At 60.6% G+C, this 110,903-nt stretch carries 119 protein-coding genes, 1 tRNA gene and 1 other RNA gene (2 of these 121 cut by a window edge); 49 read left to right on the top strand and 72 right to left on the bottom strand.

From position 1 onward, the window contains the following. Nucleotides 1-122 carry the 3' end of a hypothetical protein gene (locus GOW72_RS12995; protein WP_170338593.1) on the top strand. 289 nt of this gene lie to the left of the window's left edge, so only the last 122 of its 411 coding nucleotides appear in the window; the start codon falls outside the window, past its left edge; it ends in the stop codon at nt 120-122. Between the two features lie 3 nt (nt 123-125). Here GOW72_RS12995 and GOW72_RS12990 read toward each other — a convergent pair whose 3' ends face one another. Further along, the gene (locus tag GOW72_RS12990; protein ID WP_170338595.1) at nt 126-1,130 is read right to left on the bottom strand and encodes a GlxA family transcriptional regulator; all 1,005 of its coding nucleotides are present in this window, start codon (nt 1,128-1,130) and stop codon (nt 126-128) included. Between the two features lie 169 nt (nt 1,131-1,299). Between GOW72_RS12990 and GOW72_RS12985 the strand changes: the two genes are divergently transcribed. Next, on the top strand, nt 1,300-2,670 hold the full coding sequence (locus GOW72_RS12985) for a class II 3-deoxy-7-phosphoheptulonate synthase (protein WP_093962074.1): 1,371 nt from the start codon (nt 1,300-1,302) through the stop codon (nt 2,668-2,670). Nucleotides 2,671-2,724: 54 nt separating this feature from the next. On the opposite strand, the gene GOW72_RS12980 is transcribed toward GOW72_RS12985, so the two are convergent. Beyond that, nucleotides 2,725-3,399, bottom strand: coding sequence for a PAS domain-containing protein (locus GOW72_RS12980; protein ID WP_170367116.1), 675 nt, complete (start codon nt 3,397-3,399; stop codon nt 2,725-2,727). Nucleotides 3,400-3,636: 237 nt separating this feature from the next. On the opposite strand from GOW72_RS12980, the gene GOW72_RS12975 reads away from it, so the two are divergent. The 7 genes from GOW72_RS12975 to phoB all read left to right on the top strand — a co-directional run bounded on the left by GOW72_RS12975 (nt 3,637) and on the right by phoB (nt 9,047). Next, complete coding sequence (locus GOW72_RS12975) at nt 3,637-4,527, top strand: YicC/YloC family endoribonuclease (protein ID WP_170367207.1); 891 nt, start codon at nt 3,637-3,639, stop codon at nt 4,525-4,527. A gap of 15 nt (nt 4,528-4,542) precedes the next feature. Further along, nucleotides 4,543-5,184, top strand: a complete 642-nt coding sequence (gene gmk, locus GOW72_RS12970) for a guanylate kinase (protein WP_170357855.1) — start codon at nt 4,543-4,545, stop codon at nt 5,182-5,184. After that, on the top strand, nt 5,181-5,714 hold the full coding sequence (locus GOW72_RS12965; RefSeq protein ID WP_170367115.1) for a gamma carbonic anhydrase family protein: 534 nt from the start codon (nt 5,181-5,183) through the stop codon (nt 5,712-5,714). Before gmk ends, GOW72_RS12965 begins: the two co-directional genes overlap by 4 nt. Before the next feature lie 16 nt (nt 5,715-5,730). Beyond that, a complete protein-coding gene (locus tag GOW72_RS12960) occupies nt 5,731-6,777 on the top strand; it encodes a sensor histidine kinase (RefSeq protein WP_170339160.1) in 1,047 nt (348 codons plus the stop codon). Nucleotides 6,778-6,847: 70 nt separating this feature from the next. Beyond that, a complete protein-coding gene (gene pstB / locus GOW72_RS12955; protein ID WP_342355380.1) occupies nt 6,848-7,627 on the top strand; it encodes a phosphate ABC transporter ATP-binding protein PstB in 780 nt (259 codons plus the stop codon). A 16-nt stretch (nt 7,628-7,643) separates the two neighbouring features. Beyond that, entirely contained in the window at nt 7,644-8,345 is a 702-nt protein-coding gene (gene phoU / locus GOW72_RS12950) for a phosphate signaling complex protein PhoU (RefSeq protein WP_093962068.1), read from the top strand. Between the two features lie 12 nt (nt 8,346-8,357). Continuing rightward, entirely contained in the window at nt 8,358-9,047 is a 690-nt protein-coding gene (gene phoB, locus GOW72_RS12945) for a phosphate regulon transcriptional regulator PhoB (RefSeq protein ID WP_170367114.1), read from the top strand. Between the two features lies 1 nt (nt 9,048). Here phoB and GOW72_RS12940 read toward each other — a convergent pair whose 3' ends face one another. Further along, entirely contained in the window at nt 9,049-9,960 is a 912-nt protein-coding gene (locus GOW72_RS12940) for a LysR family transcriptional regulator (protein ID WP_170367113.1), read from the bottom strand. 96 nt (nt 9,961-10,056) lie between these two features. Here GOW72_RS12940 and GOW72_RS12935 point away from each other — a divergent pair, with 96 nt between their 5' ends. Both GOW72_RS12935 and GOW72_RS12930 read left to right on the top strand, forming a co-directional pair. Beyond that, nucleotides 10,057-11,286, top strand: a complete 1,230-nt coding sequence (locus tag GOW72_RS12935) for an acyl-CoA dehydrogenase (protein WP_170367112.1) — start codon at nt 10,057-10,059, stop codon at nt 11,284-11,286. A gap of 130 nt (nt 11,287-11,416) precedes the next feature. Beyond that, nucleotides 11,417-12,184 carry an SDR family oxidoreductase gene (locus GOW72_RS12930; RefSeq protein ID WP_170367111.1) on the top strand — a complete coding sequence of 256 codons (768 nt, stop codon included), beginning with the start codon at nt 11,417-11,419 and terminating at the stop codon, nt 12,182-12,184. Here the strand turns inward: GOW72_RS12930 and GOW72_RS12925 are convergent. Continuing rightward, complete coding sequence (locus GOW72_RS12925; protein WP_170367110.1) at nt 12,181-13,050, bottom strand: acyl-CoA thioesterase; 870 nt, start codon at nt 13,048-13,050, stop codon at nt 12,181-12,183. The two genes, GOW72_RS12930 and GOW72_RS12925, sit on opposite strands and share 4 nt — an antisense overlap. A 49-nt stretch (nt 13,051-13,099) precedes the next feature. After that, a complete protein-coding gene (locus GOW72_RS12920) occupies nt 13,100-14,275 on the bottom strand; it encodes a serine hydrolase domain-containing protein (protein WP_342355379.1) in 1,176 nt (391 codons plus the stop codon). On the opposite strand from GOW72_RS12920, the gene GOW72_RS19090 reads away from it, so the two are divergent. After that, the gene (locus GOW72_RS19090) at nt 14,195-15,142 is read left to right on the top strand and encodes a 2-hydroxychromene-2-carboxylate isomerase (protein ID WP_342355378.1); all 948 of its coding nucleotides are present in this window, start codon (nt 14,195-14,197) and stop codon (nt 15,140-15,142) included. The two genes, GOW72_RS12920 and GOW72_RS19090, sit on opposite strands and share 81 nt — an antisense overlap. 4 nt (nt 15,143-15,146) lie before the next feature. On the opposite strand, the gene GOW72_RS12910 is transcribed toward GOW72_RS19090, so the two are convergent. Genes GOW72_RS12910 through GOW72_RS12900 form a run of 3 tightly spaced genes read right to left on the bottom strand, consistent with a single transcriptional unit; the run spans nt 15,147 to nt 17,828 of the window. Continuing rightward, nucleotides 15,147-15,941: an IclR family transcriptional regulator gene (locus tag GOW72_RS12910; RefSeq protein ID WP_342355377.1), complete on the bottom strand. Its 795-nt coding sequence runs from the start codon at nt 15,939-15,941 to the stop codon at nt 15,147-15,149. A gap of 10 nt (nt 15,942-15,951) precedes the next feature. After that, nucleotides 15,952-16,977, bottom strand: a complete 1,026-nt coding sequence (locus tag GOW72_RS12905) for a phosphotransferase (protein WP_170367106.1) — start codon at nt 16,975-16,977, stop codon at nt 15,952-15,954. A 32-nt stretch (nt 16,978-17,009) separates the two neighbouring features. Further along, nucleotides 17,010-17,828 carry an SDR family NAD(P)-dependent oxidoreductase gene (locus tag GOW72_RS12900; protein WP_170367105.1) on the bottom strand — a complete coding sequence of 273 codons (819 nt, stop codon included), beginning with the start codon at nt 17,826-17,828 and terminating at the stop codon, nt 17,010-17,012. A gap of 154 nt (nt 17,829-17,982) precedes the next feature. Between GOW72_RS12900 and GOW72_RS12895 the strand changes: the two genes are divergently transcribed. The 3 genes from GOW72_RS12895 (at nt 17,983) to GOW72_RS12885 (ending at nt 20,310) form a co-directional block, all read left to right on the top strand. Further along, nucleotides 17,983-18,978 carry an NADPH:quinone oxidoreductase family protein gene (locus GOW72_RS12895; protein WP_170367104.1) on the top strand — a complete coding sequence of 332 codons (996 nt, stop codon included), beginning with the start codon at nt 17,983-17,985 and terminating at the stop codon, nt 18,976-18,978. A 130-nt stretch (nt 18,979-19,108) separates the two neighbouring features. Beyond that, entirely contained in the window at nt 19,109-19,558 is a 450-nt protein-coding gene (gene aroQ / locus GOW72_RS12890) for a type II 3-dehydroquinate dehydratase (RefSeq protein ID WP_170339183.1), read from the top strand. Beyond that, nucleotides 19,558-20,310, top strand: a complete 753-nt coding sequence (locus tag GOW72_RS12885; protein ID WP_093962957.1) for a LuxR family transcriptional regulator — start codon at nt 19,558-19,560, stop codon at nt 20,308-20,310. The genes aroQ and GOW72_RS12885 overlap by 1 nt, the downstream gene beginning before the upstream one ends. Nucleotides 20,311-20,656: 346 nt before the next feature. On the opposite strand, the gene tsf is transcribed toward GOW72_RS12885, so the two are convergent. From tsf to GOW72_RS12860, 5 genes are all read right to left on the bottom strand, one after another. Then, nucleotides 20,657-21,532, bottom strand: coding sequence for a translation elongation factor Ts (tsf, locus tag GOW72_RS12880; RefSeq protein WP_093962057.1), 876 nt, complete (start codon nt 21,530-21,532; stop codon nt 20,657-20,659). 76 nt (nt 21,533-21,608) lie between these two features. Continuing rightward, nucleotides 21,609-22,388, bottom strand: a complete 780-nt coding sequence (rpsB, locus tag GOW72_RS12875) for a 30S ribosomal protein S2 (RefSeq protein WP_093962056.1) — start codon at nt 22,386-22,388, stop codon at nt 21,609-21,611. A gap of 168 nt (nt 22,389-22,556) precedes the next feature. Next, nucleotides 22,557-23,411 carry a lyso-ornithine lipid O-acyltransferase gene (olsA, locus tag GOW72_RS12870; protein ID WP_170367103.1) on the bottom strand — a complete coding sequence of 285 codons (855 nt, stop codon included), beginning with the start codon at nt 23,409-23,411 and terminating at the stop codon, nt 22,557-22,559. After that, nucleotides 23,398-24,153, bottom strand: coding sequence for an L-ornithine N(alpha)-acyltransferase (olsB, locus tag GOW72_RS12865; protein ID WP_170339190.1), 756 nt, complete (start codon nt 24,151-24,153; stop codon nt 23,398-23,400). Before olsB ends, olsA begins: the two co-directional genes overlap by 14 nt. Nucleotides 24,154-24,261: 108 nt before the next feature. Next, on the bottom strand, nt 24,262-24,444 hold the full coding sequence (locus GOW72_RS12860) for a DUF3553 domain-containing protein (RefSeq protein ID WP_170339192.1): 183 nt from the start codon (nt 24,442-24,444) through the stop codon (nt 24,262-24,264). A gap of 45 nt (nt 24,445-24,489) precedes the next feature. Here GOW72_RS12860 and GOW72_RS12855 point away from each other — a divergent pair, with 45 nt between their 5' ends. Continuing rightward, nucleotides 24,490-25,086, top strand: a complete 597-nt coding sequence (locus GOW72_RS12855) for a histidine phosphotransferase family protein (protein ID WP_170367102.1) — start codon at nt 24,490-24,492, stop codon at nt 25,084-25,086. Between the two features lie 9 nt (nt 25,087-25,095). On the opposite strand, the gene GOW72_RS12850 is transcribed toward GOW72_RS12855, so the two are convergent. From GOW72_RS12850 to GOW72_RS12810, 9 genes are all read right to left on the bottom strand, one after another. Continuing rightward, entirely contained in the window at nt 25,096-26,358 is a 1,263-nt protein-coding gene (locus tag GOW72_RS12850) for a glutamate-5-semialdehyde dehydrogenase (protein ID WP_170367101.1), read from the bottom strand. Nucleotides 26,359-26,409: 51 nt separating this feature from the next. Then, a complete protein-coding gene (proB, locus tag GOW72_RS12845; RefSeq protein WP_170357823.1) occupies nt 26,410-27,516 on the bottom strand; it encodes a glutamate 5-kinase in 1,107 nt (368 codons plus the stop codon). After that, a complete protein-coding gene (obgE, locus tag GOW72_RS12840) occupies nt 27,504-28,538 on the bottom strand; it encodes a GTPase ObgE (protein WP_170367100.1) in 1,035 nt (344 codons plus the stop codon). Before obgE ends, proB begins: the two co-directional genes overlap by 13 nt. A gap of 37 nt (nt 28,539-28,575) precedes the next feature. Next, complete coding sequence (locus GOW72_RS12835) at nt 28,576-29,112, bottom strand: GNAT family N-acetyltransferase (RefSeq protein ID WP_170367099.1); 537 nt, start codon at nt 29,110-29,112, stop codon at nt 28,576-28,578. Beyond that, nucleotides 29,109-29,717, bottom strand: a complete 609-nt coding sequence (locus GOW72_RS12830) for a LysE family translocator (RefSeq protein WP_170367098.1) — start codon at nt 29,715-29,717, stop codon at nt 29,109-29,111. Before GOW72_RS12830 ends, GOW72_RS12835 begins: the two co-directional genes overlap by 4 nt. Nucleotides 29,718-29,813: 96 nt before the next feature. Next, complete coding sequence (gene rpmA / locus GOW72_RS12825; protein ID WP_005983052.1) at nt 29,814-30,083, bottom strand: 50S ribosomal protein L27; 270 nt, start codon at nt 30,081-30,083, stop codon at nt 29,814-29,816. Nucleotides 30,084-30,094: 11 nt separating this feature from the next. Next, nucleotides 30,095-30,709: a 50S ribosomal protein L21 gene (locus GOW72_RS12820; RefSeq protein WP_170367097.1), complete on the bottom strand. Its 615-nt coding sequence runs from the start codon at nt 30,707-30,709 to the stop codon at nt 30,095-30,097. 208 nt (nt 30,710-30,917) lie between these two features. Beyond that, nucleotides 30,918-31,724: a DUF2059 domain-containing protein gene (locus tag GOW72_RS12815; RefSeq protein ID WP_170367096.1), complete on the bottom strand. Its 807-nt coding sequence runs from the start codon at nt 31,722-31,724 to the stop codon at nt 30,918-30,920. Then, entirely contained in the window at nt 31,724-32,566 is an 843-nt protein-coding gene (locus GOW72_RS12810) for a DUF2059 domain-containing protein (RefSeq protein ID WP_170357817.1), read from the bottom strand. The genes GOW72_RS12815 and GOW72_RS12810 overlap by 1 nt, the downstream gene beginning before the upstream one ends. Nucleotides 32,567-32,689: 123 nt before the next feature. On the opposite strand from GOW72_RS12810, the gene GOW72_RS12805 reads away from it, so the two are divergent. From GOW72_RS12805 to GOW72_RS12765, 9 genes are all read left to right on the top strand, one after another. Further along, a tRNA-Ser gene (locus tag GOW72_RS12805) sits at nt 32,690-32,779 on the top strand. Between the two features lie 208 nt (nt 32,780-32,987). Further along, a complete protein-coding gene (locus GOW72_RS12800; RefSeq protein ID WP_093962956.1) occupies nt 32,988-33,539 on the top strand; it encodes a hypothetical protein in 552 nt (183 codons plus the stop codon). Between the two features lie 232 nt (nt 33,540-33,771). After that, on the top strand, nt 33,772-34,800 hold the full coding sequence (locus GOW72_RS12795) for a zinc-binding dehydrogenase (protein WP_170367095.1): 1,029 nt from the start codon (nt 33,772-33,774) through the stop codon (nt 34,798-34,800). Between the two features lie 75 nt (nt 34,801-34,875). Continuing rightward, nucleotides 34,876-35,751, top strand: coding sequence for a branched-chain amino acid ABC transporter permease (locus GOW72_RS12790; RefSeq protein WP_005983028.1), 876 nt, complete (start codon nt 34,876-34,878; stop codon nt 35,749-35,751). 4 nt (nt 35,752-35,755) lie between these two features. Then, nucleotides 35,756-36,853, top strand: coding sequence for a branched-chain amino acid ABC transporter permease (locus GOW72_RS12785; protein WP_170367094.1), 1,098 nt, complete (start codon nt 35,756-35,758; stop codon nt 36,851-36,853). Then, nucleotides 36,850-37,614, top strand: a complete 765-nt coding sequence (locus tag GOW72_RS12780) for an ABC transporter ATP-binding protein (RefSeq protein WP_149775121.1) — start codon at nt 36,850-36,852, stop codon at nt 37,612-37,614. The genes GOW72_RS12785 and GOW72_RS12780 overlap by 4 nt, the downstream gene beginning before the upstream one ends. After that, nucleotides 37,611-38,384, top strand: a complete 774-nt coding sequence (locus tag GOW72_RS12775; protein WP_170367093.1) for an ABC transporter ATP-binding protein — start codon at nt 37,611-37,613, stop codon at nt 38,382-38,384. The genes GOW72_RS12780 and GOW72_RS12775 overlap by 4 nt, the downstream gene beginning before the upstream one ends. Before the next feature lie 5 nt (nt 38,385-38,389). Then, nucleotides 38,390-40,276, top strand: coding sequence for an AMP-dependent synthetase/ligase (locus GOW72_RS12770; RefSeq protein WP_170367092.1), 1,887 nt, complete (start codon nt 38,390-38,392; stop codon nt 40,274-40,276). Between the two features lie 31 nt (nt 40,277-40,307). Then, nucleotides 40,308-41,468: an ABC transporter substrate-binding protein gene (locus tag GOW72_RS12765; RefSeq protein WP_170367091.1), complete on the top strand. Its 1,161-nt coding sequence runs from the start codon at nt 40,308-40,310 to the stop codon at nt 41,466-41,468. Between the two features lie 70 nt (nt 41,469-41,538). Here the strand turns inward: GOW72_RS12765 and rpsI are convergent, their stop codons facing one another. From rpsI to GOW72_RS12750, 3 genes are all read right to left on the bottom strand, one after another. Then, nucleotides 41,539-42,024, bottom strand: coding sequence for a 30S ribosomal protein S9 (gene rpsI / locus GOW72_RS12760; RefSeq protein WP_005983014.1), 486 nt, complete (start codon nt 42,022-42,024; stop codon nt 41,539-41,541). 6 nt (nt 42,025-42,030) lie between these two features. Continuing rightward, nucleotides 42,031-42,489 carry a 50S ribosomal protein L13 gene (rplM, locus tag GOW72_RS12755; protein ID WP_170339225.1) on the bottom strand — a complete coding sequence of 153 codons (459 nt, stop codon included), beginning with the start codon at nt 42,487-42,489 and terminating at the stop codon, nt 42,031-42,033. 164 nt (nt 42,490-42,653) lie between these two features. Then, nucleotides 42,654-44,057 carry an aminotransferase-like domain-containing protein gene (locus GOW72_RS12750; RefSeq protein ID WP_170339228.1) on the bottom strand — a complete coding sequence of 468 codons (1,404 nt, stop codon included), beginning with the start codon at nt 44,055-44,057 and terminating at the stop codon, nt 42,654-42,656. Nucleotides 44,058-44,156: 99 nt separating this feature from the next. Here GOW72_RS12750 and GOW72_RS12745 point away from each other — a divergent pair, with 99 nt between their 5' ends. Continuing rightward, nucleotides 44,157-44,384 carry a DUF1127 domain-containing protein gene (locus GOW72_RS12745; protein ID WP_170367090.1) on the top strand — a complete coding sequence of 76 codons (228 nt, stop codon included), beginning with the start codon at nt 44,157-44,159 and terminating at the stop codon, nt 44,382-44,384. A gap of 61 nt (nt 44,385-44,445) precedes the next feature. Here GOW72_RS12745 and GOW72_RS12740 read toward each other — a convergent pair whose 3' ends face one another. Continuing rightward, nucleotides 44,446-44,889 (bottom strand): PaaI family thioesterase, encoded by a 444-nt coding sequence (locus GOW72_RS12740; protein WP_170367089.1) that lies wholly within the window; start codon nt 44,887-44,889, stop codon nt 44,446-44,448. Between the two features lie 58 nt (nt 44,890-44,947). Here GOW72_RS12740 and GOW72_RS12735 point away from each other — a divergent pair, with 58 nt between their 5' ends. From GOW72_RS12735 to gluQRS, 4 genes are all read left to right on the top strand, one after another. Beyond that, nucleotides 44,948-45,733: an enoyl-CoA hydratase gene (locus GOW72_RS12735; RefSeq protein ID WP_170367088.1), complete on the top strand. Its 786-nt coding sequence runs from the start codon at nt 44,948-44,950 to the stop codon at nt 45,731-45,733. A 274-nt stretch (nt 45,734-46,007) separates the two neighbouring features. Further along, nucleotides 46,008-47,348: a methylenetetrahydrofolate--tRNA-(uracil(54)-C(5))-methyltransferase (FADH(2)-oxidizing) TrmFO gene (gene trmFO, locus GOW72_RS12730; RefSeq protein ID WP_170367087.1), complete on the top strand. Its 1,341-nt coding sequence runs from the start codon at nt 46,008-46,010 to the stop codon at nt 47,346-47,348. Nucleotides 47,349-47,385: 37 nt separating this feature from the next. Next, complete coding sequence (locus GOW72_RS12725; protein WP_170367086.1) at nt 47,386-48,000, top strand: class I SAM-dependent DNA methyltransferase; 615 nt, start codon at nt 47,386-47,388, stop codon at nt 47,998-48,000. Then, complete coding sequence (gene gluQRS, locus GOW72_RS12720) at nt 47,997-48,875, top strand: tRNA glutamyl-Q(34) synthetase GluQRS (protein WP_170367085.1); 879 nt, start codon at nt 47,997-47,999, stop codon at nt 48,873-48,875. The genes GOW72_RS12725 and gluQRS overlap by 4 nt, the downstream gene beginning before the upstream one ends. A 15-nt stretch (nt 48,876-48,890) precedes the next feature. Here the strand turns inward: gluQRS and hisI are convergent, their stop codons facing one another. Beyond that, nucleotides 48,891-49,280: a phosphoribosyl-AMP cyclohydrolase gene (gene hisI, locus GOW72_RS12715; protein WP_170367084.1), complete on the bottom strand. Its 390-nt coding sequence runs from the start codon at nt 49,278-49,280 to the stop codon at nt 48,891-48,893. A 48-nt stretch (nt 49,281-49,328) separates the two neighbouring features. Between hisI and GOW72_RS12710 the strand changes: the two genes are divergently transcribed. Together GOW72_RS12710 and GOW72_RS12705 are read left to right on the top strand one after the other, a co-directional pair. Beyond that, nucleotides 49,329-49,781 (top strand): iron-sulfur cluster assembly scaffold protein, encoded by a 453-nt coding sequence (locus tag GOW72_RS12710; protein WP_170367083.1) that lies wholly within the window; start codon nt 49,329-49,331, stop codon nt 49,779-49,781. A 58-nt stretch (nt 49,782-49,839) separates the two neighbouring features. Beyond that, entirely contained in the window at nt 49,840-50,478 is a 639-nt protein-coding gene (locus GOW72_RS12705; RefSeq protein WP_093962021.1) for a MarC family protein, read from the top strand. 186 nt (nt 50,479-50,664) lie between these two features. Here the strand turns inward: GOW72_RS12705 and GOW72_RS19045 are convergent, their stop codons facing one another. The 5 genes from GOW72_RS19045 to sciP form a co-directional block, all read right to left on the bottom strand. Then, on the bottom strand, nt 50,665-50,787 hold the full coding sequence (locus tag GOW72_RS19045; protein ID WP_261391793.1) for a hypothetical protein: 123 nt from the start codon (nt 50,785-50,787) through the stop codon (nt 50,665-50,667). Nucleotides 50,788-50,897: 110 nt separating this feature from the next. Continuing rightward, the gene (gene recG / locus GOW72_RS12700; protein ID WP_170367082.1) at nt 50,898-52,988 is read right to left on the bottom strand and encodes an ATP-dependent DNA helicase RecG; all 2,091 of its coding nucleotides are present in this window, start codon (nt 52,986-52,988) and stop codon (nt 50,898-50,900) included. Further along, nucleotides 52,985-55,111 carry an NAD-dependent DNA ligase LigA gene (ligA, locus tag GOW72_RS12695; RefSeq protein ID WP_170367081.1) on the bottom strand — a complete coding sequence of 709 codons (2,127 nt, stop codon included), beginning with the start codon at nt 55,109-55,111 and terminating at the stop codon, nt 52,985-52,987. Before ligA ends, recG begins: the two co-directional genes overlap by 4 nt. A 122-nt stretch (nt 55,112-55,233) precedes the next feature. Then, nucleotides 55,234-55,950, bottom strand: a complete 717-nt coding sequence (ctrA, locus tag GOW72_RS12690; RefSeq protein WP_170339250.1) for a response regulator transcription factor CtrA — start codon at nt 55,948-55,950, stop codon at nt 55,234-55,236. 84 nt (nt 55,951-56,034) lie between these two features. Then, nucleotides 56,035-56,328, bottom strand: a complete 294-nt coding sequence (gene sciP / locus GOW72_RS12685) for a CtrA inhibitor SciP (RefSeq protein ID WP_170338674.1) — start codon at nt 56,326-56,328, stop codon at nt 56,035-56,037. Between the two features lie 130 nt (nt 56,329-56,458). Between sciP and mnmA the strand changes: the two genes are divergently transcribed. Next, on the top strand, nt 56,459-57,604 hold the full coding sequence (gene mnmA, locus GOW72_RS12680) for a tRNA 2-thiouridine(34) synthase MnmA (RefSeq protein WP_170367080.1): 1,146 nt from the start codon (nt 56,459-56,461) through the stop codon (nt 57,602-57,604). Here the strand turns inward: mnmA and GOW72_RS12675 are convergent. From GOW72_RS12675 to GOW72_RS12595, 18 genes are all read right to left on the bottom strand, one after another. Next, the gene (locus GOW72_RS12675) at nt 57,598-58,182 is read right to left on the bottom strand and encodes a hypothetical protein (RefSeq protein WP_174822860.1); all 585 of its coding nucleotides are present in this window, start codon (nt 58,180-58,182) and stop codon (nt 57,598-57,600) included. The genes mnmA and GOW72_RS12675 overlap by 7 nt on opposite strands. Beyond that, nucleotides 58,182-59,339, bottom strand: coding sequence for a lipid-A-disaccharide synthase (gene lpxB / locus GOW72_RS12670; protein WP_170367078.1), 1,158 nt, complete (start codon nt 59,337-59,339; stop codon nt 58,182-58,184). The genes GOW72_RS12675 and lpxB overlap by 1 nt, the downstream gene beginning before the upstream one ends. Continuing rightward, complete coding sequence (locus tag GOW72_RS12665) at nt 59,339-60,133, bottom strand: LpxI family protein (RefSeq protein ID WP_170367077.1); 795 nt, start codon at nt 60,131-60,133, stop codon at nt 59,339-59,341. Before GOW72_RS12665 ends, lpxB begins: the two co-directional genes overlap by 1 nt. Before the next feature lie 4 nt (nt 60,134-60,137). After that, complete coding sequence (gene lpxA / locus GOW72_RS12660; protein ID WP_170363500.1) at nt 60,138-60,923, bottom strand: acyl-ACP--UDP-N-acetylglucosamine O-acyltransferase; 786 nt, start codon at nt 60,921-60,923, stop codon at nt 60,138-60,140. Further along, entirely contained in the window at nt 60,920-61,393 is a 474-nt protein-coding gene (gene fabZ, locus GOW72_RS12655; protein ID WP_170339263.1) for a 3-hydroxyacyl-ACP dehydratase FabZ, read from the bottom strand. The genes lpxA and fabZ overlap by 4 nt, the downstream gene beginning before the upstream one ends. Nucleotides 61,394-61,465: 72 nt before the next feature. Then, the gene (locus tag GOW72_RS12650) at nt 61,466-62,050 is read right to left on the bottom strand and encodes an OmpH/Skp family outer membrane protein (protein WP_170367076.1); all 585 of its coding nucleotides are present in this window, start codon (nt 62,048-62,050) and stop codon (nt 61,466-61,468) included. Nucleotides 62,051-62,055: 5 nt separating this feature from the next. Next, nucleotides 62,056-64,416 (bottom strand): outer membrane protein assembly factor BamA, encoded by a 2,361-nt coding sequence (gene bamA / locus GOW72_RS12645; protein ID WP_170367075.1) that lies wholly within the window; start codon nt 64,414-64,416, stop codon nt 62,056-62,058. A gap of 127 nt (nt 64,417-64,543) precedes the next feature. Continuing rightward, nucleotides 64,544-64,672, bottom strand: coding sequence for a hypothetical protein (locus GOW72_RS19040; protein ID WP_254920122.1), 129 nt, complete (start codon nt 64,670-64,672; stop codon nt 64,544-64,546). A 103-nt stretch (nt 64,673-64,775) separates the two neighbouring features. Continuing rightward, nucleotides 64,776-66,128: an RIP metalloprotease RseP gene (rseP, locus tag GOW72_RS12640; protein WP_170367205.1), complete on the bottom strand. Its 1,353-nt coding sequence runs from the start codon at nt 66,126-66,128 to the stop codon at nt 64,776-64,778. A gap of 4 nt (nt 66,129-66,132) precedes the next feature. Then, a complete protein-coding gene (gene dxr / locus GOW72_RS12635) occupies nt 66,133-67,305 on the bottom strand; it encodes a 1-deoxy-D-xylulose-5-phosphate reductoisomerase (protein ID WP_170367074.1) in 1,173 nt (390 codons plus the stop codon). Beyond that, nucleotides 67,305-68,087, bottom strand: coding sequence for a phosphatidate cytidylyltransferase (locus GOW72_RS12630; RefSeq protein WP_170338692.1), 783 nt, complete (start codon nt 68,085-68,087; stop codon nt 67,305-67,307). Before GOW72_RS12630 ends, dxr begins: the two co-directional genes overlap by 1 nt. Continuing rightward, a complete protein-coding gene (gene uppS, locus GOW72_RS12625; protein ID WP_170357748.1) occupies nt 68,084-68,815 on the bottom strand; it encodes a polyprenyl diphosphate synthase in 732 nt (243 codons plus the stop codon). Before uppS ends, GOW72_RS12630 begins: the two co-directional genes overlap by 4 nt. Before the next feature lie 9 nt (nt 68,816-68,824). Next, on the bottom strand, nt 68,825-69,388 hold the full coding sequence (gene frr, locus GOW72_RS12620) for a ribosome recycling factor (RefSeq protein WP_170338696.1): 564 nt from the start codon (nt 69,386-69,388) through the stop codon (nt 68,825-68,827). 183 nt (nt 69,389-69,571) lie between these two features. Further along, on the bottom strand, nt 69,572-70,567 hold the full coding sequence (gene acuI, locus GOW72_RS12615; RefSeq protein WP_170339277.1) for an acryloyl-CoA reductase: 996 nt from the start codon (nt 70,565-70,567) through the stop codon (nt 69,572-69,574). Between the two features lie 88 nt (nt 70,568-70,655). Continuing rightward, nucleotides 70,656-71,759 carry a dimethylsulfoniopropionate demethylase gene (locus tag GOW72_RS12610; RefSeq protein WP_170367073.1) on the bottom strand — a complete coding sequence of 368 codons (1,104 nt, stop codon included), beginning with the start codon at nt 71,757-71,759 and terminating at the stop codon, nt 70,656-70,658. Continuing rightward, nucleotides 71,760-72,287 (bottom strand): DinB family protein, encoded by a 528-nt coding sequence (locus tag GOW72_RS12605; protein WP_170367072.1) that lies wholly within the window; start codon nt 72,285-72,287, stop codon nt 71,760-71,762. After that, a complete protein-coding gene (locus GOW72_RS12600) occupies nt 72,287-72,991 on the bottom strand; it encodes a DUF1326 domain-containing protein (protein WP_093962001.1) in 705 nt (234 codons plus the stop codon). The genes GOW72_RS12605 and GOW72_RS12600 overlap by 1 nt, the downstream gene beginning before the upstream one ends. A gap of 4 nt (nt 72,992-72,995) precedes the next feature. Continuing rightward, a complete protein-coding gene (locus GOW72_RS12595; RefSeq protein ID WP_170367071.1) occupies nt 72,996-73,787 on the bottom strand; it encodes a DUF2182 domain-containing protein in 792 nt (263 codons plus the stop codon). A gap of 85 nt (nt 73,788-73,872) precedes the next feature. Between GOW72_RS12595 and GOW72_RS12590 the strand changes: the two genes are divergently transcribed. The 8 genes from GOW72_RS12590 to GOW72_RS12555 all read left to right on the top strand — a co-directional run bounded on the left by GOW72_RS12590 (nt 73,873) and on the right by GOW72_RS12555 (nt 80,170). Next, nucleotides 73,873-74,604: a FadR/GntR family transcriptional regulator gene (locus tag GOW72_RS12590; protein ID WP_005983321.1), complete on the top strand. Its 732-nt coding sequence runs from the start codon at nt 73,873-73,875 to the stop codon at nt 74,602-74,604. A 127-nt stretch (nt 74,605-74,731) separates the two neighbouring features. Continuing rightward, nucleotides 74,732-76,132, top strand: a complete 1,401-nt coding sequence (locus tag GOW72_RS12585; protein WP_170367070.1) for a selenium-binding protein SBP56-related protein — start codon at nt 74,732-74,734, stop codon at nt 76,130-76,132. Between the two features lie 13 nt (nt 76,133-76,145). Then, nucleotides 76,146-76,796: a hypothetical protein gene (locus GOW72_RS12580; protein ID WP_170339290.1), complete on the top strand. Its 651-nt coding sequence runs from the start codon at nt 76,146-76,148 to the stop codon at nt 76,794-76,796. 64 nt (nt 76,797-76,860) lie between these two features. Further along, nucleotides 76,861-77,223 (top strand): DUF4345 family protein, encoded by a 363-nt coding sequence (locus tag GOW72_RS12575; RefSeq protein WP_170367069.1) that lies wholly within the window; start codon nt 76,861-76,863, stop codon nt 77,221-77,223. 35 nt (nt 77,224-77,258) lie between these two features. Next, nucleotides 77,259-77,606: a transfer-messenger RNA gene (ssrA, locus tag GOW72_RS12570) on the top strand. Nucleotides 77,607-77,707: 101 nt separating this feature from the next. After that, a complete protein-coding gene (locus GOW72_RS12565) occupies nt 77,708-78,139 on the top strand; it encodes an ester cyclase (RefSeq protein ID WP_170367068.1) in 432 nt (143 codons plus the stop codon). A 215-nt stretch (nt 78,140-78,354) separates the two neighbouring features. Continuing rightward, nucleotides 78,355-79,629, top strand: a complete 1,275-nt coding sequence (gene chrA / locus GOW72_RS12560) for a chromate efflux transporter (protein ID WP_170367067.1) — start codon at nt 78,355-78,357, stop codon at nt 79,627-79,629. A 76-nt stretch (nt 79,630-79,705) separates the two neighbouring features. Continuing rightward, the gene (locus GOW72_RS12555; RefSeq protein WP_093961995.1) at nt 79,706-80,170 is read left to right on the top strand and encodes an SspB family protein; all 465 of its coding nucleotides are present in this window, start codon (nt 79,706-79,708) and stop codon (nt 80,168-80,170) included. Nucleotides 80,171-80,211: 41 nt separating this feature from the next. Here GOW72_RS12555 and GOW72_RS12550 read toward each other — a convergent pair whose 3' ends face one another. Next, nucleotides 80,212-80,775 (bottom strand): hypothetical protein, encoded by a 564-nt coding sequence (locus GOW72_RS12550; RefSeq protein ID WP_093961994.1) that lies wholly within the window; start codon nt 80,773-80,775, stop codon nt 80,212-80,214. Between the two features lie 208 nt (nt 80,776-80,983). On the opposite strand from GOW72_RS12550, the gene fumC reads away from it, so the two are divergent. The 4 genes from fumC to GOW72_RS12530 are packed head-to-tail and all read left to right on the top strand — an operon-like array spanning nt 80,984 to nt 83,435. Next, a complete protein-coding gene (fumC, locus tag GOW72_RS12545; RefSeq protein ID WP_170357728.1) occupies nt 80,984-82,378 on the top strand; it encodes a class II fumarate hydratase in 1,395 nt (464 codons plus the stop codon). Then, nucleotides 82,378-82,554 carry a DUF4169 family protein gene (locus GOW72_RS12540; RefSeq protein WP_170367066.1) on the top strand — a complete coding sequence of 59 codons (177 nt, stop codon included), beginning with the start codon at nt 82,378-82,380 and terminating at the stop codon, nt 82,552-82,554. Before fumC ends, GOW72_RS12540 begins: the two co-directional genes overlap by 1 nt. After that, nucleotides 82,551-82,781 carry a ribbon-helix-helix domain-containing protein gene (locus tag GOW72_RS12535; protein ID WP_170367065.1) on the top strand — a complete coding sequence of 77 codons (231 nt, stop codon included), beginning with the start codon at nt 82,551-82,553 and terminating at the stop codon, nt 82,779-82,781. Before GOW72_RS12540 ends, GOW72_RS12535 begins: the two co-directional genes overlap by 4 nt. Nucleotides 82,782-82,832: 51 nt before the next feature. Continuing rightward, nucleotides 82,833-83,435 carry a DNA-3-methyladenine glycosylase I gene (locus GOW72_RS12530; RefSeq protein WP_170367064.1) on the top strand — a complete coding sequence of 201 codons (603 nt, stop codon included), beginning with the start codon at nt 82,833-82,835 and terminating at the stop codon, nt 83,433-83,435. 2 nt (nt 83,436-83,437) lie between these two features. Here the strand turns inward: GOW72_RS12530 and GOW72_RS12525 are convergent, their stop codons facing one another. From GOW72_RS12525 to GOW72_RS12510, 4 genes are all read right to left on the bottom strand, one after another. Continuing rightward, nucleotides 83,438-84,319 carry a fructose bisphosphate aldolase gene (locus GOW72_RS12525; protein ID WP_170367063.1) on the bottom strand — a complete coding sequence of 294 codons (882 nt, stop codon included), beginning with the start codon at nt 84,317-84,319 and terminating at the stop codon, nt 83,438-83,440. Between the two features lie 72 nt (nt 84,320-84,391). Continuing rightward, the gene (locus tag GOW72_RS12520; protein WP_170367062.1) at nt 84,392-85,741 is read right to left on the bottom strand and encodes a cytochrome P450; all 1,350 of its coding nucleotides are present in this window, start codon (nt 85,739-85,741) and stop codon (nt 84,392-84,394) included. After that, nucleotides 85,738-87,012, bottom strand: a complete 1,275-nt coding sequence (locus tag GOW72_RS12515) for a hypothetical protein (RefSeq protein WP_170367061.1) — start codon at nt 87,010-87,012, stop codon at nt 85,738-85,740. The genes GOW72_RS12520 and GOW72_RS12515 overlap by 4 nt, the downstream gene beginning before the upstream one ends. Before the next feature lie 78 nt (nt 87,013-87,090). Beyond that, nucleotides 87,091-87,843 (bottom strand): cytochrome c biogenesis CcdA family protein, encoded by a 753-nt coding sequence (locus GOW72_RS12510; RefSeq protein WP_170338729.1) that lies wholly within the window; start codon nt 87,841-87,843, stop codon nt 87,091-87,093. Nucleotides 87,844-87,948: 105 nt separating this feature from the next. Between GOW72_RS12510 and GOW72_RS12505 the strand changes: the two genes are divergently transcribed. Next, on the top strand, nt 87,949-88,188 hold the full coding sequence (locus GOW72_RS12505; protein ID WP_170357716.1) for a sulfurtransferase TusA family protein: 240 nt from the start codon (nt 87,949-87,951) through the stop codon (nt 88,186-88,188). Nucleotides 88,189-88,227: 39 nt separating this feature from the next. Here GOW72_RS12505 and GOW72_RS12500 read toward each other — a convergent pair whose 3' ends face one another. The 7 genes from GOW72_RS12500 to purC form a co-directional block, all read right to left on the bottom strand. Continuing rightward, nucleotides 88,228-90,924, bottom strand: a complete 2,697-nt coding sequence (locus tag GOW72_RS12500; protein ID WP_170367060.1) for an Rne/Rng family ribonuclease — start codon at nt 90,922-90,924, stop codon at nt 88,228-88,230. Nucleotides 90,925-91,428: 504 nt separating this feature from the next. Then, nucleotides 91,429-92,763: a sigma-54-dependent transcriptional regulator gene (locus GOW72_RS12495; protein WP_170367059.1), complete on the bottom strand. Its 1,335-nt coding sequence runs from the start codon at nt 92,761-92,763 to the stop codon at nt 91,429-91,431. 13 nt (nt 92,764-92,776) lie between these two features. After that, nucleotides 92,777-94,549 carry a sensor histidine kinase gene (locus GOW72_RS12490; RefSeq protein WP_093961983.1) on the bottom strand — a complete coding sequence of 591 codons (1,773 nt, stop codon included), beginning with the start codon at nt 94,547-94,549 and terminating at the stop codon, nt 92,777-92,779. A gap of 36 nt (nt 94,550-94,585) precedes the next feature. Beyond that, nucleotides 94,586-95,254 carry a phosphoribosylformylglycinamidine synthase subunit PurQ gene (purQ, locus tag GOW72_RS12485; RefSeq protein ID WP_170357712.1) on the bottom strand — a complete coding sequence of 223 codons (669 nt, stop codon included), beginning with the start codon at nt 95,252-95,254 and terminating at the stop codon, nt 94,586-94,588. A gap of 34 nt (nt 95,255-95,288) precedes the next feature. Then, complete coding sequence (purS, locus tag GOW72_RS12480) at nt 95,289-95,519, bottom strand: phosphoribosylformylglycinamidine synthase subunit PurS (RefSeq protein WP_093961981.1); 231 nt, start codon at nt 95,517-95,519, stop codon at nt 95,289-95,291. Nucleotides 95,520-95,648: 129 nt separating this feature from the next. Further along, nucleotides 95,649-96,317 carry a MarC family protein gene (locus GOW72_RS12475; protein ID WP_170367058.1) on the bottom strand — a complete coding sequence of 223 codons (669 nt, stop codon included), beginning with the start codon at nt 96,315-96,317 and terminating at the stop codon, nt 95,649-95,651. A 148-nt stretch (nt 96,318-96,465) separates the two neighbouring features. Beyond that, nucleotides 96,466-97,221: a phosphoribosylaminoimidazolesuccinocarboxamide synthase gene (purC, locus tag GOW72_RS12470; protein ID WP_170357710.1), complete on the bottom strand. Its 756-nt coding sequence runs from the start codon at nt 97,219-97,221 to the stop codon at nt 96,466-96,468. 188 nt (nt 97,222-97,409) lie between these two features. Here purC and GOW72_RS12465 point away from each other — a divergent pair, with 188 nt between their 5' ends. Next, entirely contained in the window at nt 97,410-97,727 is a 318-nt protein-coding gene (locus GOW72_RS12465) for a DUF1476 domain-containing protein (RefSeq protein ID WP_170357709.1), read from the top strand. Nucleotides 97,728-97,845: 118 nt separating this feature from the next. After that, nucleotides 97,846-98,859 carry a betaine--homocysteine S-methyltransferase gene (gene bmt, locus GOW72_RS12460; RefSeq protein ID WP_170338743.1) on the top strand — a complete coding sequence of 338 codons (1,014 nt, stop codon included), beginning with the start codon at nt 97,846-97,848 and terminating at the stop codon, nt 98,857-98,859. A gap of 3 nt (nt 98,860-98,862) precedes the next feature. Here the strand turns inward: bmt and GOW72_RS12455 are convergent, their stop codons facing one another. The 10 genes from GOW72_RS12455 to GOW72_RS12410 all read right to left on the bottom strand — a co-directional run bounded on the left by GOW72_RS12455 (nt 98,863) and on the right by GOW72_RS12410 (nt 110,290). Continuing rightward, nucleotides 98,863-99,639 (bottom strand): enoyl-CoA hydratase-related protein, encoded by a 777-nt coding sequence (locus GOW72_RS12455; protein WP_093961976.1) that lies wholly within the window; start codon nt 99,637-99,639, stop codon nt 98,863-98,865. Nucleotides 99,640-99,710: 71 nt separating this feature from the next. Then, nucleotides 99,711-100,166 (bottom strand): cytochrome c-type biogenesis protein, encoded by a 456-nt coding sequence (locus GOW72_RS12450; protein ID WP_170338745.1) that lies wholly within the window; start codon nt 100,164-100,166, stop codon nt 99,711-99,713. Next, nucleotides 100,163-102,127, bottom strand: coding sequence for a heme lyase CcmF/NrfE family subunit (locus tag GOW72_RS12445; protein WP_170367057.1), 1,965 nt, complete (start codon nt 102,125-102,127; stop codon nt 100,163-100,165). The genes GOW72_RS12450 and GOW72_RS12445 overlap by 4 nt, the downstream gene beginning before the upstream one ends. A gap of 75 nt (nt 102,128-102,202) precedes the next feature. Further along, the gene (locus tag GOW72_RS12440) at nt 102,203-102,781 is read right to left on the bottom strand and encodes a holin family protein (RefSeq protein ID WP_170367056.1); all 579 of its coding nucleotides are present in this window, start codon (nt 102,779-102,781) and stop codon (nt 102,203-102,205) included. Further along, nucleotides 102,772-103,383 carry a holin-associated N-acetylmuramidase gene (locus GOW72_RS12435; protein WP_170367055.1) on the bottom strand — a complete coding sequence of 204 codons (612 nt, stop codon included), beginning with the start codon at nt 103,381-103,383 and terminating at the stop codon, nt 102,772-102,774. Before GOW72_RS12435 ends, GOW72_RS12440 begins: the two co-directional genes overlap by 10 nt. A 138-nt stretch (nt 103,384-103,521) precedes the next feature. Beyond that, nucleotides 103,522-103,968: a cytochrome c maturation protein CcmE gene (gene ccmE, locus GOW72_RS12430; protein WP_170338751.1), complete on the bottom strand. Its 447-nt coding sequence runs from the start codon at nt 103,966-103,968 to the stop codon at nt 103,522-103,524. A gap of 7 nt (nt 103,969-103,975) precedes the next feature. Continuing rightward, a complete protein-coding gene (argC, locus tag GOW72_RS12425; RefSeq protein ID WP_170367054.1) occupies nt 103,976-105,004 on the bottom strand; it encodes an N-acetyl-gamma-glutamyl-phosphate reductase in 1,029 nt (342 codons plus the stop codon). Between the two features lie 93 nt (nt 105,005-105,097). Further along, the gene (locus tag GOW72_RS12420) at nt 105,098-105,907 is read right to left on the bottom strand and encodes a glutamate racemase (protein WP_170357695.1); all 810 of its coding nucleotides are present in this window, start codon (nt 105,905-105,907) and stop codon (nt 105,098-105,100) included. 8 nt (nt 105,908-105,915) lie between these two features. Continuing rightward, nucleotides 105,916-106,794, bottom strand: coding sequence for a lysophospholipid acyltransferase family protein (locus GOW72_RS12415; protein ID WP_170339337.1), 879 nt, complete (start codon nt 106,792-106,794; stop codon nt 105,916-105,918). A gap of 76 nt (nt 106,795-106,870) precedes the next feature. Further along, nucleotides 106,871-110,290, bottom strand: a complete 3,420-nt coding sequence (locus GOW72_RS12410) for an indolepyruvate ferredoxin oxidoreductase family protein (protein WP_170367053.1) — start codon at nt 110,288-110,290, stop codon at nt 106,871-106,873. Nucleotides 110,291-110,459: 169 nt separating this feature from the next. Here GOW72_RS12410 and GOW72_RS12405 point away from each other — a divergent pair, with 169 nt between their 5' ends. Next, nucleotides 110,460-110,903: the 5' end (the start) of a LysR family transcriptional regulator gene (locus tag GOW72_RS12405; protein WP_093961966.1), read on the top strand. Its footprint extends 465 nt past the window's final position; the window shows 444 of its 909 coding nt (coding positions 1-444); its start codon is at nt 110,460-110,462; its stop codon lies off the right edge, out of view.

Here is a 110,903-nt window from a genome sequence, read left to right as displayed (position 1 = left end):
ACTGGAACGACAAGAACAGCTATCTCTACTATTACGCTCTTCTGCACCAACGCGACGACGGCGTGATGGTTCTGCAGTTCAGCATCAACACCAGCGCCGAGTCCATTCTGGCGAAGTTCTAGGTGTCAGACCGACAGCCGTCCGCTCTGCGTTCCACGCTCGCGATAGGGCGTGGTGTTGTAATGCGCGCGGTAGCATTTCGAGAAATGGCTGGGGCTGGCAAAACCGCAGGCCAAGGCCACGTTGATCACGCTCATGTCGGTCTGCATCAGCAGGTTGCGCGCCTTGTGAAGCCGCAGTTCCATGTAATAGCGCTTGGGCGAACGGCTCAGATACCGGCGGAACAGTCGCTCGAGCTGGCGGGTCGACATGCCAACATCCTTGGCCAGGATCGAGGGCGAAATCGGCTCCTCGATGTTCTTCTCCATCATCAGGATGACCTGGCTCAGCTTGGGGTGGCGCACACCGATCCGCGTGGGCGTCGACAGGCGCTGGGTGTCCTGATCGGTGCGGATGGAGGAATAGATCATCTGGTCGGCCACTGCATTGGCCAACTCCTCACCGTAATCGTCGGCAATCAGTTTCAGCATCAGGTCGATTGACGAGGTGCCACCGGCCGTTGTCATCCGGTTGCCGTCGATCAGAAAGACGGATTTCGTCAGTTCGACGTTTTCGAACTCTTCCGCAAAGCTGTCGGCGTTTTCCCAGTGGATGGTGGCGCGTTTGCCGTCCAGCAGGCCGGCCTTGGCGAGGGTATAGGCCGCCGTGCACAAGCCACCGATCTTCAAGCCTTTGCGGGCCTCGCGGCGCAGCCAGTTCAGAACCTTTTTGGTGGTCGCCGCCTGAACATCGACGCCGCCACATACAAGGATCACCTCGTCCCGCTGCAGTTCGTCCAGATCGCGGTCAAGCTCGAACGTCGTCCCGGCCGAGCAGCTGACCACCTCTCCGCCTTCACCGGCCAGCGACCAGGTATAGATCTGCTGATCCGCCATCCGATTGGCAATCCGAAGGCTGTCCAGTGCCGAGGCAAAAGACAGCAACGAAAACTTGTCGAGCAACACGAATACGAAATTGAGCGGCTTGGCCGCGCGCTTGTCCACAGTGACAACTTGGCGTTGCTCTTGCATGGCGAACTGTCCTTGATTCGGCGGGCCGAGGCCCGAGGCCTGCGGCGAATTTGACCGACACCATGCTCAAAGCTTGTTTCCGACGTCAAGAGGCGCAAATCGGATATGGTCTCTGGTCTATGGATTTTGTATAGAGACCACCTGAATTACCTCAGCGGAGATCAAAGCTATGACCGAGTGGCAAAAAACGAACTGGCGCAGCAAGCCGCGGGTTCAGATGCCAGACTATACCGACGCGGCCGCGCTGGCCAAAGTCGAGGCCAAGCTTTCGCAGTATCCCCCGCTGGTTTTTGCGGGCGAGGCCCGGCGTCTGAAACAGCACTTGGGCGCGGCCGGCCGTGGCGAGGCCTTCCTGCTGCAGGGTGGGGACTGCGCCGAAAGCTTCGACCAGTTCAGCGCCGATGCGATCCGCGACACCTTCAAGGTGATGCTGCAGATGGCGATGGTTCTGACCTATGGTGCCAAGGTTCCGGTGGTCAAGGTGGGCCGTATGGCCGGCCAGTTCGCCAAGCCGCGCAGCGCGCCGACCGAAGTGGTCGATGGCGTAGAACTGCCAAGCTACCGTGGTGACATCATCAACGAACTGGCTTTCACGCCCGAGGCGCGTATCCCGAACCCGGAAAAGATGCTGCAGGCCTATACCCAGGCTGCGGCCACTCTGAACCTGCTGCGCGCGTTCTCGACCGGCGGTTTCGCGGACATGAGCCGTGTGCATTCCTGGACCTTGGGTTTCACCAACGAACAGGACGTGCAGAAGTATTCCGAGATCGCCGACCGCATTCAGGACACGATCGACTTCATGGAGGCCGCCGGCATCACCGCGGATACCACCCATGAATTCTCGACCGTCGAGTTCTACACCAGCCACGAAGGACTGCTGTTGGAGTATGAAGAAGCGCTGACGCGACTGGATTCGACTTCGGGCAAATGGCTGGCCGGCTCGGGCCATATGATCTGGATCGGCGACCGCACCCGTCAGCCCGACGGCGCGCATGTCGAATTCTGCCGCGGCGTGCTGAACCCGATCGGTCTGAAATGCGGCCCGACCACCACGGCCGAGGACCTCAAGGTTCTGATGTCCAAGCTGAACCCGGACAACGAAGAAGGCCGTCTGACCCTGATCGCGCGCTTCGGCGCGGGCAAAGCGGGCGAGCACCTGCCGCGCTTGATCAAGGCCGTCAAGGAAGAGGGCGCCAAGGTGACCTGGGTCTGCGACCCGATGCACGGCAACACGATCAAGTCGGCCACCGGCTACAAGACCCGGCCGTTCGAATCGGTCCTGCGCGAGGTTCGGGATTTCTTCGGCGTGCATCAGGCCGAGGGCACGATCCCCGGCGGTGTGCATTTCGAGATGACCGGACTGGACGTGACCGAATGCACCGGCGGCGTCCGCGCCGTCAGCGAAGAGGACCTGTCGGACCGCTACCACACCGCCTGCGACCCGCGTTTGAACGCATCGCAGTCGCTGGAGCTGGCGTTCCTGGTGGCTGAAGAGCTGACCAACCTGCGCCGTGACCGAAAGGACCGCGCGGCAAGCTGAGGCATGTCGGATTGAAACGCAAACGGCGGGCCCTCGGGTCCGCCGTTCTGCTTTTCACTCGTCGCGAGAGAAGACCAGCCGCAGGTGTTTCGCCGGTCTCTGGAAATCGGCCTGATCCTCGGCAAAGCCCGCCTCGATAGGCCGGCTGTTGTGGGCCTGATCCTGAATGTTCACCAGTGCGCGGATCCGAGTGTCCTCGATTCCGAACCGGCGCGGAGTAGCGCCGATCGTGCCATCGCTGACCATCACACCCAGCACCCGGCTGACATCCCCCAGATCGCTTCTGAGGGGCAACAGGATCATGCGGGCCTGCAGCCGCGTCCGGCCGAGCTTGCCTTTTGAAACAAGGCTGAACTCACCGATCGCCGGAGCGGCGAACACCTCTTCCAGCGCCTCTGACACCTGATCACGGGCGCTGGGATCAAAGAAGGCGGTCAGAGGCATTCCGCGCACCTCCATCCCCGCGATTTTGTTCAGATGGCTTCCCGCCAGTCGAAACCGGGCGAGGCCGGGCGCGATGCGTTCCAGAATGAATGTGTATTCCAGAATGTTCTCGAGGCCGCGTGGGTCGATCTGGGAACGCTTGGGAACGCCGTCGCCGCTCAGCAGCGCGGTCCAATACGCCTCAGCCTGACGGATGGGGAACAGACTGCGCCCACTGTCAAAGCGATCCATTGCGATGATCTTTCCAGCTTTCGACCCGGAACCATTCCAGAAGAAGGTTTTCATTACCATGCACCTCGTGTCGATTGGCGGCCATCCGGTCCGTGCGCCATGCAAAGCGATAGCGGCCGACCCATCCTTCGACTGACAGATTGACACGGGTTTATTCAATTTTGGACCAAATCTTTAAGGAATGGTTAACTTCTTGCGATGAATTGCACATCCGGCAAGGTCTTGCCCTATGGGGTACGATAGCTTTAGGTGCAGCAGAACAAGGCTGCGCAGCAGTGGGAAAGGGCAGGCATGATCAAATCCATGACCGGTTTTGCATCCGGAAAGGGCGCATTGGGGCCGCACAGCTGGAGCTGGGAACTGCGCAGTGTCAACGGCAAGGGTCTGGACATGCGGTTGCGGGTGCCGGACTGGCTGACGGGACTTGAGGCTGCGCTGCGCGCGGATATGTCCAAACAGATCAGCCGGGGCAACGTGACGCTGAGCTTGCGCGTTGCCCGCGAAGAAACCGCCGCCGAACTGAAGCTGAACGAAGGCGCAATGAGCGCCGCGCTGGAGGCGTTGGCGCAGGCCGAGGAATTGGCGGTCAATAAGGGCGTCGCGCTTGCTCCGTCAAAGGCCAGCGATCTGCTGATGCTCAAGGGGATGCTGGACGCAGCAGCCGAAGACGACGATCCCGCGCCGCTGGTCGAGGCGTTGAAATCCGAATTTGGCAGTCTGCTGGCCGAGTTTGTGGAAATGCGCCGGGATGAGGGGCAAGCCCTGGCTTCCGTCCTGTCGGCCCAGTTGGATCAGATCCAGACCCTCACCGAGCAGGCCACCGAGTTGGCCGAGCGGCGCAAGGAAGCCATGGCCGACACTCTGCGCCAGAACCTAGCGCGGGTCATGGAAAACAGCCAGGGCGCTGATCCCGACCGGGTGGCGCAGGAGTTGGCCCTGATCGCGGTCAAAGCGGATATCACCGAAGAACTGGACCGCCTGGCCGCGCATGTCGTAGCCGCACGCGCACTGCTGGAGCAGGAGGCCCCGGTCGGCCGCAAGTTGGATTTCCTGATGCAGGAGTTCAACCGCGAGGCCAACACGCTGTGCTCCAAATCCCAGAACTCGGAGTTGACATCAGTCGGTCTGGAGTTGAAGGCGGTGATCGACCAGTTGAGAGAGCAGGTGCAAAATGTTGAATAAGCAAGGGAAAGCGTAATGGCGGATCGCCGCGGTCTACTCATCATCCTGTCGTCGCCCTCGGGTGCCGGGAAATCCACTTTGGCCCGTCGCCTGATGGAGTGGGACACCGATCTCGAGTTTTCGATCTCGGCCACTACCCGCGCCCCGCGCCCGGGTGAGGAACACGGACGCGAATACTATTTTCTCAGCGAAGATGATTTCCGCCAGCAAGTGTCAAATGGGCAGATGCTGGAACATGCCCATGTGTTCGGCAATTTCTACGGCTCACCCGCTGGACCAGTGCGCGAAGCGATCCAGAGCGGGCGGGACGTGCTGTTTGACGTAGACTGGCAGGGTGAAGTGCAGATCCGGAATTCCGAGCTGGGCAAACATGCTTTGTCCATTTTCATTCTACCGCCATCGATCAAAGAGCTGCGCCGCCGGCTTGAAACCCGCGGTCAGGACAGCGCCGACGTCATTTCCAAGCGCATGATGAAAAGCTGGGACGAAATCAGCCATTGGGGCTACTACGACTATGTGTTGATCAATGACGATCTGGCCGCAACCGAGGAAAAGCTGAAGACGATCGTCAGCGCCGAGCGGATGCGCCGTATTCAGCAGCCCCGGTTGCAGGATCACGTCCGCGCCTTGCAATACGAATTCGAGAGCATGTCATGACCATTTACGCATTGGGACAGGACGTCCCGCAGATCCACGAAGACAGCTGGGTTGCGCCGGACGCGAACCTGATCGGCAAAGTCGTCCTGGAGCGAGGTGCATCCGTCTGGTTCGGGTGCACGATCCGAGCCGATCACGAAGAAATCCGCGTGGGCGAGGGCAGCAACGTTCAGGAGAACTGCGTGATGCATATCGACGCCGGTTTTCCTCTGACGATCGGAAAGAATTGCACCATCGGCCACAAAGTGATGCTGCATGGCTGCACTATCGGTGACAACAGCCTGATTGGTATGGGAGCCATCGTCCTGAACGGCGCGAAGATCGGCCGGAACTGCCTGATCGGGGCAGGGGCCCTGATCACGGAAGGCAAGGAGATCCCCGACAACTCGCTGGTGATGGGAGCCCCTGGCAAGGTGGTCCGGCAACTGGACGAAGCGGCGGCCCGGCGGATCACGTTCAGCGCGCTCCACTATCAAGAGAACATGCGCAAGTTCCGGGAAACGCTGACGCCCGTTTCGCCCGTCGCATAGGTCCTGTGAACCGGTCATGAGCAACGAACTGCTTGCCGAAGTCGTCTCTGCTTTGCCGATGCCCGCATTGATGGTCGATCAGACCGAGCGGATCATCGCCTCGAACGCGGATGCGCGTGCGTTGTTGGGCCGAAACATCGACGGTCGCCATTTTGCGACGATCCTGCGACAGCCGCAGGTCATCGAAGCGATGGAGAAAAGCTTGCGGAGCAAGGGGCCGGCCAACAGCCGGCATCTGGCGAACGACGGCGCACAGGACACTGCGTTTCAGGTCCACTGTCGGTACATGCAGGGCGTTGGCGCGGTTTCCGGTGGCGCGGTTCTGGCAACGTTCATGGATGTGACCCACCTTGAACAGGCCAGCCAGATGCGCCGTGACTTCGTTGCCAATGTCAGCCACGAACTTCGTACCCCACTGACCGCTCTGATGGGCTTCATCGAGACTTTGCAAGGACCGGCGAAGGATGACGCGGCGGCCCGGGACAGATTCCTGAAGATCATGACAGCCGAGGCCAACCGGATGAACCGTCTGGTCGGTGACCTGCTGTCGTTGAATCGGGTCGAGAGCGAAGAGCGCGTTCGGCCAAGGCAGCAGATTGAACTGATCGAGCTGCTGCGCGTGACGCTCGAGACGTTGCGCCCCTTGGCGGATGACGCGGGCGTTTGCCTGTCTCTGAGCGCCCCGGATAACCCCGTTCGCCTTCCGGGCGACAATGACCAGCTGCGGCAGGTCTTCACCAACCTGATTGAAAACGCGATCAAATATGGCGGCAGCGGTGGCGGTGTCGATGTGCAAGTGACGGTTTCAGATCAGGATACCGCGATCCGGGGACCGGCCGCCCGGGTGAGGGTCATCGACAAGGGCCCTGGCATCGATCCGGTTCATCTGCCTCGACTTACCGAACGGTTTTACCGCGCCGACAGCCACCGCTCGCGCGAGTTGGGGGGGACGGGGCTGGGCCTGGCTATCGTCAAGCACATCATCAACCGCCACCGCGGTCGGTTGCGGGTGGAAAGTGATTTGGGAAAGGGCGCGGTGTTCACCGTCATTTTGCCCATGTAAGACTGGCGCGTGATAGGCTAGGAACGGTCAAGCCGAGTACTCGGACCAAAAAACGAAGGACCCGCCACCCGTGGATAGCGCATTGGAAACCGAAACCCTCAAGGTCTCAGCCAGGAACGTGAACGTGTTCTATGGTGACACGCACGCCATCAAGGACGTGAATGTAGAAATCCAGGACAAGACCGTTACGGCGTTCATCGGGCCCTCGGGGTGCGGCAAGTCTACCTTTTTGCGGTGTATGAACCGGATGAACGACACCATCGACATCTGTCGGGTCGAGGGTGAAATCCGCCTGGATGGGGAAGACATCTATGACAAGCGGATCGACCCCGTGCAACTGCGCGCCAAGGTCGGCATGGTGTTTCAGAAACCCAACCCTTTTCCAAAGTCGATCTATGACAACATCGCATACGGCCCGCGCATTCATGGTCTGGCCAAGACCAAGGCCGAACTTGACGAGATCGTCGAGAAATCCTTGCGCCGCGGCGCCATCTGGGACGAGGTGAAGGATCGCCTGGATGCCCCTGGTACTGGTTTGTCAGGAGGGCAACAACAGCGCCTGTGTATCGCACGCGCCATCGCCACGGCACCCGAAGTTCTGTTGATGGACGAGCCCTGTTCGGCACTGGACCCGATTGCCACCGCCCAGGTCGAAGAGCTGATCGATGAACTGCGTGAGAGGTTTTCGGTCGTGATCGTCACCCATTCGATGCAACAGGCGGCGCGCGTCAGCCAGAAAACGGCGTTTTTTCACTTGGGCAATCTTGTCGAGTTCGGTGATACCGCCCAAATCTTCACCAACCCCGAAGACCCGCGTACCGAAAGCTACATCACCGGCCGCATCGGCTGAGAACAGGTAAAAGACCATGAGCGAACAACATATTGCATCTGCCTTCGACCGCGATCTTGAGGCGGTTCAGGCCCACATCATGAAAATGGGTGGTCTGGTCGAAGCCGCGATTACAGGTGCGGCCCGTTCGCTGGAAACGCGGGACGAGGAGCTTGCGCAGCAGGTGCGGCAGGGCGACAAGGCGATTGATGCGCTTGAGGACCTGATCAATGAGGAAACCGCCCGGGTGATCGCTCTGCGGGCGCCCACCGCCGGCGACCTACGGTTGGTGCTGTCCGTTCTCAAGGTTTCGGCCAACCTGGAACGCATCGGCGATTACGCAAAGAACATCGCCAAGCGCACCACCATTTTGGTCGAGGCCAACCAGATCGGCGGCAGCACCGCCGCACTGCGCCGCATGGCGCGTGAGGTTGAGCGGATGCTGCGTGACGCATTGGACGCCTATATTCAAAGGGATGCTGAGCTGGCCCGTGACGTTATCGATCGGGACCAGGAGGTGGACCAGATGTACAACGGCCTGTTCCGCGAGTTGCTGACCTTCATGGCTGAAGACCCGCGCAACATCACGGCCTGCATGCATCTGCATTTCATCGCCAAGAACATCGAGCGGATGGGCGACCACGTCACTGCCATCGCCGAACAGGTGATCTATCTGGTGACCGGCGAACGGCCGACCGAAGCCCGCCCGAAAGCAGACAACACCTCGCAATCTCTGTAAGAGGTGGCCGGCATGCCAATGGGCCAGCCGACTATCCTGATCGTCGATGATGAGCCCGCACTGCGCGAGGTGCTGGCGTACAACATGCAGTCCGCCGGGTACAAAGTGGTTCAGGCAGCAAGCGGCGAAGAAGCCCTGGTGCTGGTCCAAGAGGTGGCGCCTGATCTGATCGTGCTTGACTGGATGATGCCCAATCTCAGTGGGATTGAGCTGTGTCGTCAGCTAAAGGCACGCCCGCAGACCCGCGCGATTCCGATCATCATGCTGTCGGCGCGGTCCGATGAGGGGGACAAGGTGCGCGGTTTGGAGACGGGGGCCGATGATTATGTGGCCAAACCGTATTCGATGGCGGAACTGATGGCGCGAATCCGAGCTCAACTGCGTCGGGTACGCCCGGCGGCGGCTGCGGAAACCCTGGAATATCACGACATCGTCGTGGACCTCGAAAGCCACAAGGCCAGTCGGGCGGGCAAGCCGCTCCGGATGGGGCCAACCGAATTCCGGCTGCTGTGCACCTTCATGGAGAAGCCGGGGCGCGTGTTCAGTCGCGATCAGCTATTGGACCGTGCCTGGGGGCGCGACGTCTATGTCGATTCCCGCACCGTGGATGTCCATATTGGTCGACTGCGCAAGGCGTTGACGGCGTTTGGCGGAGCCGACCCCCTTCGAACGGTTCGAGGTGCTGGATACGCGCTGGATTAGCCTATCTGGGCAGAGTTTCGTCGTTTTGGGCCTGCGACGCCAACCAGTGACGGAAGTGCCGAAGTGTCGGATCTTCGGACTTTGAGCTTGGCCAGACCAGATAATAGGCCCCCATGGTTTCAACCGGATCCTTGCAGGCTGCAACAAGTCTGCCGGTCGCCAGGTCTTGCTCGATCAGATAGTTGGGCAGCAGGGCGACGCCCAGCCCATGCAGGGCGGCTTGATTGATGGTCGTGAATTGATCGTGCACCGTACCGGGCAGGGCGCCTGAATGCGGAACGCCCATTTGTTTGAACCAGTCTTGCCAGGCGCGCGGGCGGGTCTGGATGTGAAGCAGGGGCAGTTTCAGCAATTCGCGCGGATCGTCCGGCGCGCCTCCTGGCAGGAGCGAGGGGGCACATACCGGTAGAACCCTTTCCACCTTCAGCAGCAGACGATCGGTTCCGGGCCAATCCGGGTCCCCGAAATGTAACGCAGCATCAAAGGGTTCCGACGAGAAATTGAAAGGCCTCAGGCGCGTGGACATGTTGATCGTGATGTCAGGATGCAAACGGGCAAAATCCGGCAGCCGTGGCACCAGCCAACGCATTCCGAATGTCGGCAGGATTGCCAGATTCAACGTTCCACCCACTGGCGCGACGTGTAGTTTCAGGGAGGCCTGCGCAATTTGGTTCAGACCTTGCCGTATTTCCGCGACATAGTCCTGCGCCACCGGCGTCAACGCCAATCGCTTCTTGTCACGCAGAATGAGTTGCACGCACAGTTGGGTCTCGAGCGTCTGCAGTTGCCGGCTGACGGCGCTCTGGGTCAGCGCAAGCTCTTCCGCGGCGGCCGAGGCGGACCCCAGCCTGTCCAATGCTTCGAGCGCGCGAAGCGAAGAAATTGACGGAAAAAGTCGACGAGGCGTATCCATCTATGCGTTTTACTCATGAAAACTTGCAAATGTCTCGCTGTTTTTTGCGTAAATTGCAGGGTAGGGTGCGTATGAACTTCAGTTTGGAGCCAGAAGATGAACGCCCCCGACACCAAACCTGCATTGCGCGCAAAGGATGCGCCCGATCTTGGCCGCTTTACCTGGGACGATCCGTTCCGCCTGTCTGATCAACTGACCGAGGATGAACGCCTGATCGCCGACAGCGCGCGTGCGTATGCGCAGGAAAAGCTGCAGCCTCGGGTAACTCAGGCGTTTCAGAACGAGGAAACCGATCCTGAAATCTTCCGTGAGATGGGCGAAATGGGCCTGCTGGGCACCACCATTCCCGAAGAATACGGCGGGATTGGCGCCGGTTACGTCACCTACGGTCTCGTCGCGCGCGAGGTCGAACGTGTGGATTCCGGCTATCGCTCGATGATGTCGGTGCAAAGCTCGCTGGTGATGTATCCGATCTATGCCTATGGCAGTGAAGAGCAGCGCCGGAAATACCTGCCGAAACTGGCCAGTGGTGAATGGATCGGTTGCTTTGGCCTGACCGAACCGGATGCGGGGTCTGATCCGGCGGGCATGAAAACCCGGGCGGAAAAGATCGACGGCGGCTACCGTCTGACCGGCAGCAAGATGTGGATTACCAACGCGCCAATTGCCGATGTGTTTGTTGTCTGGGCCAAGTCCGATGCGCATGACGGAAAGATCCGCGGCTTCGTACTGGAAAAAGGCGCCAAAGGTCTGAGCGCGCCCAAGATCCAAAACAAGCTTAGCCTGCGCGCGTCAATCACCGGCGAAATCGTGATGGATGGCGTGGAGGTCGACGAAAGTGCCTTGCTGCCTCACGTCCAGGGCCTGAAAGGGCCGTTCGGATGCCTGAACCGAGCACGCTATGGCATCAGTTGGGGTGTCATGGGGGCCGCAGAATGCTGCTGGCACGCGGCGCGTCAGTATGGATTGGATCGCAAGCAGTTCAATCGTCCTTTGGCGCAGACACAGCTGTTCCAAAAGAAACTTGCGGACATGCAGACCGAAATCGCGTTGGGCTTGCAGGCCAGCTTGACGGTCGGACGGCTGATGGACAAAGCCGAAGCAGCGCCTGAGATGATCTCGATCATCAAGCGGAACAATTGCGGCAAGGCGTTGGATATCGCACGGATGGCGCGGGACATGCATGGTGGCAACGGGATCTCGTTGGAGTTCCAAGTCATTCGGCACATGGTCAACCTTGAGACCGTTAATACCTACGAGGGCACGCATGATGTTCATGCGTTGATCTTGGGGCGGGCGCAGACCGGGTTGCAGGCATTCTACTGATCCGCAATCTAAAGATCGCGTAATCGGTATTATGTAAATAAAACTGTGAGACCTGGCACCGCTACGTTCGCGTTGGCGGTGCTATTTCAACCTGTTACGGTCCTGTGTGAACCCAAGACAGGATGCGCTGATGGACCTTCAGGGAAAAATCGTAGTTGTTACCGGTGCAGCCCAAGGCATCGGCAAAGGTATGGCGACGCGCTTCGCGGCGGACGGCGCGCATGTGATCTGTGCGGATATTGATGAAGCCGGCGCCCTAGCAGTCGCCCAGGACATTGGCGGGCATTCGTTCAAATGCGATGTGGCCGACGAACACGATATCCAGCAAATGATCGAAAGTGTTGAATCCAGGATCGGCCCCATTGATCTGTTCTGTGCCAACGCCGGCATTCTGACGCTTGGCGGTCTCGATGTTCCCGATGCGCATTGGGAAAGGATCTGGAAGATCAACGTCATGTCTCATGTGTGGACGGCACGCCATCTGGTGCCGCGGATGATTGCGCGCGGCGGCGGCTACATATTGATCACGGCTTCCGCTGCGGGGCTGCTCAACCAGCCCGGAGCCGCGCCATACGGAGTCACCAAACATGCGGCGGTTGGTTTCGCGGAATGGCTGGCTTTGACCTATGCCGACAAAGGCATCCGGGTCTCGGTCTTGTGTCCTCAGGCCGTCCGATCGGAAATGACCAAAGGGTTTGAAGACTCAGTTGCCGCGATTGATGGCATGCTTGAACCCGAGGACGTGGCACAGGCTTGTGTCGAGGCCATTGGCACCGAGACCTTTCTGATTCTGCCGCATCCGCAGGTTCTGGATTACATGCGCTTGAAAACCGCCGATTACGACCGTTGGATTTCAGGAATGAACAAGTTGAATCAGCAGTTTGCAGGCGATACCTAGTCTTTCTTGCGGGCGCGGCGCAGAAGGCCTTCCTGCGCGACGGAGGCGACCAAGGTACCGTCCTGCGCATAGATTGACCCGCGGTTGAAGCTGCGTCCCTGCCCCGTCCATGGCGACTCCATGGAATAGAGATGCCAGTTCTGGAAATGAACCGGTGCATGAAACCAGATCGCGTGATCCAGGCTCGCGCCATTAATTTCGCCCGTGAACCAGCTCAACCCGTGCGGCCGCATGCCGGAACTCAGCAGCGCCATGTCCGAGGCATAGGCCAGCAACAGGTGTTGGGTCACGTGATCAGCCTGTTCCGCTGCTCCCATGCGGAACCACAGATGGTTTCGGTCGTCGCTTTTCTCGGGCTGGAATATGTCCAAGGGCTCAATTTCGCGCACTTCGATCGGACGTTCACGCAGCAATTCGGCGCGCAGCCTTTCGGGAACGCGGTTCAGGTATTTCTGCCGCAATTCATCGCGGGACGGTTGCGTTTCGGGCGATGGGACATCAGGCATCGCGTGCTGATGGTTCCAGCCTTCATCCTGAATGTGGAACGAGGCCGACATGTTGAGGATCTGCTTGCCGTGCTGGATTGCCACCACGCGCCGTGTGGTGAACGATCCGCCATCCCGCGCGCGATCTACCTGATAGATAACCGGAATTTCCGGATCTCCCGGACGGATGAAATAGGCATGTAGCGAATGGCAAAGGCGGTTTTCGACCGTTCGGTACGCGGCCGCCAGAGCCTGCGCAATGACCTGACCGCCAAATATCCGCGTGGGCGTTTCACCGCCGGACCCGGTGCCTCGGAACAAGTCTACCTCAAGGCGTTCAATGTCCAGCAAATCCAACAGGATGCGTTCGGCTTCGGTCATTCGACTCTCTCTGGTTCTGTTCGTGATCGGCCTAGCAGGCCGGCGCGGGTCATTCAATGAGGGCGGCGTGAACCAGAGCTTTGAGTTCTGAGCGTGACGGGTAAGAACTGGAGGGCGACAACTGAGTAAAGAAAACAGCCGACAGGTCGTTCTTTTGGTCGACCCAGAAAAAGGTCGACGCCATTCCGCCCCAACTGAAATCTCCGACTGATCCAGGGGTACGTGCACGGCCCGGGTCCAAAACCACAGCGCCGCCAAGCCCGAACCCCATGCCGTCCATTGGCTGTTCGGCAAAGCTTTGGGGCCCCATGGACGCGATGTCGCCCGGCAAGTGGTTGCGCATCATGAAGTCCACTGTGCTCGGGCCCAGCAGTCGTTGATCACCCACCTGCCCATTTGCGCGCAGCATCTCGGCGAAACGGGCAAAATCGTCGATCGTGCTGACCAGCCCACCACCGCCGGAAAACAGCGTGGCCGCTTCGAATGGCGAGTTTCCGGCCTGATCCACCAATCGCAACGTTTCGCCGCCGGACCTGGCCGCGTTCAGGGCCATCGCGTCTCCGTCGAGCGGTGTGTAGAGCGAGGCGAACCGGTCCCCTGCCCCTTTGGGAACCGAAAACCCGGTTTCGTCCATCCCAAGCGGCCCAAAGATCTCATCGGCAAAGAATTCGTCCAGACTCCTGCCGGACACCACTTCGACCACGCGTCCGATTACGTCGATGCCAACCGAATACTCCCAGCGGCTGCCGGGTTGAAACGCCAGCGGCAATGCAGCCACGGCCCGAACCTGATCGGCCAGCAGACCCTGGTCCGGTTTGAACATCAGGTCCTGAGCATCCATCGCAGCGGGCAGAATGCCCGGGTTGAATGGATAGCTTAGCCCGCTGGTGTGGGTCAGCAGTTGATGCAGGGTCGGCGACGTCGAGTCTTCTGTTTGATCAATGGATTGCGCGTCTTTCCGCAACGCCTTCATGTCGGCGAATTCCGGCAGAAACTCGGACACCGGCGCCTCAAGGTGCATTAGACCTTGTTCTACCAGCATCATCAGCGCTGTCGTGGTTACTGGCTTGGTCATCGAGTAGATGCGAACCAAGGTCTGGCGGTCGAACGGAAAATCACCCTCGAGACTACGCAATCCGCAATCGTGAAAGAACTCTTCGCGCCCGTGCTGCTTCAACAGAAAGGCACACCCGGGGTATTTTCGTTCGTCCACATACCTTTGCATCCATGTCTGAATGCGGTTCAGCCTCGTCCGATCAAACTGCATTGGCCGAAATTTCCCCGTTTTTTCTTTCACCTACGCGCAATCCTGCCGCCCGGTGGCAAAGAAAAACAGCCCAAAAAACAAAGCCGGCAAAAATTGCCGGGCGGGCGATCTGCAAGTCTGCTCTCGGCCACGACCCGCGACGCTGCTAGACTGACGGCGTTCTGGATTCGTGATTTGCAGCCGTTACCCCCTGATTTCGCCACCGGCCGGAGGTGCCAGATGACGCAGAACGTGGAATTCGTATACGACTTTTGCAGCCCGAACGCTTACCTCGCTCATAAGGTTTTGCCAGATCTCGCCGCGCGCCACGGGGCCGCGATTCGCTTTGTGCCCGTTCTTCTGAGCACAGTTTTCAAGGCTACCAACAACCAGAGCCCATTTCGGGCGTTCTCGGAAAATCGGAAGAAATCGGCGTATCTGACCCATGACCTGCACCGCTTTGCGCGGCGGCGCGGCTTGAACTTTCATATGAGCCCCTATTTTCCGCTGAACACGAAATTCGCCATGCGTGGGGCGGTCGCAGCGATGGGAAAATCATGGGAAGACAGATATGTAGACGCCGTTTTTGATGCAATATGGGTGCACGGGCAGAAGATTGACGACCTGAATGTGTTGACCGACATCATTCAAGAACGTGACCTGCCCGTACGAAAAATCCGTGAGGCGATCACCGGCGATCTGGCAAAGCAGACTCTGAAAGATCAGACAAAAGCGGCCGTTCGCCGCGGAGTTTTCGGGGTGCCCTGCCTGTTTGTCGGGTCTGAGATGTTTTTTGGTAAGAACAGCCTGGCCAACGTAGAACTTGAACTCGAGGCGTTGCACTGAGGTTTCATGGACGCAGTCCCAATTGCCGGGCGGCATCTATCAGCTTGTGCGCGTGGTCTCCTTCAAGCTCTTCCGGGGTCACGTAAAAGCTGGGTCCGCCGATATTCAATCCAAATACCCGCCCGTCGCTGGCGGTGGACACCGGAACGGAAATGGCATGGACGTCGTCCCGCCACAGAGAATATCCGGTACAATAACCTTGTGTATCGTATTCATCCAACGCGGTTTTTATCGAGTCGCGCAGGTGATTTTCGGGCAGGTTCAGATCGCGTCGTGCAGCGTAAACCGCGGTTTCCCTTTGATCCTCGGTCATTCCAACCAGAATGGCCCGCCCCATGGCCGAGGAGAACAACGGCAGCCGGGATCCGACATGCATGGTAAGCGCCACGTTCTGCGTCGACCTGCTGACCGCGACGTATACGACCTCGGCCCGATGCGCTTCGCCGAGGGCGGCCGTCAGGTAAGGATTGGCTCCATCGCGCAGTTCCCTCAGTACCTCGACGGCACGCTCGCATATGTCAGCCGCACCCAGAACTCCGAATCCCAGCCGCAGCACTCCGACACCAAGCCGATAAGAACCGCCTGCGTGATCCTGAACAAGATAACCCAGTTGGCACAGCGTATGGGTCAACCGCGAGATCGTTGGCTTGGGCAGACCCGTACGTTCAGCAAAATCCGTGTTGGTCAGGGCGGTTTCGCCGTGGCGAAAACACCGCAGCAGTTCAAGCCCCCGCGCCAGTGCAGTGACGAAGTTCCGATCCTTGCCAGTGTCGGCGCTTGATGATGTCTCGGATACCACGCCTGCCCCTCTATCCCAGCGCTGCAAGGCCATGTTTGGCGAACATGGGCACATAGGCTCCGAATGCGCGCGCCCGGGCCGGATCGGATGCATTCCCGTCCAGAGCGCGTTTGTAGACGCCCTGGAGAATTCCGGCCATGCGGAAGAAGTTGAACGCGAGATAGAAGCCGAAATTGTCGATCCCCGGTAATCCGCGCCGCTGACAGTATGAGGCGATGAACTGCTGATCGCTGGGCAGCCCAAGGCTGCTTCGGTCAACACCAGCCAGCCCCCGACCCTCTTTGCCCGGCGGCATCTGCCATTGCATGATTACGGCCGCCAGATCGGCATAAGGATGGCCGATGGTGGACAGCTCCCAATCCAAGACCCCGATGCAGCGGGTTCCGTCCCGCTCGAACATCAGATTGTCGATGCGATAGTCGCCATGAACCAGCGTTCGTTGACCATCATCCGCCGGGATCGAGCTTTCCAGCGCGTCGATCAGCGCATCCATGTCGGCAACCGTTTCGGTTTCCGAGGCGCGATACTGTTTGGTCCAGCGTGCGATCTGGCGTTCAAAGTAGTTTCCGGTCGGTCCGTAGTCGGACAGGCCCACGGCGTCGATGTCGACCATGTGCAATTCGGCCAGAACGCGGTTCATCTCATCCAGAACGGCGCTGCGGGTTTCGTTGGTTTCGCCCTTCATGGTCGGTTCCAGAAAATTCCGGCCGACAAGACGCTCCATGACATAGAAGGCAGAGCCGATGATGCTGTCATCCTCGCACAGCACGTACATGCGCGGCACCGGTACTTTGCTGTGCGCCAACGCGGTCTGAACACGGAATTCGCGGTCGACCGCGTGGGCGGATTTCAGCAGAACTCCGGGCGGCTTGCGCCGCAGAACATAGGATTTGCCAGGCGTGCGCAGTTCGTAGGTCGGATTGGACTGACCCACCGTGAACTTCGTCGCCTCAAGCGGACCGGCATAGCCTTGCAGGTTGGCGCGCAGATAGTCATCTACGGCGACAAGGTCGAGAGTGTTTGGGTCATCGCTCATGCGATCGGCCTCGCTTGATACTGGACCGGGTTTCACAGGGCATCAGCAAAGATGTTTCCTCCGGTCAGAACGTTGATACCACCCGAGACCGGGATCACGGCGCCGGTCACGTAACTGCCGCCGCGTCCGCTGAGGAACAGCATACAGCCCGCGATGTCCTCGTCGCGCCCGACACGGCCCAGCGGGACCGACTTGCCCACTTTCTCGCGTTTTTCCTCGTCAGCCGTGGCAAAGGCGGTCATGCGCGAAACGAACGGTCCCGGTGCCAGAGCATTCACAGTCACGCGGTAGGGCGACAGCTCCTTTGCCATGATCTTGGTCAGATGGATGACGGCCGCCTTCGACGCGGAATAGCTGTAGGCGCCATCACCCATCGGAACCTCGCCCATCACCGAGGCGACGTTGATTACCCGTGCCGGATCATCGTCCGAGCCCGATTGCATCAGCAGAGGTAGCAGCTTCTGGGTCAGATGAAAGATGCCGGCGACATTCACGGACATGACTTTGTCCCAGGCGTCATAGGGAAACTGCCCCATAGGAGCACCCCACGAGACGCCGGCATTGTTCATAAGAATATCAAGCTTTTGGGTGCGGTTGTTCACCTCTTCGACCAGCGCGTCAATGCCGGCCTCGCTGCTGACGTCACCGGCAAACCCTTCAGCGGTTCCGGGCGCATCCAGCGCGTTCAGTTCGGCGGCCACAGCTTCGCAGGCTTCGCCCTTACGCGAGGCGATCAGCACCCGCGCACCCGCGCGCAGCAGAGCCTCGGCTGCCATCCGACCAATGCCGGTCGCGCCGCCCGTGACCAAAGCAGTCTTGCCCGCTAGCGAAAATAAGTTCTCCGGTGTCATCAGCCTCTCCCCATAATTCGTTTTTATTGCGTCCTGAGTTCTATTTCAGGTCGGGTCAGTTTCACTATGCAGAATTGCATTTCACATCTGCCTTGACAACATGGTGTGAGGACCCGACCTTCGGGCCAACAAATGGCGAGGATCGGAAAACGAAATGCAAGCATTACTCAGCGTCGCCCCGGGTGGTCCGGAAACACTTGAACTGACCACCCTGCCCGATCCAACGCCCAAAAAGGGTCAGGTGCTGATCCGGGTACGTGCGGCAGGCGTGAATTTTCCGGACACGCTGATCATCCGCGATTTGTACCAGATGAAACCACCGCGCCCCTTCGCGCCCGGAGGGGAGGTGTCGGGCGATGTGATCGCCGTTGGAGATGGTGTTTCCGATCTGAAGGTCGGTGACCGCGTTCTGGCCCTGACAGGTCACGGAGGTTTCGCCGAACAGCTTTGCATTCCGGCCGCCAGCGCCGTTACCATCCCGGAGTCCATGCCGTACGAGGATGCGGCTTGTTTCATCTTCACCTACGGAACGTCCTACCATGCACTGAAGGATCGCGCCGGGCTCAAAGGCGGTGAAACTCTGTTGGTGCTTGGGGCCGCTGGCGGTGTCGGCTCGGCCGCGGTTGAATTGGGCAAAGCGATGGGCGCGCGTGTAATTGCCGCGGTGTCCACGGAAGACAAGGCTCAGTTTTGCAAGGATTTGGGCGCTGATGAGACGATCGTCTACTCCAAAGAGATGACGCGAGAGGCGCAAAAAGCGTTCTCGTCAGAAATCAAGAAGCTGGCGGGCGGTGATGGCGTTGATGTGGTCTATGATGCGGTTGGCGGCGACTACGCCGAGCCAGCATTGCGCGCGATGGCCTGGAAGGGGCGGTTTTTGGTCGTTGGCTTTCCGGCCGGTATCCCCAACATCCCGTTGAATCTGCCTTTGCTCAAAGGCTGTGAGATCGTCGGCGTGTTCTGGGGCGCGTCCGTATTCCGCGATCCGGCCGGACATGCCGAAAACTTGCGGGAACTGTTTGCCATGTATCATGGTGGCAAGATCAAGCCGCGTATCAGCGCCCGCTTTTCCTTGCCCCGCGCCGCCGAAGCTTTGGAGATGTTGGGCGACCGGTCGGTTCTCGGCAAAGTTGTCGTATCCATCGACTAGGAACGACATTCACGGTCGTTTCACCGCCTGTCCCCAAGACCGGACCTGCGCCCGCTCGCCTCATGAGAGCAAAGCCGGTAGACGCGTTTTCAATTCGCGGCTATGAAACAGGTATGGGGACAGAAAAATAATGCGTAGTATTCTTGTATTGAACGGACCGAACCTGAACCTGTTGGGCACACGGCAGCCCGAGGTTTACGGTCATACCACCTTGAAGATGATCGAAGACTTGTGCGTTTCGCATGGCGCATCGATCGGGTTGCGTGTCGAGTGCGCTCAATCAAACCATGAAGGTGTGTTGATCGATGCCATCCACGCCGCGCGCGGGACCCATGACGGGATCGTTCTGAATGCCGGCGCGTATACCCACACGTCAATAGCATTGATGGATGCCATTTCGTCAGCTCAATTGCCGGTGGTCGAGGTTCACCTGTCCAATATCCACGCCCGCGAGGCATTTCGGCACAAGTCCTACATCTCGGCCGTCGCCATCGGGCAGATCTGCGGCTTTGGCGCTCAAAGCTATGTTCTGGCGCTGGAAGCGCTGGCCGCGCATCTTCAGGAGGGTGGCGGCGCATGATGACGCTCAAGGAATACCTCAACTTTCTGAGCTATGTAAAAACCCTCGAAGAGCTTTGGGCCGCGCACACCGAACAGATGGCCAAGTATGGTTTTGACCGCCTGTTGTACGGACACACACAATACCGCACCCAAACGTCTTTGGGCGACCCCGAAGACTTCGTGATCCTGACCAATCACTGCAAGGAATACATGGACGGTTTCCTTCGGGATGGTCTCTATTTCCATGCGCCCATGCTGAAATGGGCGCTGGATCACGAAGGGGCCGCAAGCTGGAGCATGATCCGCGAGATGATGTCCAGCGGCACGATGACCAACGAAGAACGCAAGGTGTACGAGTTCAACCGCTCGAAAGGGATCACCGTCGGCTACACGATCAGTTTCACTTCGGTGTCCATGCGGTCGAAGGGGGCAATTTCGCTGGCCGCTCTGAACCGCAGCCAGGACGAGATGGACGAGATGTGGGCTGAGCATGGCGATGATATCCTGCTGATGAACAACATCGCCCACCTCAAAATTCTCACCCTGCCCTACAATCCCCCGAACCGCGCCTTGACCAAGCGGCAGCGTGAGGCTTTGGAATGGGTGGGTGACGGCAAAACGACCCAGGACATTGCCCTGCTGATGGGACTGACTTCGGCAACTGTTGAAAAACACCTCAGGCTGGCGCGCGAGGCTCTCTCTGTCGAGACGACTGCACAGGCGGTTTTGAAGGCTTCGCTGCAGAATCAGATGTTCGTCATGGAGGTCTGAATCCGCTGTCGCGCGGCAGTTGACCTTAGGTAAGGAATACATGACTTCCTAAAACCGCGCAGAAATTGCACATTGATCCTGTTCCGTGAGTGGTGGCTTTAGCCAAGGAACATTTGGACGGATCTTTGTATTGCCAAGGCTCTCCGTTCGCTCTGACAAAGGGCGCTTATTCGTCCGCGTGCCGATGTCGGAAATTTTGGGGGGCCTCGACCATCCCCATCTTGCGGGGCCCTCCAATTACTACTCTGATCAATCGGAAAATTCGCCAATAAAAAACCGGTCGCGCGTCGCGCAACCGGTTTCGGGTGTTTTTGGTTCAGCCCGGAAAACCCGGGCTGAACAGGCGTCAGCCCTGAGCCGCTTTGGCGACTTCAGCGGCAAAGTCTTCTTTTTCGACCACGATGCCTTCGCCAACTTCGAGGCGAACAAAACCGGTGATGGTTGCGCCGGCTTCCTTGGCCGCTGCTTCCACGGTCAGGTCGGGGTTCACAACGAACTGCTGGCTCAGCAGGGTCGATTCCGCGACGAATTTCTTCATGCGGCCCTCGATCATCTTTTCGATGACCTGCTCGGGCTTGCCGGACTCGCGCGCGATATCCATCTGGACCTGCTTTTCTTTTTCGACAACGGCCGGATCCAGGTCGGCTTCGGACAGAGCGGCCGGGTTCACGGCTGCGATGTGCATCGCGACTTGCTTGCCGATGGCTTCATCGCCGCCCGACAGAGCAACCAGAACACCGATCTTGCCCATGCCGTTGGTTGCGGCGTTGTGGACATACGAGACCACGGTGTCGCCCGACAGTTTGGCCATGCGGCGGACCGACATGTTTTCGCCGATGGTGGCGATCTTGTCGGTCAGCGTGTCGGCAACCGACTTGCCGCCCAGATCAGCGGCCAGCAGTTCCTCAACCGAGTCAACGCCCTGGGCTGCATAGGTGATCTTGCCGACCATTTCCTGGAACTCGGCGTTCTTCGCGACAAAGTCGGTTTCCGAGTTCACTTCGACAGCAACACCGTTGCCACCTTCGACGTGAACGGCAACCAGGCCTTCTGCTGCGGTACGGCCGGATTTCTTTGCGGCCTTCGCCAGACCTTTGGTGCGCAGCCAGTCAACGGCCTCGTCCATGTTGCCGCCGGTTTCGGTCAGCGCTTTTTTCGCGTCCATCATGCCTGCGCCGGTCGAGTCGCGCAGTTCTTTCACCATTGCTGCAGTGATTGCCATCTCTTGGCTCTCCTCAATTCAAACGGAATTGGGGCAGGTCTACCCTGCCCCATATGTCATTTACGTGACGGGCAGCTTACGCTTCGGCCGACGCTTCGGCTTCTTCTGCAACGGCTTCTTCAACCGGTGCTTCTTCGAACTCGCCTAGGTCGACGCCGGCGGCGCCCAGCTGTGCGGTCATGCCGTCCAGCGCAGCACGTGCGGCCAGGTCGCAATACAGTGCGATTGCACGGGCAGCATCGTCGTTGCCGGGGATGATGTAGTCCACACCATCCGGCGAGCAGTTGGTGTCGACGACAGCCACAACCGGGATACCCAGCTTGTTGGCTTCGGCGATGGCCAGGGCTTCTTTCTTGACGTCGATGACGAACAGCAGGTCAGGAACGCCGCCCATCTCGCGGATGCCGCCCAGCGAAGCCTGCAGCTTGGCCTGGTCACGCTCCATGCCCAGACGCTCTTTCTTCGTCAGGCCTTCAGCGCCCGATTCCATGGCTTCGTCGATCTGGTTCAGACGGTTGATCGACTGGGAAACGGTTTTCCAGTTGGTCAGCGTGCCGCCCAGCCAGCGGTGGTTCATGTAATACTGGGCCGACTTTTCAGCGGCTTCGGCGATCGGCTGTGCTGCCTGACGCTTGGTGCCGACAAACAGAACGCGGCCACCTTTGGCGACGGTATCACGCACCGCCTGCAGCGCCTGGTCCAGCATCGGAACGGTCTGGGTCAGGTCCATGATGTGGATGCCGTTGCGCGCGCCATAGATGAACGGCGCCATGCGGGGGTTCCAACGCTGTGTTTGGTGACCAAAGTGAACGCCAGCTTCCAGCAGCTGACGCATGGTGAACTCGGGAAGAGCCATGCTATTTTTTCCTTTTCCGGTTTTCGCCTTGGCGGGGGTGAAAGAAGCGTTTGCTCCAACCGGCGGCCTTGATGAGGATGTCTCCCTCAAAACGACCAAACCCCGCCTGCGGATTTGAATGCCGCGCGTATACGGCAGGTTGACTGATGGTGCAAGGGGCTTTTACCCCTATTTTTCTGGCCGCGCCAAGGCATGCCCGTGGCGAACGGCCTGCTCGCAATGCGCGGCCAAAGCCTTGCGGTTGTCGAAATCGCTGACCCGCGCCGGAGAATGATAAATCAATTCGACCCGCCCCTGCCGCCGCGCGCCCAGCGTCTTCAGAAGATGCGGGGCAAAATCCATGTCCCCCCACCAGCCATAGAACCGGTCCGGCTGCCCATCGGGCGCGTGGTAGACAACCGAAACCGGTTGAACATACATGAAATCACGCAGTTCATCTGCAAAGAATGCCGCAAAAAGCGTTGTTTTAAATGGCAAAACTCGCAGTCCGTCCGTCGATGTGCCCTCTGGAAAAAACAACAGCTTGTGCCCGACCTTCAGACGGTCCTCGAACAATCTGGTCTGCTCGCGCGCTTTCTTGGGATTGCGTTCGATGAACACGGTTCCGGTGGCCCGGGCCAGCCAACCAATGCCGGGCCAATTCGCCACCTCGGCCTTGGACACGAAGTATACACGCTTGCGGGCGTTGAGCGCGAAGATGTCCAGCCAAGACGTGTGGTTGGCCACGACGGCTCCGCGATGCTGCATCAGCTCACCCGAGCTTGAAAATCCGATCCCAAGAATTCGAAACGCATTGCGACACACGAATTGGGCAATGAAGGGCGTTACTGGTCGACGCAGGCCAAAGATGGGTCTTTCGACCAGGCGCACAAGCAAAAGAACGATCAGACCACCGAACACCAGCACAGCCAGAGGAAGCCCCCGGAGGATCACCAAAATCCAACCCCACACGCCCAACTCAACCGGGTCCGGGTCGTCCGAGCTGTGCCAGACAGCACCGTTTAGCACGTCACGCTCCGCCATAGATGCGTCTCTGTCTTTCGTTCATCCGAGTGGTGTCGAGGATCAGGCAAACGTCGGTGGTGTTGAATGCATGGTCGATGAATGCCCCCTCGCCCACAAACCCGCCCAATCGAAGATAGGCCTTGATCAAGGCCGGAACCTGCAACATCGCACTCCGTCGATCCAGCGCATCTTTCGGAACCAGGTTCATGTTCTGATAAACATCCGGCTGCGCACGCACCCGCAGTTCGGGTGGAGCCAGGTGGTTGTGATGCAGCATCGACATAGGCTGGGCAAGGTGCTTGACGTCTGTGCCGTGAAAACTGGCAACGCCGAACAGAACCTCGATCTCCCGTTCGGACACATATTTCGCGAGGCCATTCCACAAATGATACATTGCGGTTCCGCCGCGATAGTCCGGATGCAGGCAGGACCGGCCGAGTTCCAGCAATTTGCGGCCGCTGTTTTTCAGAACGGTAAGGTCGTATTCATCCTCAGAGTAGAACCGTCCGACTTCAGCTACGCGGTCACCCGGCAACAGGCGGTAGACTCCGACCACTTCTCCGGTGACGTCGTCATAGGCCAGCATGTGATCAAAATACGGGTCGAACTGGTCGCGTTCCAGGCCCTCTGCATGATCGACCATCTCTCCGCCACCGCCCAATTCACGCACGAAGACGTCATAACGCAGCCGCTGCGCCGCGCGCAGTTCCTCGTCGGTTTCGGCAAGTTTGACAGTGAATGAAGGGCCCGTATCCGGCATGTGGAATGGTCGTCGTCTTGTTGCGATCCCAGCGCTGATACCGCAGCTGCGCGGCGAATGGCAACACGAACCGGGTGGCGAGCCCCGTTAACCTTTCCTAAACCAGTTTCATGGATCAAGAACCGGCATCAAGGCGATGCGTGTTCCGTCAATCACCACTTTGCCCTGGTCGCGAAAGTTCACGGTGATCTTGCCCCCGATGTTGGACTGGACCTGTCCAACGCCCCAGTCAGGGAAATCTGGGTGGCGGACAAACATGCCCGGTGCAAGAATGGCATTCAGATCTGTCATGCGACGGCTCCGGGTCGGGCATGGGGGATACCACAGGAGGTACGCATGGGCGACACCAACGTCAACCTGGCCGAGTTGATCGGCTCTCGGATCTGCCACGATTTGATCAGCCCGATCGGCGCGATCACCAATGGGCTGGAACTGTTGGAGATGGTTGGCGGCACCCAGGGCCCCGAGATGGAACTGATCACCGGCAGCGTCGGCAGCGCCGGGGCGCGGATTCGGTTCTTTCGCGTGGCCTTTGGCGCGGCCAGCGATCAGCCGCTGGGCCGCAGCGAAGTGACGGACCTGCTGCGCGATGTCAACCACGCGGGCCGTGTCCGGGTGCATTGGAACGTCACCGAGGCGATGCCGCGCAATCAGATCAAACTGGCCTTTCTGGCCATCATGTGCTGCGAAAGCGCCATGCCGATGGGCGGCGAGGTAAAGATCGACAGCGTGGGCGACAAATGGACGGTCACTGGTACGGCCGACCGCATGAATGTCGATCCCGACCTGTGGAAAGGCCTCCCAACCGGCACATTCGCCAACAAGGTCACGCCGGCGCAGGTGCAGTTCGCCCTGCTGCCGCAGACGGCGGCCGCTCAGGGCCGCCGGGTTTCGGCCGAGACGGGCGCAACCCGCGTGGTGCTGCGGTTCTGACGCAGCGCCTCAGGCGCGCGTCGTGCCGTTGCCGCGCACCAGGTATTTGAAGCTGGTCAGCTGCGCCGCCCCCACCGGGCCGCGCGCGTGCATCTTGCCCGTGGCGATTCCGATCTCGGCGCCCATTCCGAACTCACCCCCGTCGGCAAATTGGGTCGAGGCGTTGTGCATCAGGATCGCACTGTCGAGCCGTTCAAAGAAGCGGTCGGCGGCGGACTGATCCTCGGTCATGATGCAATCGGTATGGTTCGATCCGTATTGCCGGATATGCGCGATTGCTTCGTCGATATCGGTCACCGGTTTTGCGGCGATGATGCTGTCCAGAAACTCCTTGCCCCAGTCGGCATCGGTGGCCGGCACGGTGCCGTCGATGGCCAGCGCACCCGCGGCGTGGACCTCGACGCCAGCGGCCAGCAGCGCCGCGATCACGTCGCGCCCCAGCGTTTCCGCGATATCCTGATGCACCAGCAGGCATTCGGCCGCCCCGCAGATGCCAGTGCGGCGCGTCTTTGCGTTCAGCACCACGTCCAGCGTTTTCTGCGGATCCGCAGCCTTGTCGATGTAGATGTGCACGATCCCTTCAAGATGGGCAAAGACCGGCACCCGCGCCTCGCGCTGGACCAACCCGACCAGCCCCTTGCCACCACGCGGCACGATGACGTCGACATAGTCGGTCATGGTCAGCAATTCCTGCACCGCCGCCCGATCACGGGTCGGGACCAGCTGGATCGCATCCTCGGGCAGGTTTGCGGCCTTCAGACCCTCGACCAGGCAAGCGTGGATCGCGGTTGAAGAATGAAAGCTCTCGGATCCGCCGCGCAGGATCACGGCGTTCCCCGACTTGAGGCAAAGCGCCCCGGCATCAGCGGTCACGTTCGGGCGGCTTTCATAGATCACGCCGATCACGCCCAGCGGGGTGCGTACGCGGCGGATGTTCAGCCCCGAAGGCATATCCCATTCGGCCAGAACCTCACCCACCGGATCGGTCTGTTCGGCCACGGTGCGCAACCCGTCGACCATGCCCTGAATGCGCGCCTCGTCCAGCATCAACCGGTCCATCATGGCCGGGCTCAGACCCTTGTCGCGGCCATAGTCCAGGTCTTTCTTGTTGGCCTCGATGATCTGTGCGCGGTTCTTCCACACGGCGTCGGCCGCGGCGATCAACGCGGCGTGTTTGCGCTCGGCCGAGGCGAAAGCCAGATCCCGAGACGCATCCTTGGCGCGCTTGCCAAGATCGGCCATCAGGGCGGGAATGCTGTCAAAGTCCTTCATGTCATCTGCCTTTCCGGTCGTCGGACCAGCCAAATCTATCAGTTTTCGCAGCTACAAAGCCAGATCGTCGCGGTGGATCATCACAGCGCGGCCGGGATAGCCGAGTGCGTCCTCGATCTCGGAGGATTTGCGCCCCTTGATGGCATCGGCCTCATGCGCGGTATAGCGGCTGAGGCCCAATCCCAGACGCCGGCCTTCGTGATCCTTGATCGCCACCGGGTCGCCCCGTCCGAAATCGCCCGTCACTTCGACGATGCCGGCCGGCAACAGGCTTTTGCCATTTTCCAGCGCCCGCGCGGCCCCTGCATCGACCGTGATCTCGCCCCGCGGCTTCATCGCCGAGATCCAGCGTTTGCGCGCCGCATGCGGGTCCAGCTTGGCCTTGAACCAAGTGCTGTTCGCGCCATTGTTCAGCAATTTTAGCGGGTTCAAAGGCGATCCTTCCGTAATCGCCATGTCGCAGCCCGCCGCCGTCGCCATCTGCGCGGCCATCAGCTTGGTCTTCATGCCGCCCTTGGACAGCCCCGAACCGGCGTCACCGGCCATCGCCTCGATCTCGGGCGTGATCGCGTCGATCACGTCAAACCGGGTGGCGGACGGGTCCTCGGCAGGGTTGCCAGTGTAGAACCCATCGACATCGGACAGCAGAATCAATTGGTCCGCACCGACGGTCACGGCGATCTGCGCGGCCAGGCGATCATTGTCGCCGTACCGGATTTCATCCGTGGCCACCGTATCGTTCTCGTTCACGATGGGCACGACACCCAACCCCAGCAGAGTTTCCAGCGTCGCGCGCGAGTTCAGGTACCGGCGGCGGTTCTCGCTGTCTTCAAGCGTCACCAGAACCTGCGCCGTGGTGATGTCGTGCGGTGCCAACGCCTCTTCATAGGCCCGCGCCAGCCGGATCTGACCGACGGCGGCAGCGGCCTGGGACTGCTCCAGCGACAGCGCGGTTGCGGGCAGACCCAGAACGCCGCGCCCCAGCGCGATCGAACCGGACGAGACCAGAACCACATCGGCCCCCTGCCCCTTGAGCCACGCCACGTCCTGCGCCAGCGAATGCAACCACTCCGAACGCAGCTTGCCGGTCGCACGATCGACCAGCAACGCCGAGCCGATCTTGACCACCAGGCGCTTTGCGTCGGTCAGGGCTGCCACGTCTCGCGCTCCTCAGTGGGTTTCTGACGCAGGCGGTTTTCGTCGATCTGGGCGCGCAGGGCCCGCAAAACTTCGGTCACGCCCTGCCGGGCGACGCCCGACATGGTCATGACAGCGCCGCTCACGGCCTCTTTCAACTCGGCCTTGGCCAGTTCGAGCTGTTCTTCGTCCAGCGCGTCAATCTTGTTCAACACGGTGATCCGGGGCTTGTCAGCCAGCGCGCCGCCATAGGCCTCAAGCTCGTGGATGATGGTGTGATAATCCTGCGCGATGGTCTCGGACGTGCCGTCGACCAGATGCAGCAACACCGCGCAGCGTTCGACATGGCCCAGAAAACGGTCGCCGATGCCGCGGCCTTCATGCGCGCCTTCGATCAGGCCGGGAATGTCGGCCACAACGAATTCCACGTTGTCCACACCGACGACGCCCAGATTAGGATACAGCGTGGTAAAGGGATAATCGGCGATCTTGGGCCGAGCGTTCGAGGTGGCGGCCAGAAAGGTCGACTTGCCCGCATTCGGCAGGCCCAGCAGACCCACATCGGCAATCAATTTCAGACGCAGCCAGATCGTACGGTCCACGCCCGGCTGCCCCGGATTGGCCCGGCGCGGCGCCTGGTTTGTGGCCGATTTGAAATGCAGGTTGCCGAAACCGCCATTGCCACCCCGCGCCAGCAGGACACGTTGCCCCACTTCGGTCAGGTCGGCGATCACCGTCTCCTGATCCTCGTCCAGGATCTCGGTTCCGACGGGCACGCGCAGAATGATGTCGTCGCCATCCTTGCCGGTGCGCTGCTGGCCCCGGCCGGGCTGTCCGTTCTTGGCAAAGAAATGCTGCTGAAAGCGGAAGTCGATCAGGGTGTTCAGTCCGTCCACGACCTCGGCCCAGACGGACCCGCCCTTGCCGCCGTCCCCGCCATCGGGGCCGCCGTATTCGATGTACTTTTCGCGTCGGAAGCTGACGCACCCGCTACCGCCGGCCCCGGACCGGATGTAGACCTTTGCAAGATCGAGAAATTTCATGTCAGTCCCCTACTGCAAAGGCCCCATCGGCCACAAGTCAGAGTTTTTTGCTGTACGTCCAGGTGGGCACATTTGCGTCGCGCGGCACCGAAAAGCTTTCGGCATCGCCAAGATACTGGAACCCGCAATGGGTCAGAACCCGTGCCGAGGCGGGATTGTCCTGAAACACGCTGGCAAACATCGTGGCGTTTTCCAACGGATTCGCCTGAACCAGCGTTTCCACCGCCAGCGAGGCGATGCCCGTGTTCCAATACAAGGGCGCGACCCAATAGCCCACTTCGGACTGGTTGCGATCCAGCCGCTTGAGCGAGATCACCCCGATCAACTCGGGCCCGCCATCCTTGATGGCGTCCATCGCCCAGACGTCCTCGTCCCGGTCCTCGGCCATGGCGCGGGTCACGAAAGCCTCGATCGAACCGGGCGGCAAGGGGTGCGGGATCGACGTGGTCATGCGCGCCACGCGCTCGTCCCCGGCGTAGTGCTCGATCAGGCCCATGTCCGACCGGCGCAGCGGGCGCAGGTCGAACCGCTCGGTTTCAATGACCGGCTGATTTATGATTGCCTCAAGTTTCATTGGTGTGTTCCTCCTCCGAACAACACGAAAAGTACGGATGCAACAGTCAGACCCGCGAGAGTCCACATCAGATATTTTTCCGCCGGCCGTCCCGCAACCACGCGTGCAATTCTATCGCCCGCAAAGGTCCAGATCGGGTGCAGGACCAACTGGCAGGTCAACAAAACGAGCGCGATCGTGAGCGTCGCACTCAGCACCGACGTTCCCGCCGCGACGAACCCGGTGAAACCCGCGATGATCATCGCCCAGGCCTTGGGGTTCAGCGGATGCACCACCAGCCCGGCCCAGAAACCCGGAACCGACTCGCCCGCGTCCTGATGGGACAGGCGCAGGTTGGCGATTTTCCACGCAAGCCAGCAAATATAGGCCGCCGAAGCATATTTCAGAACCGCAAACACTGTCGGGGCCTGTTCTGCCAGTTGCAGAAGGCCAAAGCCCAGCGGCCAGATGATCAGCTGCTTGCCCAGAACCACGCCTGCCACGAAAGGCAGTGCCGCGCGGAACCCATAGCGCGCACCCGTTCCCAACAGGACCATGTTGGCCGGTCCCGGCGTGCCGACCTGGCTGGCGGCAAAGATCAGGAAACTGGTGGTTGCAACGGGCATCGGGGCTTTCGATCAAATCTGCGTCAAAACGAGAAAGGGGACCGGCACTTTGTGCCGGTCCCCCATGAATTTTTCTTAAACCTTCTGGGTTTCGGCTTACTCTGCGGCCTCCGCCACTGGCAGGACCGAAATGAAGGTGCGGTTTTTGAGTCCCTTGTGGAACTTCACGGCGCCATCGACAGTTGCAAAGATGGTGTGATCCTTGCCCATGCCCACGCCTTCGCCCGGCCAGAACTTGGTGCCGCGCTGACGCACGATGATGTTGCCTGCAACGGCGGCCTGGCCACCATACAGTTTCACGCCAAGGCGACGACCCGCTGAGTCGCGGCCGTTACGGGAGGAACCGCCAGCTTTTTTATGTGCCATTCTCTCTCTCCTTAGCCTTTGGCCAGCTCTTTGGCCTGCTCAACCCATTCGGGTTTCACTTTGACCGTCTCGATAGCAGCAATCTGCTCGTCCGACAAGGCGGCCAGAGCGGCAAAGCTTTCGATACCGGCTTCGGCCAGTTTCTTGGCAGCTGCGGGGCCAACACCGGTGATCTTGGTCAGATCGTCGGCGGCGGCAGCAGCGGCCGGGGCTTCTGCCTTGGCAGCGGCTTTCTTGGCGGGTTTCGCTGCTTTCGCAACTTCACCTGCCGGAGCCGAACCGGTTGCGGCCTTGACGCCCGACTTGTCCGCGCCCGAGGGCAGGATGTCGGTGATCTTGACCAGGGTCAGCTTCTGACGGTGGCCAACGGTGCGCTTCGAGCTGTGCTTGCGGCGGCGCTTGACGAATTTGATGACCTTGTCACCCTTGATCTGTTCGATCACTTCCGCCTGAACGGCCGCGCCATCGATGAACGGCGCGCCGACAACGGGGGCATCGCCACCCAGCATCAGAACGTCGTTGAATTGGACTTTTTCACCTGCGTCGGCAGCCAGTTTTTCAACGCGGAGCACGTCGCCCGCCTGAACCTTGTACTGCTTGCCGCCAGTCTTGAGGACTGCAAACATGCGTCTTTCCTTTTTCTACCGCGTTCTGTGGTCCCCGTCAGACGGGTGTTTCGGCCAAGGCCACCTCGAACAGCGCGCCCTTTTCGGGCGGATGAACGACCGTCAGGGCGCACCCGTCAGGCCAACAATAACGATACCCGGCGCGGAGGTTCCGGCCGGGATGCGCGCTTATCCACGGATCACACGGCAAAGTCAACAGCAAACCGGCCTAAAGATCCGACGCTTGCAGAACCTGCGCCACCGTCACGCCCAGCTGGTATGACAACTCGTTGAACATGGTGTCCAGACCAGCGAACAAGGCGTTGTTCAAGGCCTGCCCTGCCTCGGTACGTGAAAAGGCGATATTCTCGCGCAGCTGGGCCTCGCTGAGCGGTTGGTACGCAAACAGCAGGAACGAGTACAGCCACTCGCGGGTTTGGTGCTCGGACTGCGCTCCCTGCGCCAGCAATTGGGCCAACATTTCGCCGTCGTCGCCCGTGATGCCCTGCCCGTCCGCCAACCCACGGAAGAAATTGTAATCGGCCTGCAACGCTCCGCGCACGTTCCGATCAACAAGGTCGTTGATCTCGACATACTCATCGATCAGACGAAAATAGGCCGCATCACGATCGGCCTCCCGATAGGCGGCCATGGCCATCTCTTCGATGGCTTCGTCGGAAAAAGTTCGACGGGCCGAGTTTTCCAGAGACACGACGGCGCGGCCCAGATCGCTTTCGAAAAACAGCGCAGCCTGCTCCAGTTGCCCTTCGGACATACCGCCAGCCAGCGCGTCATAAATCTTGGCCTGCATCCACGCCTTGTCGTACAAGTCTTCAACCTGGGCCTCGAAAAACGATCCGCCCTCACCGTCCAGCAGGCTTTTGTCCAGTTCGCGCCCCTGCGCGACACCCTCATCACGCAGAATCTGCATCACGTCGGACAAATGCATTGCCTTGGTCAGACGGTCGACCTGGTCCGCCGTGACCGCACTGGCCCAACCGGCCAAAACCAGCCACAGAGCCAGAAACAGCCGCATCAGATGTCCTGAGCCGGACGCAGTTCGGCCATGCGCGCCGCCAGCACTTCAAACCGCATGGCCATGATCTCGTACTGGATTGCGTTCAACAGCTCGTAGACTTCCTGCATCAGCGGCTGTTCCAGCGCTTTGGTATAGGCGTCGACATCCGCGTCAGAGAAATCCTGATAGGTGTAGGCCGCATTGGCCAAGGCGGACAGTTGCAATGACTGCCGCATCTCGGGTTCGTTCAGCTTCATCATCTGGCGCAGCCCGTCCGCGTCCAACTGCAGGTCGATCACTCCGGCGGCGCTGGCGGCCAGCAGGAACCGCAGCTGGATCTCCTGCAGCGCCCGCAACGAGGTTTCGCTGGCATCGATGGCGCTGTTCATCCGCTTCAGGCTTTCGATGCGGCTCGAACCGGACTTGACCAGATCGGATATGATCTCCTGCCCCTCAAGTTGCTTGGCTTCGTCATCCTCGACAAGGTGCGAGGCATTTTCCGCCTCGACAAGCCGTTGTCCCAGATCCGAGGCATAAAACTCGACCGCGTGGTTCAGGGCCTCGTCGCTCAGCGTCTGTTCGAGAATCGCAACCGCTGTTTCATGCATGTCGTCGGTGTCGAACACCTCTTCCGTCAGACGCGTCCATTGCGAGCCAAAACCCTCGGGGTCGATCCCCAGCATCTGAGGCGCCGAAGCCGAGGCCAATGCGATGCTTTCCAGCGCCACGTCAAAACCCGTCGTCGTCAGAAAAGCCTCAATCCGATCCCGGCTGGCGGACAAGGCGTTTTGAGCCGTCAGAGCGAACGCGAACACGGGCAGGATGAGCAGAAGCGAAATGCGGTGCAGAAGATGTCTCATACATGTCAGCCTAGGAGATTTCGTCGGACTGGCAATGGAAAATCCGCGGTTTGGCGAATTCGGGAATTTTCTGCTTGCACCCCTCGGCGATCACAACTAAATCCCCCCCTCACAGACCCCCGCGGAGAGGTGCCGGAGTGGTCGAACGGGGCGGTCTCGAAAACCGTTGTGGGTGCAAGCCCACCCAGGGTTCGAATCCCTGTCTCTCCGCCACTACTTCCCAATGACGCCCCCCTTTCTTGTTCGCCTGATGGTTGCAACCGTGTATTTTCGCCGGTGGCGTGTTGTTGCCGCCGATCGTCTGACTGATCAGCGCCGAGTGGCCCAAACCCCGAACATGCGCCGAATCTTTGGGATTTCCCCTTTGATCTCAGGTAGTTTCTCCCCACATCAGCGGCACACATCCGAAAAGGAGACCCCAATGTCCCGCATTATCATCCTGATTATCATCGCCGGATTGGGTGCCGGCGCCTATTTCTACCTGAATCAGCCCGAGCCCACCCCGGCCGAGAAACTGCAGTCTGCCGCCAAAGAAGCCGGCGAGGCCGTTGGCGAGGCCGCAACCGCAGCCCAGGAAGCTGCCAGCGAGGCTTTGTCGACGGCCACGCAGCAAGCGGGTGACGCAGCCTCGGCCGCCGTCGAACAGGCCGGTGAAGCCGCCGAGCAAGCCGGTCAGACAGCCACGGATCTGGCAAACCAGGCCGGCGATGCTGCGACGGATCTGGCCAACCAGGCAGGCGATCAGGTTGCAGCACTCACTGCCCAAGGGCAGGAGTTGCTGAATACCTGGGTTGACGAAGGCATGCTGTCGGCCGAGCAGTTCGACTATGACGCGATGGTTGAATCCGTGAAAAACAGCCAGCTGAGCCAGGAAATCCAGGACCAGGTGATCAAGATCCTCGATGGCATCAAGGAAGCGCCGGAAACGGCTGCGCTCAAGATCCAGGAACTGCGCAACCTGTTGACGCAATAAGATCATTCGACAAGGCCGGCAATTGTCCGGCCTTGTCACACCTGCACCGGCTTCCCAATTCCCCAACGTTAACCCTGTGGTCGATTGACGTGCCCGGTGCCATTTGTTTGGCTTGGCTCAACCAGTCGCATCAAGTCGGGACGACCTATTGTCGGCATCGGTGCGCCCTGCCCCGGGGCGCACACTCGGATCGACCCGTTTGCTTGAAAATGTCGGAAACAAAGGAAAAAGAATGACTGACCTCCCCAAATCCATGTTTGCCGTGATCCAGAAATTTGACGGATACTCGGGTACCGCCACGGGCCCGGCGATCGAGGACGCCGCCGACTGGGTTGAGAATGCCGAGATCCCGGTGCCCACGCCTGGCCCTGGCCAGGTGCTGATCAAATTGCGCACCGCATCGGTGAACCCCTCAGACCTCCATTTCATCAAAGGTGAGTACGGTCAGCCGCGGGTCAAAGGTGCCCCGGCCGGTTTCGAAGGGTGCGGGGACGTCGTCGCCACCGGCGCGGGCGCCGAAGCGCTGAAGGGGCAAAGGGTCGCCTTCGTCGCCTCCGGGTCCGGCGCATGGGCCGAGTATGCCCTGACACAGGCGCAGATGTGCATTCCTTTACGGCCCGAGATATCGGACGATGACGGTGCCGCACAGATCGTCAATCCGCTGACCGCGATGGCAATGGTTGAGATCGCGCGGTCCGAAGGTGAGGCCTTTGTCGTTTCCGCGGCCACCAGCCAGTTGGGCAAGCTGATGTGCGGGCTGGGCCGAGACCTTGGCCTGAAGCCGATTGCGATGGTGCGGCGCCCTGAAACGGTCGGACTGCTCAAAAGCCACGGAGCGGCCGAGATCATCGTAACCACCGAAGACGATGCCGTCTCCAAGTTTGCTGCCATCAGCGCACAGCTCAAGCCGCGGGTGTTTTTGGATGCGGTCTCGGATCAGCTGTCCGAGCAGGTCTTCTGCGCCATGCCCAACGGCGCGCGCTGGGTGTCTTATGGCAAACTCAGCAGCGAGCCCCCGAAGCTGACCCAGATGGGCCAGCTGATCTTTATGAGCAAACGGATCGAGGGCTTCTGGCTGACCAAATGGATGATGTCCACTCCGCCCGAAGAGCAGATGCGCGCGATTGCCGAGGTGCAGGCCCGCTTTGCGGACGGACGGTGGAAAACGGATGTCTCGGCGCATGTCCCGCTGAACAAAATCGTTTCCGATCTGGCAGTTGCACTGAAAAAGAGTGACGGTAAGGTAATAATCACGCCATAGTAGAACAGGCGCCCCGGTGATTGGAGGAGATCCGGGGCGTCAGGACGCCGGGCAAACCGGCATGGGGAGGAGAATTTGGACAACGCACAGCTGCTGATCAGCGGGCTGGCGAATGGCTGTGTCTACGGCCTGATCGCGCTTGGCTTCGTTTTGATCTACAAGGCGACCGAGGCCGTGAACTTTGCCCAGGGCGATTTCATGATGCTGGGCGCCTTCGTCACCATCGGGCTGACCAATACCGAATATATGGGCCTGCCCTTCTGGCTGGCCCTGCCCATCTCGCTGGGGATCATGGGCGCGCTGGGGTACCTGCTGGACAGGCTGATCATCCGCCGCCTGTTCGGGGAAAGCCAGACCGCCGTGGTCATCCTGACCATCGCCTTGGGCTTCGTGATCCGCTTTGTCGCCGGGCTGATCTGGGGTCACGAGCCGCAGACGCTGGAAAACCCGCTTGCCGGCAAGGAGGTCCGCTTTGGCGGCCTGGTTCTGGGGATGGAGGACGTGGCGGTCATCGTCGTGACCGTGCTGCTGACCTGGGGGCTCTATGTGTTCTTCAGCAAGACCAAGCTGGGGCTGGCGATGCAGGGCGCTTCGCAGAACCAGTTGGCGGCCTATTACATGGGGGTACCGGTCAAGCGTGTTCAGGGTTTCATCTGGGGTCTGGCCGGCGTCGTGGCCGGGATCGCGGGCATCCTGTTCGCCGCCAAGGGTTCGGTCGATCCGACCACCGGGCTGCTGGGAATCAAGGCGTTTGCGGCCGCGGTCATCGGCGGGTTTGGCAGCCTGCCCGGAGCCTTGGCGGGCGGTCTGATCGTCGGCGTGATCGAACCCTTCGCCAGCCGCTACATCGCTGCGGGCTACAGCCAGATCGCGCCCTATGCGCTGTTGCTGGCGGTGCTGATCTTCCGTCCGCACGGCCTGTTCAGCCAGGTCCGGGTCAAGAAGGTCTGAGCGCATGAGGATCGTTTTCAAAACCGACTACATGCAGGACATCCGCCCGTGGAAGGACGGATACCAGTTGTCACTCTACCTGATCCTGCTGACGGTGGTCTTTGCCGCGCCGTGGTGGCTGGACGCGTTCTATCTGGGAGAGCTGACGAACGTTCTGATCTGGGCCATCGCCGGGCTGGGTCTGATGATCCTGACCGGGCATACCGGCCAGGCCAGCCTGGGCCACGCGGCGTTTCTGGCCTTTGGCTGCTATGCCAACGTGATCCTGATCGAGTCAGGCGTGCCGTTTCTGGTGGCCTTTCCGCTGGCCGGCATCCTGACCGGTATCGCCGGGGTCACGGTCGCCATCCCTGCCCTGCGGCTACACGGAATCTATCTGGCGATCTTCACCCTGGCCCTGTCGATCCTGATGGACGACCTCATCGTTCTGGCGGAACCGATCACCGGCGGCGTGGCGGGCAAGTACATGGGCGGGGTCGAGATTTTCGGCCATCTGGTCGATCGCTGGGGCACGCCCGAGCAGTTCTACTGGCTGGTGCTGGTCGTCACGGTTCTGGTCACGCTGGGCTATATCAACCTTCTGCGTACGCCGCTGGGGCGCAGCTTCATCGCGGTGCGCGACTCGGAAGTGTCCGCGCAGGCGATGGGCATCGACATCGCGCGCGCCAAGACCGTGTCCTTTGCCCTGTCCTGCGCCGTGACCGGATGGGCAGGGGCGCTGATGGGCCTCTATGCCGGGGCCTTCAACAACGAAACCTTCAGCGTGGTGATTTCGATCCAGCTGCTGATGATGATCGTGATCGGCGGGCTGGGTTCGATCCACGGCGCGTTTCTGGGCGCCATCGTCATCGGGTTTCTGCCGCAGTTCCTGTCGATCGCCAAGGAATATGCAGGCGCCCTGTTCGGCGGCGGAACCGTCGCCATTCCGGGGCTGGAATTCGGCATCTTCGGCATGATCCTGATCGGGTTTATCCTGTTCGAGCCGATGGGCATCTACGGCCGATGGCTGAAAATCCGCACCTGGTTCGAGCTGTTCCCCTTCTACCGCAAGGACATGTTCAAGCGGCAGAAATCCTATCTCAAGACGGAGCGCCTGAGATGAGCCTGCTGGAATTCGAGAACGTCACTCTGAAATTCGGTGGCCTGACGGCGGTGAACGATCTGTCCTTTTCGGTCGAAGAAGGCGAGGTCTTTGCCATCGTCGGCCCGAACGGGGCGGGCAAATCCACGGTGTTCAACCTGATCTCGCGTTTCTACGACCCATACGCGGGCCAGATCCGGTTCGACGGGCACGATCTGCTTCAGGTCAAGCCCTCGGGTGTGGCCGCCTATGGAGTTGCGCGGACCTTCCAGAACATCGAGCTGTTCGAACATGCAACCGTGTTGCAGAACCTGCTGGTCGGGCGGCACCGCCACCGGCGGACCAATCTGCTGTCCGAGGTGTTCTTTACCCCCTCGGCCCGCCGGCAAGAGCTGGAGAACCGCGAGAAGGTCGAAGAGATCATCGATTTCCTCGATCTGCAGGCCTATCGAGACAAGATGATCGCCGGGCTTCCCTACGGCGTCCGCAAGGTTGTCGAGGTCGCGCGTGCGCTGGCCACCGACCCCAAGCTGCTGCTGCTGGATGAACCGGCTTCGGGGCTGTCGGTCGAGGAAACAACCGACATGCGCTGGTGGATCGACGACATCCGGCGGCAGATGGGGATCACGGTGCTGATGGTCGAACATGACATGGGGCTGGTCTCGGGCGTGTCTGACCGGGTGCTGGCTATGGCCGATGGGGCGAAACTGGCCCTTGGGACACCGGCGCAGGTGCAATCGCACCCCGCCGTCGTCGAAGCCTATCTGGGGAAAGCCTCATGAGCGCACCGATCCTGAGCATCCGCAACATCGAAAGCTTCTATGGCCCGATCATGGCGATCCGCGGTGTGTCGCTGGACGTGCGCCCGGGCCAGATCGTCTCGATCCTGGGCGCCAACGGGGCGGGCAAGACGACGCTGATGAAGACCGTCTCGGGTGTGATGGACCCGGAAAAGGGCACGATCACCTTCGACGGCGGGGAAATCCAGGGGCTGGAGCCGCACAAGATCGTCCAAAAGGGCATCGTGCATGTGCCCGAGGGGCGCGAGGTGTTCCCGCTGTTGACGGTGAACGAGAACCTCAGCCTGGGGGCCTATACCCTTCATGACAAGGCCCAGATCGAGCGCGACCGCGAGTTAGTGTTTTCCTACTTCCCGGTTCTGAAGGAACGCCGAAATCAAGAGGCCGGCACCCTGTCGGGCGGGCAGCAGCAGATGCTGGCCATCGGACGCGGTCTGATGGCCAACCCGCGCATCATGCTGCTGGACGAACCCTCGCTGGGCCTGTCGCCGCTGCTGGTGCAGGAGATCTTCGGCATCCTCAAACGCCTGAATGACGAGCAGAACATGACCATGATGCTGGTCGAGCAGAACGCCAACGCCGCGCTGGAACTGGCCGATCATGGCTATGTCATGGAGGTCGGGCGCATCGTGATGGACGGCCCCGCCGACGTGTTGATGCGGTCCGAGGACATCCAGAACTTTTATCTGGGCGTGCAGGAGGAAGGCGCACGGGAAAACCGTCGCTGGAAACGCAAGAAGACGTGGAGGTGAGCCGGATGAACATGACCACCCTGCCCCCGCAGACCACCATCAACGGCGTCCAGTTCAACGCCACCCCCGGCCAGCGCCCCGTGCGGGTCGATGGCTGCGTAACCATCCCCGAGCTGTTCCAGAAACGCTGCGCCGCCCTGGGCGACCGCACCGCGCATCGGGAAAAGGATCTGGGCATCTGGAAATCCTATTCCTGGGCCGACTACTGGCAGCACGCCAAGTGGATCGGGCTGGCGCTGCGCAAACTGGGGCTGCAGCGCGGCGAGGTCGTCTCGATCCTGTCCGAGGACCGCAAGGAATGGGCGTGGTTCGATCTTGGCATCCAATGCGTCGGCGGCATCGCCTCGGGCGTCTACACCACCGATTCCGCCAGCCAGCTGAAATACCTGGTCAATGACAGCGACAGCCGCTTTCTGATCGTCGAAGACGAAGAGCAGCTGGACAAATTCCTGGACATCGAAGACGAGGTGCCCGGCCTGTTGAAGGTCATCATCCTTGAAGACGAAGGCTTGCACGACCTGGCCCATCCCCGCTGCATGATGATCGAGGATCTTTACGCCCTCGGCCGCGCGGCCGAGCGCGAAGAACCGGGCCGGTTCGAGGCGGAAATCGCGCTGGCCACGCCGCAGGACACGGCGCTGCTGATCTATACCTCGGGCACCACCGGCATGCCCAAGGGCGCGATGCTGAGCAACGAAAACATCATGGCCGCGATCGAATGCGGCGCTCGCTGCTTGCCCGCGCTGGAAACCGACGAACAGCTTTGCTTTTTGCCGCTGTGTCATATCCTTGAACGCGACGTGTCGATCTATTTCCCGCTGGCTTCGAAATGCACGGTGAACTTCGCCGAAAGCCCCGAGACGGTCTTTGCCAACCTGCAGGAAGTGTCGCCCTCGACCTTCACCGCCGTGCCGCGCGTGTGGGAGAAGATCTATTCGCAGGTGCTGATCATGGCGCAAGAGGCCACCCCGGCCGGGCGTGCTGCCTTTGGCATGGCGCTGAAGGCCGGGATGAAGCGGGCCGACTACATCCTGCAGGGCAAACCGGTGCCGCCGGCGGTGGCCGCGAATTTCTGGCTGTGGGACCGGCTGGTGCTGCGCAACCTGCGCCGGATGCTGGGCATGGACCGGCTTCGGCGCGGCGGGTCCGGTGCGGCCCCGATCTCGCCCGAGCTGCTGAAATGGTACTGGGCCATCGGCGTGCCTCTGGTCGAGGGCTTCGGTATGACCGAGACCTCGGGCATCGCCACGCTGAACACGCCCGAGGCCAACCGCATCGGCACCATCGGCAAGCCCGCACCGGGGATCGACCTGCGCATCTCGGACGAGGGCGAAATCCAGATTCGCGGCCTGAACGTGTTCCAGGGCTATTGGCGAAACAATGCCAAAACCGCCGAGACCTTTACCGCCGACGGCTGGCTGCGCACCGGCGATATGGGGCACGTGGACGCGGACGGCTATGTCACCATCACCGGCCGCCTCAAGGACATCATCATCACTGCCGGCGGCAAGAACATCACCCCGGCCGAGATCGAAAGCCGGTTGAAGTTCTCGCATTACATCTCGGACGCGGTGATTATCGGCGACCGCCGCAAGTACCTGACGGCTCTGATCATGATCGATCAGGAAAACGTCGAGAAGTTCGCGCAGGACCGCAAGGTGCCGTTCTCGAACTTCGCCTCGCTCTGCGCTGCGGCCGAGGTGCGCGAACTGATCGGTGCCGAGGTTGCGGCCGTGAACAAGGAATTCGCGCGGGTCGAGCAGATCAAGGATTTCCGCCTGATCGACGTGCTTTTGACCGCCGAAGACGACGAACTGACCGCGACGATGAAACTGAAACGCAGCCTGGTGGAAAAGAAGCACGCGCATCTCATTGAAGACATGTACAAATAGAACAGGGATCAATCCCAAGGGAGGAAGACACATGACCAAAGCAATCAGACGGCTGGCGGCGGCAACCGCCCTATCCGCCCTGGCCTCGATGGGCTGGGCCGAAACGCAAGGCGTGACCGACGACGAAATCGTCATCGGGTCGGTCAATGACCTCAGCGGCATTTTCGCCGCTGTCGGGGTTCCTGCCACCAAGGGCGCGAACGTGGTGTTTGACCGGGTCAACGCCAATGGCGGCGTGCATGGCCGCATGATCCGCTATGTGGTCGAGGACAACGGATACCAGATGCCGCGCGCGATGCAGGGCTACAACAAGCTGCTGAACCGCGACAAGGTATTTGCGATGTTGCAATCGCTGGGCACGCCGATGAATCTGGCCGGGTTCAAACTGCTGGATCCCAAAGGCATCCCCAACGTCGCCCCCCTGTCGGCCGCGCGGCAGATGCTGCAGGAACCGATGAAGAACAAGTTTACCTCGTTTTCCAGCTATTACGACCAGGCGCGCGTGGGCGTGAAGTATCTGGCGCAGGAATTCGGTGGCGACAAGGTCTGCACGATGTATCTGCCCACCGATTTCGGCAAGGAAATCCTTGAAGGCAGCCAGGAAGGCGCCAAGGAAGCCGGCATTACCTTTGCCGCGGAAACCACTCATAAACCTGACGAAACCGATTTCGTGGGCTCGCTCAGCAAGCTGAAGGAAGAAGGCTGCGACATCGTCACAATCGCCTTGGGCGTGCGGCAGGCCATCACCGTGGTCGGCACCGCCAAGAAGATGGGCCTGACCGACATGAAATTCCTGGGCACCTCGGCCAGCTTCCTGACCGTGGTGGCACAGGTGCCGGGTGGAGTGACCGACGGCTTCTACGCCGCCGCCTCGTGGCAGGACTTGTGGGCCCGCGCGGATGAACCGGCCCCCAAGGCCTTCATCGAGGAATACAAGGCCGCCACCGGCGAAGACCCGGTGGGCTTTTCGATGCTGGGCTATGCCGCGGCCGAAATGATGGTCAAGGCGCTGGAGGCGGCAGGCCCCGACCTGACCCAGGAAAGCTTTATCGCGGCAATGGAGACGCTGGACTATCAGGATGAACTGGTCGGCAACCACATGACATTTGGCCCCGATGACCATCAGGGCGCCGATACGGTCTACGTCAACGTGGTGGAAAACGGCGCGTGGAAAATGGTCTACGAAGAGTAAGGCCGGAGAAAATCAACGAAAAAAGGGCTCGCGGTTGCGAGCCCTTTGCATTTGAAAAACTCGGTAGCGATTAACGCTTCGAGAACTGGAACGAACGGCGGGCTTTGCGCTTGCCGTATTTCTTGCGTTCCACAACGCGGCTGTCGCGGGTCAGGAAGCCCGCGGCTTTCAGGGCACCGCGCAGGCTGGGATCGTACAGCTGCAGCGCTTTCGAGATGCCGTGCTTAACCGCACCGGCCTGACCGGTCAGGCCACCGCCCTTGACGGTTGCCACAACGTCGAATTCACCTTCGACACCGGCAACCTGGAACGGCTGGCGCAGGATCAGCTGCAGAACGGGGCGTGCGAAATACACGTCCTGGTCCTTGCCGTTCACGGTGACCTTGCCGGAACCCGGCTTGATCCAAACGCGGGCAACAGCGTCTTTACGCTTGCCGGTTGCATAGGAGCGACCCAGTTCGTCACGCACGGGCTCGCGCACAACAACTTCTTCGGCCACGGTTTCAACGCCTGCGACGGCGCTCAGCTCTTCGAGAGTATTGATCTGATCAGCCATCGGTCTTTAGCTCCGGGTGTTTTTCTTGTTCATGGATTTGACATCCAGAACTTCGGGGGCCTGGGCTTCGTGCGGGTGCTCGGCACCGGCATAGATGCGCAGATTGGTCATCTGCTGACGCGACAGACGGTTGCCCGGCAGCATGCGCTTGACGGCCTGAAAGACCACACGCTCGGGGTGCGCGCCTTCCAGGATCTGTTGCTTGGTGCGCGACTTGATGCCGCCCGGGTGGCCAGTGTGCCAGTAGAAGTGCTCGTCGCGCTTCTTGCCGGTCATCTGGATCTTGTCGGCGTTGATGACGATGACGTTGTCGCCCATGTCCATGTTCGGGGTGAACGACGGCTTGTGCTTGCCACGCAGGCGCATGGCGACGATCGAGGCAAGACGGCCCAGAACAACGCCCTCGGCGTCGATCAGGATCCACTTCTTGTCGATGTCTGCAGGAGTTGCAGAGAAGGTTTTCATGTCAGGACAATCCTGTTTGATGTGAAAGGCCGCCCCAAAGGTGGACCGGCCCGAATTCGATGGATGGGTATTTAGACGGCCCGTAAGTGCACGTCAAGAATGGTAGCGTCCAATTAATTATTATAAAACATTAGCTTATAAAATAGGTATCTATTTACCCCAAATCAAACACTGATTTGTTCGGGCGGATTGTCCAGTAAGGCGCGCAGACGCAGCATGGCGGATTCGAACTGCTTCAGCGAGACATGCCCGTTCATGGCAATGCGCACGGCATTTGGCGCTCGTCCATCCCTCAGCGCGAATTCATCTGCCGATCGGAGTTGAATGCCCTCCCGCTCGGCGGCTCTGCTGAAGGCTGCAGCACGCCAGCCGGAGGGCAGGCTTAGCCAGACAAAGGGAATGTCGGCGTCCCAGTTCAGATTGAAGCCACCCAGTGCATTGACGGCCACCCGTACATACTCACCCATCTTCGCGCGAACATCCCGCGCCATTTGCCGGGATTGAGGGTGACTAAGGAGCAAGCGGGTCAGTTCGGCCAATGGCTGCGCCAACCCGAAGTACCCGTATTCCGCCGATCGGCGCAGGTCTCCGCTGCGTTCCCGCGGAGCGATGGCGAACCCCACGCGCAACGCCGGCGTAAGGGTCTTGGAAATCGACGACACGTGCCAGCCCCGTTCAGGCGCAAGAGCCCTGTAACTGGGTGCGCGCGCCTCGCCCATACGATAGCAATCGTCCTCGATGATTTGCAGATCGTGGCGTCGGGCGATCTCGATCACCTCGTTGCGGCGTTCAAGAGGAGAATGGCCACCGGTCGGATTCTGAACTTCGGGCGACACGCAGATCGCCTGCGCACGAGTTTGACGAAGGATGTGGTCCAGCGCGTCGGGGCTGATACCCCATTTGTCCATTTTCACACCGACAACTTCGGCGCGCATCAACTCACCGGCGCGACGGAACCCCGCATAAGAAAGGTCTTCGACCAGAACAACGGGTTTCGGATCGCGCAGAACGGTCTGAAACACGACGCACAGTCCGCTTTGTCCGCCATGCGTAAGAACGATGTCATCGGCGTTCAAAGCACCCAGCGGCAAGTCGGAGAGCCAATCAACAACAGCCTGGCGCACCGGCAGGTAAGCGTCACGGGTGGGATAGTTCATGAACATCTTCGGATCCCCCTGCGCCACCTTGGCAAGGCATGACCGTATCAGGGACACCTGCCCGACATCTGGCAGTCGCGGGCTGAACAGGCTGACATTGGCGTCATACTTGTCGTCCCGAAGATGAAGCTGCCGTGACCAGACATCGTCCAGCAATGGCATTTTCGGTGGTGCCACGAATGTACCACGCCCGACCTCGGCCTGCAGCAACCCCTCCTCGGTCAGAATGGAATAAGCCCGGGCGACCGTTCCTGGTGTGATTTGCAATCGATATGCCAGCTCCCGCACCGGAGGAAGTTTCACCCCGACTTCCAGCTGCTTGTTTTCGATGGCTTTTCGAATTGTATCGGCGACCAGAGTGTACTTTGGCCCCTTGGATTTTGGCAGATCTGTCGGCCAAATTGTATCCATTACAATTCTTCCTTTGCGTTCAACACAATCCCGAATGTATCACAGCAATGTACCGAACATTTATGCTTTGTGTCAATACAATTTGAAAGGATACTTACCATGACACGCGCAATGCACACCTCCGCCCTCTTGCTGCTGAACGACAGCCCCCGGCTGCCTCTGATCGCTGCGCTGGCCGTGCGTTTTGCGGCGACTGTCACCCAATGGGAACGCCGGCGCCGCAGTCGCGTCAACCTGAGCAGGCTGGACGACCGTCTGCTTAAGGATGTCGGACTGACGCGCTTTGAGGCTGACCGCGAAGCACGCCGCCAATTCTGGCTTGGCTAGAATATCCCCAGTCCCAATTACGGGACCTCTTCCTGTGCCGGGGCTTGTCCCCGGCATTTTTTTATCCGAACGCAGCTGCGGCGGATCCGGCAGGTGGCAGCGAGTAGGTCATGCTGGCGCGCGCCACCGGCGCCTCCTGCCCTTCCGAGTACATCAGGACGTCACCAACAGCCAGCGTACGCCCCAGTTTCAGCAACCTGCACTCGGCAATCATGTCGGCCCCACCGGCAGGTTTGCGCAGAAAATCCATGGAACTGCTGGTGGTCACCGCCAGCGATTGCTGGCCCTTTCGCGCTAGAACCATCGAATAGACGCAGACATCGGCCAGGGCGAACATCGAGGGCCCGGACACGGTTCCGCCCGGACGCAGATGCCGATCTTCGACAACGAGGCGCATGCGGATCGAGTCGTCGGTCAGATCCATGACGACGAAATCCTTGTGCACCTGCGGGAAGACCTGCGCCAGATATTCCGTCAGCTCTTCCTTGTTCATAGTCAATGACATGCTTCCCCTCCTCGATTTGCCGACCTAGAGTTGGCCCCACAGCCGGCAGGAGGGCAAGATGGCAATTTTGGAACGTAACGACACGGGCGCGATCGCTCATCTGAAAATGAATACGCCCGAGCGGCTGAATGCGCTGAGCGACGAAATGCTGGAGGCGCTGCAATCTGAACTGGATACCCTGCGCGATGATCGTACGATCCGCGCCGTGATACTGTCTGGGGCAGGCAAGGCGTTTTGTGCCGGTCACGACCTCAAGCAGATGACCGCAGGCCGGCAAGCCGAAGATGGCGGCAAGGCCTACTTCACCGATCTGTTCAATCGCTGCGCCCGAATGATGATGTCGATCCAATCCCTGCCCCAACCGGTGATCGCGCAGGTCCATGGCATTGCAACGGCCGCCGGCTGCCAACTGGTGGCGACCTGCGATCTGGCCGTGGCAGCCGAAGGAACGCGATTCGGCGTCAATGGCGTGAATATCGGTCTCTTCTGCTCGACGCCGATGGTGGCGCTGAGCCGCAACATTCCGCGAAAACTGGCGTTTGAGATGCTGACCACCGGTGATTTCATACCAGCGGAGCGGGCCGCCGAGCTGGGCCTGGTCAATCGTGTCGTTCCGGAAACGCTGCTGGAACATGAAACCCTGTCGTTGGCCGAGCAGTTGGCCTCCAAACTGGGCGCGGCGGTAAAGATCGGGAAACAGGCGTTTTATCAGCAGCTTCAGATGCCTTTGGATCAGGCATATGCCTTTACCGGCGGCGTAATGGCTGAAAATATGCTGCACCGGGATACCGAGGAAGGTATTTCCGCATTTATCGAAAAACGTTCACCAAATTGGACCCAATGACGCAATTGTTATGGCTAAAATTATCGACTGTTCGCATTTTTGCACTTTTCAAAAGGGCATCTCTGTGGCAAAGCTGAGACAGGGCTTAGGCCCTCACTATCTTTTGGGTCGCCGTGGGCGGAAGGTCCCTCCAAGCTGGTTTCTCTCACCGGCGCAGACATTCCCGCAGCGGCGACCCCAAGACTTCCCAATAAAATCATAGCGTTGCTGCATTGTTGGCGGCAGTTTTCGTTGGCCGTTGCACGCGCGGGCCACCTGCCCTATTTGGACGCACATGACACAGAAATTGCATATCGTTGGCGGCGGCATGGCCGGATCCGAGGCCGCATGGCAGGCCGCCGAAATGGGCGTGGACGTCGTGATTCACGAAATGCGCCCCAAAGTGGGCACTTTTGCGCATCAAACCGGCAACCTGGGCGAGATGGTCTGTTCCAACTCGTTCCGGTCTGATGATGACGAGCAGAATGCCGTTGGTTTGCTGCATTGGGAAATGCGCGCGGCCAATGGGTTGATCATGACCACGGCAGACGCCCACCGACTTCCTGCGGGCGGCGCTCTTGCCGTAGACCGTGAACCTTTTGCCGAAACGGTGACCGCCAAGCTGAAGGCGCACCCACGCGTCACCGTCACCGGTGAGGAAGTCACTACGCTTCCGGACGATGGACATTGGATATTTGCCACCGGTCCGCTGACCTCGCCAGCGTTGGGCGCAGCGATCCAGCGCGAGACCGGGGCCGAGGCGCTGGCCTTTTTCGACGCGATCGCCCCGATCGTCTACGCTGACACGATCGACATGAGCAAGGCTTGGATGCAGTCGCGCTATGACAAGGGTGAAACCGAGGAAGAGCGTACCGCCTATCTGAACTGCCCGATGGACCGTGACCAGTACGAGGCCTTCATCGACGCGCTGCTGGCCGCTGACAAGACCGAGTTCCACGAAGGTGAAACCGCCGGCTATTTTGATGGCTGCCTGCCGATCGAGGTCATGGCCGAACGGGGCCGCGAGACCCTCCGCCACGGGCCCATGAAACCGGTGGGCCTAACCAATCCGCATCAGCCGGACGTAAAGCCCCATGCCGTGGTTCAACTGCGCCGCGACAACGCTTTGGGCACGCTGTTCAACATCGTTGGGTTCCAGACCAAGATGAAATACGGCGCCCAGACCGAGGTGTTCCGGATGATTCCGGGGCTCGAGAATGCCAGTTTTGCCCGTCTGGGCGGCATCCATCGCAACACCTTCATCAACTCGCCCACCTTGCTGGATGCGCAGATGCGCCTGAAATCCAAGCCGAACATCCGATTTGCCGGGCAAATCACCGGGGTTGAAGGATATGTCGAGAGCGCCGCGATGGGCCTGCTGGCAGGTCGTCTCGCGGCGGCAGAGATCCTTGGCGACTCCCTGCCCCCGGTTCCACAGGACAGCGCCATGGGCGCGCTGATCCACCACATCACCGGCGGCGCAGAGGCCAAGACCTTTCAGCCTATGAACGTGAATTTTGGTTTGTTCCGACCGGTCGACGGGTTGAAAGGCGGACGGCGCGGCCGCAAGGATCGCTACAAAGCCTATACCGATCGCGCCAAGGAGGCATGGCAGCAGTGGCTGACGCAAAGCTGACTGGACGCAGACCGGGCCACGCGCCTAAACTGACGGCATGAGCGAGAAGTTCCTCAAAAACACATATGATCTGAACACGCCGCGGGAAACCCAGGCGCATTACCAGAAATGGGCGGCCTCTTACGAAGATGAGGTGGCCGAGCACGGGTATGCCACGCCGGGCCGCGTGGCCGAGGCGTTGTGGTCCAAGGTGCCGGAACCGGACACGCCTATCCTTGACTATGGCTGCGGGACCGGGTTGTCCGGTGTCGCCTTGCACAAGGTCGGATACCGGGCAATCGACGGCGTCGATCCGACACCAGAGATGCTGAAAGGTGCTGCTGCCAAGGGCGTCTACCGCAACCTTGCTGCCATCGACATCACCGATCCCAACCCGTTGGAGACGGGGGCATACAAGGCAATCGCCGCGATCGGAGTGATCGGCGCCGGCGCCGCGCCGCCCCAGACATTCGACATGCTGATGAAAGTCTTGCCCAAAGGTGGCCTGCTGGCGTTTTCGTTCAACGACCATACATTGGATGATCCCGGCTATACCGGGCGCCTGAACGAATGGCTGGACATGGGAGCGGCGCGCCTTCTGTTTCGCGAACACGGACCGCACTTGCCAGGGCTGGACTTGAAATCCGACGTATATACCGTTGAAAAGACGTGAAATTCACTACAAGATTTGCCCCATCTCCAACCGGGCCATTGCATCTTGGTCATGCGTATTCTGCATTGCTGGCGTATGGCCTCGCTGACCGAAACTCCGGCACGTTCCTGCTGCGGATCGAGGATATCGATCAGTCCCGGGCGCGTCGGCATTGGGAGGATCAGATCTATGACGATTTGACGTGGTTGGGTTTGACGTGGCCTCGCCCTGTGTTGCGGCAATCCGATCGAATGCCGCTCTACCGGCAGGCCTTGAACCGGCTGTGGTCCCAAGGACTGCTATATCCGTGCACCTGCAATCGCAAGGATATCGCGGCCGCCGCCAGTGCGCCGCAGGAAGGGTATCCTCTGCACGGACCTGACGGCGTCATATATCCCGGAACATGCCGTAAACAGTGGACGCAGCAGGTGCAGTCCGCGATCCCGGAGGATGTGGCCCTGCGTCTCAATATGTCCGAAGCGCTGCGCCGGATCGCGAGGGACGCCACCGGGTTGAGGTTTCACGAGACCGGGTCCGGTCCGGATGGCGCGACTGGCTGGGTCGATTTGTCGAACGAGCAGATGCTGCACGGCGTCGGCGATGTCGTCCTCGCCCGACGGGGTATGGGCACGTCCTATCACCTTTCAGTCGTACTGGATGATGCGGCCCAGAACATCTCACATGTGGTTCGCGGTCAGGATCTGTTTGACGCAACCGGGATTCACGTGGTGCTTCAGCGCTTGTTGGGGTTGGAGACGCCCACCTATCACCATCACCGACTGGTCCGGGACGACACCGGCAAACGGCTGGCCAAGCGAGATGACGCTAGGGCGATTGCGAAATACCGGGCCGACGGAGCGACGCCGGAAGACGTCCGCGCAATGGTCGGTCTTTAGGCCCGCTAGGCGCCGTCAAACCATCGGCGACATCAATTCGACCTCTTCCCCGTCCCGGACGGCGGTGTAGAAGCAGCTTTGGCGGTTTGTGTGGCAAGCGGGGCCGCTTTGTCGTACCAGAACCAACAGGCAATCCCGATCGCAATCGACGCGAAAATCCACCAACTCTTGCACGTGGCCCGAGCTTTCTCCCTTGACCCAGAAGGACTGGCGCGAGCGCGACCAATAGGTGACGCGCCCAGTTTCCAGCGTCTTTCGGATCGCCTCGGCGTTCATCCAAGCCATCATGAGAACCTCGCCGGTGCTCTCCTCTTGCGCGATGGCCGGGACCAACCCAGCCTCATTGAATTTGAGCGTCGACGGGTCGAACGTAGCAGAGCGCGACATCGCAAAAACCTTTTGCATCCCAGAACATGGCCACTATGTATGGGGAACATCCACCGAGGGAAACCCATGTCCGGCGAAACCGACCTGATCAAGCTCTACTCCGGGCGCATTCTGGCGCTGGCGGCCGACATTCCGCACCTGCAGCGGTTGGAAGATCCGGATGCGACCGTCAAGAAACGGTCGCCCTTGTGCGGCTCGACAGTTGCCGTGGACATCAAAGTGCGGGACGGCCGGATTACCGAGTTTGGTCAGGACGTGAAAGCCTGCGCACTGGGTCAGGCCGCAGCGGCAGTGGTCGGTGCATCGGTCATCGGGGCAACCCGCCCCCAAATCGAAACCGCGCGCGACCAGCTGGCGGCCATGCTCAAGAGTGACGGCCCCACCCCGGATGCGCCGTTTGACGAACTGGAAGTTCTGCGGCCCGCCCGCGATTACAAGAACCGGCACGCGTCGGTCATGCTTGCCCTGGACGCGATCGCCGAGGCTTTCGAGAAGGCCGAACAAGCCAACTGCGCCTGAACATGGTCTTTTGAAACGAAGGCGGCTAACCTCCTGACCAATTTGACGGAGAAGCCAATTGAACAACCTTCTGGAGCATTTTGTAACCCTGTGGGTCGTCATCGACCCGATCGGAACCATCCCGGTGTTCATTGCCGTCACTGCGGGTATCGAAGCCGCCGCGCGTCGGCGCACTGCCCTGCTGGCCGCACTGATCAGCGCCGGGATCCTTCTGTTCTTTCTGGTCTTTGGGCAATTGCTGATCGAGGCGCTGGATATCGGCCTCAACTCGTTTCAGGTCGCCGGCGGGATCATCCTGTTCCTATTCGCGCTGACGATGATTTTTGGCGAAAGCAAACAGGAAATCGAACAGCGCCAGGCCGAAGAAGACATGGAAGACAAGCTGCACAGGCACAACCCGGCGATCTTCCCCTTGGCGGTCCCGTCATTGGCCTCACCCGGTGCTATGCTGGCCATCGTCATTCTGACGGACAACCACCGCTACAGCGTGGCGGATCAGGGCATTACTGCGCTGGTCATGCTGTCCGTGCTGGCCTGCGCCTTTGTGTTGATGCTACTGGCCGAGCCAATCATCCGGCTGATCGGTCATTCGGGGGCGGCAATCATCAGCCGGGTCATGGGAATGATTCTAGCCTCAGTGGCCGTCAACTCGGTCCTGTCAGCCCTGCTTGAGATCTTCAAAACCGGTCAATTGTAAAAAAACCGCCGCTCCTTCCGGGCGGAAAGGGCGGCGGCAGTCAATGCGTTTCTCGCGTGGGGTCCGGATTACCGCGTGGGGCCGAGGCACGGCCCCTTCAAGGGGTTTGGGACAGGCAGGTCACCCTTGACTGAAATGGGGATGACATACGCGGGTTGATCGGCACGAGATCGCAGGCAGAAAGGCTTAGAACCCGACGGGCACGTGAAGCGCCACCATCAGCATTACAACCAGCGAAGCTACGCCGGCTGCATCCTGCAAAAGCGTGGCTTGCGAACGGCTGAAAGCGCTTTTGATCTGGGTCAGCATGTTTCACCTCCGGTCGGGGATTAATCCTTTGTTGACCTTTTGTTCTCATATTTCCGGGGATCAGTAAAGAACTTTATGAGAACATTTGTGAACTTTTTGCGCGCAACCCGCTAACCCACTGAAATCAAACGGATGGCCTGATCCTGTTTCATCAACCAAAGAAGAACACGCGCGGCCTGACCTCTTTCCGAGGTCAATTTCGGGTCCGAAGCCAGCAGCGCACGCGCGTCAGATTGTGCAACAGCCATAAGTCCAGCCTGCCGTTCTAGGTCGGCAATCTGGAACCGGGGAAGACCGGATTGAGCGGTCCCGATCAGGTCCCCTGCCCCGCGCATCTCGAGGTCCGTTTCGGCAATTCTGAATCCATCTTCGGTTTCCCGCAGAACTTCCAGCCGTCTTCGGCCTCCTTCGCTGAGCGGCGCTTGATACATCAACAGACAGGTTGACGCGTCATGCCCGCGTCCGACCCGACCGCGTAGCTGGTGCAACTGGGCCAGCCCGAAGATTTCCGCCCGCTCAATGACCATGATCGTGGCGTTGGGGACGTTTACTCCCACCTCAATGACCGTCGTCGCAACCAAAACCTTGGTCCGCCCGTCCTGAAAGGCGGCCATTGCCGCATCTTTCTCGGCCGGGGGCATCTGTCCGTGCACAAGGCCGACGATTCCGTCACCCAGCTGGGCCCGCAAGTGTTTGAACCGTTCCTCGGCCGCGGTGAGGTCGGAGACCTCGGATTCGTCGACCAGCGGACAGACCCAATAACACTGCTTTCCGTCTTCGATCGCGCGGCGCAGATGATCGACCACCTCCTCCATGCGCGAAGTGCTGACAATCGCAGTTTTGACCGGTTTGCGTCCCGGCGGTTTCTCATCCAGGACCGAGACGTCCATATCCCCATATTGTGCAAGCGCAAGGCTGCGTGGGATCGGTGTGGCTGTCATGACCAGAACATCGGCCCCCTGTCCCTTCTCTGAGAGCTCCATCCGCTGGCGGACACCGAACCTGTGCTGTTCGTCGACAATCGCCAGACGCAAGTCATGGAATGCCACATCGTTCTGGAAAACCGCGTGAGTGCCCACCAGAATTTGGATGTCACCCGCCTTGAGCGCGGCCAGCTTCGCCTTGCGCTCGGACCCCTTGTCCCGTCCCGTCAGGATTTCGAGAACGACGCCGGCGTCCTCGGCCAGGGGGCGAAGGCCCTCAAGATGCTGGCGCGCGAGGATCTCGGTCGGAGCCATCATGACACCCTGAGCACCGGCCTCTACCGCAACCAGAAGCGCCATGAACGCAACCAGTGTCTTGCCGGATCCGACGTCCCCCTGCAGCAGGCGGTTCATTCGGGTCGGAGCACCCATGTCCTCGGTTATCTCGCGTATGGCACGCAACTGCGCCCCAGTGGGTTTGTACGGAAGCGCATCCAGTACACGGGTCTGCAACGCCCCGGTCGCGACACTTACGGTTCCACGAGTTTTGCGTTCCCGCAGTCGGGCCAGAGCCAGAGTCAGTTGATGGGCGAACAGTTCGTCATAGGCCAGACGTTCGCGCGCGGGAGCAAACGCTGCCACGTCATCGGCACCTTGCGGTGTGTGGGCCGCCCGGACTGCATTGGCCCAGGTCGGCCAGTTCTGGCGGGCAACCTGTGCAGGATCCGCCCATTCCGCCAAATCCGGCAGGCGTGCCAGCGCGCTTTGCGCCGCCTTGTAGGCCGTCTTTTGGGTGACACCTTGGGTCAGGTGGTAGACCGGTTCAAACTCGGGGATGCCGTGGGCCTGCTCGACCGGCAGAATGTGGTCCGGGTGGACCATTTGCGCTGTTCCGTCAAACAGTTCGAGCTTGCCAGACACCACCCGTCTCGCCCCCTCGGGCAGGACCTTTTTCAGGTAGTCGGCCCGGGCGTGAAAGAAGACCAGCTGGAAATCGGTCTGACTGTCCTGCACGAAAATCCGATAGGCTCCGCCCCTGTTGTGCGGCGGGCGGTGGGCGCCGACGGTGACTTCCACCGTGAGTGTTTTGGGCAGATCGACGCCCCGGATCGTATCACGCCGCCGCCGGTCAACCACTGCATATGGCAATGCAAACAGCAGATCGCGTGGCGTTTCCAGCCCGGTCTGCGCCAGCAGGCGTGCGGTCTTGGGACCGATACCATCCAGCCTCTCGAGCCCTGCAAAAAGCGGGAACAGTTGCTCTGGACGGCCGCTCATGCGTCCCCGATCAACTGCAGCCAGCTGTCTTCATCCAAGGTTTCGATCCCCAGCTCTGCCGCCTTCTTGGCCTTGGAACCTGCGCCGGGGCCGGCCACCAGATAGTCCGTTTTTGCGCTGACTGAGCCAGCCACTTTGGCCCCCAGGGCTTCCGCGCGGGCCTTTGCTTCGGCCCGGGTCATTTTTTCGAGCGTACCCGTAAAGACAACCGTTTTTCCCGCGACTGGGCTGCCCGATGTATCCGGCCGTTTGGCCTCTTGTACGTTCAGTTGGGCGACCAGCGCATCGATGCTTTGGCGCTCTGCGTCCTGAGCAAATGTCGAAACCAGGGTCCGGGCCATGACTTCACCGACGCCGTCGATATTCAGCAGTTCATCCCATTCGGGTCCGCTGAATTGGCTGGCAGCCGTGACAGCCTGCTCGAACGCGTCCCACGTGCCGTAGTGATTGGCGATCAGGTTCGAGGCGGCTTCACCAAGGTGTCGAATACCCAGCGCAAACAGAAGGCGGCCCAGCGGTATTGTCCGCTTTTCCTCGATCGCGGCAAAGAGTTTTGCGGCGCTCTGACTGCCCCAGCCTTTTCGGTTGGCCAGCTTGTTCAGATTTGCAGCGTCCCGCTTTTGCAATGTGAAAATGTCTGCCGGCGTACGGATCGGCAGATCCGGGTCGTTGTAGAACATTTCGATCTGCTTGGCCCCCAACCCATCGATGTCAAACGCCTTGCGGGAAACGAAGTGCTTCAGTTTCTCGACCGCTTGCGCCGGGCAGATCACCCCTCCGGTACAGCGGCGCACCGAGTCGCCTTCCTCGCGGATCGCGTCGCTGCCGCATTCCGGACATTTCGTCGGAAACTCAAACGGGACAGCTTGTTCCGGCCTTTTGCTCAGGTCGACGTCGGCTATTTTTGGGATCACATCGCCGGCGCGGTACACCTGCACCCAATCGCCAACACGTATATCTTTGCCGTCGCGGATCTGTTCGCCTTTCGAATCCCGACCGGCGATGTAGTCTTCGTTGTGCAAGGTTGCATTGGACACGACCACACCGCCAACCGTCACCGGGTGCAGCCGCGCAACCGGGCTAAGCGCGCCGGTGCGGCCAACTTGAATGTCGATCGCCTCAAGCCGGGTCCAGGCGAGTTCGGCAGGAAATTTATGAGCGATCGCCCATCTTGGTGTGGTCGAGCGAAACCCAAGACGGGCCTGCAACGACAAATCGTTCACTTTGTAGACGACGCCGTCGATGTCATAGCCAAGCGTAGAGCGCTGCTCTTCGATTGCGCGGTAGTGCTCCAGCATTTGCGCGGTCGAGCTGCAAACGGCAGTCAGGTCGTTGGTGGAAAAGCCAAAGGACTTCAATCGATCCAACGCAGACGACTGGGTGGTTCCCAACGGCTCGGACAGTTCGCCCCAGGCATAGGCGAAGAACCGCAGGGGCCTTGCGCGCGTAACTTCTGGGTCAAGCTGGCGTAGCGAACCGGCGGCCGCATTTCTCGGATTCGCAAACAACTTCGCCCCCGCCTCTGCCTGCTTGGCATTCAGCTTCTCGAAATCGTCATGAGACATATAGACTTCGCCGCGAACCTCCAGGATCCCGGGCGCGTCAGCGATCTTTTGAGGGATATCTGAAACGGTCAACGCATTGGCCGTGACGTTTTCGCCAACTTCCCCATCGCCCCGTGTTGCCGCCTGCACCAGTTCGCCGTCCACATAACGCAAGGACAGCGACAAACCGTCGATCTTTGGTTCGGCCGTGAATTCGAGGGGCGCTTCTTCGCTCAGCCCAAGATAGTTTCGAACGGACCGAACGAAGTCTGCTACGTCCTCATCGTCGAATGCGTTGCCAAGCGACATCATGCGGACCGCATGGGTCACTTTGCCGAAACCGTCCACCGGCCGCGCACCAACCTGATCGCTGGGGCTGTCGGTGCGCTTTAGCTGCGGAAAGCGCGACTCGATTTCGAGATTCCGTAGTTTCAGGGCATCATATTCGGCATCCGAGATCTCGGGCGCGTCCTGACCGTGATAAAGGTCGTTGGCCCGCTGCAGGAGTTCCGCAAGACGTGCCAACTCCTCTCGAGCCTGATCCTCGGTCAGATCTTCTACTGCAATCAAATTGCTCATGGCCTCGCCCTGTCACATCGTCTTGGACCCCAGTGATAGGGCGAGGTCATGGTCAGGTCCAGATGTGCTGAGCCGTGAGTGCGAGTGCCACCCTGGACCGCGGTGGCAGATGGGTCAGATTTTCAGGCGCCGACGGCCAAGCGAGTGTTTTCCACCGTGTCCGTCTGGGGATCGCGCAATACATATCCTCGGCCCCACACCGTTTCGATGTAGTTCTCGCCGCCCGTGGCGTTGCTGAGCTTTTTGCGCAGCTTGCAGATGAAAACGTCGATGATCTTGAGTTCCGGCTCGTCCATGCCGCCATAAAGGTGGTTGAGGAACATCTCCTTGGTCAGGGTCGTGCCCTTGCGCAGGCTCAGAAGCTCCAGCATCTGGTATTCCTTGCCGGTCAGATGCACCGCCTGATTGTCGACCTCGACCGTCTTGGCATCCAGATTGACCGCGATTCGTCCGGTTCGGATAATCGATTGCGAATGACCTTTGGATCGGCGGATGATCGCATGGATCCGCGCCACCAACTCCTCGCGGTGGAACGGTTTGGTCAGGTAGTCGTCGGCCCCGAAACCGAAGCCCTTGATCTTGCTTTCGGTGTCGTCGGCTCCGGACAGGATCAGGATCGGCGTTTCAACCCTTGCAATGCGCAACTGACGCAGGACTTCATGTCCGTTCATATCCGGCAGGTTCAGATCAAGCAGGATCAGATCGTAGTCATACAGCTTGGCCAGATCTATGCCTTCTTCGCCTAGGTCCGTCGCATACACGTTCAGGTTGGCATGCGTCAGCATCAGCTCGATGCTTTTTGACGTGGTCGGATCATCCTCGACAAGAAGAATTCGCATTGCACTGCTCCAATTCAGGTCAACTATTCCAGTTCGGGTTAACCCTGATCACAAATGGTTAATCTGACGTTACCGTTGAATCATTTATTCGCTTTCGCCTTTAGGTTGTCTATATTTTTTTAGCGCCGTCACTTTCAAGGCCTCGATTCCGTGTTCGGCGACCGCAGACACCCATGTGTTGAACTCTTCGTCACTCAGGCCGTATCGTTTCTTGGCGTCCGACAAGGAGATCAATCCGTAAAGCACGCCTCGAACGACAATGGCCTTTCTTGATGCGACCCAGCGTTTCGTATCCGCAGGCGGCAAATCCGCTCGGGACAAAACAGACCCATCCGGCAGGGTAACTGACCTTGGTCCCTCAACTTTGTGCAAATACATCTTTCGACCCTTTTTCTGGTGCCACAAAGCTGACGGCAGTCTACTTAATGCGGCGTGAAACCGCCTCTTGAGAGTGCGTAGAATTTTCCTATATTCTGCCGGTCTTTCTTAACCCGGACTGGAACAGCCCATGGCCCTCGACACCGAGACCCCTCTGAACTCGCTTGGCTTTGCCAAACCCCCGTCGGAAACGCGGGTGGTCGTCGCCATGTCGGGCGGTGTCGACAGCTCGGTCGTGGCGGCGTATCTGGCGGATCAGGGTTATGACGTTGTTGGCGTAACCCTGCAGCTGTATGACCACGGGGCGGCGCTGGCCAAGAAGGGTGCGTGCTGTGCCGGGATCGACATCCACGACGCCCGCCGCGTGGCCGAGGAGCGCGGCTTCCCACACTACGTTCTGGATTATGAAAACATCTTCAAGGACGCCGTGATCGACGAGTTCGCCGACAGCTATCTGGCCGGCGCGACTCCGGTTCCCTGCATCCGCTGCAACGAGCGCGTCAAGTTCAAGGACCTGCTGGAAACCGCCAAGGATCTGGAAGCCGACTGCATGGCGACCGGCCATTACATCCAGCGCAAGATGGGCCCCAATGGCCCCGAATTGCACTGCGCCGAGGATGCCAACCGCGACCAGTCCTATTTCCTGTTCTCAACCACGCCCGAGCAGTTGGAGTTCCTGCGCTTCCCGCTGGGGCATCTGCCGTCCAAGGACGCGACGCGCGAGATGGCCGCGCAATACGGGCTGAGCGTAGCCGATAAGCCCGACAGCCAGGACATCTGCTTCGTCCCCAACGGCAACTATGCCAGCGTGATCGAGAAACTGCGCCCCGGCGCGGCCGAGCCCGGCGAGATCGTTCACGCCGACGGTCGCGTTCTGGGCCAGCATGAGGGCGTGATCCACTACACGATCGGCCAGCGGCGCGGTCTTGGCATCGGGGGGCTCAGCGAGCCGCTCTATGTCGTCAAGCTGGACGTGGATCGCAAGCAGGTCGTCGTCGGCCCAAAGGAACTGTTGGCCACCCGCACCATCCCCGTGCGCGAGATCAACTGGCTGGGAGATGCGCCCTTCACCTCGCAGAAAGAATGGCATGTTTCGGTCAAGGTCCGCTCGACCCGCCCCCCGCGCGAGGCGATCATCCGTCCGCTGACCAACACCACCGCCGAGGTCGAGTTGCTGACGCCCGAAGAAGGTGTCTCGCCCGGGCAGGCCTGCGTGTTCTATGAAACCGAGGGCAGCCGCATCTTCGGCGGCGGCTGGATCTGGCGCGGTTACTGAACCGCGTCGGTCCACGAATTGCTGAGGATATAAAGCCCGGCGCAGATCATGACATAAGGCACAAGGTACTCCAGCCGTTGCGCCAGGCGCCCCGTCATGATCTGGGCGCGCCCACCGATCAGCCCCACGATCGCAAGTGAGAGCGCGGCTAGTCCTGCCCCAAGCACACCTGCCAGCCGGAAATCGGGGGTCGAGTCTGCCAGCAAGGGGGCGAGGACAGCAAACGTGTCCATCGAAAGACTTGTGAACAACAGCATTGTCACCAGCGCCGAGGCGCTGCCCGGCACAGCGGGTGCGTCTTGGGAATTTGCTCCACGAAGTTGTCGGACGGCCCCTAAAAGCCCCAAGGCCAGAGGGATGCCACCGAGGTAGCCGGCCCAGTGCGGCACAACATCTTCGACCCCCAGCGCCAGCAGGAAAGCCGCGCCGATCACCAGCCCCTGTGCCAGCAGAAACCCGAGAACCGCGCGTTGCGGGCCGGTGATGATCATCAGGGCGACCAGCGCCATGAGGTTGTCGAGATTGGTCAGCACCTGCGCCATGAAGGCCGAGGCCGCAAAAACCACATAGTCCAGCATCACGGCGTCATCCGCTCCAACACCGCGCGCGCGGCCCGAAGCCCGGGCGCTTCGCCACCGCGACCGAGACGTTCCATCGTGACGGCCATGGCCTGCTCCTGCGCGCCCGGCGCGGCAGACACGGCGGCAAGCGCGGCGGCGATGGTTTCGGGCGTGCAGTCATCCAGCAGGCATTCCGGCACTGTCCGGGTCTCGGACACCAGGTTGACCAGCGTGACCGTATCCAGCTTGACCATGCGCTCGGCGATCTTCTGAGTCAGCCAGGTCAGCTTGTAGGCAATCACCATCGGCGTGGATTGCGCCGCCAACTCCAGCGAGACCGTGCCGGACGCGGCCAGGGCGATCTCGGCGGCGGCAAAGGCCGCGCGCTTGCTGGCAACCGCCTGATCCGTGTCGATGTTGCGCGGGTCCACCACGACCGGCTGACCCGGCCAGGTTCGGACATGGGCGGCCACGGTTTCGGCAACATGCGCGACCGCCGGAACCACCACCCGCATGTCGGGGCGGTCTTTCAGATACAGGTCAAGCGCCGCGCCGAATACGGGTGCCAGCCGATCGACCTCGCCCCGGCGCGAGCCGGGCAAGGCCAGCACGATCGGCGCGTCGCCCAGCCCGTGATCGGCGCGGAACTGCGCGATCTGCGCGTCGGTTGCAACCGGCTCGTTGGCCACCGGATGGCCGACGAAATCGCACTCCATTCCGGCGTTTTCCATATAGGGCGGCTCGAACGGCAGCAGGGCCAGAACATGGTCGATGACCTTGGCCATCTTGTCGGCCCGTCCCGGCCGCCAGGCCCAGACGCTGGGCGCCACATAGTGCACCGTCCGTATATTGCTGCGCGCCTTGACCTGCTTGGCCACGCGCAGCGAAAAGTCGGGGCTGTCGATGGTGATCAGAACGTCGGGCTGGGCGTCCAGAACGGCCTGAGCAGTTTCGGCGATGCGGCGCTTGAGGTGAAAGAACTTGGGCAGAACCTCGACAAGGCCCATCACGCTGAGCTCGGACATCGGAAAGCGGCTGACCAGACCCTGAGCCTGCATCAGCGGCCCGCCGATCCCGTCGAATTCGACGTCCGGAACAAGGGCCTTCAACCCCTCCATCAACGCACCGCCCAGACGGTCGCCCGACGGTTCACCGGCGACCAGAAAGACGCGCATCAGACGGCCCGCTCATGTACGTGCAGGAACAGGCCGAGGCGGTCGCATTCCGCGATCACTTGGGGCCGGTCCAACACGATCACCCCACCCTTTTCGATGACGATGCCGGACAATCCGGCCGCAACGGCGCTGGATACTGTTTCGGGGCCGATGGCAGGCAGATCGGCACGTCTGTCCTGGCCCGGCTTGGGGCCCTTGAACAGAATACCACCGCCCGCATCCGGGCGCGCGGCCAGCGATTGCAGCATCCAGGCCGTGCCGAAGGCCCCTTCGACAACCAGAACTTGGCCTTTGTGAACAACGCAAGCCTGTCCGATATCCGCTGCCCCCATGGCCCGCAGGACACCCACGGCCCGGTTTGCATCGCCCAGCTCCGCCTCGGTCGGCTGTGCCTGAGTCAGACACCCGAGAGGCGGCAACAGGTCCGGAGCAATTTCGTGCGCGGCCCGCACGCGCAGTCCGGCTCCCTCCAAAATGCCGATCACCGCCCGCAAAGCTCCGTCGTCACCCGACATCAACGCCTGCTGTATGATCGGAACCAAGGGCATGGTCTGCGCGTCAATCCGGGCGGGGTTTATGTCTGGCCTGCGGACGGCACCTGCGAGGCATGCATCTGTGACGCCGCGCGCTTTGAGCTCGGCGACAAAACTGCCCAACTGCTCCAGCGGGAAGGTCACGTCTGGCGTCAGAGTGTCGGGCTGAAATCCCTCCATCGCGCAAACCAAGGGGCGTTCCGGCAGGTGCGCAACCAGTTCGTCCGGCAAAACCCCTGTTCCCGCGATCAGAGCCAACATGATCCTATTTCCTTGGTGTCAGGAACGAACGATCGCTTTCGCCCGTCACGAATTCCACGATCTGACGCACATAGTCGCTGTCTGTGCTGTCGCCCAGACGCTTGGCGCGGTCCATAAAGGTGCCCTCGCCTTCGGACAGCTCGCGAAAGGCCGCACGCAGGGCCGAAATGTCCGCGCGGGAAACGCCACGGCGTTTCAGGCCAACAAGGTTCAGCCCCTCCAATTCACCACGCGAGGCCTGAACCAAGCCGTAAGGAATGACATCGTTGGGCACCATGGTCAGCGCACCGATGATGGCGCCGCGCCCCACGCGCACCCATTGATGCAAACCGGAAATGCCGCCGATGATCACGTCATCCTCGATGATGCAGTGGCCGGCGGCGCCGGAATGGTTCACCATGATCACCCGGTTGCCGATCTGCACGTCATGGGCCACATGGACCCCGGCCATCAGTAGGCAGTCATCGCCGATGCGAGTGACGCCGCCGCCACCCTCGGTGCCGGTATTGACCGTAACGTGTTCCCTGATGCGGTTTCGCTTGCCAATTTCCAGCCGCGTGTTTTCGCCCCCGAACTTGAGGTCCTGCGGGATTTCACCAATCACCGAAAAGTTGAAGATGACGCAGTCGTCACCGATAGAGGTATCCCCTGTGACAACCACATGCGATTTCAATTCGACTCGGTCGCCCAAACGCACCTGTGGCCCCACATGGCAGAACGGGCCGATTACGCAGTCCTGGCCGATCTGAGCGCCGTCTTCGATGATCGCGCTGGGATGAATTCGGCTCATGCTGTTTTTTCCATATCCCAATCGACATAGGCCGAGAACTCAGCCTCGGCCGCCACTTCGCCGTCAACGGTCGCACGGCCGCTGAACTTGAAGATCTTGCCGCCCTTCTTGCCGCGCACGGTTTCGACATGCATTTTCAGCACGTCACCCGGCACCACTTTGCGGCGGAATTTGCATTTGTCGATATTCATGAAATAGATCAGCAGCTCGCTGTCGATGACATCCATGCCGACGCCCAGCATAACACCTGCGGTTTGTGCCATCGCTTCGACGATGGTCACGCCGGGCATGATCGGCGTTCCGGGGAAATGGCCCTGGAAATGTGGCTCGTTCATGGTGACGTTCTTGATACCAACCGCCGACTGATAGCCGTCAATCTCTTCCACCTTGTCAACCAGCAGGAACGGATAGCGATGCGGCAGGATCCGCTGGATCAGCTGAATGTCGGCGCTCTTGGTTTCCGTGGTCATTTTCAGGATGTCCTGTTCTCGAGGTCTCGTTCACGCGTGGTTAGCAATACCCGTACCCAAGGGCAAGCCACGCTATGGCTTGTCGCCCTCTTCCAGCTGCGATCCGTCGCCGATGGCAGCGTCGATCCTGCGGATGGCGATGGCCGTAACATCCGAGGCGTCCGAGCTGAGAAACACGTTGGATCGTTCGATGATCAGCGACGCGCCTGTTTCACGCAGAAGGTCGATGAGCATAGGCTGCGCCAGCTCAAAGAACTGATTGCGCGCCTCGTCACTGCGGCGGGCCAGAGCATCCAGTTTCGCGCGTTGCCCCTCGCGGTGAGACTGGACCTTTCGGTCGAAGGCTTCTGCAAGCGGGCGGAACTCCTCGGGGCTCAGGACTTCGCGCTTTTGCGTCAGCTCTTTTTCCTCGCGGCTCAGCTCGGCAACGATGCGTTCATTTTCAGCGGCCAGCGCAGCACTTTCTGCTTCGATCTCATCAAAAACCCGTCGCCCGAATGCGGACTCGGTAAATATCCGGTCGCTGGAGATGGTCAGCACGCCGGATTGCGGTACACCCAACTGCTGGGCGGCCAGTGGGAGCGACACCACCAGGAAGATCAAAACACACAGGGCCCGTGACGGGCCCTGTACAAACTTCGATATCGCTTTGACCATGGACGTCAGAACCGTGCCTGAATGGTAAAGTCGAAGTTCTGCTCTTTGTCGAAGTCTTCCTTCTTCACGGCCTGCGAGAAGTTGAACCGCAGCGGACCGAACGGCGTATCCCATAGCAGCGAGACGCCGATGACCTGACGGATCGAGCCGTCTGCGCCGACGATATTGGCACCTGTCGTATCAACATTGTTGATGTTGTACAGGTTGCCGATGTCATAGAAGACACCGCCGCGCAGCCCCAGTTCCTCGGGCAGACCCAACGGGAAGTCCGACTCGAACCGGGCGACCCAGTAGTAGTTGCCGCCGATAGCATCATCCTGCCCATTCGACAGGTCACGAGGGCCGATACCGGCCGGCTCGAAGCCGCGGAACGTTGTCGGACCCAGAACATAACGGTCAATTGCCCGGCTGAAGTCGTCACCCTGCCAATGGAGCGCGCCGGCCTCGAAGGACGCCCGCAGCGTCATCTCCTCGTTCAGAACCTTTGTCTGAGCAATCGCCCGGGTCGAGGTCTTGAAGTACTTGTTGTCGCCACCAAGGCCAGCCGCGTCCACGCCGACCTCGAACAGAACACCTGCATTCGGGTTCAGGCCGCCCAGCCGGCTGTCATAGACATAGGCCAGCCCCAGCGAGCTTGTCGAACGCTTGCCTTGCGCGATTTCCGACGCGATGACTGCCCCGTTGACCTCGTCATCCTGCTGCGACATCTCGGACTTGTTCCAGTTGTAACGCAGCCGCAACGAGGACAGTTCGCCAATCGCATAGCTGAGCTGCGGATTGATGAACACGCTCTTGGTGTCATAGCTGGCAAAGCTGGAATTGGTCCTTGAAAGGCCAAAGCCCAGATCGAAACGCAGTTTCCGGCCCAACAGGTACGGTTCGGCAAAGTTGATGACGTACTGCTCAGAGTCCTGCGCAGTCGACAGCGTCAGGCCAAATTCCTGTCCGCGCCCGAGGAAGTTCCGTTCCTCAAGCCGGATGGCGATCCCGAAACCGTCGGAAACCGAGTAGCTGCCGCCCAACGCCAGCGAACCGGTCGGCTGCTCCTGGACATCCACGTCCACGATCACCTGGCTGGGGCTGGACCCTTCGCGAGTTTCCACATCCGCGACCGAGAAGAAACCCAAGGCCCGGATACGTTCGGCACTCTGCCGGATTTCGCGCGGGTTGAAGGGGTCACCCTCGACCGTGTCGAACTGGCGCCGGATGACCCGGTCCAGAGTGGTCGTGTTGCCCTCGATGTCGATCCGTTCGACGAAAATGCGCGGGCCTCTGGTCAGCACGAACTGAACGTCCAGCGTCAGGTCACGGTCGTTGCGGGTCACACGCGGCTCAACGCGCAGAAAGTCGACGCCCTGCTTCAGGCCAAGACGCTCCTGCCGAGCGATCGAATTCTCAATCAGAGTTGGCGAATACGTAACACCGGGTTTGATCTTGAGGGCCTTCTGATACTCGGCCGCATCAACGCCCGGGATTTCGCTGACCGTCGAGATGTTGCCGAACGAGAATTTCTGACCTTCGGTGATGTTCATCACCAGATAGAAGGCGTCGCGCTCACGCGTGAACTCGACATTGGCGCTGTTGATCCGAAAATCGACATAGCCGCGCGACAGGTAGAAATCACGCAAAACCTGTTTGTCGAATTCGATGCGGTCGGCAATGAACGTGTCACCGCGCAGGAAGGTGCGCAGGATGTTGGCCTGCTTGGATTCAAGAACACGGCGCAGACGACGGTCGGAATATGCACGGTTTCCAACAAAGCTGACGCGCTCGATCTCAATCGTGGTGCCTTCGGCGACTTCAAAAACCAGATCCACCCGGTTGTCGCTGCGGCGGATGATCCGCGGAATGACAGTGGCCGACACACGCCCTTGCGCCGAGTAGATTTCGGCGATCTTGTCAGCGTCGGACTCCGCGACCTGCGGGGTGAACACCCGGCGAGGCTGCGACGAGATTGCCTGGATCAACACGTCGTCCTTGACGCGGCGATTGCCCTCGATGCTGATCTTGTTGATCGTCGGATACTCGGCGACCTCGATCACCAGAGTGTTCCCGCGCGGGGCCAATTCGACTGTCTCAAAAACACCACTGTCAAGCAAACGCTGGTACGCGTCATTCAACTGGCCCGCTGTGACTGTCTGACCCGGTGTGATTCCTGTCCGGGCGATGATGGTGGACGTCTCAATGCGACGGTTGCCCTGAACATCGAACGACGAAATCGTGTAGGTCTGGGCCTGGGCGGCTTGCGGTACCGCCGTAAAACTCATTGCCGCAAAGAGGAAAAAAATCGTTAGTGCCCGCCACAAAATGTTGCCGTGCGGTTGCGCAGTACCGCAGGATGTGCCCGCGCCTCTCCTGTAAGCCATTTTTGTCTCTACCTAGAATTTCGGACTTTAGAAGTTGAGTAGCCGCTCTGATGGGCCTTGTCAAAAGCACAAACGAAAAACGCGACCGGATCGGTCGCGCTCGGGTCGTTCAGCTGGGTATGGGGAATCACATACCGGCCAGATATGCGGCGCCGGCCAGTGCCAAAGCGGTCAGCCCAAAGCTGAGCAACGCGTCCCAGTTCAATACGAACAGGAAGCTGAAGCCTCGGTAGGAATTCCGCAATGCCTTGGTCATTGGTCACAGCCCGCTTGGTTGCATGTCTCGGCAAAATTACCCCAAACAGAATAGGTTTGAATTGAGGCAATTTTGCGACCGCAACGCGTCAATGCCGCCACAATCAGCAGAACAGGTCGTTGCTTACCGAGAAGATCATGAGGCTGAGAATCAACGTGATGCCCACCGCCATCAACAGTTGCAAAGCTCGGTCGCTGGGCGGTTTCCCCGCGACTGCTTCATAGGCATAGAAAACAAGGTGGCCCCCGTCCAATGCCGGGATTGGGAACAGGTTCAGCAAGCCTACAGCAGTGGACAGAACCGCGATGAAGAAGATGAAGCTCTGTGCCCCTTGGCTCGCCATCGCTCCTGAGGTTTCCGCGATACCAATGGGTCCGGACATGTTGCAGGTGCTGATCGCACCGGTGACCATGTGCCAAATACCGGACAGCGACCCCTCGATGATGCGGCCGGTCTGGATGACACCGCCATGCAGCGAGTCGACTAGACCCGCAGGTTCGGTCGCCGGCACCAGCATCATGCCGCCGACGATTCCAATCCGCCATTCGGTTTTGAAGCCGCCGTCCGCCTGCGGTTCATCCGTGCGACGCGGCGCCAGTGCAAATTCCAACTCGGCGCCGTCGCGCCAGACGTCCAGCAGAAGCACCTTTCCGTCCGAGCTTTCGACCTTTTCCTTAAGCTGTTCGAAGGCAAAAATCGGTTCGCCATCAACCGAGGTGATGACGTCGCCCGCCTGCAACTGGATATCCATCGCAGCACTACGCGGGGCGACCTGCTGGATCAAGGGCGGGAACAGCCACGGTGCCGACACGTCGAGGGTCTGGCCGTCGCGGATGACAGTGTATTCGAGAACCGGCTGCACCGGCAGCGCTTCGGTAAACTCGGTCCAAGCCCCCTCCTGATCGAAATCAGGCGTGGGGATGCCGGCGATCGCAACGATTTCGTCCCCCTCCTGAAGCTCCTGCACGGTGCCCGGCAGAGGTTTCAGCGATCCGACCGTCAGTGGCTCGCGGGTCACGCCTTGCGACCAGAAGATCAAGCCGAAGACAAGGATCGACAGAACGAAATTGAAGACCGGCCCGGCCGCAACCGTGGCAGTCCGCGCCCAAAGCGGTGCGCCATGCATCGTTCGACGCAATTCCTCGGGGCTTTGCGTGGTGATTTCGGCCATCGTCTCGGTGTCCTTGCCCGAGGCCGCATTGGCATCGCCCAGGAATTTCACGTAGCCGCCAAAAGGCAGCAGAGCGATCTGCCATTTGGTGCCGCGTTTGTCCATTCGGCTCCATAGCACCGGACCAAACCCCAACGAGAACACCTCGGCATGGATCCCGGACCAGCGGCCAACGATGTAATGCCCGTATTCATGCACCGCCACGATGACGGACAGCGCCACGACGAATGCGGCAATCGTATAGACCAGCCCACCAAATTGCGGGATCAGCGAGAGTATGTCCAAAATTCTATCCTGCTCTTCGTAGTACGGCGTCATCCACCCATTGACGTGCCAGATGGTCCGTTTTCAGGACGTTATCAAGGGTCAAAGGGGCATCAATAAGGCCGCCTGCATCGTCGAAACGGTCCAGAACGGCGGCCACGGCGTCGGTCATGTCCAGAAAGCCGATGCGTTGACCGATGAAATGATCCAACGCACGCTCCTTGGCGGCGTTGAAGATCGCGCCTGACAGGCCACCGCGCCGCATGACCTCGCGGGCCAGCCGCAAGGCCGGGTAGCGCGCCGGGTCCGGATCACGAAAACGCAGCTGACCCAACTTGGCCAAGTCCAGGCGCGGCACAGGCAGGTCGCGCCTTTCGGGCCAATGCAGAGCATAGCCGATCGCGTGCCGCATATCAGGCGCGCCCAAATGCGCCATCACTGCGCCATCGCGAAATCCGACCAGAGCATGCACGATGGATTCCGGGTGAACCACAACCTCGATCTGGTCAGGGTTGATCCCGAAAAACTCTTTGGTCTCGATCACTTCCAACGCCTTGTTGAACATCGAGGCGCTGTCGATTGTTATCCGCTGTCCCATGTCCCAATTGGGGTGGCTCGAAGCTTGCTCGACCGTAGCGCCGGCCAGCTTCTCGACCGGCCAGTCGCGAAAGGCGCCGCCGCTGGCAGTGATGATGATGCGTTCGACCGCATCCATGTCTTCACCCACAAGCGCCTGAAAGACCGCCGAATGCTCGCTGTCGACAGGCAGCAGACGCGCGCCATGGCGTTCCGCGGTTTCCAGAACAAGCGGGCCGGCACACACCAGCGTTTCCTTGTTTGCCAAGGCCAGGGTCGCGCCCTGCTTCAAAGCCTCAAGCCCCGGCGCCAAACCGGCCGAGCCAACAATGGCGGACATGACCCAGTCTGCTGGGCGAGCGGCCGCTTCGATCAGCGCGGTTGCGCCCGCGGCAGCCTCGATCCCTGTGCCGGACAATGCATCACGAAGATCATCCAGATGCTGGTCAAAGGCGGTTACTGCCACTTCAGCGCCCAGCCGGCGGGCGTCCTGCGCCAACTGCCGGACATTCGCCCCGCCGGTGACGGCGACCACCTTGTAATCCTCCGGGGCCCGAGCAATCAGATCGATCGTATTCTGGCCAATCGATCCGGTCGCGCCGAATATCGAAACCTTTCGCATCAGATTTCCCCGGGCGAATAGACCAGCGACGCGATCAGAACCATCAGCGATGCACCCATCATGCCGTCAAATCGATCCAGAAAACCGCCATGTCCTGGCACCAGGTTCGAGCTGTCTTTGACCCCGAACCGCCGCTTGACGGCGCTTTCCACGATATCACCGGCCTGGCTGGCCATCGAGGCCAGGACCGAAACCAAAACAAACCGATAGCCAAACCCGGCATACGCGGCAACGGCTGCGCCCACCAGCGCGGCTGCCACCCAGCCGCCCGCCGTGCCCGACCAGGTTTTCTTGGGGCTGACCCGCGGCCAGAACTTCGGGCCACCGAACGTCTTTCCCACAAAGTAACCAGCTACGTCCGTGGCAACGACGACCAGGATCAACCAGACCATCCAGCCAAACCCCATCGTCTCGCGGATCTGGATGAACCCGTAACCCGCACAGGCAATCCACATGGCAAACAGCACGTAGATCCCGCGTGAGTGCGAGACCTGCCCTGCCCCGACCAGTGCGGGCGCGATCAGAAAGGGCAGTTTGTAGAGCGGCGGAACATGATAGCTGAGCATGACGGCAACGCCGGTCAGGATTCCCAACTGAACCGCGACGCCCATCCGATCGGAATCGATCATGCGAACCAGTTCCCAGGTCATCAGACCGCACGCTGCGGCAACAAATGTCTCGAACCATAGTCCGCCCAGCCAAACCTCGACCGCTCCAATAGCGACCAGTACCAGGGCAGACAACACCCGGGTGGTGAGGTCGGACCATCGGCCGTCCGTCATGCCGGAACTGCTCCGAACCGGCGTTCGCGCGACCCGAAGCTCTTGCACAGCCGTTCCAGCTCGGCCGCGGTGAAGTCGGGCCAGAGCGTGTCGATGAATTCGTATTCCGAGTAAGCGGATTGCCAGAGAAGGAAATTCGATATCCGCGCCTCGCCGCTGGTGCGAATGACCAGATCGGGGTCAGGCAGGACGCGCGTGTCCAGATATCTGGGCAGCGTTTCCTCGTCGACATCTTCTGGCCGCAGGTTGCCTGCGGCAACGTCCCGCGCCAGCCGCTTGGTTGCCCGGGCCACTTCGTCCCGACCACCATAGTTGAGAGCGACGGTCAGGTGGACAAGGTCATTGTCGGACGTCTCGCGCTCCAACGTGTCCATCAACTCGATCAGTTTGGCATCCAGCCGCACCCTGTCGCCGATGAATCGGACACGGATACCGTTTTGGGCCAGGGTTCGGGTTTCCTTGATGATGTAGCGCTTGAACAGGCTCATCAAACCGGCAACCTCGACCTGGGTCCGTTTCCAGTTTTCCGTCGAGAAGGCAAAAATCGTCAGGTACTTGATCCCCAGCCCCGGGCAGGCTTCGACCACTTCGCGCACCCGACGGGCACCGGCGTGATGCCCGTACAGCCGTGGCCGGCCGCGCGCCTGGGCCCACCTACCGTTGCCATCCATGATGATGGCCACGTGACGCGGACCACAGGGGGGCTCGTTTTGGGGATCAGCGGGCATGGCTTGCGCTCAAACCTGCATGATTTCGGCCTGCTTGGCCTCAAGGGCCGCATCTACGGCCTTGATCATCTGGTCGGTCAGTTCCTGAACCTCGGTTTCCCAGAACTTCTGATCGTCTTCCGACAGGCCGTCGGCCTTGGCTTTCTTGATCTGATCCATGCCATCGCGGCGCACGTTGCGAATGGCAACGCGGGCGTGTTCGGCGTATTGCCCGGCCACTTTGCCCAGCTCGCGGCGGCGCTCTTCGTTCAGCTCGGGGATAGGCAGCATGATGATCGTTCCGTTCAGCTGCGGGTTGATGCCCAGTCCGCTTTCCCGGATCGCCTTTTCCACTTTGCCGACCAAGGACTTGTCCCAAACATTCACGGTGACCATGCGCGGCTCGGGAACGTTTACAGTGCCGACCTGGTTGATCGGTGTCATCGACCCATACGCATCCACCATAACCGGCTCGAGCATCGAAGCCGACGCACGCCCGGTGCGCAGCGACGCGAATTCGGTTCTGAGGTTGGCCATCGCGCCATCCATGCGGCGTTTCAAATCATCGGTGTCCAGTTCAAAATCGTCAGACATGCTGCTCACTCCCCGTCTTCAGGTGATGTTGGAATGGCTCTTACGCCATCGCACCTGGGATGTATAGCAATCATGATCGGGAAATGTGGCAATGACCAGAGTTGTTTCCGCGAAAAAACCGATCCCCCAAACAAAAAAGACCGACCCTGTGGCGGGCCGGTCTGGCACAGAAAAAACTAAGGCTCAGGCGTTCAGGTCAACGACCACGCGTCCCTTGACCTGACCGTTGAGGATGTCGGCACCCAGCTTCGGAAGATCATTCAGAGTGGCCGGCTGAATCATCGCTTCCAGCTTGTCCATCGGCAGATCCGAAGCCACCCGCTGCCAGGCCCGCAGTCGGTTGTCGAACGGCTGCATCACGCTGTCGATACCCAACAGGTTGACTCCGCGCAGCAGGAACGGAATGACGGTCGCCGGCAAGCCCGCGCCACCGGCCAGACCGACCGCTGCCACTGAGGCGCCATACTTCATCTGACCCAGAACGCGCGCCAGCATTGCGCCCCCGACGGCATCAACGCAGCCAGCCCAGGTTTCGCTTTCCAGCGGACGTTTGGTGGTTTCGTTCAACTCGTCACGCGGCACGATCGACGTCGCACCAAGCGCCTTCAGATAGCCTTCGGTTTCAGGCCGCCCGGTCACTGCCGCAACTTCGTATCCCAGATTGGCCAAAATCGCCGTGGCAACCGAGCCGACGCCCCCGGCTGCACCGGTTACCAGAACCGGCCCGCGGTCGGGCGTCAGACCGTGATCTTCCAGCGCCATCACCGCCAGCATCGCGGTAAAACCGGCAGTTCCCACGGCCATGGCCCGGCGCGTGCTCAACCCCTCGGGCAGAGGGACGAGCCAATCGGCCAGCGCGCTGGCCTTCTGGGCGTATCCACCCCAATGCGCCTCACCCACGCGCCAACCGGTCAACACCACTTTGTCGCCGGGCTTGTACCTGTCGTCTGAGGATTCTTCGACAGTTCCGGCATAGTCGATCCCGGGCACATGCGGGTAATTTCGGACCAGACCGCCGCCCTTGGGCGACATGCACAAACCATCCTTGTAGTTGACGGTCGAGAACTCGACGGCCACACGTACTTCACCATGCGGCAAGTCATCTTCCGAGATCTGCTTGATCACCGGGCTGGCCAGTCCGCTTTCCTCGTCCTTTTCCATCACCAAAGCGTTGAACATATTCCAATTCCTTTCATTGACCGTGGCCCGATCGATCTCTCATCTGGCCCAAATGCTTCCCGGGCGCGTCCCGCGCGCCCTTCCCGGCTCAAATCCAGAACTTGTCCTGCACGATTGCAGTCCGCATTCCAGACGGCGTTTCGACTTCGACCTGCGTTCCCGGATCCCAATGGCTCAGCCGCAGCATACCGATCGACACGTTGGTTTGAAAATCCGGCGACCAGGTAGCCGAGGTCACCTGGCCCACACGCTTGCCGCCGCCATAGACCGGCCACGGCCGATCACAGGGGGGCACCGCGTCGCCCTCGATCGCGATCGGGCGGATTTGCTGAACCGGCCCCTCTTTGGCCACCCGCAACAGCGCATCCCGCCCGATGCAGCCAATGGCCGTATGCGTGTTGCAGAACTTGCCCAACCCGCATTCATGGGGAGTGTTGTCATCGGTCATGTCATTGCCGTAAGACAGCAACCCGCCCTCGATCCGCTCGATCAGGTTGGGGCAGCCCGCCCGAACCTGCAGGTCCTCTCCGGCGGCGAAAAGCGCATTCCACAAGGGCATGCCGACGTCGCCGCCTTCGACATAGATCTCGAACCCGCCCTGTTTGGAATAGCCCGACCGCGCAATCGCCAGATCACGCCCCTCGAACTGGAACATGTCGAACTTGAAGAAGCGGATATCACGCACCCGGTCGCCAAAGACCCGCGCCATCAGGTCATCCGAGTTGGGTCCCTGCACCGCCAAGGGCGACACGTCTGGTTCATCCACCAGAACATCCAGCCGATATCCGTTGGCCAAGCCTTTAACCCACAACAGCAAATCGCTGTCTGCGATCGAAATCCACCAGCGGTCATCCGCCAGTTTCACCGCCACGGGATCGTTCAGCATTCCCCCGGTTTCGTCCACGATCGGCACATAGTAGCACTGGCCCGGCAGCATGCCGCGCAGGTCGCGCGGGGTCAGCATCTGCATCAGCCGCGCCGCATCGGGACCGCGCAGTTCGACCTGCCGCTCGCATGATACGTCCCAGACCTGCACGTGGGTTTTGAGATGCCGATAGTCGGCCTCGACGCTTTCAAATACCGTGGGCAGCAACATCCGGTTGTACACGGTATAACCTTTGACACCGGCCGCCTCGACCCCGTCGGAGAACGGCGTGCGCCGCAGCCGGCGCGACAAAGAAATCTGTGGCACTTAGACCTCCTCGGGCAAGAAAACGAGATCACTGACCGGGGCCCCAGACCCGGCCTCGGTCAGCATTTTGTGGATTTGTCCCCGGTGATGCGTTTGATGATTGAAAAAATGCATCACACACACGGCGTAAGGTAATGTAATGTCTTCTTCTTTTGCCGCGGAATACCAGGTGAACGGACCCGAGATTGGCTCGTCGCCCAGAGTTTCAACCCAAGCATCGATCCGCGCATCGATGGTCTCGCGCAGTGGAAGCCAGTGCGCCAGATCCGGGCACAGGTGGACGCTTTCGTGAATACCGCCGCCCTTGCGGTGCGGATTGCTATCAGGCCCCGGACCTTTGTCGAACCGCGACATCCAAATCCAGTCGCCCCACAGCAGATGGTTGGCAGTCCCCAGGATCGACCCGAAAAACGCACCGCGCTCCCGGGTCAACTCCTCGGGCGAAAGCTCTTGAAGAAAGCCCGCCAACTGGCTGTTCTGCCAGCGGTTATAGCGGGCCATCTGCTGTGCATAGGCGCCGGTGATCATCACTTGGGTCCGTGCCAGTCGATCGGGCAGATTTCGGCAGATTTGCCGCCGAAATCCCAGACACGACCATAATCGCGCACCTTCGACTTGGTGCCACGCGCCACGATGATGTCCGGGCCCATCCAATACTTGGAATTGGACACCATGACCGGATGCTCGGGATCTTTGCCTGCCAGCATCTCGATCTCACCCTGGATCTTGCGGCCGATGACGATGCGGCGTTTGTTGCCGTCGCGCTCGATCTGCACCGGAGCACGCTCGGCCCCGATGATTTCACTCACCAGCATCGTGAACAGCCCAGTGGTGCCACCGGCCTGCCCGCTGAAAATCTGCAACAGGCCGTTGTACGCCTTGCCACTTGCGCGCTCATCCACGTAAGCGGCAACCTTCCACTGGCCTTCGCCCATCCGGCCAGGAATATCGACCAGCAGACCGACGTTCAGACCTGACAGGTCCTCACCTTCATAGTGTCCCTCGTCAATGATCACGCCCATCCACGCATGACAATGCCCTTCGGTCGGAGGGTGCGCCCCCAGCGAAACCACGCAGGGGCAGAACACGTCGCAGGAGCAGTTCAGGATAAGCTCACCCTTGATGGCCCAGTCCGTCGGGCTCATCTCGCGGCGCTTGGGATTTGGCATCCGGCTGTCAATTCGCTGACTGACCGGCAGCTTGTCGGCATCGGGTTTTCTGTTTTTTGCCATCGGCTTATCCTCCGTATGCAATTGGGTAGATCAGTAGCCCAAGGCCACCTGCAATCAAAGCGAAACCCAGCGGCCGTGTCAGAACATGACCGATCTGGGGCAATTTCTCCAACACCATGAACAGGGTCGCCAAGCCCATCCACAGCAGGCTCATCACGCCTCCGACAAAGCCAAGCGCCATGAACCCCCAGCAGCAGCCGACACAAAAGGCGCCCAGCCCAAGGCCCATACGCAGACCGCCAGAAAAGCCGGTGCGCCAGTGTCCAAGGAAATAGGTCATGGGTGCATGACACACCCCGTGGCACACTTCCTTGGCGCGCGTGAATTGAAAGGCACCGACGGCAATCAGAAGACCGGCAGCAAAGAGCGGAGACTTGGCAATGCCCAGCATGTCGATCACGCCCCCGAACAGCAAAGCCAGCTGAACACCTGTGATCAACGCGGCGAACCCGGCCCAGACTACGAAATAGCCCAACAGAACGCCGACCCACCCAAGCCTTGTTCCATTGGCGCTCTGGATCAAATCCTCATAGCTTTTCAGTGTCGGAACCAACGTCGGAAGCATCATCGCGGCCATCATGATCGCCCACATCACGAACAGCGGGCCGAACTCGGCCATCGGCATGTACATGTCCATGCGGGGATCCATCGCACGCATCGCCTCGGCCATTGGCCCGGGTCGGCCAATCCAATCGACGCCCATGTCGCGGCTCATGGTGTACATCACCCACCAGGCCCACAGGATCAGGACGAAAAAGCCCAGCCACAAACCACTGCGTAGAAGTGCCCGACTCATGTTCCCTCCCGACTCGGTGCTTGCTTTTCAAATGTCAGACTTTTAAATGTCAGACAAATAAATTTTTCACGGCGGCCTGCAGAAGATGAAAATCGATCCCCAGAAAAGCACCGACCTGTCCGCGCAGATCGCCCAGGCCATCCGCGATGCCATCGTATCAGGAGAGCTGATCGTGGACGAGCGCCTGCCCTCGGAATCCGAGCTTGCGGACCAGTTCCAGGTGTCGCGCCCCACCGTGCGCGAGGCGCTGAAACGGCTGGCGGCGCAATCGCTGATCCGTACCCAGCGCGGCGCGACGGGGGGTGCCTTCGTCAACCGGCTGAGTTTCCAGGACGCCTATTCTCAGCAGATCACGACTTCGACGCTGTTGCTGTCGATGAACGAGGTCAGCTTCGACACCGCCTGCGAGGCCCGCTATGCGTTGGAACGGGCTTGCGCGCCCCTGTCGGCCCAGCGGCGCACCGCCGATCAATTGGCCACCATGCGCGCGGAAATCTTCCGTCAGGCTCAACCCGGTCTGACGGATGAGGCCTTCTGCGCCTCGGACGTGGCCTTTCACCGGGCGCTGGTGGATGGTGCGGGCAACCCTGTCCTGTCCTATCAACTGGCCGGAGCCGTCGAGGCGATGCAGCCCCTGATGAACATGATCACCTTCACCGCCCGCTCGCGCGAGGAGATCATCCGCCTGCACAGCAAGATCGCCGACGCGCTGGAGGCGCAGGACGCCGAGACCGTCGACGCCGCGCTGGTCGAACTGGAAACCTACACCCGCCGCCTGGCCCATGATGTGGCCGAACGTCGGCGGAAACCGGCCTGAAGACACTCTGAATTCTTCTTGACGCATCACATCAACGGAAAGGACACTCGAGCAGGCAGACCATCATCCGGCGGGAAGACCGGCACTCTCAATAAAATTGATTTTCAATGACTTACGGGAGGACGTTATGAACAAAAGACCGGATCCAACATTCTATCCATCCGCCAAGATGGCCATGGAGGCCCCGCCCGAAACCTTGGCCTTCACGCTGATGCTCAGCCCCGATTTTTCGCAGCCCGATGGCTTGGCGGTTGTGAATGTCGACCCAACTTCGGGCGATTACGGAAAGATCGTTCACAAGGTGATGATGCCCAACAAGGGCGACGAGTTTCACCATTTCGGATGGAACGCCTGCTCCTCGGCCCTGTCTCCGCTGACCGGCCACGCTTTTCTTGAGCGCCGGTACCTGATCATCCCCGGTATCCGTTCCAGCCGGATCCACGTGATTGACGTGAAAGAGCCGCTGAAGGCCAAAATTCACAAGATCATCGAACCCGAAGAAGTCTTTGCAAAGACGGGATATTCCCGCCCCCACACGATCCATTGCGGACCCGAAGGCATCTATGTCAGCACCTTGGGCGGTGGCGGGCCGGATGGCACCGATGGACCTCCGGGCATCTTCATCATGGATTGCGAGACCTTCGACATCATCGGGCGTTACGAGATCGAGCGCGGCGTGCAGGACAAGCACTATGATTTCTGGTGGAACCTGCCGCGTGACTACATGGTCAGTTCCGAATGGGGTCTGCCCCCGCAATTCGAAAACGGGATCGTGGCCGAAGATCTTCTGTCGAACAAATATGGCCACCGGATCCATTTCTGGAACCTGCGCGACCGCACCAACATCCAGACCATCGATTTGGGCGAGAACCACCAGATGGCGCTGGAAATCCGGCCGGCGCATGACCCGGTCAAGCAATACGGGTTCTGCGGTGTGGTGGTCGACACCACCAATCTTCAGGGCGCAATCTTTACCTGGTGGCGCAACAAGGATGGCAGTTTCGAGGCCAAGAAGACCATCACGATCGACCCGCAACCCGCTGATCCGGATGATCTTCCCGATCTGCTCAAAGGGTTCTCGGCGGTGCCGCCTCTGGTGACCGACATCGACCTGAGCTTGGACGACAAATACCTGTATGTCGCGTGCTGGGGCACCGGTGAAATGCACCAATACGATGTCTCGGACCCGATGAAGCCCAAGCTGGCCGGCAAGGTCGAGATCGGCGGAATCGTCAAGAAAACCAAGCATCCCAACGGCAAGGACTTTGGTTATGGCCCGCAGATGGTCGAGATCAGCCGTGACGGCAAACGCGTCTACTGGACCAATTCGCTCTATTCCACATGGGATGACCAATTCTATCCTGGCGATCGCGGCGCTGCGATGGTCAAGGCGGATGTAGGCGAAAAAGGCGGCCTGACACTGGACAAGGATTTCTGGGTGGATTTTCCGAAAGGGTATCGCAGCCACCAGATCCGGCTTGAGGGAGGAGACTGCTCCACCGACAGTTTCTGCTACCCTTCGGTCTGAATTGGACGTCTTGATGACATCGACGGCCGGCCTCTGGCTGGCCGTTGTTCTGAGCGGTGCCTATCACGGGTTGAACCCCGGTATGGGCTGGCCGTTGGCCGTGTCGGCGGCATTGATGGAGCAACGCCAATCCGCTCTCTGGCGCGCGTTGGCAGCGCTGGCGGGCGGGCATTTTGTGGCGATGCTGGGTGTTTTGCTGCCCTTTGCGCTGATGACCATCCTTGTAGACTATCAGCGCGAAATCCGGATCGGAGCGGCCCTGATCGTGATCGCTATGGGCCTCTACATCGCGATCACCCGGCGCCACCCACGGTTTCTGGCGCGCGTACCGCCCAGTCGGCTGGCGCTGTGGTCGTTTCTGGTGGCGTTGGCGCATGGTGCGGCGCTGATGCTGGTCCCGATCTATCTGGGCCTGTGCGGGCTGGACGAGCTGGATACCGGCCACAGAGCCGTGTCAGAGATCATGGGCACCAATGGCCTGCTGGTCCTGGCTGTGGCCGCGGTCCATACGGGCGCTATGATGCTGGGCGGCGGTGCGCTGGCCTTCGCGGTCTATCGCTGGCTGGGCCTGCAGTTTCTGTCTCGCAGCTGGTTCAACCTGGAAATGGTCTGGGCGCTCAGCCTGATCCTTGTGGGGGTGCTCGGCCTCTGGGCCGCAATCTGAGGTCTTCCCCCTGCCCCGAAACAGATTAGGTTCGACGGGCAGGCATTTGAAAAGCGAGGCCCCAATGACCGGAATACTCAACATCATCGCAGCCCTTCTGACCATCGGCTTTGGCCTGTTCGGCTTTCTGGCTCCGGCCTGGACGGCGGCCTCGCTGGACCTTGCGCCCACCAACAGCACGATGGGCCTCAGCGAGATGCGGGCCTCGGTCGGCGGGCTGTTTGTCGTGACCGGCATCGCCGTATTGTGGCTGAACCACCCGATGGCCTACGCGATGTTGGGCGTGGTCTATGCGGGCGCGGCGCTGGGTCGGTTCGTGTCGGTTCTGCTGGACAATCCCCCCTTGGCCAAGGCGCTGACCTTCGGCGGAATCGAATTAGTGCTGGCAATCTGGTTGATTGCCGCCAACCTGACGAAGCCCGCGTGAAAGGTTGGAAAAATCGCCATGATCCCGCGCTTTGGGGGTTTGCATCCGCAAATATCCTCACCTATATAAATCCTGTCCTTCGGGACTATGGACATAAACGCGCTCGTAATAAGCGGATCGGACCCGGGGGCGGTACCCGGCGGCTCCACCATACATCCTTCATTTGGGGATCATGGGGCCGAAACAGGATCGACGAACGTCTAAAGGGGTTAGCTTTGTCTCGGCTGTCTGCCACCGTTACCGGCGAAAACAGTACAATTGCAAATGACAATCGTGCTCCGGTTGCAGTTGCTGCGTAAGCAGTAACCAGACCGAAACTTAAGTCCTTGCGCCTAGCCGCGTAAGGCGGGGTTCGCAGGTACCTGGCAACAGAAACCTGCATTTCCCTGGATTTTGTCTGAGTTTTTGCGCCGAATTTGGCCGCTATTCAGAAACTGTTCACTCCTGTCATTCAAAGTAGCGGAAGACAGACAGGAGAGTTGGGATGACTAATTCAGAGATACTCAGAGCCTGGTATTCCGAGGTCTGGGAAAAAGGCAATATTGACGCGATCGACCAGTATTTTGCCCCGGAAACGATGGCCGAAGGGCTGATACCCGAAATGCAGGTCGGGGCGGACGACTTTCGCGACCTGGTCATGGCCTTTCGGCACGTTCTGGGCGAAATCCAGGTGGACTTGCCCAAAATTATCGAAAACGGCGATTGGGCGTCGGCCGTTCTGCATGTGCGGACCTCGCGGGCGGACAACGGCGCGCCCTTGGAGGTCACAGGCCAAGTTATGGCGCGCTTCAAAGGTGACAAGATGGTCGAAGCCTACAACCAGTTCGACTTCGTTTCCCTGTTCGAACAGCTCGGCCAGTTCCCGCAGGATACCTTGCCCGTTTGCATGACAGGGCAACGGCTGGACTGGGCCTGAACCGGTTCTTGACCGCGCGTGCTGACCCCGAGTAGCAAGAGCACACGGGGTCAGCATGTGAACGCCCTGCCCGGCGGCAGCCCGGGTTCGCATGTCTCCAAATCCAAAGGGGCACATGCCATGGCTGCGCAATTTCCAATGATCGCTGGTGGTCGGATCGGCACCTATGCTCCGAATATCGGATGGAGCCGCCCGAGGACCGCCGAAACCGGCGCATGCAGGGCGGATCCCCTGTAGTGAACCCCCCACTGTCAGAACTGGTCCGGGTGTTCGGCCGCATCGGCCTCCTCTCATTTGGTGGCCCAGCGGCACAGATCTCATTGATGCACCAGGAATTGGTCGAACGGCGGCCATGGTTGGATGAGCAGAGCTTTCTGCGCGCGCTGTCGTTGTGCATGTTGCTGCCCGGCCCCGAAGCCATGCAACTGGCCACCTATGCCGGTTGGCGGCTGCGGGGCGTGCCGGGCGGGCTGATTGCCGGCGGCCTGTTCGTTTTTCCCGGAGCGCTGGTGATAGCCGTGCTGGTCGGCCTGTATGCCGCCTACGGAGACCTTCTCCTGGTCCAGGCTGCATTCCTCGGGATCAAGGCCACGGTTATCGTGATCGTTCTCCAGGCGGTGCTCAATCTTTCTCGCAAAACTCTATCTGGGGCAGAGCCCGGGATTCTTGCGATACTGGCGTTCCTGGCGATCTTCGCTCTGAATCTATCTTTCCCCCTGATCATTCTGGCTGCGGCTGTCTGGGGCTATTCACGTAAGCCTTCAGAGCAGCCTTCGGTGTCACAGAATGTCGATCCCGCATTGGCTCGACCCGTGCGGACCGCAGCACTCTGGCTGGTTCTATGGTTGGCTCCGCTGGTGTTGTTGACCCTTTTCGGCCAGACGTTGCTAAGCGATCTGGGCTGGTTCTTTGCACGATTGGCAGTAGTCACTTTCGGCGGGGCCTATGCGGTTCTGGCCTACATGACCCAGACGGTCGTCGAGAACTATCAATGGATCTCTACCGATCAGATGATCGATGCGCTGGGACTGGCAGAAACCACCCCCGGCCCATTGATACTGGTCACGCAATTCGTCGCCATGCTCGCCGGGCAGTTGGCGGGCGGGATGTCCCTTGCGCTGGCAGCCGGGGTCGTTGCGCTGTGGGCGACCTTCGTTCCGTGCTTCCTGTGGATATTCGTTGCCGCGCCTTACTTGGACGTCATAGCACAAAGACCAAGACTGTCGGGCGCATTGCGCGCAATTACCGCGGCGGTCGTCGGTGTGATTCTCAACCTGTCGGTGTGGTTCGGACTGCATGTCCTGTTTGGAACCATCGGAGAAGTCCAGATTGGTCCGATCTCACTACCCATTCCGGTTTTTTCGACCTTGCACATCGCAGCCGTTGGATTGACATGCCTTGCCGGAGTCTTGATTTTCATAAGAAAAACCGGTCTGGCAATGACGCTGGGCATCATGATAGGAGCAGGCGCAATCCTGCATCTGGTTTGAACAATCAGACGCAACCCGCTCTTTCGTTTCCGATCAAATCCCTTATGCTTGGGGTAACCACTTTCGAGGATGACACATGTCGCAAGGCATTGACTACGGCAACTTGATGCACACCGCTATGCGCGGGCTGATCAAGACTGTTCTGAAGCGCGTTTCCGAAACCGGATTGCCCGGCGCGCACCATTTCTTCATCACGTTCGATACCCGTGAGCCCGGCGTCGAAATCGCTGACTGGCTGCGCGAACGCTACCCTGACGAGATGACGATCGTGGTGCAGCACTGGTTCGAGAATCTCGAGGTTGGCGAGGACGGATTTGCCATCACGCTGAATTTCGGTGACGCTCCGGAGCCGTTGTATATCCCCTATTCGGCCATCCAGACCTTTGTCGATCCCTCGGTCGAATTCGGCCTGCGCTTCGAAAGCTCGGACGAAGAGGATGAGGACCCAGCGGAAATCGATGCCGAGTCGATCGAGGTCGAACCCGAAGACGAGCCGCATCATGATGCGGATATCGTATCGCTGGACAGCTTCCGCAAGTAATTCGCATCCATTGGACAAGGCTTCGCTTTTTTCGGCGGAGCCTATTGTTTTTTCAGGAATGTTTCGACCGAGCGCGACTTCTGTCCATCTCTAAACCGAGAAAAGGATAGGTTCAGCCCACCCTCGGCCAGCGTCCGGTCATATTGCTGCAATTCGTACCCACCATCCTCATCTATGAACAGCGAGAAGACGGTCAGCGTTTCCCCTTCGATCCGCCCCCAGACAAAAGGCTCACCCTTCATTGGGTCCAACGGAACCTCATGACCGAAGACATTCCGCTTCATGGCTGCGGAATAGATGTTGTTCCTATCAGAAGGTCGGAACTCGACCGAAAAGCTTTGTTCTTTCACCCGACCGTCGGCTTTGTAGGTGGTAGTCTTCCATTTGACCACGAACCCTTCGCCGGTCTCTGCGATCGAAACGCTCATGTCGCGCGGGGTCGACGACCCGTCCGCATCCACCACGTCGGCAGATCCGACATAGTCGCCGACAAAGGGACCGATGTCCTGCGCCCATCCAGGAGACGCCAACAATAGCCCAATCGCCAGTACCGACAGCCATCGGGCCATTTGCGCGAAAGATGAGGTCCGGTCTGAGCGATTCATGGTTCTTTCTCCGCGGTTGCCTTCTTTATCTTAGCTCAGCCGGGGTCGGGCACAATGGTACGGGCCTGTGACCGACCCAGAAAAGTGACGCACACCGCATGGCTATACCTTTTTTGCCCTTCGGACTAAGGTGCGCGCAACTGGCCGATTGAACCATAGCTTAGCTGCGGTTAAACGGCATGCGACTGCATACCAGACGGAGTGACAGATGTCTCAGACCCGCACCGAATCCGACAGTTTTGGCCCGCTCGAGGTTCCTGCCGACAAGTATTGGGGGGCGCAGACGCAGCGCTCGATCATGAACTTCCCCATCGGATGGGAGAAGCAGCCCGTCGCCATCGTGCGCGCGCTGGGCGTGGTCAAGAAGGCCTGCGCCATGCAGAACAAGGCCACGGGCAAGCTGGACGCACGCATCGCCGACGCCATCATCCAGGCCGCCGGCGAGGTGATCGAGGGCAAGTTCGACGACAATTTCCCTCTGGTCGTCTGGCAGACCGGATCAGGCACCCAGTCGAACATGAACGCCAACGAGGTCATCGCGAACCGCGCGATCGAGATCCTGGGCGGCGTGATCGGCTCGAAGGATCCGGTGCACCCGAACGATCACTGCAACATGGGACAATCATCGAACGACACCTTCCCCACCGCCATGCATATCGCCACCGCTATGAGCGTGCGTGACGTGCTGCTGCCGGGGCTGGAAAAGCTGGCCGCCGGGCTCGGGCAGAAGTCGGCGGAATTCAAGGACATCATCAAGATCGGCCGCACTCACACGCAGGACGCGACCCCGCTGACCCTGGGCCAGGAATTTAGCGGCTACGCCCACCAGATCCGTCAGGGCATCGCCCGTGTGAATGCTGCCATGCCCGGCATCTACGAGCTGGCGCAGGGCGGCACCGCCGTCGGCACCGGGCTGAACACCCAGAAAGGCTGGGCCGAGGCCGTCGCCGCCAACATGGCCGAAATCACCGGCCTGCCCTTCGTAACCGCGCCCAACAAATTCGAGTCGCTGGCCGCTCATGACGCCATGGTGTTCCTCTCGGGCGCCTTGGCCACCGTCGCGGGCAGCTGCTACAAGATCGCCAACGACATCCGCTTCCTCGGCTCGGGGCCGCGTTCGGGTCTGGGTGAACTGATCCTGCCGGAGAACGAGCCCGGATCGTCGATCATGCCAGGCAAGGTCAACCCGACCCAGGCCGAGGCGCTGACCCAGGTCGCCGCCCACGTCATGGGCAATGACGCTGCGATCAAGTTCGCCGGCAGCCAAGGCCATTTCGAGCTGAACGTCTACAACCCGATGATGGCCTACAACCTGCTGCAGTCGATCCAGCTGCTGGGCGACGCGACCGACAGCTTTACCGAGCGCATGCTGCTGGGCACCAAGGCCAACGAGGCGCGCATCGACAAGCTGATGAAGGAATCGCTGATGCTGGTTACTGCCCTGGCCCCCACCATCGGTTACGACAACGCCACCACGGTCGCCAAGACTGCGCACAAGAACGGCACCACGCTGAAGGAAGAGGCCATCAAGCTGGGCTTCGTCGACGAGGCAACCTTTGATGCCGTCGTGCGCCCCGAGCAGATGATCGGGCCCAAGGACTGATGGGCAAGCCGGTCAATCTAAACCGGTATCGCAAGGAAAAGGCGCGGGCCGAGAAAAAGGCCTGCGCCGACCGGAACGCGGCGGCGTTCGGGCGCAGCAAAGCAGACAAACAGCTGGACAAGGCCCGTACGGAAAAAGCCCGCCGCGATCTGGACAATCACGAGCTGGACGAATGAGCGGCCCGCCCGTCAAACGCTCGCTGACCCTCAAGGGACATAGAACCTCGGTCTCGCTCGAGGATGAGTTCTGGCAGGCGTTTCGGGACATCGCCAAGGCAAAAGGTATGCCAATCAATGTCTTGGCCTCGGAAATTGATGTCGCGCGCGACCCCGAGACTGGATTGGCGTCGGCCATTCGTGTCTTTGTTCTGAACTGGTACCGGTCACCCGATCGCAGCGCTTGATCTTATCCCCGTCGGTGTCTAGGCTGGATGTGAACAAAAGGGGTACATTTGATGCGCGATCTCGTGACCGGGCCGGATGGCCAACCGCGATGCGGCTGGTGTCAGGCCGCGCCGGAGTTCTTCGACTATCACGACAATGAATGGGGTTATCCGGTAGGTGACGACCAGCGTCTGTTTGAGAAGCTCTGCCTTGAAAGCTTCCAGTCCGGCCTCAGCTGGCGCACCATTCTGGCCAAGCGCGAGAACTTCCGGAAAGCCTTTTCCGATTTTGATTTCAACGTGATGGCCGGTTTTTCTGAAGCGGACGTTGAACGACTGCTGCAAGATGCCGGTATCATCCGCCATCGCGGCAAAATCGAGGCGGTGATCAACAACGCCCGCCGCGCACAGGAGCTGGTGGCCGAAACCGGCTCGCTGGCGGCCTATGTCTGGCGGTTCGAGCCCGAGACCCCTCCTGCGCCGCAGACGGCCTCGACTTCGCCCGAGTCGGTTGCCATGTCCAAGGATCTGAAAAAGCGCGGGTGGAAATTTGTCGGCCCCACCACGGTGTTTGCCTTCATGCAGGCGATGGGGCTGGTGAATGACCACGCCACCGGCTGCGCCATGCGCGAAAAAGCGGCACAGATGCGCCGCTCGTTCATCAAACCGGTCTGACCTCAGACCGAGGCGCGATAGATCTTGTCGATATTGCTGCCCAGGGCCGCGTTGAACTCGGCATCCGACTGCTGTTTCGACAGCCCCTCGGTCAGCGCGCGCGAGAAAGAGGCGATCATCTTGCCGTTCTGCGCCAGCAGGTCACAGGCCTCGTCGGTCGAATAGCCGCCCGACAGCGCCACTACCCGCAGAACCCGCGGATGATCGGCGGCCTCGCCATACAGATTGGCCTTGCTGGGCAGAGTCAGCTTCAGCATGACGTCCTGCCCCTCGTCCAACTCGTCGAGGTTCTTGAGGATTTCGGCTTTCAGGATCTCTTCCGCTTCGGCCTTGGTGTCCGACTTGATGTTCACCTCGGGCTCGATGATCGGAACCATGCCGGCGGCGATCACCTCGCGGGCCACGTCGAATTGCTGTTTCACCACGGCGGCAATGCCCTCGGCATTGGCCTCGTGGATGACCGAGCGTTCCTTGGTGCCGAACACACCTTCGGCCTTGGCCAGCGTCTCGGCCAGGCCCGGGATGGGCTTCATCAGCTGCACGCCGTCGGCGGTGTCCTCCAGCCCCTTGTCGATCTTGAGGAACGGCACGATGCCTTTGACCGACCACAGGTAATCGGCCACCTTGCGACCGTCGATTTCCTCGCTCAGCGTGCGTTCGAACAGGATCGCGCCGATCACTTTGTCGCGGGTGAAGTCATCGGCCAGGATGATCCGGGCGCGCATCTTCTGGATCTCGGCAAACATTTCCTCGTCCGAGCCATAGTCGGACGGCTGCACCCCGTACAACGCCAGCGCCTTGGGCGTCGAGCCGCCGCTCTGATCCAAAGCCGCGATAAAACCCGCACCGTTGATCATCTGTTCGCGTTGTTCAGCCTTGGACATAACACTTTCCCGTTCAGTAATGATTCCGCTTTTCCAACCGCATACAGCATGGCGCGGGGCGATGATAGTTTGTTAGCGCTCAACCACGCGCAGCCAAATTCCGTCGCGGGACCGGACCGTCAGATGCGCCACCGGGACCGGGGAGCGGCCCTCGACAGGTTCGAACCGGTATCGGCGCAGCAGGGTCGACAGGATCAACGGCCCCTCGACCATCGCAAACCCCGCCCCGGTACAGACGCGCGGCCCGGCCGAAAACGGGATGAAGGCCGCCCGCTGGCAGGCTTTGCCGTTTTCGGTCGCCCAGCGGGACGGGTCAAAGCTGTCGGGGTCCTCCCACAACCGTTCATGTCGGTGCAGGTGCCACGGGCTGAGCACGATCTGAGCGCCCTTGGGCACGTCGCGGTCGCGGAAACGTTCGGGGCATGTGGCCTCGCGCACCATCATCGGCACCGGGGGATAGAGGCGCAGCGCCTCGCGGAACACATCGCGGCTGATGCGCAGTTTGGACATGCTGGCAAAGCTAATTTCATCCTGCGCGCGGGCTTCCTTGGCCACGCGGTCCTGCCAGTCGGGATAGGCGGCCATCAGGTACAGCGTCCATGCCAGGGCCGAGGCGCTGGTCTCGTGCCCGGCCAGGAAAAAGATGGCGACCTGATCGATCATCTCATCGGTGTTGAAACACTGCCCGGTCAGGGGGTCGGGCGTGGTCATGATCTTGGTGGCCAGATCGTCGGGCGCGGTGCCGGCGGCGATCTGCGCATCCCGCTCGCGGGTCAGGCGGGCGATCAAGGCGCGGATTTCAACTGCCGCACAGCGGGTCTTGCGCGCGTGGAACCGGGGCACCCAGCCGGGCAGCGGCACGAAAGCCGCCAGGTTCAGCAGAGGTTGCTGCCGCTGATAGGCGCGGAACTTCTCGAACACCTGTGCGGCGATTTCGTGCTCGATAGGCACCGAGAACAAGGTGCGAAAGATCACGTCGGCGGCGGCATGGCTGGTGACCTCTTCGATCTCGACCGGCACGCCCGTCCTGTCGCGCAGGCGATCGGCGCAAGCCTCGGCCGAGGCCAGCATCGCGGGAAAGGTCTGTTTCAGCCGCCCGCCCTCGAAGGCCGGATCGATGATGCGGCGTTGGCGCTCCCAGGTCGCGCCGTTGGTCAGGAATACCGATTGGCCTAGCAGGGGCCGCAGGCCTTCGCTAATCCGGCCGGATTTCGGGAAATCCTGAGGACGGTGTTTCAGAACCCGGTCGATCAGCTCGGGCTGGTTGATCAGGTAGGACCGGAAGAACGGGGTGCGGAACTCGGCCATCCAGGCGCGGTACAGGCGTTGCGGCTGGGCCGACAGGATGTCACGCCGGAACAGGCGCAGGTATTGCCACAGAGATACCTTGTCCGGTCTGGCGGGCGGCTTGGGCGGGGTCATGCGCGCACCGTCCGGTACTTGGACACCGCCCGCTCGATCCGCGATTTCGACGGCGCCCGGCCGGCGAACCGAGCGCCCAGTGTCAGCGGGCCGGCCGTGATGCGGAAATAGTCATAGTCGCTAGGCCGGTCGAACGCGCAAAGATACTGGAAATGCAAACGGAAGAACCGCCAGCGCAACGCGGCCCAACGTTCGGGCGACAGGGTTTGCGTAAAAGCGGCTGACAGAACCAGCGGCCACCGCTTGCCCGGCCCGGCAACCCCGCTGACCGCAACCGGATCACATAGGGCAAAGGCGCAGCCATCCCCGGGTGCCGAGACATCGACCCATGTCAACTGCTCGGTCTGCGACAGAAATTGGAGGTCGGACCGCAACCGGCCGGCCCGCGGCAGGAATGACACCATCGGCACCACCTGCCCCAATGTCAGGAACGACAGGACCGGGCCATCCGGCTGCACCTCGCCCCGCCGCAGCAGGTCGGCCAGAACCGAAACCCCCAGATGGGCGCCGGAACTGTGGCCCACCACCAGAACCTCATCGACGGGCGACCGTAGCGCTGCCGCAATAGTGGCACGGAATTCGTCCAACCGTGCCTGCAACTCGGGCAGTGTTTCCCCTCGCAGCCGCGCAGAATAGGCATAGTCGTGCATCAGGTAATAGGCGAACAGGCGGTTGTCGATCTTGCGGAACCAACGCAAGACCAACCAGCCCGCCAACACGCCAATAGCAAGGCTGAGATACATCCGCGCCGCAAAATAGGGACCGAACAGCGCGGGTCCTTCCCCAGCTTCAGCCAACCAATGCATCCCGGACGCGGACAACATTGCTACACCGTAGAAGACCAATCCCGCCAGCGCCAACTGCCCCAGCAGCATCGCCACCGGATAGAGTGCGGCGATCACCGGTCCTTTGCGCAGGCGCATCAGCCGCCACAGCGTGCCGGTCGAGATGTAGATCCACGCCGTGCGCAGCAATTGCCAGTAGGTCGCCGGGATCGAGCTGTCCATGCTGTCGCGCACGATGTCGGACCAGACCAGAACCTCGACATCCGTCTCCACCTCGGCCCCGTCCTGCTCCGACCGGACGTGCCAGCCATAGGGGCCATCGCCTGTCTTGGCCGAGACCTCCAACCGATACCCTGAAATCGCTGACTGCGCGCGCCCCTCTTTCCGGTAGAGCTCGCGATAGCGGCGGGGATGGATCGGATCATAGCCGGGGATATAGAACACCCGGCGTCGTTTTACCCCAGATTGCGGAACCTGACTGCTCATGCCTTTGCCCTTGTTGCGGGCAGGTTAGCGCAGCGATGTGGCCAAGGTAAGGCCCGATCATCGCGACCGGGCGCCGCGTCAGCCCAGAGTGGCCAATGCCGGGAACGTCTCAAGCAGCCACCAGCTGAACTCGGTGAACAGACCCGTCACCAGCATGATGCCGACGACCAGCAACAAGCCACCCATGACTTTTTCGATCGTTCCCATATGCGGTTTCAGCTTGTTCATCACCGCCATTGAACGGTTCAGGAACATCGCAGCCAGCAGGAACGGTATGCCCAGACCCGCCGCGTAGACGCCCAGCAACAGCGTGCCCCGCGCCACCGAGGCCTCGGACGCGGCCAGCGACAGAATCGCGCCAAGCTGGGGGCCGATGCAAGGGGTCCAGCCGAATGCGAAAGCCAACCCCAGGATGTAAGCCCCAAAGACCGATCCGCCGGAGTCCCCGGTTTCGAGCCGCGCTTCGCGGTCCAGGATCGGAATTCGGAACACGTTCAGGAAATGCAGGCCGAACACGATCACCACCAGACCCGAGGCCTTGGCGAACAGTTCCTGGTTCTGCAGCACGAATGCGCCGAAGGCCGAGGCCGTGAAGCCCAGTAGCAGGAACACCGTCGACAGTCCAAGAACGAAGAACAGCGCTGACAGAGTCGCCTTGCGTCTAGCCTGCGCCTGATCCTGCATCTCGTGAATGGTCACGCCGCTCATGTAGGCCAGATAAGGCGGCACGATCGGCAACACGCAGGGCGACAGAAAACTGATCAACCCGCCGACCAGCGCGATGAACATGGCGGGCAGCAGCCCTGCGTCGATGATATCGATTCCGAACATGCCACTGCACATAGGATATCCAGTGGGGCGCGTCACGGGGCCATTCGGTCACATCCTCGTGGTTGCCGGCTGGACAGCTGTGCGCCATGCAAATATCTGAGAGCCATGACACAAGAAGCCGAAACACTGGATGCATTGGGCCTGCTGTGCCCCCTGCCCGTCCTGAAAGCCCGCAAACGGCTCAAGGCCATGCCTGCGGGCTCCCTTCTCCGGGTCCTTGCCGACGATCCGGCCGCAATCGTCGATGTACCTCATTTCTGCTCGGAGTCCGGGCACGAGCTGATCGGGATGGAAGAAGCTGCGGATCACCACGTCTTTCTCATTCGGAAAAACGGCGGGACCTGAAAGAAAAAAGGCGGACAATACTGTCCGCCTTTTTTTGTCTTATTGGCCCAGTGACCACCAACCGCGCCGTTTGGGCTTGGCCGGAGACGGCTCGGGTTCTTCCGCCACCGTCTCAAGCACCGGCTCTGCGGCGTCCTCGGCTTTTTCTTCTGTTGCCGCTTCCGGCGCTTCCGCCACGGGCTCGGCATCTGGCGTTTCGACTTCTGCCGCTACCTCGGGCTCACTCTCTTCGACCGGCTCCTCGGCTTGCGCTTCGGGGGCATTGTCCTCAGCACCCGCAGCCTCATCAGCAGGCGTTTCTGCGGCCGCCTGAACCGCTTCTTCGGCCACCTCGGGTTCCGGCGCGGGCGCCTCTTCGACTTCGGCCGTCTTCTTGCGGCGCGGTGCCCGACGTTTTTTGGGCTTGGCCGATTTTTCTTCGGCCTGTTCCGCTTCACCCTCGGTCACGTTTTCGGCGCCAGCTTCTGCGGCCTCAGCCGTAGCGGATTCAGACTCTGCGGTCTTTTCCGTCCCGGACTCCTCGGGTTGCGCCTCGGTGGTCGCCTTGTCTTCCGCTGCTTCGTCAGAACTGGTTGCCTCGGCCTGCTCGCCGTTACCGCCGTTCTTCTTGCGGCGACGCCGGCGGCGCTTGCGCTTCGGCTTAGCTTCCTCTTCCGCCTGTTCCGGCTCGACGGCGCTGTCTTCAACCTCGTCCTCGGAATCCACCAGATCCATCAGCGATGCCGTCGCGGACACCACCGGCGCAGACGCTTCGGGAACGATCCGGCTGGCCGTCTTGAACTTTTCCATCGAGAAGTCAGGGCTGACCAGATGAATGTCGCCTTCGATCCGAACCGACAGGCCATAGCGGGCTTCGATCTGCGCGATATGCTCGCGCTTCTGGTTCATCAGGAAGTTCGCAATGCTGACCGGACACCGCACCAGCACCTCGCGCGAGCGGCGGCGTGTGCCTTCCTCTTCAATCTGACGCAGGATCGACAGAGCCATGTTGTCGTCCGAGCGGATCAGACCGGTGCCATGGCAGGACGGGCAAGGCTGTGTGGTTGCCTCAAGCATTCCTGGGCGCAGGCGCTGGCGGCTCATCTCCAGCAGGCCAAAGCCCGAGATCCGTCCGACCTGAATACGGGCCCGATCGGTCTTCAGCTTGTCCTTCAGGCGCTTTTCGACCGCCAGGTTGTTCTTGCGCTCGTCCATGTCGATGAAGTCGATGACGATCAGACCGGCCAGGTCGCGCAGGCGCAGCTGGCGTGCAACTTCCTCGGCGGCCTCAAGGTTGGTCTTCAGCGCAGTTTCCTCGATCGAGCCTTCTTTGGTGGCGCGGCCCGAGTTCACGTCGATGGCAACCAACGCCTCGGTCACGCCGATCACGATATACCCGCCCGATTTCAGCTGGACCGTCGGGTTGAACATCCCCGCCAGATAGCTTTCCACCTGATAGCGCGCGAACAGCGGCAGTTGGTCCTCGTACCGCTTCACGTTCTTGGCGTGCGACGGCATGATCATCTTCATAAAGTCTTTGGCGATGCGGTAGCCACCTTCGCCTTCGACCAGAACCTCGTCGATGTCCCGATTGTAAAGATCACGGATCGACCGTTTGATCAGGTCGCCTTCCTCGTAGATCTTCGCAGGGGCGATCGATTTGAGCGTCAGTTCGCGGATCTGCTCCCACAGGCGCTGCAGGTATTCGTAGTCGCGCTTGATCTCGGACTTGGTACGCTTGGCGCCGGCTGTACGGATGATCAGACCGGCGCCCATAGGCACATCGATCTCAGATGCGATTTCCTTGAGCTTCTTGCGGTCCGCGGCGTTGGTGATCTTGCGGCTGATGCCGCCCCCGCGTGCGGTGTTCGGCATCAACACACAATACCGGCCGGCCAGCGACAGGTAAGTGGTCAGCGCGGCACCCTTGTTGCCACGTTCTTCCTTGACGACCTGCACCAACAGAACCTGGCGCACCTTGATGACTTCCTGAATCTTGTAGCGGCGCGGGCGTGGTTTGCGCGGAGGACGGATGTCCTCGCTGTCATCATCATCCGCAACCGACTCGATCGTGTCATCCTTGGCCGCCGCATCCGGCTGGGCCTCATCAGCTTCGACGTCGGTTTCGTCGGCTAGATCCGCTTCGGGCTCGTCTGCTTCGACGGGTTCCGCGGGTGCGGCGTCTGCTTCGGCCTTTTCGTCCGCTGGTTCGTCACTCGCGTCTCCACTCGGCTCTTCGACCGGAGTTTCAGCGACCGTCTCCATCGGAGACGTGCCTTCGGGCACATCCTGATCAGCGGCGTCTTCCTCGACCAGGTCGATGGTTTCCATGCCCGTCGGTTCGGCGGATACGTCCAGCGTTTCGACCGGATCGTCCGTCTTGACCTCTGCCGCCTTCGAGCGCGACCGCGAGCGGCGCTTCTTGGGCTTGGATTCTTCGGCCTCGTCCCGCGCCTTCATTGCCTCAGCGTAGGCGCGCTCTTCCTCCATCAGGGCTTCGCGGTCCGCGACCGGAATCTGGTAGTAGTCCGGATGGATTTCCGAGAACGCAAGGAAGCCATGCCGGTTCCCGCCGTAGTCAACAAAGGCCGCCTGCAGCGAAGGTTCGACGCGCGTTACTTTTGCCAGGTAGATGTTGCCAGCAAGCTGGCGTTTGTTTTCGGATTCAAAATCGAACTCCTCGACCTTGTTTCCGTCCACCACCACGACGCGGGTCTCCTCCGCGTGGGTGGCATCGATAAGCATTTTCTTTGCCATGTGTCCTTGGTGCACCGCGCCAAACGCGTTGTCCTAACCTGTCCAGGCGGACAGGCGCATCTGGGGTGGTGTCTTGTCTGGGCGATTACGGACGGCGCGCGGCAGGGATCGGCGCTGTGGCCCCCTGCCCGTATACTCAATCGTAGCGCGCGCGTCATCGCGGTTCTTCTCCGACAGGCGCGAACACGCCGCTGCCTGCCCATTATTCCTTTCGCCCGAAATTCGGGCTCAGGTACTCTACTGCCCCGGAACGGGGCACAATCGGTCTGCTTGGCCGGGCGGGAAAGGTCACCACCTGCAGCAAAGCAGCGAAACTCAATGATTCGGGACATTCAGGCACAAAAATGCGCCCGACCCGTCCCGATACAATAAAAGCAGTCCTGTGGAAAACACAATGGGCAAACTGCAAAGGAGCCCGATCTACGGACAGGTCGGGCTTCCTCCGGCTTCAAATTTCCCGGGTGTACTTTGGCCAAAAGGCCAAAAAGGGACTGGCCCCCTCGCCTACAGATAGTCCGCCCGTTGCAACCCGTACTTGGCCATTTTTTCATTCAAAGTCCGGCGCGGCAGGCAAAGTTCCTCCATCACCGAGGCGATGGACCCCTTGTGGCGCCGCATGGTGTTGTCGATCAGCATCCGTTCGAACGCCTCAACGTATTCCTTCAGCGGCTTGCCCTCGGTGGTCATCACCGGCTGCATCTCTTCGTGATCGGACATCAACAGCGACGCGATGGTGCCCGAGCCGCGCCGCGACTGCAGAACCGCGCGTTCGGCGATATTGATCAACTGGCGCACATTGCCCGGCCACGGGGCCTGCAACAACTGCGCGGCCTCCTGGGCGCTGACTTGCGGCGCCTCACAACCATATTCCTCGGCAAACTGCTCGCTCAGCCGGGTGAACAGGGTCAGGATATCCTCGCCCCGCTGCCGCAGCGGCGGCATGGTGATCCGCAGCGCCGCCAGACGATAGAACAGATCGGGCCGCAGCACGTCCTCGCTGGTTTTGCCGGCTTCCTGCAGGTTCGAGATCGCAACGATCCGGGTCTCGGCCGGCGTTCCCTGATCGTTCATGACGCTCAGCAACCGCGCCTGCAGCGTGTCGCTCAGCGCCTCGATATCCTCCAGCACCAGAGTGCCGCCCCGGGCTTCCTCGATAGCGGGCAGCTGCGTGTCCTCGGGCATCATGGGGCCGAACAGTCGCTTGGCCAGCGCCTCTTCTTCCAGCGCGGCACAGGAGACCAGAACGAATTTCTTGCCCGCCCGGCTGCCCACTGCGTGCAACGCATGGGCCACAAGGGTCTTGCCGGTGCCGGTTTCGCCGTCGATCAGCACATGCCCGTCGGCCTGGCCCAGGTCCAGAATATCCTCACGCAGGCGCTCCATCACCGGGCTGGCGCCGATCAGCTTGTTCATGATCTGCGTGCCGCCCGACAGCTCGCGCCGCAGGGCGCGGTTGTCCAGCGTCAGACGCCGAGCGTTGCTGGCGCGTTTGGCCAGTTCCGACATCCGGTCGGGGTTGAACGGCTTTTCCAGAAAGTCGAACGCCCCCACCCGCATCGCCTCGACCGCCATCGGCACGTCGCCGTGACCGGTAATCATGATCACCGGCAAGGTGCTGTCGGCACCCATCAGCTTTTTCAAAAGCTGAATACCATCCATGCCGGGCATCTTGATGTCCGAGATCACGATCCCCGGGTAATCCGGCCCCAGAACCTTGAGCGCATCCTCGGCGCTTGCAAAGGTTTCGGTGTCATAGCCGGACAGCGCCAACCATTGGCTGATCGACTGGCGCATGTCCTGTTCATCATCCACGATGGCAATTTTCATGGCCTGTGCCATAGGTACGTCCTCGTTATTCTGCGGCCTCAAGGCCGTCATGTCCCAAAATGGGCAGTTGCATCTCGAATACCGCGCCGCCGTTCTGGCCGTTGCGCGCAGTCAGCCGTCCGCCATGGTCGTTCACGATCCCGGACGAGATGGCAAGACCCAAGCCGACCCCATCTCCGGGTCGCTTGGTGGTGTAGAACGGCTCGAACAGGTTCTCGATATCCTCGATCCCGTGGCCATTGTCGCGCACCGCCAGCACGGCGGTCTCGCCTGCGGCCAGAATGATCTCGACCTCAGGCTCTGCAACAGATTTGGTGGCGTCGAGCGCGTTTCGCAACAGGTTGACCATAACCTGTTCGATCCTCATCCGATCTCCCATCACGATCACCGGCTCTTCGGGCAGGATCTGGGTGATCTTGACCTGCCTCTGGCGCAGCTGCGGTTCCATCATCGACAGGGATGAGGCCAACGCCTCCCCAAGATTTACGGGTGAAAACGCGTCCGCGCCCTTTCGGGCATAAGACTTGAGCTGCCGCGTGATCGCGCCCATCCGCTCGATCAGACCGTCGATCCGACCAAAGCTGGCCAGCGCCTCTTCGGGGCGGTTTCGGCGCAGCAGTAGCCGCGCCCCCGCCAGATAGGTCTTCATCGCCGCCAACGGCTGGTTCAACTCGTGACTGACGGCCGCCGACATCTCGCCCAAAGCTGCCAGCTTCGAGCTTTGCGCCAGCGTCTGTTCCGCCACTTCCAGCGTCTTTTCAACCCGTTCGCGTTCGGCGATTTCGCGCTGCAGCCTTGCGTTCAATGCGCGAAGCTCCGCCGACTCGCGTTGGAACAGCGCCATGCGGAACGTGGCCCTGCGGCTCAGTGCATAGAAGGTCAGCGCCAGGAGAATCGCAAACCCCATGATCTCGAGCGCCAGCACGCTGTTCACCTTTTCGCGGATCGAGGAATAGGTCGTGAACGAGGTCATCTTCCAGCCGCGGAACGGGATGCGGGTCTCCATCCGCATGACGGCCTCGCCCGCGACATAGGCGTCCGGCGGCAAGGCCGTCCAATCGGTAGTCGCCCGAATTGCGCGCTGGATGGCACCCTGCGGATGCTGCCGCAACAACGCCTCAGTCTCGTTCAGGCCGCGCCACTGGGGTTCGGTCGACAGAATGATCGTTCCGGTGCTGTCGGTCACCATGACCGCGTCCGAGATCCCGGCCCAGGCGTTTTCGAACTTGCGCAGATCAACCTCGACCACGATCACGCCCAGAATTTCCGACCCGGCCTCGATCCTGCGGGAGTAGAGAAAGCCATAACTGCCGGTCTCGCGCGCAATCTCGGAAAAGATCGTTGCGTTCGACCTGACGGCATTCACGAAATACGGGTCACTTCGATGGGACTCGCCCAGTCGATTGCGGTCTGTTGCGGCAACGACCCGACCATCCCGATCCAGCAGCATCAGCGACGCGGCCCCGATTTCCTCAACAAAGGACAAAAGCCGCTGCGTCGACAGGGAAAAATCGGCTGACTGCAAGGCAGAAATCAAGGTCGGGTCCCGGGCCAGCAATTGTGGAACGATGGCGTTTCGACGCAATTCGCTCAGCAGGTTGCCGGAATAAAGGGCCAGACGCAGTTCAGCCCTGTTACGGGTCGATTCCGTGAACCGATTTGTCAGCAGGCTGTTGGTGACCCAGACCGTCGCCGCAGCAGCAACCAGCAACACGAACACGGCCAGCCGCAGACGCCACCCCAAAGGGGCACCGCGGCCAAATAGATTTGTCCAGCCTGATTGCGCGTCGGAACTCATGCACCGAAGCTACGCTTCCGCGCCCACGACCTCAAGTCACGCAGGTGTCAGCACACCCGACAATGCGCGGAAGAGCGCCACTCCGTCGGTGCCGCCATGCGCCTCGTCCGCCGCCCGCTCGGGGTGGGGCATCATGCCCAGCACGCGCCGGTTATGCGACAGGATCCCGGCAATATCCCCGCGCGAGCCGTTGGGGTTGTCGGTATAGCTGAAGGCAATCCGATCCTCGTCCCGCAGGCGGGCAATGGTTTCGTCATCAGCGAAGTAGTTGCCATCGTGATGCGCGATCGGAATCTGAATCACGTCTCCGGCGTTGTAGCCCTGAGTAAAGGCGCTGTCGCTGGTCTCCACCTTCAGCCCAACGGTTCGACAGATGTATTTCAGGCCGGCATTGCGCAGCAGTGCGCCCGGCAGGATGCCGGTCTCGGTCAGTATCTGGAACCCGTTGCAGATGCCGATGGCATAGCCGCCCCGTTCTGTGTGTTCGACTACCGCCTTGCAGATCGGAGACTGCGCGGCGATCGCACCGCAGCGCAGGTAATCGCCGTAGGAAAACCCACCCGGCACGCCCACGATGTCCACGCCCTGCGGCAGTTGGGCATCCTTGTGCCAGACCATGTCGACCTGAAAACCAGCCTGCTCAAAGGCGACGGCAAGATCCCGGTCACAGTTGGACCCCGGAAAAACGACAACCGCTGCGCGCATGGGAAACCCTCCTTGGGGATAACGGTCAGAGAACTCAGACCAGTTCGATCTCGTAACGCTCGATGACCGTGTTGGCCAACAGCTTCTCGCACATTTCGGCCACATCAGCCTCGGTTGCGCCATCGGCCAGTTCCAGGTCAATCACCTTGCCCTGTCGCACGCCCTGCACCTTGTCGAACCCCAGTGCGCCCAATGCGTGGCGCACAGCCTCGCCTTGAGGGTCCAGAACCCCGTTCTTGAGCATTACGTGCACCCGTGCCTTCATCGTCGCAACTCCACCTGTGGCCCGCCGCGCCGGGGCCTGTTCCGTTGCGCGGGGCATAGCGCGACTGACCGCGCAGAACAAGCCTTTGTGATGCGGTCGAATGACCGCAGGCGGTTCCCCTTGAGGAAGTCAATTGCCCACGCTGCCGGTCAGGCCGGGATAATGTGCATCAACCGCGTTGAAGATGCCGGTCAGAACCATTTCGACGGCTACGGCAACCAGCAGGATCGCCATGATCCGGGTCAGCACGTTGATCATCGTCTCACCCACAAGCCGCGAGATGCTGTCAGCAAACAACAGGCCGAGCCCGACGATGAAACAGGCGATTAGGATCGCCGAGCCAAGCGTCACAAGTTCGGCCCCATCCGACAGCTGATGCGAGAACACGATCGTCACGGCAATCGTGCCCGGGCCAATCGTCAACGGGATCGCCAGTGGAACAACGGCAAAGTTCAACTTGCGCGCGTGACCATCGACCACGGCCGCCTGATCGCCCGGCGCCCGGTCTTGCGCGTTCAGCATCGACATGCCGATCCCGAAGATAATCAGCCCGCCGGCCACGCGAAACGAAGGAACGTCGATCCCGAAGACAGCCAACACCTCTTCACCTATAGCGACCGAGATCAGTGCGATCACCGTCACCGAGGCCATCACGATCATCGCTACCCTGCGCCGTTCGGCAGGTGTGCAGTCGCGCGTCATGCTCAAGAAGATCGGGATGTTGTAGAGCGGGTTGAATATGGCCAGCACGGCCGCCAGAAACTTCAGGAAAACCGCTTGATCGAACAACGCGCTCATTCAGTGTGTCACCTTGGTTAGCGGACCGGGTTGGTCGGTCAACCCGAAGATGCGTGACAGGGGCCTGACCTGTCAAACCCGCAATGAAAAATGCGCCGCCCCCGAACAGGAGCAGCGCATCCTTGTTAGGCCCTGCCAGTCGGCGCGATCAGTTGATCAGGGTGGGCTTGCTCACGTTGCTTTTCGGCAGAACGCCCAGGCGACGGGCGACCTCGGAATAGGCGTCGGTCAGGCTGCCCAGATCGCGGCGGAACACGTCCTTGTCCAGCTTTTGTCCTGTCTCGATGTCCCAAAGGCGGCAGCTGTCTGGGCTGATCTCATCAGCGACGATCAGGCGCTGGAAGTCACCCTCGTAGACACGACCGATTTCGATCTTGAAGTCGACCAGACGGATACCCACAGCCAGCATCACGCCGCTCATGAAGTCGTTCACCCGCAGCGCCAGGCTGAGGATGTCGTCCATGTCCTGCTGGCTGGCCCAGCCGAACGCGGCGATGTGCTCTTCGGTCACCAGTGGATCACCCAGCGAGTCGTCCTTGTAGCAGTATTCCACGATCGGGCGCGGCAGTTGCGTTCCCTCGGCAATGCCCAGCCGTTTCGACAGCGACCCGGCGGCATAGTTGCGGACGATCACCTCAAGCGGGATGATCTCGCAGCTGCGAACCAGCTGTTCGCGCATGTTCAGGCGGCGGATGAAATGGGTCGGCACGCCGATCTGGTTCAGACCGGTCATGAAGAATTCGCTCAGGCGGTTGTTCAGAACACCCTTGCCGTCGATCACGTCTTTCTTTTCCGCGTTGAACGCGGTGGCGTCATCTTTGAAATACTGAACGATCGTGCCCGGTTCCGGGCCTTCGTACAGGATCTTGGCCTTGCCTTCGTAAATCTTCTTGCGACGCGCCATGTGCGACCTTTCCAGGCTGGGGCGAGGGAATGAGTCCCATCGCGTTGGCGCTCTCATAGTGCAAGCCCCCCTTTCCCGCAAGTTCATGCATCCGAGAGGCTTTGACGCAGCGCAAATACCTTGCACCCGGCAGCGCGTATGGTCATATCATCAGGAAACACACTTTTACTTGAAGAGGCCCAACACCCATGACCACGTTCGACGAACGCGAAAACGCCTTTGAAGCAAAGTTCGCCCATGACGAAGAAATGCAGTTCAAGGCGCAAGCCCGTTGCAACAAGCTGCTGGGCCTGTGGGCTGCGGAAAAAATGGGCAAAAGCGGCGACGAGGCCGCCGAGTATGCAAAATCCGTCGTGATCGCCGATTTCGAAGAGGCCGGCCACGAGGACGTGGTGCGCAAGGTCGCCGCTGATCTGGGCGATCTGTCCAGCCCCGAGGAAATCCGCGCCAAGATGGCGGAATTGCTGCCCGAGGCCAAAGCCCAGGTGATGAGCGAAGCCAACTGAGGCATGCCGCCCACCTCATGATCTTCATGAGTATTATGAATTTGATTTGACGTCCCGGTCATGCGACACGGGGCGTCTAAATTTTTGGCCCTTGGGGCCACAACTCCGGACATCTCCAATGACCAACGCGCTGACCAGACTGCTGGAAACGAAGGACGCCATTCTTGCCGACGGCGCCACCGGAACGAACCTGTTCAACATGGGGCTGCAATCGGGCGACGCGCCCGAGCTGTGGAACACCGACCAGCCCGACAAGATCCGCGCCCTGTATCAGGGGTCGGTGGATGCAGGCAGCGACCTGTTCCTGACCAATACGTTCGGCGGAACGGCTGCACGTCTGAAGCTGCACGACGCCCACACCCGCGTGGCCGAGTTGAACCGCATCGGCGCCGAACTGGCGCGTGAGGTGGCGGATGCCGCCGGACGCCCGGTGGTGGTTGCGGGCTCGGTCGGTCCGACCGGTGAAATCCTGGAACCTGTGGGCAGCCTGACCCATGCCGAGGCGGTCGAGATGTTCCACGAACAGGCCGAGGCGCTGAAAGCCGGCGGCGTCGACGTGCTGTGGGTAGAAACGATCAGCGCGCCGGAGGAATTCCGCGCCGCGGCCGAGGCTTTTGCCCTGGCCGACATGCCTTGGTGCGGTACCATGAGTTTTGACACCGCCGGGCGCACCATGATGGGTGTGACCTCGGCCGATCTGGCGCAACTGGTCGAAACCCTGCCCAACCCGCCGATCGCCTTTGGCGCCAACTGCGGCACCGGCGCGTCTGATATCCTGCGCACGGTTCTTGGTTTTGTGGCTCAGGGAACCGAACGCCCCCTGATCTCCAAGGGCAATGCGGGTATTCCCAAATATGTCGATGGCCACATCCACTATGACGGCACACCCGAACTGATGGGCCGTTACGCCGCCATGGCGCGGGATTCAGGTGCGACCATTATTGGTGGTTGCTGCGGAACGATGCCAGCGCACCTGCGTGAGATGCGCAAGGCACTGGACACTGAACCCCGTGGCGCCCGTCCGTCGCTCGAGCAAATTACTGCAGTCCTTGGGCCTTTCTCGTCGGCCAGTGACGGAACCGGGGACGAGGCGATGCCCGAACGGCGCGCGCGTCGCCGCCGCCGGGCCTGATGGTCAGCGCCCCTCGAACCGGGGGGCGCGTTTCTCCAGAAATGCCACCACGCCTTCGGCGAAGTCGCGGGTGCGCCCACATTCTCCTTGCAGGTGCGCCTCGGTCGCCAATTGTTGCGGCAAGGTGTTTTCGTAGGTGCCTCTCATCGCCTTTTTGATCGCGGCAAAGCCCGCAGTCGGCCCTTTGGCCAGGTACTCGGCGCGCTTGCGCCAGTGCGCGGCGAATTCATCGTCGGCAACCGCCTCGTAGATCATGCCCCATTGGTCGGCCTGACGCGCAGAAATCTTGTCGGCGAACAGGGCCGCACCCATGGCTTTGGCCAGACCCATTTGGCGCGGCATGAACCACGTCCCGCCGGCGTCCGGCAAAAGACCGATCCGGGCAAAGGCTTGCAGGAAATAGGCGCTTTCGGTCGCAATGACCACATCGGCACACAGCGCCAGATTGGCCCCTGCCCCCGCCGCGGGACCGTTCACGGCCGCGATTGTCGGCACCGGACAATCATGAACAGCTTCCAGCATCGGTTCATATTCGTCGCGCAGCGCGCGTTCCAGATCGATCTTGCCGGTGCTGGACGCATCGCCCAGATCCTGGCCGGAGCAAAACGCCGGACCCGCGCCCGTCAGGACGATTGCGCGCGCGTCATGAGCGGCTTTTTTCATCGCATGGGTAATCTCGGCGCGCATTTTCGTCGTAAGCGCGTTCATCTTGTCCGGCCGGTTCAGCGTGACCACAGCCAGACCGTCCGTGATGTCCAAAAGCACCGTTTCGTATTCCATGAAGTCCTCACATGCGCAGAATTTCCCGAACCCTGAACCAAATGCCGCGCAAGGGAAAGGCAAACCGCACGTCAGTCTTCAAGAATCCGGCGCAGGCGCTCTTTCTCGTCGTCACTCAATCCGTCCACGGCGGAGGTCTCGTCAACCCGCGCACGACCGCGCAGGAAGTTCCACCCCAGACCCGCCGCAATCAACAGCATGGCCGGCCCTGCCAGCCACAACAGAAGGTTCGCCCCCGTGGTCGTGGGTTTGAGCAGCACGTATTCTCCGTAGCGGTCGACGATATAGGCAACCGCTTCTTCATCGGTGTCGCCCGCGACCAGCCGTTCGCGCAGCAAAATGCGCAGGTCACGGGCCAGTTCCGCGTTGCTTTCGTCGATGCTTTCGTTTCGACAGACCAGACAACGCAGGCCCGTACTGATATCTCGTGCTCGGGCTTCGAGCGCCGGATCCTCCAGGACTTCATCCGGCTGGACCGCCATCAGCGGCGATGCCAGCAACAACAACAAAACGATCAGACGTTTCATTCCGCAGGTACCCCGCTTACCGGGGCCTTGCGCGCGCCTGCGGCCACCCGGAAGCGGCGGTCGGACAAGCTGAACAATCCGCCCAGAGCCATCAGAATGCAGCCTCCCCAAATCCAATTCGCAAGAGGTTTGATGTAAGTACGCATGACCCAGCCGCCATCGTCCTGCTGATCCCCGATGACCACGTAGACATCACGCAGAAAACGGTAGTCAATCGCAGCCTCGGTCGTGGGCATGGCGGCCACCGGATAGGTCCGTTTTTCCGGGTTCAACGTAGCTATCTCTCGACCATCTTTTTGAACCTGCACATCGGCCATGGTGGAGAAATAGTTCGGCCCCTCAACCTCGCGCACGCCGTCCAGAGTGAACGAGAAACCGCCCACGTCGAAGGTTTCCCCGATACGCGCAACACGGATGTCCTCGACCTCCCAGGCGGTCAGGCCGGCAATCGCAAAGATCGTGACCCCCAGACCGGTATGGGCGATCGCCTTGCCCCAATCCGCACCCGGCAGACGCATCAGACGCCGGAAGCCGCCGGTACGGCCTGTACGGCTCCACAGATCGACCGCGGCGCCGAAGGTGATCCATGCGCCAAGGAACAAACCAACCGGCCCGAGCGCGCTGCGGCTCGTCTGCAGCACCCAAACCAGTACGGCCAGCGAAACGGCCAGAACAAACGCATAGCGCAGTTGCCATGCGACGCGGCCCAGCCTGCCGCGCTTCCACGGCAGCATCGAGCCCAGCGGCAATGCGATGCCCAGCACCACCATGAACGGCGTAAAGGCCGCATTGAAGAACGGTGCCCCGACCGAGAGCTTTCGGTCGAACATCATCTCGGCAACCATCGGCCACATGGTCCCGAAGAACACGACAAAACTGCTGACAGCCAGCAGGATATTGTTCAGCACCAATGCGCTTTCACGGCTGACCATTCCGAACAGCCCCTTGGCCTCCATCGCCTGCGCCCTGGCGGCGAACAGGATCAGCGCTCCGCCGATGAACGCCACCAGAATGAACAGGATGAACACACCACGCTCAGGATCGTTTGCGAAGGCGTGAACCGACGTCAGAAGGCCCGAGCGCACGATGAAGGTGCCGATCAGAGAAAAGCCAAACGCAATGATCGCCAACAGAATGGTCCAGCTTTTCAAGGCTTCGCGCTTTTCGACCACGATAGCCGAGTGCAACAGGGCGGCGGCCAGGAGCCACGGCATGAAAGACGCGTTTTCCACAGGATCCCAGAACCAGAACCCGCCCCAACCCAGTTCGTAATAGGCCCACCAGGATCCCAACGCGATGCCGATGGTCAGGAATATCCACGCTGCCAGGGTCCACGGTCGAACCCAACGACCCCACGCCGCGTCCACCCGCCCCTCGATCAGGGCAGCGACAGCAAAGCTGAATGCCATGCTCAGGCCCACATATCCAAGGTACAGAAACGGCGGATGGAAAGCCAAACCGGGATCCTGCAGCAAGGGGTTCAGATCGCGGCCGTCAAACGGCGCCACGGGAAGCCTGTCAAACGGGTTGGAGGTAAACAGGATGAAGGCGTAGAACGCCACCCCGATTGCGGCCTGCATCGCCAAGACACGGGCCTTGAGCGTGGGTGGCAAACCCTGGCCGAAAAGTGCGGCCGTTGCGCCAAAAAGCGCCACGATCAGCACCCACAACAGCATCGAGCCTTCGTGGTTTCCCCAGGTTCCGCTGATCTTATACAGCATCGGCTTCAGAGAGTGGCTGTTTTCCACCACGATACGCAGCGAGAAATCCGAGGTCGCAAAGGCCCACACCAGCGCAGCGAAGGCAAATCCTGTCAGAAGACATTGAGCAATAGCCGCGGGCTCCGAGAACAGCATCCATGACGGCCAGCGTTTTGCGGCGCCGATCAATGGCACGACTGTCTGAACTATGGCCACCATGAAGGCCAGGATGAGGGCGAAATGTCCAAGCTCGGTAATCATGGGCTCGGGTATAATCCCGCGCCCGGGCAAGCGCCAATCACTTTCGCCGCAATCAGGCGCACATAGTGTCGCGGGTCAGGCGCGCTGCAGACGCCGCCAGTCCTCAAGCGCCGGGTTGTGATCGGGGATGATCACCTGGGCCGTCAGTTCGGCATCCGGCCCCGGATCGGCGGCTCCCGGACTTTCCGCTCGCATCTCGTGAAGAGCTTGCAAGTTGGCCATGACCTGTGGCGCCCGCATCATCGTAACTGAGATATCACGCTGAAGGTCCTGAACCTTCGCTTGGTGCCGCGCGCCGAAATAGAACGACACGATGACGCCCAGTAGCCACCACAGCGGCTCGGGCACCAGCGCAATTCCCTGCATCCGCGCCGCAAACCATAGTGGATCGACCATCGCGGCCACGAACAAACCCAATGTCCCCAGCGCCAATGCAGGCCTTGGCAACCGATTCAAACCATCCATGAAACGGTCAAACCCGCCTTTGCGGGGAGCCTCGAATTCCGCGCCGAACTGGTTCATCGCGTGTCCGCGCAGCGCAACAGCGCGTTCCGCACCGGTCTCCGAGTTCTCGCGGAACACCTCGGCAGTTTCGCGCACCACGTTGCGCCCACCACCTAACAGAAGATCGAAAACACCTGCGATCAGTCCCATGCGGTTATCCTTTGCTGAAACTCGGCCATGCTCAGGTGATAGGGCGGAGATAGAAACTGCTCGGCTCGGCGGATCCAACCCCCTTTCCCACCGTTTCGGCTGCGCACGTATTTGCGCAAGGCTGGACGTCGGTCAGCAAGCCGGAAATAGTAGTTCCTTCGTGCCACCCCATACGCGTCGCGCAACACCACCGGATCGGGTTTTGCGGCCTGATCGCACGCCCCAGCCGTTCGCGGCCCCAAAACGCCATCCACGGCGAGCGAAAATCCCATCTGCACCAAAAGACGCTGCAGGATGCGCACCGCCTGTCCGCCCGCATTCACGTACATATCGAACAGCGTCGGCTGCAGCGCGTCGGGCACCCGTGCGAGACCGGGCTTTTGATAGTAATGCGTGATGAAAATCGCGACGGCCTGTTCCCGGCCAAGCGCCATCACGTCGCGGCGATCGACAGTGCCGTCACGCGTCAGGTCAAGGCCCAACCGTCGCATCGTGTGGATTGTGACACCGTATTTCGTGGCCCCTCCGGGGTCGTCCGGATCATCGACGAAACCGCCCTCGCGGGCTATGATCTCGTTGGCAATCTGTTGAACCGACTGCATGCTGCACCTCTGTGTTCCTATGCGGCCCACGGTCCGGTGAAATCCTTAAATCCATGAAACGAAGAAGGGCGCTGCACGACCAGATCGCGCAACGCCCTTGAACACTCATTCAGGCAACCTACCGAAGGCTGTCCCGTCTCAACTGTCTGCCGGCTCTTCGTAGACGCCCTGCTCCTTCAAGGCATCGATAACCTCTTTCGGCATATAGGTCTCGTCGTGTTTTGCCAGAATTTCAGTGGCTTGGAACACGCCATCAACGTAGCTTCCGGTGCCGACCATCCCCTGACCCTCGGAAAACAGATCAGGCAAGACACCGGTGAAGGCCACCTTCACACTCTCACCCCCGTCGGTGACGGTGAACCGTACGGTTTCACCCTGCCCTCGTACGATCGAGCCTTCTTCGACCAAGCCACCGATGCGGAACACCTCGTTCGGCGCCGGCGGTTCGGCGATTACCTGGCTGGGCGAGCGGAAATAGTTGATCCCGTCTCGCATGGCATAACCGATCAAGCCCGTCGCCAGGGCCAAAGCCACAAAAGCCAACAGAATGATCTGTACACGACGACGTTTCTTCAGCGTCTTCATCTCGCCCTCATGGGAACAGTGGGGCCATCATAAGCCCGGTCGTTTCGGGTTCACCTAACATCAGGTTTGCGTTCTGCAAGGCCTGCCCACTGCTACCTTTTGTCAGGTTATCCAGCGCCGCAATCACGATGGCACGCCGTTCGATCCTGTCAGCAACGACGCCGATGTGGCAGAAGTTCGATCCGCGCACATGGTGGGTCGAAGGTGTGTCGCCAAAGGGCAGCATCTGAATGAAAGGCTCGTCTAAATAGGCTGCACACAGCGTTTCAAAAACGCTCTGCGGATCACCCTTCACATACGAGGTCGCCAGAATGCCCCGGTTCGCGGGGATCAGGTGCGGCGTAAACTGGATGTGAACCGCGCGGCCCGCCAGTTTCGAGAACTCCTGATCGAACTCGCCCAGATGCCGGTGGGTACCGCCGACGGCATAAGCGTTGGTGCCCTCGCTCAGTTCGGCGTGCAGAAGGTTCTCTTTCAGCGCACGCCCCGCCCCGGAGACAGCGCATTTCAGATCAAGAATGATGTCATCCAGGTCGATAACACCGGCCGCGATCAACGGCCGCAGCACGTACTGCCCCGTGGCAGCATTGCACCCGGTGCCAGCCACCAGCCGCGCAGCGCGGATATCCTCACGGTAGAACTCACTCAGTCCGTAGACAGCCTCATCCTGATGCGTGAGTGCGGCATGCGGATTGCCGTACCATTTCTCGTATTCATCGGGGTCGGACAGCCGGAAATCCGCCGACAAATCAACGATTTTGAGGTCGGAGGGCAAATCCCGGATGACCTCCTGGCTGGTCTTGTGCGGCAGCGCGCAAAAGCACAGGTCGATCTGGCCAAAGTCAATCTGCTCAATCTTGCACAGACGCGGCAAATCCAGATGGCGCAGATGCGGAAACACCTCGGCCATGGTCTGCCCGGCCTTGCGCTCGGCCGCCAGGGCGGTGATTTCCATGTTCGGGTGCTCGGCGATCAGCCGTACCAGTTCGGCACCGGTATAGCCCGAAGCGCCCAGGATTGCGATTTTGTGGGTCATGTCAGACCTCGTAGATTTATGTGACACGTCTGGCACCCGCCGACATGACAGGTACCGAATAAATTCATGACAGGGGCCGGTCCTTGACCTAAGTCAGGCGGCCTTGAAGGTGATCTGTCGTCGGAGAAATTGCGTTGCCCGGTCACTGACCTTCTGCGGATTGCCTGTGGTCAGGTAACCCGCCTCACCCCCGCCCAGCATATCCGGATGCCGCTGGAGATAATCCGCAAGGCTTTCGGCCACCAGGTCGCCTTGGCTGAACACTTGCACGTCCGGTCCCAACGCTGCCTGAAAGGCTTCGGCCATCAAGGGGTAATGGGTGCAGCCCAAGATCGCAGCCTGCGGTTGCGGCATCTTGCGCTTCAACGCGTCCACATGGCTCCGCACAAGGGCTTCGGCCAGGATCATGTCACCGTCCTCGATGGCATCGACCACGCCACCGCAGGCCTGCGCCTCAACATCGACGCCGATGGCGCGGAACGCCAGTTCACGCTGGAACGCACGGCTGGCCACGGTTGCCGGCGTGGCAAACAGGGCCACATGCTTGACCGCAACTTCGCGCGGGGGGCTGTTGTCGCCCCACTGGCGCTCGGTCAGTGCCTCGATCAGCGGGACGAACACACCCAGCACGCGCTTGCCCTGCGGCACGCCCTCTTCCTGCATCCGTCGCAGCGCCGCAGCGCTGGCCGTGTTGCAGGCCAGAATCACCAGATCGCAGCCGCGCGACCACAGGTCCTGCACCGCGTTTCGGGTCAGGTTGTAGATATCCTCAGCGTCGCGCACGCCATACGGCGCGTGCGCGCTGTCCGCGTAATACAGGAAATCCACCTCCGGCAGACGTGTCTGCGCGGCGTTCAGGACGGTCAGCCCGCCCAATCCGGAATCAAAGATGCCTACTGCCATTTGCCCCTTCAGGCGCGATGCCGTTCCTCGAATTCATAGCCATAGTCATACGACTTCAGCGGCTTCGGAGACAGCTCATACGTGGCTTTGCGCAAGAAATCCATCATCTTGCGCGTATCGCCGGCCAATGGGTCCAGAACGTCGCGGCCGATGGGCTGCCCCACGACCACATCCACTGGGGTATCGACGCGCTTTTTGAACTCTTTGATCAGCAAACCCATGCGCAGCGTCACATGCAGATGGCTGGCAATCTGGAACAGGCGCGAGGTGTGACCATCGAAAAACAAAGGCACCACGGTCGCTTTTGACTTGGCTACCATCCGAGCGGTGAATCCGCGCCAGCCCGGGTCCATCGGGTGCGCGAACGGTCGGGCCGCCGTGCTGACCGTGCCACCGGGAAAAATCCCGATTGCCCCACCCTGACCCAGATAATCCAGGGCGGTTTTTCGGGTCTGCAGGTTCAGCCGCATCGCCTCTTTGGTCTGATCGAAGGAGATCGGCAGGATGATACGGTTCAGATCCTCGGCCTTGTGGAACACATGATTGGCCAGAATCCGGAAATCTCCGCGGGTCTGGGACAGCACATGCCCCATCATCAACCCATCAAGAATCCCGTAGGGGTGGTTGGCGATCAGGATCAGCGGGCCGTCCTTGGGGATGTTTGACAGCGCCCCGCCCACCACGTTCAGGCTCAGCCCGTAGCGTTCGACCATGACCGACCAGAAATCACGGCCATTGGCGACCTCGCGCTCGTAACCATCCGCGCGCCGGATCAGACGCAGCCGACCGGTCGTGTTCTCCATCAGTTTGATGACCATGCGCCCACCCCGCGTTTCAGCAGAATGGGCGTAGGAAATGTCCCGAGCGACTTGGCGACGTGATTTCATCACGGGTCTCCGGCGTGGCCGTCATCGGACGGCGCGGACGGGAACCCTACCGCGCCTCCATGACACCGATATGACGTTACTCGGCCGCGGCCAGCGTCTCGGTCCCTCCTTGCCGGATCACGGCCAGAAGTTCCTCGCGCCGCTTGGCGGCCTTGGCGTCGTTGGCGGCCAATACCGGACCGAAACCGCGGATGTCCAGCGGCAACCGCGCCAGCGCGACAATCGCATCACGGGTGTTGTCATCCAGCTTGGGCAGGACCTCTTTCATGTCCGTCTCATACTGACGGATCAAGGCCCGTTCCATTCGGCGCTCGGCGGTATAGCCGAAGATGTCCAGCGGCGTGCCACGTAGCCCCTTCAGCTTGGCCAGAACCTTCATCGGCCCCAGCAGCCATTCGCCGAATTGCCGTTTGCGCGGACGCCCGTCCGGCCCTTTGCCCCCCAGGATCGGCGGAGCAAGGTGGAAGGTCATCTTGATGTCGCCGTCAAATTCGGCGGCGGCCTTGTCACGGCTGTCCAGCAGTAGGCGGGCCACTTCGTATTCATCCTTGTAGGACAACAGCTTGTGATACCCACGCGCGACGGCATCCCGGACCTTCGGGTCTTCGATCGACTCGACCAGCTTGAGATAGCGCTTGGACAAACGTTTGCCCTGATAGGCCACCAGATGATCGGCCCGGAAGGCGATGGCCTGCTCGGGTGTCTTGGGCAACTCGGTTACCGTGGGGGTCACGATGCGCGCCACTTCCTCGGGATGAAGAACCGCCCAGCGGCCGACCTCGAAGGCGCGCTTGTTGCGCTCGACCGCGGCGCCGTTCAGCTCGATCGCGGTCATGATCGCCTCGTGGCTGACCGGCAGCAGTCCCCGCTGCCATGCCGCCCCGAACACCATCATGTTGGAATAGATCGAATCGCCCATCACCGCGCGTGCCAGCTCGGTCGCGTCGAACAGGGCAAGACCGTCCTTCAGTCGCGCTTCCAGCGCCAATTCCAGCCGGTCGACCGGAATGTGGAATTCGGTGTTGCGGGTGAAATCGCCGGTTATGATCTCGTGGCTGTTGACCACCGCGCCGGTCTGACCAGTGCGCGTCAGGCCCAGCGTCTTGGCCCCGGCCGACACCACGAGGTCGCCGCCGATCAGCGCATGCGCTTCGCCGGTGGCCACGCGGATGGCGCTGATGTCCTCGGGCTTGTTGGCCAGGCGACAGTGGATATGCACCGCGCCCCCTTTTTGCGCCAGCCCGGCCATTTCCATCATGCCCGCGCCCTTGCCGTCGATCTGCGCGGCCTGCGCCAGAACCGCCCCGATCGTCACGACCCCGGTGCCGCCGACGCCCGTGATGACCACGTTGTGCGTGCCTTCGATCTGCGGCAGAACCGGCTGCGGCAGATGGGGGATATCGATCTCGGTGGTGGCTTCCTTGCGGATCTTGGCGCCTTCCAGCGTGACGAAGGACGGGCAGAACCCGTTGAGGCACGAGAAATCCTTGTTGCAGCTGGACTGGTCAATCGCCCGCTTGCGGCCCAGCTCGGTTTCCTTGGGCACGATCGAGACACAGTTCGACTGCACCCCGCAATCGCCGCAGCCCTCGCAGATGTCCGAGTTGATGAACACCCGCTTGTCCGGGTCCGGGAAGGTCCCGCGCTTGCGGCGGCGGCGTTTCTCGGCGGCGCAGGTCTGGACGTAGACGATGACCGACACGCCTTCAATCTCTCGGAACTTGTTCTGAACCGCCATCAGCTCGGCCCGTTCGTGGGTTTCCACTTCGCCGGGCAGCGCCTTGAAGTTCACGTCCTCCTTTTCGTCATAGACGACGGCCACATGCTGCACGCCCATGGATTTGACCTCGCGCACGATGCGCTCGGCGGTCAGATGGCCCTCGTTCTCCTGCCCGCCGGTCATGGCGACCGCGTCGTTGAACAGGATCTTGAAGGTGATGTTGGTTCCGGCCGCCAGCGCAGCCCGGATCGCTTGAACGCCCGAGTGGTTGTAGGTGCCGTCGCCCAGGTTCTGGAACACGTGTTTCGTGGTCGAAAACGGCGCCTCACCGATCCAGTTGGCGCCCTCGCCGCCCATCTGGGTAAAGCCGGTAGTCTCGCGATCCATCCACTGCACCATGTAGTGACAGCCGATCCCGGCATAGGCCCGGCTGCCCTCCGGCACTTTGGTAGAGCTATTGTGCGGACAGCCCGAGCAGAAGTACGGCAGCCGCGTCGCGATCTCCTGTGCGTTGTCGTTGCGGCGCGCCTCTTGCAGGCTGGCCAGCCCTGCGCGAATACCGTCGGTTTCGCGACCTTCCTCGATGAAGATCTCGCCCAGCTTTTCGGCGATCATGATCGGATCAAGCGCGCCACGGGTCGGGAACAGCTCTTCGCGGTGCAGCGTGCCTGCCCCGCCCTTGTACCAGCCGTACACGCGACGTCCGCGACGGTCGTCAAAGATCGCCTCTTTGACCTGCACTTCGATCAGCTTGCGCTTTTCTTCGACGATGATGATCAGGTCCAGCCCCTCGGCCCAATCATGGAACCCCTTCATGTCCAACGGGAAGGTCTGGCCGATCTTGTAGGTGGTGATTCCGAGCCGTTCGGCCTCGGCCTCGTCGATGTTCAGTAGCGACACGGCGTGGACCAGGTCCAGCCAGTTCTTGCCCGCCGCGGCAATGCCGATCTTGGCGCCCGGCTTGCCCCAGACCCGCCGGTCCATCCGGTTGGCGTGTGAAAACACTTCGGCCGCGAACCGCTTGTAGTCGATGATCCGCGCCTCCTGCAGGTGCGGCGTGTCGCCCAGCCGGATGTTCAGCCCACCTTCGGGCATGTCGAATTCCGGCGTCACCAGTTGCATCCGGTCGGGCCGGCCATCCACGACCGAGGTCACCTCGATCGTGTCCTTCATCGTCTTGAGCCCGACCCAGACCCCGGCAAACCGGCTGAGCGCAAAGCCATAGATCCCATAGTCGAGGATTTCCTGCACTCCGGCCGGACTGACGACGGGCATGTACATATCAACCATCGACCATTCCGACTGGTGCAGCACGGTCGAGCTTTCGCCCGTGTGGTCGTCGCCCATCGCCATCAGAACGCCACCATGCTTGGCGGTTCCGGCCATGTTGGCGTGACGCATCACATCGCCGGACCGGTCCACACCCGGCCCCTTGCCGTACCACAGGCCGAACACGCCATCATATTTGCCGTCGCCGCGCAGACCGGCCTGCTGGCTGCCCCACAGGGCTGTGGCGGCCAGGTCCTCGTTCAGACCGTATTGAAAGGTCACATCGCACTCGGCCAATTGCTTTTCGGCGCGCGACATTTGAAGATCGACCGCACCCAGCGGAGACCCCCGGTATCCGGTGACCAGACCGGCAGTGTTGAGACCCGCGGCGGTATCGCGCGCCTTCTGCATCATCATCAGACGAACAAGCGCCTGCGTGCCATTCAAAAGCACCGGGCTTTTGGTCAGATCGAAACGGTCATTGAGCGAAATCTTTGGCTGACTCATCAGACGCCTCCCCACGTCGGAATAGTGTGCTGCATTTGACGTCATTTTAGGTCATAATTTCTGACCTGTATACAAAATTCCCCCTGTTCTGTAACGATTTCCCCGTTTGAATATGGAATTTGTTACCTCTTTCATATAGGGCTGCCAAAGGATAACGAAAGTTGCGACGATGAATTGGGACAAGCTCAGAATATTTCACGCGGTAGCTGACGCCGGCAGCCTGACGCACGCCGGAGACAAGCTGAATCTGTCCCAATCCGCCGTCAGCCGTCAGGTCCGCGCGCTTGAGGAATCGCTGGGCGCCACGCTGTTCCACCGCCACGCCCGCGGCCTGATTCTGACGGAACAGGGCGAGCTTCTGTTCGATGCAACAACGGCCATGTCCAAACGTCTGGACGCAGCCGCGGCGCGAATCCGAGACAGCGAGGATGAGGTCTTTGGAGTCCTGCGGGTCACCACGACTTTTGGCTTCGGGACCCTGTGGCTGGCGCCGCGCCTGCCCAAGCTGTACGAGCAGTATCCGGACCTGAACATTGACCTGATGCTCGAAGAACGCGTGCTGGATCTTCCGATGCGCGAAGCGGATGTCGCTATCCGGATGAAAGAACCCAGT

It is taken from the genome of Ruegeria arenilitoris (genome assembly GCF_013032855.1).
Taxonomy (GTDB): domain Bacteria; phylum Pseudomonadota; class Alphaproteobacteria; order Rhodobacterales; family Rhodobacteraceae; genus Ruegeria; species Ruegeria arenilitoris.
Note: the sequence above shows the minus strand (reverse complement) of the source record. Positions and strands in the feature narration are given on the sequence as shown.

Excerpts from the sequence above, each read along its gene's own strand:
- GOW72_RS12985 (WP_093962074.1), top strand. The coding sequence starts at position 1,300 with ATGACCGAGTGGCAAAAAACGAACTGGCGCAGCAAGCCGCGGGTTCAG.
- lpxA (WP_170363500.1), bottom strand. The coding sequence starts at position 60,923 with ATGAGCCGAATTCATCCCAGCGCGATCATCGAAGACGGCGCTCAGATC.
- GOW72_RS12815 (WP_170367096.1), bottom strand. The coding sequence starts at position 31,724 with ATGCGGCTGTTTCTGGCTCTGTGGCTGGTTTTGGCCGGTTGGGCCAGT.
- GOW72_RS12835 (WP_170367099.1), bottom strand. The coding sequence starts at position 29,112 with ATGAAACTTGAGGCAATCATAAATCAGCCGGTCATTGAAACCGAGCGG.
- GOW72_RS12445 (WP_170367057.1), bottom strand. The coding sequence starts at position 102,127 with ATGATTACCGAGCTTGGACATTTCGCCCTCATCCTGGCCTTCATGGTG.
- GOW72_RS12885 (WP_093962957.1), top strand. The coding sequence starts at position 19,558 with ATGACGCTCAAGGAATACCTCAACTTTCTGAGCTATGTAAAAACCCTC.
- GOW72_RS12415 (WP_170339337.1), bottom strand. The coding sequence starts at position 106,794 with ATGAAATCACGTCGCCAAGTCGCTCGGGACATTTCCTACGCCCATTCT.
- GOW72_RS12975 (WP_170367207.1), top strand. The coding sequence starts at position 3,637 with ATGATCAAATCCATGACCGGTTTTGCATCCGGAAAGGGCGCATTGGGG.
- rpsB (WP_093962056.1), bottom strand. The coding sequence starts at position 22,388 with ATGGCTCTTCCCGAGTTCACCATGCGTCAGCTGCTGGAAGCTGGCGTT.
- GOW72_RS12800 (WP_093962956.1), top strand. The coding sequence starts at position 32,988 with ATGTCCCGCATTATCATCCTGATTATCATCGCCGGATTGGGTGCCGGC.
- rpmA (WP_005983052.1), bottom strand. The coding sequence starts at position 30,083 with ATGGCACATAAAAAAGCTGGCGGTTCCTCCCGTAACGGCCGCGACTCA.
- GOW72_RS12550 (WP_093961994.1), bottom strand. The coding sequence starts at position 80,775 with ATGAATCGCTCAGACCGGACCTCATCTTTCGCGCAAATGGCCCGATGG.
- GOW72_RS12420 (WP_170357695.1), bottom strand. The coding sequence starts at position 105,907 with ATGGCAGTAGGCATCTTTGATTCCGGATTGGGCGGGCTGACCGTCCTG.
- GOW72_RS12590 (WP_005983321.1), top strand. The coding sequence starts at position 73,873 with ATGAAAATCGATCCCCAGAAAAGCACCGACCTGTCCGCGCAGATCGCC.
- GOW72_RS12540 (WP_170367066.1), top strand. The coding sequence starts at position 82,378 with ATGGGCAAGCCGGTCAATCTAAACCGGTATCGCAAGGAAAAGGCGCGG.
- GOW72_RS12855 (WP_170367102.1), top strand. The coding sequence starts at position 24,490 with ATGGGCGACACCAACGTCAACCTGGCCGAGTTGATCGGCTCTCGGATC.
- tsf (WP_093962057.1), bottom strand. The coding sequence starts at position 21,532 with ATGGCAATCACTGCAGCAATGGTGAAAGAACTGCGCGACTCGACCGGC.
- frr (WP_170338696.1), bottom strand. The coding sequence starts at position 69,388 with ATGTCTGACGATTTTGAACTGGACACCGATGATTTGAAACGCCGCATG.
- GOW72_RS12580 (WP_170339290.1), top strand. The coding sequence starts at position 76,146 with ATGACATCGACGGCCGGCCTCTGGCTGGCCGTTGTTCTGAGCGGTGCC.
- GOW72_RS12630 (WP_170338692.1), bottom strand. The coding sequence starts at position 68,087 with ATGACGGACGGCCGATGGTCCGACCTCACCACCCGGGTGTTGTCTGCC.
- GOW72_RS12440 (WP_170367056.1), bottom strand. The coding sequence starts at position 102,781 with ATGGGACTGATCGCAGGTGTTTTCGATCTTCTGTTAGGTGGTGGGCGC.
- gmk (WP_170357855.1), top strand. The coding sequence starts at position 4,543 with ATGGCGGATCGCCGCGGTCTACTCATCATCCTGTCGTCGCCCTCGGGT.
- GOW72_RS12515 (WP_170367061.1), bottom strand. The coding sequence starts at position 87,012 with ATGAGCAGTCAGGTTCCGCAATCTGGGGTAAAACGACGCCGGGTGTTC.
- GOW72_RS12595 (WP_170367071.1), bottom strand. The coding sequence starts at position 73,787 with ATGAGTCGGGCACTTCTACGCAGTGGTTTGTGGCTGGGCTTTTTCGTC.
- ctrA (WP_170339250.1), bottom strand. The coding sequence starts at position 55,950 with ATGCGAATTCTTCTTGTCGAGGATGATCCGACCACGTCAAAAAGCATC.
- GOW72_RS12555 (WP_093961995.1), top strand. The coding sequence starts at position 79,706 with ATGTCGCAAGGCATTGACTACGGCAACTTGATGCACACCGCTATGCGC.
- GOW72_RS19040 (WP_254920122.1), bottom strand. The coding sequence starts at position 64,672 with ATGACCAAGGCATTGCGGAATTCCTACCGAGGCTTCAGCTTCCTGTTC.
- phoB (WP_170367114.1), top strand. The coding sequence starts at position 8,358 with ATGCCAATGGGCCAGCCGACTATCCTGATCGTCGATGATGAGCCCGCA.
- bamA (WP_170367075.1), bottom strand. The coding sequence starts at position 64,416 with ATGGCTTACAGGAGAGGCGCGGGCACATCCTGCGGTACTGCGCAACCG.
- GOW72_RS12495 (WP_170367059.1), bottom strand. The coding sequence starts at position 92,763 with ATGGCACAGGCCATGAAAATTGCCATCGTGGATGATGAACAGGACATG.
- GOW72_RS12935 (WP_170367112.1), top strand. The coding sequence starts at position 10,057 with ATGAACGCCCCCGACACCAAACCTGCATTGCGCGCAAAGGATGCGCCC.
- rpsI (WP_005983014.1), bottom strand. The coding sequence starts at position 42,024 with ATGGCTGATCAGATCAATACTCTCGAAGAGCTGAGCGCCGTCGCAGGC.
- GOW72_RS12905 (WP_170367106.1), bottom strand. The coding sequence starts at position 16,977 with ATGAGCGATGACCCAAACACTCTCGACCTTGTCGCCGTAGATGACTAT.
- GOW72_RS12665 (WP_170367077.1), bottom strand. The coding sequence starts at position 60,133 with ATGTTGGCTCTGATCGCGGGAACAGGGGTTTTGCCGGACGAACTGGTT.
- GOW72_RS12850 (WP_170367101.1), bottom strand. The coding sequence starts at position 26,358 with ATGAAGGACTTTGACAGCATTCCCGCCCTGATGGCCGATCTTGGCAAG.
- GOW72_RS12710 (WP_170367083.1), top strand. The coding sequence starts at position 49,329 with ATGTCCGGCGAAACCGACCTGATCAAGCTCTACTCCGGGCGCATTCTG.
- GOW72_RS12455 (WP_093961976.1), bottom strand. The coding sequence starts at position 99,639 with ATGGAATACGAAACGGTGCTTTTGGACATCACGGACGGTCTGGCTGTG.
- ligA (WP_170367081.1), bottom strand. The coding sequence starts at position 55,111 with ATGAGCAATTTGATTGCAGTAGAAGATCTGACCGAGGATCAGGCTCGA.
- GOW72_RS12435 (WP_170367055.1), bottom strand. The coding sequence starts at position 103,383 with ATGCAGTCGGTTCAACAGATTGCCAACGAGATCATAGCCCGCGAGGGC.
- GOW72_RS12745 (WP_170367090.1), top strand. The coding sequence starts at position 44,157 with ATGACACGCGCAATGCACACCTCCGCCCTCTTGCTGCTGAACGACAGC.
- GOW72_RS12820 (WP_170367097.1), bottom strand. The coding sequence starts at position 30,709 with ATGTTTGCAGTCCTCAAGACTGGCGGCAAGCAGTACAAGGTTCAGGCG.
- GOW72_RS12830 (WP_170367098.1), bottom strand. The coding sequence starts at position 29,717 with ATGCCCGTTGCAACCACCAGTTTCCTGATCTTTGCCGCCAGCCAGGTC.
- GOW72_RS12650 (WP_170367076.1), bottom strand. The coding sequence starts at position 62,050 with ATGGTCAAAGCGATATCGAAGTTTGTACAGGGCCCGTCACGGGCCCTG.
- GOW72_RS12765 (WP_170367091.1), top strand. The coding sequence starts at position 40,308 with ATGACCAAAGCAATCAGACGGCTGGCGGCGGCAACCGCCCTATCCGCC.
- GOW72_RS12600 (WP_093962001.1), bottom strand. The coding sequence starts at position 72,991 with ATGGCAAAAAACAGAAAACCCGATGCCGACAAGCTGCCGGTCAGTCAG.
- GOW72_RS12465 (WP_170357709.1), top strand. The coding sequence starts at position 97,410 with ATGACCACGTTCGACGAACGCGAAAACGCCTTTGAAGCAAAGTTCGCC.
- obgE (WP_170367100.1), bottom strand. The coding sequence starts at position 28,538 with ATGAAATTTCTCGATCTTGCAAAGGTCTACATCCGGTCCGGGGCCGGC.
- GOW72_RS12535 (WP_170367065.1), top strand. The coding sequence starts at position 82,551 with ATGAGCGGCCCGCCCGTCAAACGCTCGCTGACCCTCAAGGGACATAGA.
- GOW72_RS12740 (WP_170367089.1), bottom strand. The coding sequence starts at position 44,889 with ATGTCATTGACTATGAACAAGGAAGAGCTGACGGAATATCTGGCGCAG.
- GOW72_RS12575 (WP_170367069.1), top strand. The coding sequence starts at position 76,861 with ATGACCGGAATACTCAACATCATCGCAGCCCTTCTGACCATCGGCTTT.
- trmFO (WP_170367087.1), top strand. The coding sequence starts at position 46,008 with ATGACACAGAAATTGCATATCGTTGGCGGCGGCATGGCCGGATCCGAG.
- GOW72_RS12490 (WP_093961983.1), bottom strand. The coding sequence starts at position 94,549 with ATGAGTTCCGACGCGCAATCAGGCTGGACAAATCTATTTGGCCGCGGT.
- GOW72_RS12770 (WP_170367092.1), top strand. The coding sequence starts at position 38,390 with ATGAACATGACCACCCTGCCCCCGCAGACCACCATCAACGGCGTCCAG.
- ccmE (WP_170338751.1), bottom strand. The coding sequence starts at position 103,968 with ATGAAGACGCTGAAGAAACGTCGTCGTGTACAGATCATTCTGTTGGCT.
- sciP (WP_170338674.1), bottom strand. The coding sequence starts at position 56,328 with ATGTATTTGCACAAAGTTGAGGGACCAAGGTCAGTTACCCTGCCGGAT.
- GOW72_RS12520 (WP_170367062.1), bottom strand. The coding sequence starts at position 85,741 with ATGACCCCGCCCAAGCCGCCCGCCAGACCGGACAAGGTATCTCTGTGG.
- purQ (WP_170357712.1), bottom strand. The coding sequence starts at position 95,254 with ATGCGCGCAGCGGTTGTCGTTTTTCCGGGGTCCAACTGTGACCGGGAT.
- GOW72_RS12565 (WP_170367068.1), top strand. The coding sequence starts at position 77,708 with ATGACTAATTCAGAGATACTCAGAGCCTGGTATTCCGAGGTCTGGGAA.
- recG (WP_170367082.1), bottom strand. The coding sequence starts at position 52,988 with ATGAGCGGCCGTCCAGAGCAACTGTTCCCGCTTTTTGCAGGGCTCGAG.
- olsB (WP_170339190.1), bottom strand. The coding sequence starts at position 24,153 with ATGCCGGATACGGGCCCTTCATTCACTGTCAAACTTGCCGAAACCGAC.
- GOW72_RS12725 (WP_170367086.1), top strand. The coding sequence starts at position 47,386 with ATGAGCGAGAAGTTCCTCAAAAACACATATGATCTGAACACGCCGCGG.
- GOW72_RS12860 (WP_170339192.1), bottom strand. The coding sequence starts at position 24,444 with ATGACAGATCTGAATGCCATTCTTGCACCGGGCATGTTTGTCCGCCAC.
- GOW72_RS12965 (WP_170367115.1), top strand. The coding sequence starts at position 5,181 with ATGACCATTTACGCATTGGGACAGGACGTCCCGCAGATCCACGAAGAC.
- GOW72_RS12450 (WP_170338745.1), bottom strand. The coding sequence starts at position 100,166 with ATGAAACGTCTGATCGTTTTGTTGTTGTTGCTGGCATCGCCGCTGATG.
- olsA (WP_170367103.1), bottom strand. The coding sequence starts at position 23,411 with ATGGCGGAGCGTGACGTGCTAAACGGTGCTGTCTGGCACAGCTCGGAC.
- GOW72_RS12810 (WP_170357817.1), bottom strand. The coding sequence starts at position 32,566 with ATGAGACATCTTCTGCACCGCATTTCGCTTCTGCTCATCCTGCCCGTG.
- uppS (WP_170357748.1), bottom strand. The coding sequence starts at position 68,815 with ATGCCCGCTGATCCCCAAAACGAGCCCCCCTGTGGTCCGCGTCACGTG.
- GOW72_RS12780 (WP_149775121.1), top strand. The coding sequence starts at position 36,850 with ATGAGCCTGCTGGAATTCGAGAACGTCACTCTGAAATTCGGTGGCCTG.
- aroQ (WP_170339183.1), top strand. The coding sequence starts at position 19,109 with ATGCGTAGTATTCTTGTATTGAACGGACCGAACCTGAACCTGTTGGGC.
- GOW72_RS12785 (WP_170367094.1), top strand. The coding sequence starts at position 35,756 with ATGAGGATCGTTTTCAAAACCGACTACATGCAGGACATCCGCCCGTGG.
- mnmA (WP_170367080.1), top strand. The coding sequence starts at position 56,459 with ATGGCCCTCGACACCGAGACCCCTCTGAACTCGCTTGGCTTTGCCAAA.
- GOW72_RS12475 (WP_170367058.1), bottom strand. The coding sequence starts at position 96,317 with ATGAGCGCGTTGTTCGATCAAGCGGTTTTCCTGAAGTTTCTGGCGGCC.
- hisI (WP_170367084.1), bottom strand. The coding sequence starts at position 49,280 with ATGCAAAAGGTTTTTGCGATGTCGCGCTCTGCTACGTTCGACCCGTCG.
- GOW72_RS12940 (WP_170367113.1), bottom strand. The coding sequence starts at position 9,960 with ATGGATACGCCTCGTCGACTTTTTCCGTCAATTTCTTCGCTTCGCGCG.
- acuI (WP_170339277.1), bottom strand. The coding sequence starts at position 70,567 with ATGTTCAACGCTTTGGTGATGGAAAAGGACGAGGAAAGCGGACTGGCC.
- chrA (WP_170367067.1), top strand. The coding sequence starts at position 78,355 with ATGCAGGGCGGATCCCCTGTAGTGAACCCCCCACTGTCAGAACTGGTC.
- bmt (WP_170338743.1), top strand. The coding sequence starts at position 97,846 with ATGACCAACGCGCTGACCAGACTGCTGGAAACGAAGGACGCCATTCTT.
- GOW72_RS12990 (WP_170338595.1), bottom strand. The coding sequence starts at position 1,130 with ATGCAAGAGCAACGCCAAGTTGTCACTGTGGACAAGCGCGCGGCCAAG.
- GOW72_RS12505 (WP_170357716.1), top strand. The coding sequence starts at position 87,949 with ATGACACAAGAAGCCGAAACACTGGATGCATTGGGCCTGCTGTGCCCC.
- GOW72_RS12510 (WP_170338729.1), bottom strand. The coding sequence starts at position 87,843 with ATGTTCGGAATCGATATCATCGACGCAGGGCTGCTGCCCGCCATGTTC.
- GOW72_RS12920 (WP_342355379.1), bottom strand. The coding sequence starts at position 14,275 with ATGCAAAGGTATGTGGACGAACGAAAATACCCCGGGTGTGCCTTTCTG.
- GOW72_RS12750 (WP_170339228.1), bottom strand. The coding sequence starts at position 44,057 with ATGGATACAATTTGGCCGACAGATCTGCCAAAATCCAAGGGGCCAAAG.
- GOW72_RS12795 (WP_170367095.1), top strand. The coding sequence starts at position 33,772 with ATGACTGACCTCCCCAAATCCATGTTTGCCGTGATCCAGAAATTTGAC.
- GOW72_RS12585 (WP_170367070.1), top strand. The coding sequence starts at position 74,732 with ATGAACAAAAGACCGGATCCAACATTCTATCCATCCGCCAAGATGGCC.
- GOW72_RS12930 (WP_170367111.1), top strand. The coding sequence starts at position 11,417 with ATGGACCTTCAGGGAAAAATCGTAGTTGTTACCGGTGCAGCCCAAGGC.
- GOW72_RS12895 (WP_170367104.1), top strand. The coding sequence starts at position 17,983 with ATGCAAGCATTACTCAGCGTCGCCCCGGGTGGTCCGGAAACACTTGAA.
- GOW72_RS12675 (WP_174822860.1), bottom strand. The coding sequence starts at position 58,182 with ATGCTGGACTATGTGGTTTTTGCGGCCTCGGCCTTCATGGCGCAGGTG.
- phoU (WP_093962068.1), top strand. The coding sequence starts at position 7,644 with ATGAGCGAACAACATATTGCATCTGCCTTCGACCGCGATCTTGAGGCG.
- GOW72_RS12735 (WP_170367088.1), top strand. The coding sequence starts at position 44,948 with ATGGCAATTTTGGAACGTAACGACACGGGCGCGATCGCTCATCTGAAA.
- fumC (WP_170357728.1), top strand. The coding sequence starts at position 80,984 with ATGTCTCAGACCCGCACCGAATCCGACAGTTTTGGCCCGCTCGAGGTT.
- GOW72_RS12900 (WP_170367105.1), bottom strand. The coding sequence starts at position 17,828 with ATGACACCGGAGAACTTATTTTCGCTAGCGGGCAAGACTGCTTTGGTC.
- GOW72_RS12925 (WP_170367110.1), bottom strand. The coding sequence starts at position 13,050 with ATGACCGAAGCCGAACGCATCCTGTTGGATTTGCTGGACATTGAACGC.
- GOW72_RS12530 (WP_170367064.1), top strand. The coding sequence starts at position 82,833 with ATGCGCGATCTCGTGACCGGGCCGGATGGCCAACCGCGATGCGGCTGG.
- dxr (WP_170367074.1), bottom strand. The coding sequence starts at position 67,305 with ATGCGAAAGGTTTCGATATTCGGCGCGACCGGATCGATTGGCCAGAAT.
- GOW72_RS12980 (WP_170367116.1), bottom strand. The coding sequence starts at position 3,399 with ATGAAAACCTTCTTCTGGAATGGTTCCGGGTCGAAAGCTGGAAAGATC.
- rplM (WP_170339225.1), bottom strand. The coding sequence starts at position 42,489 with ATGAAAACCTTCTCTGCAACTCCTGCAGACATCGACAAGAAGTGGATC.
- argC (WP_170367054.1), bottom strand. The coding sequence starts at position 105,004 with ATGACCCACAAAATCGCAATCCTGGGCGCTTCGGGCTATACCGGTGCC.
- GOW72_RS19045 (WP_261391793.1), bottom strand. The coding sequence starts at position 50,787 with ATGCTGACCCAGATCAAAAGCGCTTTCAGCCGTTCGCAAGCCACGCTT.
- fabZ (WP_170339263.1), bottom strand. The coding sequence starts at position 61,393 with ATGACCACGGAAACCAAGAGCGCCGACATTCAGCTGATCCAGCGGATC.
- purS (WP_093961981.1), bottom strand. The coding sequence starts at position 95,519 with ATGAAGGCACGGGTGCACGTAATGCTCAAGAACGGGGTTCTGGACCCT.
- purC (WP_170357710.1), bottom strand. The coding sequence starts at position 97,221 with ATGGCGCGTCGCAAGAAGATTTACGAAGGCAAGGCCAAGATCCTGTAC.
- GOW72_RS12410 (WP_170367053.1), bottom strand. The coding sequence starts at position 110,290 with ATGAGTCAGCCAAAGATTTCGCTCAATGACCGTTTCGATCTGACCAAA.
- GOW72_RS12775 (WP_170367093.1), top strand. The coding sequence starts at position 37,611 with ATGAGCGCACCGATCCTGAGCATCCGCAACATCGAAAGCTTCTATGGC.
- lpxB (WP_170367078.1), bottom strand. The coding sequence starts at position 59,339 with ATGCGCGTCTTTCTGGTCGCCGGTGAACCGTCGGGCGACCGTCTGGGC.
- GOW72_RS12960 (WP_170339160.1), top strand. The coding sequence starts at position 5,731 with ATGAGCAACGAACTGCTTGCCGAAGTCGTCTCTGCTTTGCCGATGCCC.
- GOW72_RS12605 (WP_170367072.1), bottom strand. The coding sequence starts at position 72,287 with ATGATCACCGGCGCCTATGCACAGCAGATGGCCCGCTATAACCGCTGG.
- GOW72_RS12525 (WP_170367063.1), bottom strand. The coding sequence starts at position 84,319 with ATGTCCAAGGCTGAACAACGCGAACAGATGATCAACGGTGCGGGTTTT.
- GOW72_RS12500 (WP_170367060.1), bottom strand. The coding sequence starts at position 90,924 with ATGGCAAAGAAAATGCTTATCGATGCCACCCACGCGGAGGAGACCCGC.